The organism is Vibrio sinensis (assembly GCF_003605645.1).
Taxonomy (GTDB): Bacteria; Pseudomonadota; Gammaproteobacteria; order Enterobacterales; family Vibrionaceae; genus Vibrio; species Vibrio sinensis.
The window spans coordinates 1-111495 of record NZ_QVMU01000014.1 but is presented as its reverse complement, the minus strand read 5'-3'; the positions used below and the strand labels follow the sequence as shown (position 1 = coordinate 111495).

The 111495-nt window shown below is 41.5% G+C and carries 99 protein-coding genes; 51 read left to right on the top strand and 48 right to left on the bottom strand.

Going from position 1 to position 111495, the window contains the following annotated elements; all coding sequences use genetic code 11:
* Positions 1-184: 184 nt before the first annotated feature.
* The 11 genes from sstT to DZ860_RS14825 form a co-directional block, all read right to left on the bottom strand.
* Positions 185-1393, bottom strand: coding sequence for a serine/threonine transporter SstT (gene sstT, locus DZ860_RS14875; protein WP_120032634.1), 1209 nt, complete (start codon positions 1391-1393; stop codon positions 185-187).
* Between the two features lie 340 nt (positions 1394-1733).
* Positions 1734-2180, bottom strand: coding sequence for a copper chaperone PCu(A)C (locus tag DZ860_RS14870; protein WP_120032632.1), 447 nt, complete (start codon positions 2178-2180; stop codon positions 1734-1736).
* A complete protein-coding gene (locus DZ860_RS14865) occupies positions 2170-2769 on the bottom strand; it encodes an SCO family protein (protein ID WP_120032630.1) in 600 nt (199 codons plus the stop codon). Before DZ860_RS14865 ends, DZ860_RS14870 begins: the two co-directional genes overlap by 11 nt.
* On the bottom strand, positions 2766-3209 hold the full coding sequence (locus DZ860_RS14860) for a hypothetical protein (protein ID WP_165862906.1): 444 nt from the start codon (positions 3207-3209) through the stop codon (positions 2766-2768). Before DZ860_RS14860 ends, DZ860_RS14865 begins: the two co-directional genes overlap by 4 nt.
* A 99-nt stretch (positions 3210-3308) precedes the next feature.
* Positions 3309-3842, bottom strand: a complete 534-nt coding sequence (locus DZ860_RS14855) for a GNAT family N-acetyltransferase (RefSeq protein ID WP_120032626.1) — start codon at positions 3840-3842, stop codon at positions 3309-3311.
* A 19-nt stretch (positions 3843-3861) separates the two neighbouring features.
* The gene (locus DZ860_RS14850) at positions 3862-4518 is read right to left on the bottom strand and encodes a DUF2057 family protein (RefSeq protein ID WP_120032624.1); all 657 of its coding nucleotides are present in this window, start codon (positions 4516-4518) and stop codon (positions 3862-3864) included.
* Between the two features lie 173 nt (positions 4519-4691).
* Positions 4692-5147: a YgiW/YdeI family stress tolerance OB fold protein gene (locus DZ860_RS14845; RefSeq protein WP_165862905.1), complete on the bottom strand. Its 456-nt coding sequence runs from the start codon at positions 5145-5147 to the stop codon at positions 4692-4694.
* Between the two features lie 237 nt (positions 5148-5384).
* Entirely contained in the window at positions 5385-7502 is a 2118-nt protein-coding gene (locus DZ860_RS14840; protein ID WP_120032620.1) for a type I secretion system permease/ATPase, read from the bottom strand.
* 20 nt (positions 7503-7522) lie between these two features.
* Positions 7523-9433 carry a bifunctional diguanylate cyclase/phosphodiesterase gene (locus tag DZ860_RS14835; protein ID WP_120032618.1) on the bottom strand — a complete coding sequence of 637 codons (1911 nt, stop codon included), beginning with the start codon at positions 9431-9433 and terminating at the stop codon, positions 7523-7525.
* A 5-nt stretch (positions 9434-9438) separates the two neighbouring features.
* On the bottom strand, positions 9439-10104 hold the full coding sequence (locus tag DZ860_RS14830) for a transglutaminase-like cysteine peptidase (RefSeq protein ID WP_120032616.1): 666 nt from the start codon (positions 10102-10104) through the stop codon (positions 9439-9441).
* 61 nt (positions 10105-10165) lie between these two features.
* The gene (locus DZ860_RS14825) at positions 10166-11557 is read right to left on the bottom strand and encodes an HlyD family type I secretion periplasmic adaptor subunit (protein ID WP_120032614.1); all 1392 of its coding nucleotides are present in this window, start codon (positions 11555-11557) and stop codon (positions 10166-10168) included.
* 214 nt (positions 11558-11771) lie between these two features.
* Between DZ860_RS14825 and pdxH the strand changes: the two genes are divergently transcribed.
* A complete protein-coding gene (pdxH, locus tag DZ860_RS14820) occupies positions 11772-12407 on the top strand; it encodes a pyridoxamine 5'-phosphate oxidase (RefSeq protein WP_120032612.1) in 636 nt (211 codons plus the stop codon).
* A 64-nt stretch (positions 12408-12471) separates the two neighbouring features.
* Here the strand turns inward: pdxH and DZ860_RS14815 are convergent, their stop codons facing one another.
* From DZ860_RS14815 to DZ860_RS14805, 3 genes are all read right to left on the bottom strand, one after another.
* Positions 12472-13194: a helix-turn-helix transcriptional regulator gene (locus DZ860_RS14815; protein WP_120032610.1), complete on the bottom strand. Its 723-nt coding sequence runs from the start codon at positions 13192-13194 to the stop codon at positions 12472-12474.
* A 308-nt stretch (positions 13195-13502) separates the two neighbouring features.
* Complete coding sequence (locus DZ860_RS14810) at positions 13503-15323, bottom strand: SUMF1/EgtB/PvdO family nonheme iron enzyme (protein WP_120032608.1); 1821 nt, start codon at positions 15321-15323, stop codon at positions 13503-13505.
* Positions 15324-15432: 109 nt separating this feature from the next.
* Positions 15433-16530 (bottom strand): PEGA domain-containing protein, encoded by a 1098-nt coding sequence (locus DZ860_RS14805; protein WP_120032607.1) that lies wholly within the window; start codon positions 16528-16530, stop codon positions 15433-15435.
* 448 nt (positions 16531-16978) lie between these two features.
* Here DZ860_RS14805 and DZ860_RS14800 point away from each other — a divergent pair, with 448 nt between their 5' ends.
* From DZ860_RS14800 to DZ860_RS14775, 6 genes are all read left to right on the top strand, one after another.
* Positions 16979-17794 carry an AraC family transcriptional regulator gene (locus tag DZ860_RS14800; protein ID WP_120032605.1) on the top strand — a complete coding sequence of 272 codons (816 nt, stop codon included), beginning with the start codon at positions 16979-16981 and terminating at the stop codon, positions 17792-17794.
* Between the two features lie 186 nt (positions 17795-17980).
* Positions 17981-21106, top strand: a complete 3126-nt coding sequence (gene putA, locus DZ860_RS14795) for a bifunctional proline dehydrogenase/L-glutamate gamma-semialdehyde dehydrogenase PutA (protein ID WP_120032603.1) — start codon at positions 17981-17983, stop codon at positions 21104-21106.
* A 14-nt stretch (positions 21107-21120) separates the two neighbouring features.
* The gene (locus DZ860_RS14790; RefSeq protein WP_120032601.1) at positions 21121-21819 is read left to right on the top strand and encodes a 1-pyrroline-5-carboxylate dehydrogenase; all 699 of its coding nucleotides are present in this window, start codon (positions 21121-21123) and stop codon (positions 21817-21819) included.
* Positions 21820-21891: 72 nt separating this feature from the next.
* A complete protein-coding gene (gene putP, locus DZ860_RS14785; protein ID WP_120032599.1) occupies positions 21892-23382 on the top strand; it encodes a sodium/proline symporter PutP in 1491 nt (496 codons plus the stop codon).
* A gap of 166 nt (positions 23383-23548) precedes the next feature.
* A complete protein-coding gene (locus tag DZ860_RS14780; protein ID WP_120032597.1) occupies positions 23549-23776 on the top strand; it encodes a hypothetical protein in 228 nt (75 codons plus the stop codon).
* A 91-nt stretch (positions 23777-23867) separates the two neighbouring features.
* Complete coding sequence (locus tag DZ860_RS14775) at positions 23868-24344, top strand: Lrp/AsnC family transcriptional regulator (protein WP_120032595.1); 477 nt, start codon at positions 23868-23870, stop codon at positions 24342-24344.
* 69 nt (positions 24345-24413) lie between these two features.
* Here the strand turns inward: DZ860_RS14775 and DZ860_RS14770 are convergent, their stop codons facing one another.
* Positions 24414-25118, bottom strand: a complete 705-nt coding sequence (locus tag DZ860_RS14770; RefSeq protein ID WP_120032593.1) for a DUF445 domain-containing protein — start codon at positions 25116-25118, stop codon at positions 24414-24416.
* Between the two features lie 219 nt (positions 25119-25337).
* On the opposite strand from DZ860_RS14770, the gene DZ860_RS14765 reads away from it, so the two are divergent.
* A complete protein-coding gene (locus DZ860_RS14765) occupies positions 25338-25871 on the top strand; it encodes a YbhB/YbcL family Raf kinase inhibitor-like protein (RefSeq protein ID WP_120032591.1) in 534 nt (177 codons plus the stop codon).
* A gap of 42 nt (positions 25872-25913) precedes the next feature.
* The gene (locus tag DZ860_RS14760; RefSeq protein ID WP_120032589.1) at positions 25914-26702 is read left to right on the top strand and encodes a helix-turn-helix transcriptional regulator; all 789 of its coding nucleotides are present in this window, start codon (positions 25914-25916) and stop codon (positions 26700-26702) included.
* Between the two features lie 120 nt (positions 26703-26822).
* On the opposite strand, the gene DZ860_RS14755 is transcribed toward DZ860_RS14760, so the two are convergent.
* Complete coding sequence (locus DZ860_RS14755) at positions 26823-28679, bottom strand: ABC transporter ATP-binding protein (RefSeq protein ID WP_120032587.1); 1857 nt, start codon at positions 28677-28679, stop codon at positions 26823-26825.
* Positions 28680-28966: 287 nt separating this feature from the next.
* On the opposite strand from DZ860_RS14755, the gene DZ860_RS14750 reads away from it, so the two are divergent.
* Entirely contained in the window at positions 28967-29944 is a 978-nt protein-coding gene (locus tag DZ860_RS14750) for an arginine deiminase-related protein (RefSeq protein WP_120032585.1), read from the top strand.
* A gap of 100 nt (positions 29945-30044) precedes the next feature.
* On the opposite strand, the gene DZ860_RS14745 is transcribed toward DZ860_RS14750, so the two are convergent.
* A complete protein-coding gene (locus DZ860_RS14745; protein ID WP_120032583.1) occupies positions 30045-30965 on the bottom strand; it encodes a polyprenyl-phosphate transporter in 921 nt (306 codons plus the stop codon).
* A 134-nt stretch (positions 30966-31099) separates the two neighbouring features.
* Positions 31100-31840 (bottom strand): flagellar brake protein, encoded by a 741-nt coding sequence (locus tag DZ860_RS14740; protein ID WP_439333143.1) that lies wholly within the window; start codon positions 31838-31840, stop codon positions 31100-31102.
* A 162-nt stretch (positions 31841-32002) separates the two neighbouring features.
* Here DZ860_RS14740 and DZ860_RS14735 point away from each other — a divergent pair, with 162 nt between their 5' ends.
* Both DZ860_RS14735 and DZ860_RS14730 read left to right on the top strand, forming a co-directional pair.
* Positions 32003-32293, top strand: a complete 291-nt coding sequence (locus DZ860_RS14735; protein ID WP_120032579.1) for a GNAT family N-acetyltransferase — start codon at positions 32003-32005, stop codon at positions 32291-32293.
* A gap of 138 nt (positions 32294-32431) precedes the next feature.
* Positions 32432-33610 (top strand): MFS transporter, encoded by a 1179-nt coding sequence (locus DZ860_RS14730; RefSeq protein WP_120032577.1) that lies wholly within the window; start codon positions 32432-32434, stop codon positions 33608-33610.
* 79 nt (positions 33611-33689) lie between these two features.
* Here DZ860_RS14730 and DZ860_RS14725 read toward each other — a convergent pair whose 3' ends face one another.
* A complete protein-coding gene (locus DZ860_RS14725) occupies positions 33690-34820 on the bottom strand; it encodes an HlyD family secretion protein (RefSeq protein ID WP_120032575.1) in 1131 nt (376 codons plus the stop codon).
* Positions 34820-35206: a DUF3302 domain-containing protein gene (locus tag DZ860_RS14720; RefSeq protein WP_120032573.1), complete on the bottom strand. Its 387-nt coding sequence runs from the start codon at positions 35204-35206 to the stop codon at positions 34820-34822. Before DZ860_RS14720 ends, DZ860_RS14725 begins: the two co-directional genes overlap by 1 nt.
* 145 nt (positions 35207-35351) lie before the next feature.
* Here DZ860_RS14720 and DZ860_RS14715 point away from each other — a divergent pair, with 145 nt between their 5' ends.
* Positions 35352-36242: a DMT family transporter gene (locus DZ860_RS14715; protein WP_439333142.1), complete on the top strand. Its 891-nt coding sequence runs from the start codon at positions 35352-35354 to the stop codon at positions 36240-36242.
* A 20-nt stretch (positions 36243-36262) separates the two neighbouring features.
* On the opposite strand, the gene DZ860_RS14710 is transcribed toward DZ860_RS14715, so the two are convergent.
* The 4 genes from DZ860_RS14710 to deoD form a co-directional block, all read right to left on the bottom strand.
* On the bottom strand, positions 36263-37843 hold the full coding sequence (locus tag DZ860_RS14710; RefSeq protein WP_120032570.1) for a GGDEF domain-containing protein: 1581 nt from the start codon (positions 37841-37843) through the stop codon (positions 36263-36265).
* Positions 37843-39309, bottom strand: a complete 1467-nt coding sequence (locus tag DZ860_RS14705) for a hypothetical protein (RefSeq protein WP_120032568.1) — start codon at positions 39307-39309, stop codon at positions 37843-37845. Before DZ860_RS14705 ends, DZ860_RS14710 begins: the two co-directional genes overlap by 1 nt.
* A 125-nt stretch (positions 39310-39434) precedes the next feature.
* Positions 39435-40904: an IS1 family transposase gene (locus DZ860_RS14700; protein ID WP_120032566.1), complete on the bottom strand. Its 1470-nt coding sequence runs from the start codon at positions 40902-40904 to the stop codon at positions 39435-39437.
* 53 nt (positions 40905-40957) lie between these two features.
* Positions 40958-41668, bottom strand: coding sequence for a purine-nucleoside phosphorylase (gene deoD / locus DZ860_RS14695; RefSeq protein ID WP_120032564.1), 711 nt, complete (start codon positions 41666-41668; stop codon positions 40958-40960).
* A gap of 599 nt (positions 41669-42267) precedes the next feature.
* Here deoD and DZ860_RS14690 point away from each other — a divergent pair.
* Positions 42268-43179, top strand: a complete 912-nt coding sequence (locus tag DZ860_RS14690) for a L,D-transpeptidase family protein (RefSeq protein WP_120032562.1) — start codon at positions 42268-42270, stop codon at positions 43177-43179.
* Between the two features lie 85 nt (positions 43180-43264).
* Here DZ860_RS14690 and DZ860_RS14685 read toward each other — a convergent pair whose 3' ends face one another.
* Positions 43265-43510 carry an Lpp/OprI family alanine-zipper lipoprotein gene (locus DZ860_RS14685; protein ID WP_120032561.1) on the bottom strand — a complete coding sequence of 82 codons (246 nt, stop codon included), beginning with the start codon at positions 43508-43510 and terminating at the stop codon, positions 43265-43267.
* A 443-nt stretch (positions 43511-43953) separates the two neighbouring features.
* On the opposite strand from DZ860_RS14685, the gene DZ860_RS14680 reads away from it, so the two are divergent.
* The 16 genes from DZ860_RS14680 to DZ860_RS14605 all read left to right on the top strand — a co-directional run bounded on the left by DZ860_RS14680 (position 43954) and on the right by DZ860_RS14605 (position 61803).
* Positions 43954-45297 carry a DEAD/DEAH box helicase gene (locus DZ860_RS14680; RefSeq protein ID WP_207890639.1) on the top strand — a complete coding sequence of 448 codons (1344 nt, stop codon included), beginning with the start codon at positions 43954-43956 and terminating at the stop codon, positions 45295-45297.
* Positions 45298-45630: 333 nt separating this feature from the next.
* The gene (locus DZ860_RS14675) at positions 45631-46452 is read left to right on the top strand and encodes a phosphate ABC transporter substrate-binding protein (RefSeq protein ID WP_120032557.1); all 822 of its coding nucleotides are present in this window, start codon (positions 45631-45633) and stop codon (positions 46450-46452) included.
* Between the two features lie 94 nt (positions 46453-46546).
* Complete coding sequence (gene pstC, locus DZ860_RS14670) at positions 46547-47479, top strand: phosphate ABC transporter permease subunit PstC (protein WP_120032555.1); 933 nt, start codon at positions 46547-46549, stop codon at positions 47477-47479.
* A 22-nt stretch (positions 47480-47501) separates the two neighbouring features.
* Positions 47502-48365, top strand: coding sequence for a phosphate ABC transporter permease PstA (gene pstA, locus DZ860_RS14665; RefSeq protein WP_120032553.1), 864 nt, complete (start codon positions 47502-47504; stop codon positions 48363-48365).
* 39 nt (positions 48366-48404) lie between these two features.
* The gene (gene pstB / locus DZ860_RS14660) at positions 48405-49154 is read left to right on the top strand and encodes a phosphate ABC transporter ATP-binding protein PstB (RefSeq protein WP_120032551.1); all 750 of its coding nucleotides are present in this window, start codon (positions 48405-48407) and stop codon (positions 49152-49154) included.
* 652 nt (positions 49155-49806) lie between these two features.
* A complete protein-coding gene (locus DZ860_RS14655) occupies positions 49807-51204 on the top strand; it encodes an undecaprenyl-phosphate glucose phosphotransferase (RefSeq protein ID WP_120032549.1) in 1398 nt (465 codons plus the stop codon).
* A 15-nt stretch (positions 51205-51219) separates the two neighbouring features.
* A complete protein-coding gene (locus DZ860_RS14650; protein ID WP_279386835.1) occupies positions 51220-51813 on the top strand; it encodes a polysaccharide biosynthesis/export family protein in 594 nt (197 codons plus the stop codon).
* A 47-nt stretch (positions 51814-51860) separates the two neighbouring features.
* Complete coding sequence (locus DZ860_RS14645; RefSeq protein WP_120032547.1) at positions 51861-54080, top strand: GumC family protein; 2220 nt, start codon at positions 51861-51863, stop codon at positions 54078-54080.
* A gap of 18 nt (positions 54081-54098) precedes the next feature.
* Positions 54099-55031, top strand: a complete 933-nt coding sequence (locus DZ860_RS14640; protein WP_120032546.1) for a glycosyltransferase family 2 protein — start codon at positions 54099-54101, stop codon at positions 55029-55031.
* 41 nt (positions 55032-55072) lie between these two features.
* Positions 55073-56239 (top strand): nucleotide sugar dehydrogenase, encoded by a 1167-nt coding sequence (locus tag DZ860_RS14635; RefSeq protein WP_120032544.1) that lies wholly within the window; start codon positions 55073-55075, stop codon positions 56237-56239.
* Between the two features lie 11 nt (positions 56240-56250).
* Positions 56251-57288, top strand: coding sequence for a glycosyltransferase (locus DZ860_RS14630; protein WP_120032542.1), 1038 nt, complete (start codon positions 56251-56253; stop codon positions 57286-57288).
* Positions 57285-58244: a glycosyltransferase family 2 protein gene (locus DZ860_RS14625; RefSeq protein WP_120032541.1), complete on the top strand. Its 960-nt coding sequence runs from the start codon at positions 57285-57287 to the stop codon at positions 58242-58244. The genes DZ860_RS14630 and DZ860_RS14625 overlap by 4 nt, the downstream gene beginning before the upstream one ends.
* A complete protein-coding gene (locus DZ860_RS14620; protein WP_120032539.1) occupies positions 58244-59323 on the top strand; it encodes a glycosyltransferase family 4 protein in 1080 nt (359 codons plus the stop codon). Before DZ860_RS14625 ends, DZ860_RS14620 begins: the two co-directional genes overlap by 1 nt.
* Positions 59324-59331: 8 nt before the next feature.
* A complete protein-coding gene (locus tag DZ860_RS14615; protein ID WP_243641863.1) occupies positions 59332-60615 on the top strand; it encodes a hypothetical protein in 1284 nt (427 codons plus the stop codon).
* Positions 60593-61261 (top strand): hypothetical protein, encoded by a 669-nt coding sequence (locus tag DZ860_RS14610; RefSeq protein WP_120032537.1) that lies wholly within the window; start codon positions 60593-60595, stop codon positions 61259-61261. The genes DZ860_RS14615 and DZ860_RS14610 overlap by 23 nt, the downstream gene beginning before the upstream one ends.
* Positions 61262-61368: 107 nt before the next feature.
* Entirely contained in the window at positions 61369-61803 is a 435-nt protein-coding gene (locus DZ860_RS14605; RefSeq protein WP_120032535.1) for a hypothetical protein, read from the top strand.
* 81 nt (positions 61804-61884) lie between these two features.
* Here the strand turns inward: DZ860_RS14605 and DZ860_RS14600 are convergent, their stop codons facing one another.
* Positions 61885-62856 (bottom strand): porin, encoded by a 972-nt coding sequence (locus tag DZ860_RS14600; protein WP_120032533.1) that lies wholly within the window; start codon positions 62854-62856, stop codon positions 61885-61887.
* Between the two features lie 245 nt (positions 62857-63101).
* Here DZ860_RS14600 and DZ860_RS14595 point away from each other — a divergent pair, with 245 nt between their 5' ends.
* On the top strand, positions 63102-64484 hold the full coding sequence (locus tag DZ860_RS14595) for an O-antigen ligase family protein (RefSeq protein WP_243641862.1): 1383 nt from the start codon (positions 63102-63104) through the stop codon (positions 64482-64484).
* A 2-nt stretch (positions 64485-64486) separates the two neighbouring features.
* Positions 64487-64936 (top strand): low molecular weight protein-tyrosine-phosphatase, encoded by a 450-nt coding sequence (locus DZ860_RS14590; RefSeq protein ID WP_120032529.1) that lies wholly within the window; start codon positions 64487-64489, stop codon positions 64934-64936.
* Here DZ860_RS14590 and DZ860_RS14585 read toward each other — a convergent pair.
* From DZ860_RS14585 to DZ860_RS14570, 4 genes are all read right to left on the bottom strand, one after another.
* Positions 64933-66036, bottom strand: coding sequence for a GGDEF domain-containing protein (locus tag DZ860_RS14585; protein WP_243641861.1), 1104 nt, complete (start codon positions 66034-66036; stop codon positions 64933-64935). The genes DZ860_RS14590 and DZ860_RS14585 overlap by 4 nt on opposite strands.
* Positions 66017-66493, bottom strand: coding sequence for a putative pterin-binding protein (locus tag DZ860_RS14580; RefSeq protein ID WP_120032527.1), 477 nt, complete (start codon positions 66491-66493; stop codon positions 66017-66019). Before DZ860_RS14580 ends, DZ860_RS14585 begins: the two co-directional genes overlap by 20 nt.
* A 196-nt stretch (positions 66494-66689) precedes the next feature.
* Complete coding sequence (locus DZ860_RS14575) at positions 66690-68060, bottom strand: YjiH family protein (protein ID WP_120032638.1); 1371 nt, start codon at positions 68058-68060, stop codon at positions 66690-66692.
* 221 nt (positions 68061-68281) lie between these two features.
* Positions 68282-68956 (bottom strand): YoaK family protein, encoded by a 675-nt coding sequence (locus DZ860_RS14570; protein WP_120032526.1) that lies wholly within the window; start codon positions 68954-68956, stop codon positions 68282-68284.
* A gap of 239 nt (positions 68957-69195) precedes the next feature.
* On the opposite strand from DZ860_RS14570, the gene DZ860_RS14565 reads away from it, so the two are divergent.
* From DZ860_RS14565 to DZ860_RS14535, 7 genes are all read left to right on the top strand, one after another.
* On the top strand, positions 69196-69831 hold the full coding sequence (locus tag DZ860_RS14565; protein ID WP_120032524.1) for a hypothetical protein: 636 nt from the start codon (positions 69196-69198) through the stop codon (positions 69829-69831).
* Between the two features lie 352 nt (positions 69832-70183).
* A complete protein-coding gene (gene shyA, locus DZ860_RS14560; RefSeq protein ID WP_120032522.1) occupies positions 70184-71491 on the top strand; it encodes a peptidoglycan DD-endopeptidase ShyA in 1308 nt (435 codons plus the stop codon).
* A 215-nt stretch (positions 71492-71706) separates the two neighbouring features.
* Positions 71707-72345, top strand: a complete 639-nt coding sequence (locus DZ860_RS14555; protein WP_120032520.1) for an AcfA family outer membrane beta-barrel protein — start codon at positions 71707-71709, stop codon at positions 72343-72345.
* Positions 72346-72923: 578 nt separating this feature from the next.
* Positions 72924-74432, top strand: coding sequence for a DUF3360 domain-containing protein (locus DZ860_RS14550; RefSeq protein WP_120032518.1), 1509 nt, complete (start codon positions 72924-72926; stop codon positions 74430-74432).
* 829 nt (positions 74433-75261) lie between these two features.
* Complete coding sequence (locus DZ860_RS14545; protein WP_120032516.1) at positions 75262-75762, top strand: GIY-YIG nuclease family protein; 501 nt, start codon at positions 75262-75264, stop codon at positions 75760-75762.
* A 175-nt stretch (positions 75763-75937) separates the two neighbouring features.
* Positions 75938-76843 (top strand): retron St85 family effector protein, encoded by a 906-nt coding sequence (locus tag DZ860_RS14540; RefSeq protein ID WP_025553494.1) that lies wholly within the window; start codon positions 75938-75940, stop codon positions 76841-76843.
* A gap of 154 nt (positions 76844-76997) precedes the next feature.
* On the top strand, positions 76998-77957 hold the full coding sequence (locus tag DZ860_RS14535) for a retron St85 family RNA-directed DNA polymerase (protein WP_120032514.1): 960 nt from the start codon (positions 76998-77000) through the stop codon (positions 77955-77957).
* Positions 77958-78369: 412 nt separating this feature from the next.
* Here DZ860_RS14535 and gcvP read toward each other — a convergent pair whose 3' ends face one another.
* The 3 genes from gcvP to DZ860_RS14520 all read right to left on the bottom strand — a co-directional run bounded on the left by gcvP (position 78370) and on the right by DZ860_RS14520 (position 83193).
* A complete protein-coding gene (gene gcvP / locus DZ860_RS14530) occupies positions 78370-81234 on the bottom strand; it encodes an aminomethyl-transferring glycine dehydrogenase (protein WP_120032512.1) in 2865 nt (954 codons plus the stop codon).
* 229 nt (positions 81235-81463) lie between these two features.
* Positions 81464-81844: a glycine cleavage system protein GcvH gene (gene gcvH, locus DZ860_RS14525; RefSeq protein ID WP_120032510.1), complete on the bottom strand. Its 381-nt coding sequence runs from the start codon at positions 81842-81844 to the stop codon at positions 81464-81466.
* 53 nt (positions 81845-81897) lie between these two features.
* A complete protein-coding gene (locus tag DZ860_RS14520; RefSeq protein WP_120032508.1) occupies positions 81898-83193 on the bottom strand; it encodes a serine hydroxymethyltransferase in 1296 nt (431 codons plus the stop codon).
* A 360-nt stretch (positions 83194-83553) separates the two neighbouring features.
* On the opposite strand from DZ860_RS14520, the gene DZ860_RS14515 reads away from it, so the two are divergent.
* The 5 genes from DZ860_RS14515 (at position 83554) to DZ860_RS14495 (ending at position 88514) form a co-directional block, all read left to right on the top strand.
* Complete coding sequence (locus tag DZ860_RS14515; RefSeq protein ID WP_120032506.1) at positions 83554-84177, top strand: helix-turn-helix domain-containing protein; 624 nt, start codon at positions 83554-83556, stop codon at positions 84175-84177.
* Positions 84178-84434: 257 nt separating this feature from the next.
* Entirely contained in the window at positions 84435-85553 is a 1119-nt protein-coding gene (gcvT, locus tag DZ860_RS14510; RefSeq protein ID WP_120032504.1) for a glycine cleavage system aminomethyltransferase GcvT, read from the top strand.
* A 102-nt stretch (positions 85554-85655) separates the two neighbouring features.
* On the top strand, positions 85656-86594 hold the full coding sequence (locus DZ860_RS14505; RefSeq protein WP_120032502.1) for a S1 family peptidase: 939 nt from the start codon (positions 85656-85658) through the stop codon (positions 86592-86594).
* Between the two features lie 83 nt (positions 86595-86677).
* A complete protein-coding gene (locus DZ860_RS14500; RefSeq protein WP_120032500.1) occupies positions 86678-87682 on the top strand; it encodes a S1 family peptidase in 1005 nt (334 codons plus the stop codon).
* Between the two features lie 163 nt (positions 87683-87845).
* Positions 87846-88514: a LuxR C-terminal-related transcriptional regulator gene (locus DZ860_RS14495; protein ID WP_120032498.1), complete on the top strand. Its 669-nt coding sequence runs from the start codon at positions 87846-87848 to the stop codon at positions 88512-88514.
* Positions 88515-88649: 135 nt separating this feature from the next.
* On the opposite strand, the gene nadE is transcribed toward DZ860_RS14495, so the two are convergent.
* The gene (nadE, locus tag DZ860_RS14490) at positions 88650-89477 is read right to left on the bottom strand and encodes an NAD(+) synthase (protein WP_120032496.1); all 828 of its coding nucleotides are present in this window, start codon (positions 89475-89477) and stop codon (positions 88650-88652) included.
* A gap of 110 nt (positions 89478-89587) precedes the next feature.
* On the opposite strand from nadE, the gene DZ860_RS14485 reads away from it, so the two are divergent.
* Positions 89588-90103, top strand: coding sequence for a nicotinate-nicotinamide nucleotide adenylyltransferase (locus DZ860_RS14485; RefSeq protein WP_120032494.1), 516 nt, complete (start codon positions 89588-89590; stop codon positions 90101-90103).
* 22 nt (positions 90104-90125) lie between these two features.
* Complete coding sequence (locus tag DZ860_RS14480; RefSeq protein WP_120032492.1) at positions 90126-90611, top strand: hypothetical protein; 486 nt, start codon at positions 90126-90128, stop codon at positions 90609-90611.
* Positions 90612-90880: 269 nt separating this feature from the next.
* On the opposite strand, the gene DZ860_RS14475 is transcribed toward DZ860_RS14480, so the two are convergent.
* The gene (locus DZ860_RS14475; RefSeq protein WP_439333139.1) at positions 90881-92722 is read right to left on the bottom strand and encodes a putative bifunctional diguanylate cyclase/phosphodiesterase; all 1842 of its coding nucleotides are present in this window, start codon (positions 92720-92722) and stop codon (positions 90881-90883) included.
* Positions 92723-92845: 123 nt separating this feature from the next.
* A complete protein-coding gene (locus tag DZ860_RS14470; RefSeq protein WP_120032489.1) occupies positions 92846-93733 on the bottom strand; it encodes a LysR family transcriptional regulator in 888 nt (295 codons plus the stop codon).
* 113 nt (positions 93734-93846) lie between these two features.
* Between DZ860_RS14470 and DZ860_RS14465 the strand changes: the two genes are divergently transcribed.
* Complete coding sequence (locus DZ860_RS14465) at positions 93847-95034, top strand: multidrug effflux MFS transporter (protein ID WP_120032487.1); 1188 nt, start codon at positions 93847-93849, stop codon at positions 95032-95034.
* Positions 95035-95155: 121 nt separating this feature from the next.
* Positions 95156-95509, top strand: coding sequence for a hypothetical protein (locus tag DZ860_RS14460; protein WP_120032485.1), 354 nt, complete (start codon positions 95156-95158; stop codon positions 95507-95509).
* Positions 95510-95586: 77 nt separating this feature from the next.
* On the opposite strand, the gene DZ860_RS14455 is transcribed toward DZ860_RS14460, so the two are convergent.
* From DZ860_RS14455 to norR, 8 genes are all read right to left on the bottom strand, one after another.
* Positions 95587-96198, bottom strand: a complete 612-nt coding sequence (locus DZ860_RS14455) for a glutaredoxin domain-containing protein (protein WP_120032483.1) — start codon at positions 96196-96198, stop codon at positions 95587-95589.
* Positions 96199-96274: 76 nt separating this feature from the next.
* Positions 96275-97165, bottom strand: coding sequence for a DMT family transporter (locus tag DZ860_RS14450; protein WP_120032481.1), 891 nt, complete (start codon positions 97163-97165; stop codon positions 96275-96277).
* 220 nt (positions 97166-97385) lie between these two features.
* Positions 97386-98750: an MATE family efflux transporter gene (locus DZ860_RS14445; protein WP_120032636.1), complete on the bottom strand. Its 1365-nt coding sequence runs from the start codon at positions 98748-98750 to the stop codon at positions 97386-97388.
* A gap of 50 nt (positions 98751-98800) precedes the next feature.
* Positions 98801-100714, bottom strand: coding sequence for a monovalent cation:proton antiporter-2 (CPA2) family protein (locus DZ860_RS14440; protein WP_120032479.1), 1914 nt, complete (start codon positions 100712-100714; stop codon positions 98801-98803).
* Entirely contained in the window at positions 100711-101331 is a 621-nt protein-coding gene (locus DZ860_RS14435) for an NAD(P)H-dependent oxidoreductase (RefSeq protein WP_120032477.1), read from the bottom strand. Before DZ860_RS14435 ends, DZ860_RS14440 begins: the two co-directional genes overlap by 4 nt.
* A 70-nt stretch (positions 101332-101401) precedes the next feature.
* A complete protein-coding gene (locus DZ860_RS14430) occupies positions 101402-102028 on the bottom strand; it encodes an HAD family hydrolase (protein WP_120032475.1) in 627 nt (208 codons plus the stop codon).
* Between the two features lie 50 nt (positions 102029-102078).
* Complete coding sequence (locus DZ860_RS14425) at positions 102079-102438, bottom strand: glutaredoxin family protein (RefSeq protein WP_120032473.1); 360 nt, start codon at positions 102436-102438, stop codon at positions 102079-102081.
* Positions 102439-102509: 71 nt separating this feature from the next.
* On the bottom strand, positions 102510-104135 hold the full coding sequence (norR, locus tag DZ860_RS14420; protein ID WP_120032471.1) for a nitric oxide reductase transcriptional regulator NorR: 1626 nt from the start codon (positions 104133-104135) through the stop codon (positions 102510-102512).
* Positions 104136-104468: 333 nt separating this feature from the next.
* Between norR and DZ860_RS14415 the strand changes: the two genes are divergently transcribed.
* Positions 104469-105824, top strand: coding sequence for a CHASE4 domain-containing protein (locus tag DZ860_RS14415; RefSeq protein WP_243641865.1), 1356 nt, complete (start codon positions 104469-104471; stop codon positions 105822-105824).
* Between the two features lie 145 nt (positions 105825-105969).
* On the opposite strand, the gene DZ860_RS14410 is transcribed toward DZ860_RS14415, so the two are convergent.
* From DZ860_RS14410 to DZ860_RS14395, 4 genes are all read right to left on the bottom strand, one after another.
* Positions 105970-106521, bottom strand: coding sequence for a hypothetical protein (locus tag DZ860_RS14410; protein ID WP_120032467.1), 552 nt, complete (start codon positions 106519-106521; stop codon positions 105970-105972).
* Positions 106514-107053, bottom strand: coding sequence for a YaeQ family protein (locus tag DZ860_RS14405; RefSeq protein ID WP_120032465.1), 540 nt, complete (start codon positions 107051-107053; stop codon positions 106514-106516). The genes DZ860_RS14410 and DZ860_RS14405 overlap by 8 nt, the downstream gene beginning before the upstream one ends.
* 79 nt (positions 107054-107132) lie before the next feature.
* Positions 107133-107342 carry a cold-shock protein gene (locus DZ860_RS14400; RefSeq protein WP_120032463.1) on the bottom strand — a complete coding sequence of 70 codons (210 nt, stop codon included), beginning with the start codon at positions 107340-107342 and terminating at the stop codon, positions 107133-107135.
* 656 nt (positions 107343-107998) lie between these two features.
* On the bottom strand, positions 107999-109162 hold the full coding sequence (locus DZ860_RS14395; protein WP_120032461.1) for a threonine/serine exporter family protein: 1164 nt from the start codon (positions 109160-109162) through the stop codon (positions 107999-108001).
* Positions 109163-109598: 436 nt separating this feature from the next.
* Between DZ860_RS14395 and DZ860_RS14390 the strand changes: the two genes are divergently transcribed.
* Both DZ860_RS14390 and DZ860_RS14385 read left to right on the top strand, forming a co-directional pair.
* Positions 109599-109961 (top strand): NADH:ubiquinone oxidoreductase, encoded by a 363-nt coding sequence (locus DZ860_RS14390; RefSeq protein ID WP_120032459.1) that lies wholly within the window; start codon positions 109599-109601, stop codon positions 109959-109961.
* 176 nt (positions 109962-110137) lie between these two features.
* The gene (locus DZ860_RS14385) at positions 110138-111304 is read left to right on the top strand and encodes a D-alanyl-D-alanine carboxypeptidase family protein (protein WP_120032457.1); all 1167 of its coding nucleotides are present in this window, start codon (positions 110138-110140) and stop codon (positions 111302-111304) included.
* Positions 111305-111495: the final 191 nt, after the last annotated feature.

Sequence of the window (111495 nt, the reverse complement as noted above, 5' to 3'; positions counted from 1 at the left end):
AAGAGTTGAGGGACAATGGCAAACGGCTAATACTTCCTAAAAAGAGAAAAAGAAAGCCTTACCCCAGAGCTGTGCTAAAAAAAGCGCAAAAATACCCCTCACGCTCTAGAGATAAAAATGCCACTCGCTCTTAAGCGAGTGGCATTACGCATATGCGAGGCTTTTTTGCTGTTTGACGACAACTTTACTTATGTACTGATTTACATACAGCAGCAGTAAATACAACATCGGTTGAACTATTTAGAGCTGTTTCTGCTGAATCTTGAACGACGCCGATGATAAAGCCAACAGCGACCACTTGCATTGCTATCTCGTCAGGAATGCCAAATAAGCTACAAGCTAATGGAATAAGTAGTAGTGAACCACCCGCAACACCCGATGCGCCGCACGCTGATACTGCAGCGACGATGCTTAATAGCAAAGCCGTAAGTAGATCGATCTCGATAGCCATGGTATGTACTGCCGCCAAGGTCAGTATGGTAATGGTAATCGCTGCACCTGCCATGTTAATGGTTGCACCGAGAGGAATAGAAACTGAATAAGTATCTTCGTCTAGCTTTAATTTTTCACACAGAGCCATATTTACAGGAATATTTGCAGCACTTGAGCGAGTAAAGAATGCCGTTACGCCGCTTTCGCGTAGGCATTGGAAAACAAGTGGATATGGGTTCTCGCGTGTTTTAACCCAAACAATGATTGGATTAACGACTAAAGCGATAATTGCCATAGCACCTAATAATACAGCTAATAGGTGTAGGTAACCTGCTAACGCGCTAAAACCTATGGTAGCAAGCGTAGAAGCAACCAATCCAAAAATACCAATTGGCGCTAATCGGATGATAAAACGGACGATTTGAGAGACGCCATGGCTTAAATCTTCGAAGACCGCTTTCGTTGTCGCAGACGCGTGATGAAGAGCCAGACCAAGAGCAATAGCCCACGCAAGAATACCGATATAGTTAGCGTGCATTAACGCGCTGACTGGATTATCGACCAATTGAAATAGTAAGGTATGTAATACTTCGCTAATTCCTTGGGGTGGGGTAACACCTTCTGCTCCAGAAACGAGAGTTAAATGGGTTGGGAACAGGAAGCTCATCACGACCGCAGTAAGTGCGGCTGTAAAGGTACCGAATAGATACAGTACGACAATAGGGCGCATGTAGGTATGCTGGTTCTTCTTCTGGTTGGCGATAGATGCCGCGACCAAAATAAACACTAAGATAGGCGCGACGGCCTTAAGTGCACCAACAAATAGGCTACCGAATAGTTCAGCACCTTGAGCGTACTCTGGCGCAAGTATGGCTAAACCTACACCGAGAACGATACCGGCTAAGATTTGTAACACCAAATTGCCGCGTGCGATACGACCAATAAGAGAGTTGTGTTGCATAGTAATCCCTGCAATTAAGCGATTTATAAGTTTTATTAATGGTTCCAATTTTACTCTTTGATACATCACCAACGTAACAAAGTTGGATGTAGTGATAAAGGTAGAACTGCATCAGTATCTGTGACTGATCTCACCATACTAACGCGCTGACAGATTGTGTCTAGGAATAATTGAATTGTAGAGGAAGGGATTAATTACTTGAGGATATCGTGCGTTAAATGTTGTTGAATTGTTAACATGCAACATATTAAAGGGTAAGTGCCCTTTAATATGTTCTAGTTACTTCCTTTTTTAAGAGAGCGAGTGTCTTACCGACTAAGCATTTTTTAGTCTATGTGCTCTAGTGGTGATGTTTCATCCCAGCCATGACTTTTTTGATTGGCGCATTGAATGTTTGTTTTTCACCATTTTTAAATGTCAGCTCAACGTCGATAGAGTCTCCATCAACAAAAGGTTTCTTCAAATCAAATAGCATTATATGAAAACTGCCTGGTTTTAGCTCGACTTGACCATTTGCAGGTATATCGATAGTTTCGATTTGGCGCATTTTCATAACATCACCGTCTTTTAAAACGTCATGAAGTTCAACATTGCCAGCCGCAGGTGTTGTTGCTGAAATAATAATACGATCCTCTGCCCCTTTATTCATTAATGTAACAAACACCGCACTCGTTGGTGCATTTGGTGGTGTGGCACGGGCATAGGCGTGATGAGTCATGATGTCACTGCTTGCTTGTGCGAAAGAGCTACACAGTAATGTAGAAAGAACGAGAGTTTTAATTTTCATTCAATATTCCTTTATTGAGAGATTGTATGGCCTCTACCAAGGGGGCAGGACTAAGAGTGTGAGGGACTTTGGTAATCAAGGTGCCATCAGGTTGTAAAAAATAAAAGTAAGAACTGTGGTCTAAGGTGTATTTTAGTTCTGAGTTTTCTAGTTCAGTTTTGCGAAAAATGACGCCATAGCGGTGAGCTAGTGGTTGTGTGACTTCTAAAGGGGCCGATAATCCCTCAATCATAGGATGGAAGTATTGAGCATATTGGTGAGAATCTGTCGCCGCGTCGCGTTCTGGATCGAGAGAAATAAAAATTGGGCGAAGCTTGCTTTTGTCACTTTCATTAAGCTGGTTTAGTGCCCCTGCGAGCATTGCTAGAGATGTAGGACAGACATCAGGGCAGCGTGTAAAACCAAAGTATACCACTCTTATACGAGGGTCTTCTGGGTCATACAGATTGACTTGCTGATTGTCTTTCCCTTTTAATGCACCCACCACACTTTGTGAGCTGTCAGTTGATGATGAACGGTCTAGATAAGTGTTTACGGCAAAACCGAGGCCAAAAGCAATCGCGAGAGTGAATATCCACTTGGTGTTCATCGTGCCATCCTTATTAAGGTATTGATGGTCGTTGTTCCATCGGTGAGTTCACCAACCCATGTCATTGTCTCCATCCGGCAGACGGGCAAGATAATGTCGGTTTGATATTGGTTGTCATTGAGTTTGTCGATTTTAAATTTTACCGTGCCCATATCCATTTCATACCCTTGAAGCGTTAGGATTAAGGTTTCACTGTTAGCGTTGGGCCATTCTACGTTAAGTGTAGTCGGAACAAGAGGTTGGGCATGTTCACCTGAGAGTTTTACAATAACCTCACCACTTTTGCAGCCTTGCTTGGATACCTGACAATAGTCATCCAGTACAATAGTTTGAGGAGGTGCAGTCAACCAACGATAGATATCACTAGCGAAGAACCCCAGTAGTACAGCAAGTAATAGTAAGAGAGGCTTAGCGAACGGTGGCATAAAGTGGAAACTCATTTGGATGATTAAACACCAATCCTAGCATGATCGATGTTTAATCAATGAGTTTGAAGATGAATCTGTGTTAATGGTCAAAATTAACGAAATGAATCTTTTTTATTTACATCGGGATAACGCATAGATGGCGTGATTTAGAACTCTGTCACCCACTTTCTCGTTGCGTGTAATAATACCCTCGAGAACCATCCCCAACCGCTCTGCCACCCGTCTGCTTGAATGATTTTCAACGGCAGCAGAGAGCTGTACTTTTTCTAAGTCTAAATCGTTAAACGCTATTTTGATCAATGCTTGCACTGAACGTGTGACAATGCCTTTTCCTTGGTAGTCTTGAGAAAGCCAGTAGCCGATATCAGCACGTTGCAATGAACGATTGATATTATTGAGGCTACAATTTCCGACAATGACACCATTGAAAAGAATTGCACAAGTGAAAGATTTACCCTCAGCGTATTCATGTAAGGCACTCTGAATAAACGATGTGAAAGCTTGTTCTGATTGGCAATAAGGCGGCCAAGCAAGCCACTGGGATAAATAATCCAGCTGAGTTTGAACCAGCGTAGCGTAATTAATAGCAAAACTATCCTGAACTAGCGCTAACTGAATTTCATCATCCACTGTCGATGTAAACATGATCAAAACACCTATTGTATTATTGATTTACGAAGTCTTTGAAACGCGCTTTGGTTTTTGCATCTGCTTTGTTATACCAGAAATGAAGCATTTCTTCGGCAGTTGTCGCATCAACAGCGTTAGTCGTTTTATTGATATGCTGACTACCTTGTTGGGTGGTTTGGTTAGCAGAGGTTAGCATCGCGGTGGTTAAAGCGGCTACGCCACCAGTACGATTATAATCATCCGCTTCACGGACGTAGTCACGGCCAATTTGAAGCCCCTCTTTGACCAATACCGCTTGTTTTACTTCGATAGACTGGTTTTCTTCTGTGACTAATTGCCATTCCATACCATGGATGCGCTTTTGGGCATCTTGTTCGCTTTTATATTTTGGAAGGTCAAAATTAACTGTTTGGTTATCAGCACTGAACGTTGCCAAAATTGCATCACCCTCGACGACATTGCGGTCGCTACCTTGGGTGAAATAAGGATTGTAACGGAAAACAATTTGGTTTTCGCCGTCAGGTAAAATGATGTGTCGCTCGGAAGAGAAAAAGCCCCCAGAAATATGCGGTCGCGCTTGATTAGCAACAAGCAGTTCAACGTTATCTGGGATGTTAAGCGTGACGTCAGCGAGTGCAGAAGCTGAATTCAGAAGCGTTAGCGCGGCGAGCAATTGGATTGTCTTTTTCATTTTGTCCCTTAACAGGTAATTATCGTCCTGTTAGCTTGCCTCGCCACCGTGATGATTTCAATACGGAGCAGTGAATAGAGGATGAATTTCTATCACTATTGGGATAATGGACTACAACGATCAATTAATGATTGGTAAAGAGAAGCGATTCGCTTCTCTTTGATTCACCCGCATTATAAAACAAGCAGAGATTCGACATCTAACGTGTTGCTTTCGAATAGATCAGATTCATATTCGCCACTGATACGAACTTTATCTTTGTCAGATAAGGTAACAGTTAGGTGTTTTGGTAACTCAACTTGGATTTCACCAGTACCATCAGAAAAAATGAAATCACGTTTGCCGACTTGACGAATGATGTGCCCCTCTAAAGTGACATCTTGATCGTCTAGCCAGTTATTTTTAGCAATGAGCTCTTCTACTGAAATGGTTTCTATAGGGCCTGAGTATTGAAGAGTGGCTTGGCTATTTTTCATTTTATGGTCGTCATCACGGTCATCGTCATGCGCATAAGCAGATGTGGTTGCGCCAAACATTAATGCTGAACCGAGTAAAGTGGTAAGGATGGTTCTCTGTTTATTGCTAAATTGACGAGATTTGTTCGAGCGGTTTGTTTTTTGAGTGTTCATAATGATTTCCTTGGCAGTCTGTGAATTAACGTTGATGTTATACAGTTTACTTACCAAGACTGAATGTCGAATGAGGGGCTGATTCATTTTCAGTTAATGGCGATTTGAATTAACGCTCAACCCAAGAAGTATCTTACTTAGCTGAAGAAAGCAGCAAAAAGCCAACCCGGAGGTTGGCTTTGTCTATTAGAATGCAGTTTATTAAAATAGATGGTTGAAGCGCTTGTTGGAATCGAACTAGCTATTCACTGCGCGCACCTTTCCTTGTTTCAGACTCGTGAGGACCTCAGATTTTGGCCCGTCGGCGATAATGCAACCCTTTTCCATTACAATGACTCTATCAACAACATCGAGCATGGATGTTTTGTGGGTGATCAAAATGAGCGTTTCACTTTCTTTCATCTGAGCTAATTGCTGCTTGATGTGCATTTCTGAACGATTGTCCATCGCGCTGGTGGGTTCATCCATTAAAAGCACTGGCGGACGTCCTAGCAGTGCTCGAGCGATAGCAACAGCTTGTCGTTGGCCTCCAGATAGCAGTTGTCCTCCCTCACCGACTTGACGCTCTAATCCGGCTGGGTCTTGCTGGGTGAATACGGTTACGCCCGCTCGGTTGGCTGCATCCATCACATCACGATCATCAGCAAGAGGTCTGCCTAAAGTAATGTTGTCGCGAATAGAGCCATAGAACAGATGGTTATCTTGCGGAACACAGCCAATATTACGACGAACATCGATATGATGAAGTTGCTCAATGTCAGTATCATCGATTCTTACATGGCCTTCAGTCGGTTTGAACAGCCCCAGAATAAGTCGTTCAAGAGTCGTTTTGCCTGAACCGATTCGACCAATAATGGCCACTTTTTCACCAGGGTTGATGGTTAAACTTAAATCCCGTATTGAAGCTATTGGTGAGTCTGGATAGTGGAATGTCACTTTATCTAATTCAACTTTACCTTGAACTATCGGTCGGTGAATATAGCGTTTTCCTTCTTCTTGCTCATCAGGCATTGCCATGACTTGCTCAATAATCGTCATAGATGACTTGGCTTGGTTGTAACGTGTCGAAAGCAGTGACAACTGTACCATTGGACCAATTGCTCTGCCGCTAAGCATAGTTGCGGCGATGAGACCACCCATGGTTAAGTTACCCTCGGCGATAAGATAAACGCCAAAAATAATCATTCCGACATTGGAAGCTTGTTGAACAAATCCGGCGGTGTTTTGGATGCCATCCGTGATTCTTCGACTTTTAATATTCCAGTTTGCCATATGGGCAACCGCTTCTTCCCAACGAAATTGGAATTGGCTTTGTGCACCGAACTGTTTAACGGTTTCTAACCCAGCTAAACTCTCAATAAGGTTGGCGTATTTTTGCGAGGCAAGACGAGACCCTTCTTCAATCGTTCGACGTAGTGGACCTTGAATTAAAAGTGAATAGATCACTAAAATCAAAACGCCGACAATAGGTACCAGAACAAGGTTTCCTGCCATTAACCAAATAAGGAATAGGAATAAAAGTGCAAACGGCAAGTCGATTAACGAGCCAATGGTTGCCGATGTAAAAAATTCCCGAATAGATTCGAATTCTTGAAGATGACGAGCAAAAGCCCCAACAGAGGGAGGACGAGCTTCCATTCGAATACCTAACACTTTGCTAAATAATTTTGATGAAATCAAAATGTCAGATTTTTTTCCTGCGACATCTATGAAATAGCTTCTCATCAGCTTTAATAGTAAATCGAAGATAAAGATGACGAAAATACCACTGGCGAGCACCCATAAGGTTTCAAATGCTAAATTTGGAACAACCTTGTCATAAACCAGCCGAGTAAACATCGGTGCGGCAATAGCAAATAAATTGATCAAAATAGAAGCGATTAAAACATCACGGTAGATGCGTTTTGATTGCCAAATGGTTCCCCAAAACCAATGACCCTCTTTAGTTTTTAGTATTTCTGGCGATCGTTCATCATAGCGAAATTGTTTTTTGACTAAAAAATAGCGACCAATGTATCGTTCTTGTAGTTCATCTAATGGAATGGAAATAGGAACGAGTCCAGATTCACCTGTGACGATTTCAGCTTCCTGATTTTCTTGGTTGATACTATTGAGAACACACGCATCTCCTCCCTTAAGAAGTAATACTACAGGGAGGATTAATTCTGAAATATTGATGATATCAGCGCGGTTTTCTTTAGCAACGAGTCCAGCTCGCTCTGCTGAGCGAGGAAATAAAAATGGAGTAAGCTTGCCATCTGACAAGGGAAGGCCGTTGATTAACGCTTCTGGTGAATTCGCTAACCCATAATAACGGCTAACGTAGACAAGCGAATTTAGTAGCGGATCCTGCATGCAATCAGACCTTTAAAATATTATTTGTCGACAATGAAGCCTTGGAAAGCTTCGATAAAATGCTCAGATAAGAAATCAAGTTGAGTCTGAGTCTCTACACGGGAAGCAATAGTTTTAATACCGAGATTATGCGCTGTCCGTGAAATCGACGTGAGTGTGAATTTCTGTTTTTCGTCATCTAAATGGTGAGTATACAGATAATCCAACTTAACGTATGCCGGTCGGAATTCATTGATATAGTCTAGTGACTGGAAGTTTCGACCATAGTTATCGACGCCAAAGTCAGCACCGGCAGCACGAACTGCATTACAAAATAGAGCGGTATGGTGAGGACTATTGATAAAGCAGTTTTCTGGTATTTCAAAATGAATCTTATCTACGATAGCTTTGTGTCTATTTAAAATTTGAGTTACCCAACGAATGAAGCTCGGTTGCGAGATACTGCTTTGACTGATGTTGATCGCTATAGGTGCCTCTTGCGGGTTGCTCTCCAATCTATCGATCATGGTTTTAATGACGTACTCGTCAAAAATGTGGGTTGCATTTAGTTGTTCTAGAGCAAACAGATATTGGTTGGCACCGAAACGTTCATCACCATGTTCAATGGCAGAGAAAACCTCATTATGATAGGTCTGCCCATCACTACTATTCGCTGACTGCATTCGGAAATGGACCCAATCATTACTGATGGCTTCTTCGACTAAGGCTTTCCACTGTTGTTTGCCTTTCAAGTTTTCAGATTGTTCACTTGAAATATAGTTGTAAGATAACTCAGGGTGTGCTTTTGCTTTTGCCAATGCGTTGTCGAGAATCGCAAGTACATCGGAAATAGGTCGATTAGATTCATTATGCATCACACCTAGTGCGACATCGGCATGGGCAACACCTAATGGGTCGGCATTGAGATCCTGAACATAGGTAATAATGCTGCTCGATAAGATTTGTAGCTCAGCGTCATCCATATTAGGGAAAATAAAGGCAAATTCATCTTTTGATATCCGAGCCAGGATCATCTCTTGAGAGTTCAAAGATGTTCTGAGGTGATCAGCCAGTTCTCTGACTTTGTTGTCACCAACCTCATATCCTTTGTCATCGTAGAGCTCTTTTATAAAGTGCGCTTCTAGCATAGCGACACCACCATAACCTCCATCACTTAACCATGAGTTAAGCTGGCTCATGTAGTAGGCTCGATTACCGAGTTGTGATACAGGATCAATATATGCACTTTTACGCAATACCTGCGCTTCTTGTGCTTGAGCTTTAAATGATTTTTCCACTTGTGCAGACATGCTATTAATGCCATCTACAACACAAATCAGATCCTTAGTTGCAGGTCTAGGTAGTGGTTCACCAAATTGATTCTTAGCCACTTGCTCCATTTTCCCAACAATCATATTGAGCGGTCGCAATGCGCGTTGAAGAATAAATGAAATAGCAAATACACCAATTAAGAGCACAAGACAGAAAGCGATGACTAAACGTTCAAATGCCAACCAAAGTTGGCTATAGGCATCGCCTGGGTGGCTAATGATTTCGACTTCAGCAAGTTGCATCCATCCGCTCGTTAGTACCCGTTGGTCATGTATCGGTTCAAATAAATTTAACGATAAGAACCAATCCGGAACGTGGTTGGGCTTAATGGGATAGGAGCGAATAATTTCATCATTGCTATCCAAAAAGGAAAGCTTAACTGTGGAATAGCTGCTTCCGTCAAACAACGCATTAATAACGGATTCGACAGCGACATTGTCTTTACTTTCCAAGTAAGGAGCTAGGGCAAGGCCTACCGTATTAATAGTATTGTTGACCTCAGAACGTTGTTGCTGCTCTAAGAAGTTGCGAGTGGCATTAAATTCAATGATAAAGACAGATATCATTAGCAGTAAAAATACCGTAATCATGCCCGCGACAAGTTGTTTATGTAATGTCATAGCGCTTACTCATCGTAATTGACGATTGGTTTATTGAGTTTCAGTGATTTTTCACGAGCACGAAGATCATTCCAAAGGCTTAGTCGAGATGATTTTCCTGCCAGTTGTCCATTGCGTGATTTCATCAGCCATAGATTTTTACCATTGAAGCTGTAGATCGGTAATAAATCTCGACGAGCCGATGACTTCTTAATCACGGGTTCGATATTATCCAAGATCACAGGCTCTGAACTGGGTGTTGAGTAGTAGGCCAGTACCATGTGAAATTGATTTAATGTCAGTGCTTTAACATACACTAGCCGTAGTTTCTTATCCGAGACTCCAAGCTCGAGCAAAGAGAAATATTTGGCAATAGTGAAGTCTTCACAATCTCCAGCATTACTGCCTAAAAATTCAAGTGGTGTCGCCCAATAATCATTTTTTCCCCAAAGCATATTATCGTTAACAAAGTTGAGCTGATTAAAAAACTGATTGACCTTTTCAAGCTTCTTTTGCTCGGAATATTGACGATAGCTAGCCATTTCTGTACGCCAAGTCGTGACACGGGTTCCGGCTCGTTCTCCATAGGTTATCGTTACGGCTTTTACCCACAGTTGCTCTTGTGTATTTAAAGCAAACGAAGTGGCAGAAACTGAGACACTAATCAGTGCGATGAGCCCTATTTTCTTCATGTCACACGCAAGTTTTTAATGATATTCAGCGCAATAGTGATGTTGGTCTTTGACATCAATACTACTCCTTTAACGCATTGGTTTGGGCACTTAAGATGGGTTTTAATAGGTACTCCATCACAGTACGTTTACCAGTAATAATGTCGACAGTTGCCGTCATACCCGGAATGATTGGTAAAGACTTATCTTGATGCAAACTGGTTTGCTTAGTGCGCACACGAACAAGATAAAAACTATTGCCTTCTTCGTCTGTCGTGGTATCGGCACTGATATGTTCTAGAACACCATCCATACCTCCATATTTGGTAAAGTTGTAGGCGCTGAATTTTACAATGGTCGGTAGGTCTGGGCGTAAAAACGCAATATCTTGAGGCGCTATCTTCGCTTCAACGAGTAGGGTATCTTCACTTGGTACAATCTCAACGATATCCATTCCTGGCTGTATTACACCTCCGACAGTGTTGACGTTCAGTGTTTTGACGGTTCCGGTGACAGGGGATATAACGACAGTTCGATTTACTCTATCTTCTAGGCCGACCGTTGATTCTGTTAGTGATGAGAGCTTATCTTGGGCTGCATTCAGCTTCTCTTGCTGTTCAGAAAGAAACTTTTGCGCCACATCAATCCGGCTAAGCATTGATTCTCTAATGGAAGATTTAAGCATTGGAACTTTAAGTTCACTCGAAGTGAGCTCTCGACGAGTGTCATTGACTTGGCGCTGCAACTTAAGCAACTCAATTTTAGGTACGACGCCCTCATCAGCCAGTGGCTTAGTGATATTTAGTTCTTTACGGGCAAAGTTATAGCTTGCACGGAGGTTTTTTACACGAGCTTGAACTTCGACTAAATCTTGTTGTTTCTGTTTTACTTGCTGGTCTATTACCGATATTTGGTTACGTAAGTTATTTAAATCTTGGCGATACTCAGCCTTTTGACGTGCGACCAATTTAGGGCGTTGCTCGGCAAAACCCTCAGGAAATACCAATTGGCTATAATCAAGTTCTACGTTTTTTTGCCAATTTTTTGTATCAAACTTCTCTTGCAGTTTGACGCTTAAAATTGAAGAGGAAAGTTGTGTGACACTAGCGATTAAGTTTGCAACTTGTTGCTCTCGCTCTCGAAAATCAGAGCGAAAGCGAGTGTCATCAATTAAGAGTAATTGTTGACCTTTAGTGACCTTTTGCCCCTCTCTGACCAGAATTTCTTTAACCAGTCCACCCTCTAAGTTTTGAACAATTTGGACTTGCGAAGAGGGAACGACCTTTCCTTGTCCGACGGTGACTTTATCAATTTCTGCCCATGATGCCCAAACGATGGATATGACAAAGAAAGCAACCATCACCCAGAGCATAATGCGCGCACTATTTGGCGTGTTAAGAAGTAGGGCTGCCGTTTTGTCATCCACATAGTCTAATTCTGTTGAACTAAGCTTATCGTAACCACTTTTATTCATGGACTATCTCTATGATGAAATTCAATATTTTACTGATTTTATGGTGTTTAACGCTCAATGTTAAGGACTTGATATGAGAACGTTGTACTATATCGGGTTGTTTTTGTTCTAATACGTCAAATAGCTCGTTAGTAAGTGTGATGTGACGCATCAACCCGTGGGTTGAGTTATGCACAGTATAGGCGCACAATCGTAAAAATATTGAGGAGATAGTATGGAACTTGAAGAAATTAGACGTGAGTACACAAAAGGTGGGTTGCGTCGTAAAGATTTGTCGTCTGATCCGGTTGATCAGTTCAATATTTGGTTACAACAAGCCGTTGATGCAAAACTAACGGATCCTACTGCAATGACAGTAGCAACGGTTGATGCCTCTGGTCAGCCATTTCAACGTATTGTGTTATTAAAGCATGTGGATAGACAAGGTTTTGTATTCTATACAAACTTGGGTAGTCGTAAAGCACAGCAAATAGAAGAGAATGCAAAGATTAGCCTGCATTTTCCTTGGCACCCTCTTGAACGCCAAGTGCATATTACCGGTGTCGCAGAGAAGTTGACGACATTTGAGAATATGAAATATTTTGCTTCTCGCCCAAAAGAGAGCCAGTTAGCAGCTATCGCGAGTAAGCAGAGTAGTCGAATTTCAGCGCGTGGTATTCTAGAGGGGAAATATTTAGAGCTAAAACAGAAATTTGAAAAAGGTGAGATACCTGTACCAAGTTTCTGGGGCGGTTTTAGAGTGCGTCCTGAGAGCATTGAATTTTGGCAAGGTGGTGAACACCGTTTGCACGATCGTTTTCTGTTTTCTAAGTCATCAGATACTTGGAATATCGATCGTCTTGCGCCATAGTTTATGTAGATTGATTTGTATAAGCACTTGATTAACAACAGTATTATATAGCGAAAACGCCGCATTACGCGGCGTTTTCGTTATTAAGGACGACCGATATTTGTGTTTTCAGTAAGGTTTCTGGAATGCGTGAACCATAGCCAGTGTCTAATGCAATATCGATAAGTTGAGCTTTGCTATGGGCTTTAAATTTATGTCTTAACCGCATCACATAGCTTTCAAATGTTTTGATGGAAATATTCATGGCTGCCGCTATGTATGTCGGCTTTTTACCATACAGCAAAAGGAATAAGACTTCAGACTCTCTACTTGTCAGCTTTTCGACAGGTAGTTGGATAGAGTTTTGGGGTAAAGCCGCTTTGCTATCTCGATTCAGCCCCGTAGCCCGACATACCCAGTGTCCCACTTCTAGAATGGCAGTATCTGTTAAATCTTGGCCGTAGAAAATTGTCCCTTTAATGGTGCCGTCTTCATTTAGCCAAGGCGTCTTAGTAAAGATATGAGTGTGCCAATTGCCATCTGGGTATGGATGAATGTCCAATACTTTAATCGTACAGTTGTTTTCAATTACGTAGCGATCTTGTTGGCGAAATTCTTGGGCAAATTTGGCAGTTGAGCCGGGCATGTCGAAGTCATAAAGACCGATGCACTCGTCTGTGTTAATAAAACCCATCAAGCGAGCATAGGCCGGATTTACGTAGACAAATTGTGAGTCGAGGCTTTTACAACCCCAGTAGCCCGGTAGTTGCGCGTAAAGCGATTCTAACGGTATGTTTTGCATGGGCATCCTATGAGTTATCTTAATGATGATACCAGAGGTGACTAGATTTGTATTCTATCAATAATTTACTGGAATAAAAAAATGCCAGATATCAACTGGATATCTGGCAAATACAAGAAAATTTCTTGTCGACGTGTAGAAGAGGTTCTATATCCCCACGAGGGTCTGTTGGGATATAGAGTGTACCATTCGATACAATATCTCAGTGTTTATGCACTAAGATATATTGTTACTTTATACCTGACGGTATAATAAAAAAAGGAGGGAATTCCCTCCTTTTTTGATCGTCATTTTGTGACACCGCATTGAGAAATTTAATGGATCTCTCTGACAACGCGAAAACCAATGTAATTTGCCGCTTCAGTTGGTGAAACCGCAAGTTCTCTATCGGCTGAAGCAAATGATGGTGGATAGTTCCACGCGCCACCTTTAGCAATGCTTTCTTGGTTGTTTGTCCACTGCCACACATTCCCAACAGCATCATAAACACCTAAGCGGTTATTTTTGAATGCAGTTACAGGTGATGGGCTTTTATTTGACCATGGTGAACTACTCCACCCGGTATTCGCTTGATGATCTGCGAAATCATCGCCCCACCAATACTGAGTTTGACTGCCTGCTCGTGCAGCAATTTCCCACTCTTCAACACTTGGAAGTCGATAGTGAGCTCCGGTTTCTTTGCTCAGCCATTGTGTGTACGCCATTGCATCACGTTGAGTTACACAGACGATTGGAAAGTCTTCCCCTTGATCGAACCCAGGATTACGCCAGTCTCGGTTTAACCGTGCCGTAACTTCACCGTCAAGGATGGTGTTACACAGCTTATTTTGTTCTGCGTAAGTTTTGTAACCCGTTTCGTTCACAAAAGTATTGAACTGCTTCGTCGTAACTAATGTCGCACCAATTGCGAAAGCATGATCAAGGGAATAACCATCTGAACCATGCTCACCTAGCCAATATTTTCCTTTTGTAATCGCAATCAAAGAGGGGGCTGACTGACCGTTAGTTAGTCGATCTGCAAACTTGTCACCTGTTTTTGTTGCATTTGCCACAAGCTTAAGCTGTGCATTGACACTTTGATCTGATTTGACTTTGACATCTTGCTTAAAGGTGCGATAGCCATTTTTTTCTATGACAACAGAATGTTGGCCAATAGGAAGCATGACTTCGACAGGTGTACTGCCATAAGAAACGCCATTGATCATTACTTTGTCATCGTACAAGTTAGAGCGGACGGTCAACGTGACCCAAGCCATCTCTTTTTCATTGGTGTACTGCTCACCTGAGGTCGTGCCTGGAGCAAAGCACAAACGTTTGTCTACGTTGAGTAATTCACATGCCGCGCTGTCACTGATTTTTGTTTTAAGATCCACATCCATTTGTGTTCTGTAACGAACACCATCAGAAAAACCAGACTCTTTGTTGTTGTAACCGAGCACATGAATATTAAGCGCAGTTTTGCTTAAATTTTGTTTAATGAGATTGGTTTCCGTCGTACTACCAATTAGCTCTTGTTGGAATTCACTAACGGCTTTTTGTAGTGCCAGTTCTTTGGTTTGCTCATCACATTTAGAAAGCGTCATCGTCGCTTGGCATTGATTGGTAAAACTGACGCTAAGCTTGTGTGTACCGGCTAATTCTTGACGAAGACGTTGTACTCTTGCTCGATTTTTATCGTCACCGAGTTGAATAATGTTTTGTTCAATAGTGGCTAACTTGGCTTTTTTATCAACGAATGCCGTTTGTAGCTCTTCAAGATGAACGCTTGCATCTTGCTGCTCAAGTTGATTTGCTTTTACTTTGTTCCACGCTTGCTGATAGTTCGACTGGCTAACTGAAAAATCAACGCTAGGATCGTTAACCATTCTTTGATAGTCGGCTTCGAGTGATTTCTTAGCTTGCTTGAAAGCTTGACGAAGCGATTGATCGCTTTGCGCTAGTTGCTTTACTACGTTTTCCTGCTGTTCTATCAGATTGGCTTGTGCATCAATATCAAACTGGGCACTCTTTTGCTCGGAATATTGAGAGGAGAGCTGCGTTTCAATCTCAATGATTGAATTAGAGGCGGCGATGGCCCCTGTTGATAGGATGGTCGGAGATAGTGCAAGCAAAAGAGTTGGCATCATTGATCGCATAGGTAGTCTCACATTTTAGCTTCGTGTTGATGGTTATTGAGCGCAAAATCGCCATTCTGTTTTGATAAGCAAAATGGCGACTAGGGTGGTTTTGTGAGTTTATCGGGTACTAGGCGTTGTTTTCGCGCATTTTTACCCATACCGTATCATTATCAATTACGGTCACTTCGCGGTTATAGGTTTGGTAACCATCTTTAAGAACTGTCACTTGATGACGTCCTTTTGGTAGCACGACTTCAATTGGAGTACTGCCGTAATTCACACCATTGATGATGACTTGGTCGTTATATTGATCAGAGCGTACCGTGACATTAACCCAGTTCTTTTTCTCATCAGTACTTGATGTGTCATTCGATGTTAGGCAGTAACGGCTTGATACGTTCAACAGTTTACACGCTGCCGCCGCTTCTGGTTTTGCTTGAAGCTGTGCTTGAATGTGCGTGAAGTAGCTGTTGTTGCCCTCAAAACCAGCTCGAATAATTTGGCTTTCTTGCACATGAACGTTGAGCTGTACATCTTTCATATTTTGTTTTGCAAGCGTTGATTCAGTTAGGCCATCCATAAGCTTAGCTTTGAAAGCTTTAACCGCTTTTTGCTTAGTAAGATATTGCCCTTGGTTAGTACATTCACCTAGAGTCATTGTCGCTGAACAATGGGTTTTGTAGCGGCTTTCCATTAGTTCGCTTTCACGTAATTCTGCTTCTAAACGCTTGATACGAGTTTCGATTTTTTGTTCGCCCAAATAAGCAAATTCGCTGTTTAGACGTGCTTGTTTATGTTTTAGCTGTGAAAGGCTATTTTCGTTTTCAACAATCGCCTGTGCTTTTTCAAGCAATGCGGTTTGATTTGCTTTCAAGGCAGCCCAAGAATCTTGATAGTCTTTTTGGAATGTAACTAAATCGACCTCTGGATCTTCAAGAAGACGGGTATACTGTTTGTCCAGGGCTGATTTAGCACGGTTACGTTTTGATGTAAGATCTTGCTCTTCTCGTTTTAGCTTCGCCAAATCATTCTGCTGCTGCTGTAATTGAGCTGCTTCATTGTCGAAGAGTGAGGAGAGCGAATCAATTTCTGATTGTTTATTACTTAATTTCGTATCGATTTCGGCAACAGGATCGGTTAGTGCCTGTTCTTCTGCAAACACCGATGTTGAAACCCATAATGGGCTTAGCGCAAGTAATAGCGCTGGAATGCGACGTGTGATCATAGTTCTCTACAACAAGTTCCGGGTTAAAATACCAATGCCAAATTAAATAGCGAAGACGTTTTTTTGACACTTGAATAGGTGCTTGAGTAACGTTTGTTAGTGACGCTATTTATTACCCTCGGCGTAAGTAAGTAATAAGATTACTTTTTATTATACACCTAGTTCTAAAGTGCTAAATTTTATTTTGAGTTTTTGAGACAAAGTAAGCAAGTGATTAATCACAATTTGCTTCTTGCAAAACTAATGCAACAGGCACCTTCCGTAATTTATGTGCGCTTGATCATTGTTCCGGAGTGTTTGATAGAGAGATAAGTGCTTATATTCAATAACTAAACCTATAAATAAATATCAAACTGATTGCTTATTAATGGTCTAAATGCTACTTCGATATCCCCAATTATTGGTATACCATTAGAGTGTCCATTTTCTTCACTGTGTTGGAAACTGCATGAGTTCCTCAAACAAACGCGATGCTATTGCGTTATCTGCCAATGTTTTGTCACCCAAGCCCGCCGAGTTGGTCACCTTACCCTCTCATATGGACTGTCATGATCATGCTTATACTCAGGTTGTTATTGGCCTAAAGGGGCAGGCCGAATTTGATGTAAATGGTAAAGGTAACTTAGTGGGACCAGGGCAAGGTTGTGTTGTTACATCAGGCTCTGGACATGCATTTGGCGGTGTCGTTGGGCAATCTGATATTTTGGTTTTAAATATGCCGATGCCACACAATGATGACCCTTTGATGCTGCAAAAAATCAACCAGCTCAATTGTTCCGATACCTATTTCCAGTTGGATGTTCAAATTCAAAAACTGATTCAAATGTTGGTGTCAGAGATGCAAGCCAGTCCTGATGATTTGCTTTTGAGTAGAGCGTGTAATGATACCGTTATTGCACTGTTGCATCGCCATATCTCTGCCCTTGAGGTTCATCGAAAAGAGTCACGTTTTGATTTAGATGCATTGGATCGTTATATCGAGCAGCATTTGAGTCGGAAAATCTCCGTCGCTCAGTTAGCCGGAAGTGTCTATCTAGGGGAAAGTCAGTTCCATATGTTATTTAAAGAGCATATGGGGATTACGCCTCACCAGTATGTGCTCGGTAAACGTATCGATATGGCTAAGTATCTTATCGAGCAAGGAAATCTCACCTTAGGCCAGGTCGCAGAATTCACTGGTTTTACTGCTCAAAGCACTTTCGCTCATACCTTTTCTCGTTTGCTAGGGATCTCCCCATCACAGTACAAGAAACAAATTAGTTAAATTGGAAAATAAATACAGCACAAAACATTGCGTCATTAGGTGTGATCTTGTTTAAGTTCTGTTAAATATCGCAGTTTTTAGCAAAAAACTCGGAGTTTTTGACAAGTAATCTTCTCGGCCTCAAAATACACTGCTAGCCATTGTAGGAAACCTGAAATTTTTCAGGTATGAGATTGAGGAAAACGCATGTTTACAGCAACGGATGTGTTGAATGACGAATTCATCGGGCGCTCGCTTGATGAGTTGTGGTCACTGATCTCGCCATTATATATGGTGGATGAATCCCAATGGCTAACCCAACTATTGCCTCTGGCAGTACCAAGTGATACTGAAAAACAGCAAATAAGCCAGCAAACGACGGAATTGATAAAGGCTATCCGTGCCGATAAAAAATCGATTCAAATGATAGATGCTTTATTGTTGGAATATAGTCTGGATACCCAAGAGGGCATTTTGTTAATGTGCCTCGCTGAAGCATTAATGCGCATCCCTGACGCTGCGACTGCCGATTCACTGATCCGCGATAAATTAAGTGTCGCTGATTGGAAATCTCATTTAAGAAATTCAGATTCTGTATTTGTTAACGCTTCAACATGGGGACTGATGTTGACCGGCAAGGTCGTGGGTTTACCTAATGGAAGTACGGCAAGCCCAACGCAGGCAGTCAATCGACTGGTCAACAAGATGTCCGAGCCCGTCATTCGCAAAGCAATGCATCAAGCGATGAAAGTGATGGGGCATCAATTTGTGTTGGGACGCTCAATATCTGAAGCACAAAAAAATGGTCATGAGATGCGGGATCAGGGCTTTACATATTCTTATGACATGTTGGGTGAAGCTGCGCTAACTACTGCCGATTCAAACAAATACTTCAAAGATTATCTAATGGCAATTGAAGCGGTCGGCCGTGATACCTATGGAGCGGAAACAAGTCCAGCACCCTCTGTATCAATTAAGCTTTCTGCTTTGCATCCGCGTTATGAAGTCTCCAATGAAAGTCGAGTCATGACGGAACTGTATCAGACTTTGATGCAGCTTTTAGAACGTGCAATAGAGTTGGACGTTGCTATTACGATTGATGCGGAAGAGGCTGATCGCCTCGAGCTTTCATTGAAGTTATTTAAAAAAGTCTATCAAAGTGACATGGTACGTGGCTGGGGTAAGTTTGGCCTTGTCATTCAAGCTTATTCCAAGCGAGCATTACCTGTACTCGTCTGGCTTAATGCCTTATCCCGCGAGCAAGGCGACCTTATTCCACTCCGGTTAGTGAAAGGCGCGTATTGGGATAGTGAAATCAAGTGGTCACAGCAAGCTGGATACGAAAACTATCCAGTCTATACCCGTAAAGAAGCGACAGATGTGGCCTATTTGGCCTGTGCTCGTTTTCTATTGAGTGATGCAGTACGAGGTAATATTTACCCTCAGTTTGCTAGTCACAATGCTCAAACCGTGACTTCTATTGCTGTCATGGCTCATCACGATGAATTTGAATTTCAACGTTTACACGGTATGGGCGATTCTCTTTATCATCACGTCATGGCGAAATATCGCCAATCTGTTCGTATTTATGCGCCAGTAGGCAGCCACAAGGATCTATTGCCATATTTGGTTCGTCGATTGCTAGAAAACGGAGCGAACAGTTCATTTGTACATCGCTTAGTTGATGCTCGTTGTCCTATTGAAACCTTAACTCAGCACCCTGTTGATTTATTGTTGCATTACGAAACACTGAACAATACTCAAATCCCTTTGCCAACCAATGTCTTCCCCGACCGTCGTAATTCTCGTGGTATTAATATTGATATCGAGCATGAAGCGCTCACGTTCGAGCAGCAAGTTAGCTTATTCATGGATAAGCAATGGCAGGCTGCGCCGTACATTAATGGTCAATGGGTCAACGGAAGCATGATCAAGGAGGAATCACCGTATGTTGTGGTAACTGCGCCTTATGATCGTCGTATTAATGTTGGACAGGTTCACTTTTCTCGCCTTGATCATGTTTCCGAAGCGATTGATGGTGCCCAGCGTGCTTTTGAGTCTTGGAAACATAGTGATAAGTCGGTGCGATCTTTGGCACTCAACAACTTAGCGGACTTATTGGAAGAAAATTTAGCGGAATTGGTGGCGCTATGTCATCAAGAGGCGGGTAAAACGATTCATGACGGTATCGATGAAGTACGCGAAGCCGTTGATTTTTGTCGTTATTACGCACAGCAGATCCATAATTTTGAACCAAACAAGGTTGTGGGGTTTGATGGTGTAAGCCGTACGATTGCTCGTCAAGGGCGAGGGGTGTTTGTTTGTATTAGCCCATGGAACTTTCCATTAGCAATCTTCCTTGGCCAAATGAGCGCAGCACTGGTTGCGGGAAATACCGTTATTGCTAAGCCAGCAGAACAAACCAGTCTGATTGCTGCACGCGCAGTTGAATTGATGGAGCAAGCGGGTTTTCCTGCTGGAACCGTCCAGTTATTGCTTGGACAAGGCTCAGAAATAGGGGCTTCATTGGTTGCGCATCCAGCCATTGCAGGTGTTGCTTTTACCGGATCGACCCCAACGGCACAACGTATCAATCAAGCATTAGCAAGTCGCGAGACGGCACCAGTGCCATTTATAGCGGAAACGGGCGGTCAAAATGCGATGATCGTAGACAGCACCGCTCTACCCGAACAGGTGGTACGAGACGTTATTCGTTCAGCTTTTGCTTCTGCTGGTCAACGTTGTAGTGCACTACGTGTACTTTATGTTCAAGACGATATTGCTGACCGCATCATTGCATTAATTCAAGGTGCGATGGATGAACTCAGTGTCGGAAAACCTTACTTACATTCAACAGATGTCGGGCCTGTTATTGATCAAACTGCGAAAGATAAATTACAAAAGCACATTGATACGATGCTCTCTACTGAGAAAAAAATTGCTCAACTTACCCTCGCGGACGAGTGTGACTATGGTGATTTTGTAGCGCCATGCGCGTTTGAAATCAGAGACATTACCTGTCTGAAAGAGGAGCAGTTTGGCCCTATTCTTCATGTTGTTCGATTTAAGGCTAATGAACTCACGGATGTCGTTGAACAAATAAACCAAACTGGTTTTGGCTTAACTATGGGGATCCATAGTCGAAATGAAACGACATATCGTTGGATAGAAAAGCATGCACGAGTAGGTAACTGCTACATCAATCGTGATCAAGTGGGGGCTGTGGTTGGTGTCCAACCGTTTGGGGGCCAAGGTTTATCTGGAACCGGGCCAAAAGCAGGTGGTCCTCATTATCTTTATCGCTTCACGCAACTTCATTTTGCTAATGCCTAGAAAGGAGAAACACCATGGTTCATCAAGTCACTCGTTTTTCTGATGCTTTCTCTGCATGGGAAAGTTGGAATTTAACCGATTTTGATTCGAAAAGTGAAAGCGTATTGGCACTTAAACATGCCCTATCGGAAATTAAGCCCGAATTGGCAGCAGTCGTTTCATTCCACCTCGAACATGCTTACGAGCTTTTAGCTCGGATACATAATCTTGTGGGCCCAACCGGGGAAACCAATGAGTTGTATACCGCGGGTCGAGGAGTGGTACTGATTGTTCAAAGCGAACACTCTGCGCTCGCTAAGCAAGCGGTCATTGCACAATTGACGGCCGCATTGTGTGCAGGAAATAGCATTATTTTATGCAGCGATGATGATGATCTTTGTACGGTGTTGGCTAAGGGGATTGAAGCTTCTTCCCTCAATGCCAACCTCGTTCAAGTGACATCATACGATGCACATCAACAGTTATTGGAATCAGACGTTAGATGCGTTGGCTACATTGGTCAGGAGGTGGTGGAGCGAAGCCTCAATCAACAGCTTGCCCAGCGCCAAGGCGCTATCGTTAATTTCATTACTGAAACGGATTTGACTGCAATACCCAATGCACATGATCCACATTTATCGCTTCGATTCATTACGGAGCGAACAAGAACAATAAACATAACCGCAGTCGGTGGAAATGCGACCTTGCTTGAGCTTGGTAATGACACCCACTAACTCCTGCTTAAATCACCCTTTATAGAGGGTGATTTAATAAGGAGCTCGTTTCTATATAAGAGGAAAATACATATGGGAAATAGCTTTGCTATTACAACAACGTTTATCGCCTATTTAATACTGATGCTGGCGATTGGCGTTGTTGCTTATCAACGAACGAAAAGCTCGACAGATTACTTTCTAGGTGGCCGTTCACTGGGACCTTGGCCTGCGGCTTTATCTGCAGGTGCGTCAGACATGAGTGGTTGGTTGCTTCTAGGTCTGCCTGGTTACGCTTATGCCGCTGGTATTGAAGCTTTTTGGTTAGCAGGTGGCTTGTTAGCGGGTACTTGGCTTAACTGGCTTATTAATGCAAAGCGTTTGCGTACTTATAGTATCGCGACTGACTCATTAACACTTCCTGAGTTTTTATCGCGTCGATTTAACGATAACTCAAAACTTATCCAAGTCATTTCTGCATTTTTCATTTTGCTGTTCTTCTTGTTTTATACCAGTTCTGGCTTAGTTGCTGGTGGTAAGTTGTTTGAAACTGTCTTTGGATTGGAATACTCAACAGCGGTGATCATCGGTACTATTTGTGTCGTGTCGTATACTCTATTTGGTGGATTTTTGGCTGTATCTTGGACCGATTTAGTTCAAGGTTTGTTGATGTCAGCAGCATTAATGATTGTGCCTATCGCCGCTATGCAAGGTAGCTTTACTGATGTGGCTGCGCAGTTAGAAGCGATTAACCCTCAATTGTTGACGTTTTGGAGTGATGCGAAAGGGCAGCCTCTATCGGCAATAGCGATAATTTCACTTGTTGCGTGGGGCTTGGGCTATTTTGGGCAACCTCATATCCTTGCGCGTTTTAAAGCAACTCGTTCAAATAAAGACTTAACCACTGCGCGTCGTATCGCAGTAGTTTGGACGGCGCTTTCAATGGCTGGTGCCATGATGGTTGGTTTGGTCGGTCTGATTTATGTGACGAATTCGCACATTGGCTCGATTGATGATGGCGAAAAAATCTTTATGCTTCTTGTCAACGCCATGTTCCATCCTGTAGTCGCTGGTATTCTTTTAGCGGCTATTTTGGCTGCGATTATGAGTACGGCGGATTCACAGCTGTTGGTTTCATCCTCTGCTCTAGCAGAAGATTTGTATAAGCAAGTAATGAATAAAGATGCGACGTCTGAACAAGTCGTAATGGTCGGACGCTTTGCGGTTATCGCGATTTCTATTATGGCGTTAATTCTAGCGATGACACCGGATAGTACCGTATTAGGGTTGGTTTCTTATGCATGGGCTGGATTCGGTGCAGCATTTGGTCCAGCTGTTGTTCTCAGCCTTTACTGGTCTCGTATGAATCGAAATGGTGCACTTGCCGGTATTATTGTGGGTGGTATCACCATCGTAGTCTGGAAGCAACTGACTGGCGGTTTATTTGATGTGTATGAAATCGTCCCTGGGGTGATTTTCTCAACGTTGGCGATTGTGGGTGTTAGCTTGTTAACTGGCGAGCCTGATGAAACCGTGAAAGCACAATTTAAGAAGTTTGAGAAATTACTGATTGAACTTAAGTAAGTAAGATTTTTACGAACGTTGAAGCCCTGCCTAGCAGGGCTTCTTTATTTTGCACGATTTTTATCCTATTCAGATCACAGTTTGGCTCGAAAAGTTTCGCGGTACGGAACATATTCCAGCTTAATGTGTCCACTAAAGTGAATGTTTGATTTGAGGAGATAAGACCATGCCACGAATGTACTGTGATTGTTGCAGCAAGGGAACTGAACATAAAGTGATCATGAAACGCTGTGAGCAAGAACATGAGTCAGTCATTCATGCATTTGTGAGTTTTGTTTCTACCGTCTTTCAAGGGGCACACTACGTCAAAATGGAACGTCAGTATTTTTGCCGAGGTTGTAATAACCAAAATGAGCACACCACAACGCCTTACTCTGATGCAAAAGCAGCTTGATGCCCCCCTCAGTTCCTCGATGACTTAGTTTTCTTTGTTGAGTACTCAGTTATGATGACTAGTATTGTTGGACGCATTTGATGTACAAATAATGGAACTTGATAGAATTGATCGTGAGATCTTGCGGGTTTTACATGCTAATGGGAGGTTGCCTATTGTGGAGCTTGCCAAGCGTGTTAACTTAACGACATCCCCTTGTTCTGAGAGGGTTAAACGTCTTGAAAAAGAGGACTATATCAAGGGCTACCATGCAGAGCTAAACCCCGATAAATTGGGGCTTGATGTACAGGTTTTTATTCATATTCGCTTAGATCAAACTTACTTTTCTAATTTTGAAAAATTTTCCCAAGCAGTGAAACCTATTCCAGAAATAGAGGCGTGTTACTCTCTATCTGGTGACTTTGATACCATGATCAAAGTACGGGTTAAAAACATGAAAGCTTATCAACATTTCATGTCGGTGATTTTGAGTACATTACCGGGTGTTATTCAAACTCGCAGTGAATTTGTTATTGAAGAAACCAAAACCAGCTTTGGTGTTGATCCAGAATTGATAGCTGGGGTTTAATGAAACGAACATTATAACCAACAACGGGAAGCCATAGCTTCCCGTTGTTGGTTTAGAATTCTGTATCGGTTACGCGAAGAATGACGAGGCGATACCAATTAGGCCACCGAATACCCCACCCCAAACGACCAACCAACCAAGGTGCTCTTTAATCATAGTTTGAATGATCTCTTTGACGAGTTTTGGTGTCAATTCGCTTAGGCGCTGGTCAATGATGTTTTCAATATTAGCTTTAATTTCATCCATCATAGCAGGAGCTTCGAACTGCTCTTTTAATGCGTCTTTAACAGCATCACTTTGACTAATGTCGATAATGGCATCTTGCATCTTTTCGACAAAAGGTTGTTTTAGTGGCTGGAGCGCTTCGCTACCACCAAACATAGCCAACATGCCGCCAAATGATGAGTTATTAATCACTTCTACTAGCGAATCGAATGTCGAGTTGAAGTCGATTTTTGAAATAACCGGTTCTAGGTTAAGAGCCTTTCCGCCGACCATCTCTTTATTTAAGAACCTATCGATATTTTCGTCACTAAAAAACTGTTCCATCATCAGATGTTTAATTGCTGCTTTAAACTCTTCGAATCGAGCTGGAATGACGCCTGAACCATATAAACCTGGGACTTTTTCAAACAGCATATGGATGGCAAGCCAGTTGGTGATGGCACCCGAGAAAGCAAATAAGCCCGCGTAGAAAGCAAGTTGGTTGTTTGCTTGATAACCACCCGCAAGTAATGCTAACGCAATGATATTGGTAAGTAAGCTTTTGTTCATAGTGACTAATTGATGTGCGTGATAGAAAAGAGGCCCGAGTATATTAATGCGATAGCGGTGTGACAAGGAGTATGGTGAAATTGAAAAGCTATTTATACAGTAAGTATCAATGTTTGCGTAAATTAGGTCAACATAGATACTTATTGTTGTGATTGCCTCGCGGGGTAGCGTTAATATGGAGTTCTTCACTCTTCATTCAGTTAGATTCAAAGGAATACTATGAAAACTTCAATTCTTGCATTAATTGCGGCTAGCGCTTTCGCATCAACGGCGGCTAACGCCCTAGAACTAACCAGTACAGACATTCATGAAGGCCAGTTAATGGCAAAAGAATTTGTTTATAACGGTTTTGGTTGTGATGGTGGAAATGTATCGCCTCAGTTAGCATGGAATGATGTCCCAGCCGGTACAAAAAGTTTCGCCATTACTGCCTTTGACCCAGATGCACCGACAGGAAGCGGTTGGTGGCACTGGAGTACAGTTAATATCCCAGCAAATGTAACTGAACTGGCTAAAGGCGTGGATATGGAAAAGGTGGGTGCATTAGAGCTTCGTAACGATTATGGCCAGCATGCATTTGGCGGCGTATGCCCACCAAAAGGTGCAGGTATGCATAGATACCAATTTACCGTATTTGCGTTACCGACTGAAAAATTAGAGTTGGATGCGAATGCCTCTCCTGCGCTGGCTGGCTTTATGCTTAACAGCATGGCACTAGAAAAATCGACACTTACTGCTACGTATGTAAATTAAGGTACGGGTAAAATAGTTCATTTGTTATCGAGGGCAATCATTGTGGGTCAGTTAAACGCAACGCGTAAAGCGTACACTATGAGTTATTACCGAGGGCAACAAAAGCAGAGTATTCGTAACGTGACGATGCTTGCTCCTTGCATCATCTGGGTAACGACAGGTTGTAAACGTTTGTTTGGTTCTCAAGAAGCTGTTGATATCGATAACAAATGGCTATTACTGGCTGCGGCCAACGATACATTAGCATTTGAAAATATGCCGGCGAACGAACTGTTTTTTTCAATGCAGTTGAGCTTCTTTGTGCAACCCACAGAGGCTTTGCTAGAGCAAAGTGCCAAGGTTGCGACACAAGAACGTCAGTATGTTGCTGTGAACAAAGCGCTCAGTGAGACACTAAAGATCCTTTCATCACTTAACCTTGATCTATTTAGTGTTGAGACTCAGGAGCAATGGTTGTTTGTGCTTTATCAGCAACTGGCTGAACAAGGTTATTTACATCGTTTATTTCCCCACAAATCAGCCTCTTTTTGTCAGCAAGTGATGCATTACTTGAGTAAGAGCCCGGATGATGAACATAGCATTGAACGTGCAAGCCATCATTTCTCGATGAGCCGTGCAACGCTCATTCGTCGGCTTAAGTTGGAAAATACTCGATTTAGAGATGTGTTGGTGAGCGTTAGAATGAACCATGCTCTTGGGCTAATGCAGGAGGGGATCGATAATCAGCTAGAGCTTTCTTTGGCATGTGGTTATCAATCACAGGAACGTTTTAGCCAGAGATTTACTCAGTTATTCGGTTTGTCTCCGAAACAATATTTACAGACGCTGTAGATAGTCCACCTATCTTCTGAACTCTTTATTATCGCTATTCAAATAAAAGTGACGCTCATAGAGCGCCACTTTTATTTATACTAGTCAGCTTGTAATAATTAAGCTTAGTAGGCTTTCATTTTAGACTTCAGATTCTTGGTTATCATCTTCACCGCCAAGAAAACCACCGGTTTGATGAGCCCAGAGCTGCGCATAAATACCATTATTTGTTAGTAGTTCTTTATGAGTGCCTTGCTCAACGATATCGCCTTTATCAAGAACAATTAATCGGTCCATCGCTGCAATGGTGGATAGACGATGGGCAATGGCAATAACGGTTTTACCTTGCATCAATTCGTTTAAGCTCTCTTGAATTGCAGCCTCAACTTCAGAATCGAGAGCTGAGGTTGCTTCATCGAGAACTAACAGTGGCGCATTTTTAAGAAGTACACGAGAGATAGCAACGCGTTGTCGTTGACCGCCAGAAAGTTTTACCCCACGTTCACCAACTTGTGCATCGTAACCGACGTTACCAAAGGGATCGCTAAGCATTTCGATAAATTCATGAGCGTGAGCTTGTTTTGTCGCGATGAGCATCTCTTCTTCGCTGGCATCCGGTTTACCATAAAGAATGTTGTCTTTAATGGAGCGATGCAGCAATGATGTATCTTGCGTCACCATACCGATCATGCTGCGTAAAGAATCTTGGGTAACATCAGAAATGACTTGGCCATCAATCTTTATAGCCCCTTCTTCGACGTCATGGAAACGTAGAAGCAAATTCACCAGGGTTGATTTACCAGCACCTGAACGGCCCACTAGGCCGACTTTTTCTCCCGGCTTAATATCTAAATTCAACTTGCTGATCACGCCTTTGGTTTTATCTCCGTAGTGGAAGCTGACATTGTCAAACTGGATTCTGCCTTGAGTGACTTCAAGTGGTTTTGCATCGGCTTTGTCTTGAATGTCGATAGGTTTAGATAGAGTTTTCATTCCATCAACGACTGTGCCCATGTTTTCAAACAATGCGCCCACTTCCCACATAATCCACATTGACATGCCGTTGATGCGCAAAGCTAAACTGATTGCAATCGCGATGGCTCCGACGCTGATTAAATCATCCATCCACAAGTAGATTGAGAGCGCACTGATTGAAAAAACCAATACATAGTTAGTAATTTCAACTGCAACATCAAAGCCGGTCACTAAACGCATTTGACGATAAACAGTGTCTAAAAATCCACTCATTCCCTCTTCTGCGTATTCGGTTTCACGACGGCTATGCGAGAAAAGCTTAACGGTTGCGATATTAGTGTAACTATCAACAATACGGCCTGTCATCAGTGATCGTGAGTCAGCTTGCTCAGAAGCGACTTGTTTGAGCTTTGGCACAAAATAGATTTGTATACAGATATAAATGAATAGCCAGATCAACATTGGGATAACTAGTCGCCAATCAGCTTGTGCTAGTAACACGATAATTGAAGTGAAATAGACCGAGACATAGACGAAAACATCCATCGATTTCATTACCGTTTCACGAACAGCTAAAGATGTTTGCATTACTTTGGTCGCAACGCGACCTGCAAAATCATCTTGATAGAAATTGACACTTTGCTTTAGGAGGTATCGGTGGGCTAACCAACGAATCGACATTGGGTAGTTACCTAAAAGAGTTTGATGAATAAGCAAAGAGTAGGCTACGACCATAATCGGCATCACAACCAACAATAAACCACCATAAAATAGCAATTCATTTTGATTGTCTTGCCAAAATGTTTCTGGATTGCTAGTTGAAAGCCAATCAACAAGGTTTCCCATCGCACCAAATAGCGAAACCTCAACTATAGCGACGATTGTCGACATGATAGACATGATGATCAGTGGAACTTCAAAACCACGAGTATAGTAGCGACAAAAAGCCAATATGCCTTGAGGCGGCTGTTCGGGATCTTTATCAGGAAAGGGCTGAGTGAACCCCTCAAATCGTTTAAACATAGTTTTTCCTAGAACGATTGCGGTAAGTGTTTGAAGAATAAGTGCTAGTCTAGTATTTAGGCAGGCCATTAATGTTACCTTTTTCGCTTTGTAAATGTAACTGCAGAGGAGTTATTGTGATTGTTCATGGCGCTATGGGGTTTGGCAGGGTTATTTGCTGTTGTTTATGTTAATTGCAGTAAATATTGTTGAAATTTAACCTCACTCAATATCATTTCAGTAAATGTATATATTAAATCCTGATTACAATGGCTGAAATATGGATATAGATAGTCAGGTATATTTCGATGCTGAAGAATCAGGCCGCGTGGCTGCAAACAGAAAAGACCAAGCAAGTGGCAAACTGTGTAGTGATGGTTCCACCGAAAGAATTTCGCTTTAATCCACAAACTGCATTAGATAATGAATTTCAAAGTACACATAGCTATTCGGTAGATGACGTTCGTCAATTGGTGATGGATGAGTATTCGAATATGGTAAAAGGTCTTCGTAAGCAGGGAATACAAGTGATTGAGCTTGACTATCCACTTGGAAATATCGAGACGCCAGATGCTGTTTTCCCTAATAATTGGTTTAGCACCACTCGAGATGGTGGATTGGTTATTTTTCCAATGGCATGTGAAAATCGCCAACATGAAGTTCGTACTGATGCGTTGATTGCAACATTGGAAAATGCTGGGCGACATGTTGAGTTTCAGGAAGATATGACAGCTTATCTTTCCAAACATGCTTATTTAGAAAGTACTGGTGTGATGGTGATAGATCATATTAATCGCACTATTTATGCCGCACTGTCTAAACGTTGTGATCGAGAAGTATTGGAAGACTACGCTCATCGTATTGGCGAGTATCGAGTCATCTCTTTTCAGACCGCACTACCATCTGGAAAACCGATTTATCACACCAATGTAATGATGGCGATAGGAGAGAACTTTTGCGTGATTTGTGATGAAGTTATTCCAGAATTTGAACGTCGATTTGTTATTAAGTCATTAGCTCAAGGGCGACAAGTTATCTCTATTTCGCTTGATCAAATGAATAAATTCTGTGGCAATATTTTACAACTTGCAACTATCAATGGCGATAGGGTCATTGCGATGTCTCAAACGGCGTATGATGCATTTTCAGAAGCGCAGCGCACCCAATTGGCGGGTCATGGAAAGTTATTGCCATTTGACGTTGAAACGATCGAAACGATTGGCGGAGGCAGTGTCCGTTGTATGTTGGCAGAAGTGTTTTTGCAAAGTCGCCGCGGGCGTCTTTAGGATCATCGTAATAACGAGTGAATTGGATGTTTGAATAGTACGTAATAAAAAAGGTAGAACAAAGTTCTACCTTTTTTATTTGTATCAGAATATCGAAAGACTAGATGTCACGCTTTTCTGCAAATTTTTCTAAGCCAAGAACCAGTGCAATTGCCGCCATCATCATCACTATAGCCAAACCGAGTTGAGCCGGTTGTGACATGATGTGTTCAAAGTCAAATGGCGATAAATTTTGTTGTAATAGTGGAACTTGTTCACCACTTGAATTGGTTCTCCAAGTGAGGGTTTCTTTCCAAGGCCAAATTTTTGGTAACGTGCCAATCATTAATCCTGTCAGGAAGACGAGGGTGATATCTCGAAAACGTTTGAGCAGCCAAGAGAGAACGTGTGAGAAACTTAAAATCCCTGCAACACAGCCAGTTAAGAATAACGCTAAGATTCCAATATCGAATGACTTTACCGCAGCCAGTACAGGTGTATACATCCCAATGAGTAAAAGGATAAAACTACCTGAGATGCCAGGTAGGATCATGGCACAAATAGCGACAGCACCAGAAAGAAGTACATTAATACTCGTTGGTTCAACGTGCAATGGCTTTAATACCGTAATGCTATAGGCAAAGGCAACACCAAGAAGTAAGGAGACTAAGCGATCCCAACTTTTTGTCTCAATCTGTTTTAGCATGTGGAAAACAGAAACCAAAATTAGGCCAAAGAAGAAAGACCAAAGTGGAATAGGGTGAGCGACCAAGAGCCATGAAATTAGCTTTGCTAAAGTTGCAATACTGGTAAATACGCCGCCAAATAAAGACAGCAGGAAGAAGCCATTTATATGGTTGAAAGCGGCTTTGAATCCATCGCGTTTCAAAATGCCGAAAATACTCGGGTTGATACGGCGAATGCTCTCAAGAAGGGTATCGTAGATTCCAGTAATAAAAGCAATCGTTCCGCCGGAAACACCCGGCACCACGTCAGCGGCACCCATCGCGATGCCTTTAAAGAAAGTAGATAAGTAGTTCATTCTGTTAAGTTCGTTAACTTAGGTGCGGCGAGTATAACGATTTTAATGTCAAAAAAGTATGAAAACACCGCATTTCATTACTTCAAATGTAAGAATTTATCTGGATGCTAATCGATGTGATTCAACGGTAAGAGCTACGAACGTAAGGTGAGCTTAGAACCATCAAACTTGAGCTGTGAGAGCAGCTTTTTGGCGTTGTTTTTTCCACGTATATCTAATTTTATACCATAGCGAATGTTGTGCGGAGAGGGCTTTATATTGCAGACAGAGCCAAATAACGGGTCAAACACTGGGTTTTTACTAGATCGAGTCACTATGTGCAATTCAACTGATTCCCCGATATCAAAGGGGCGAGATAGTGCAGAGGTTACAAATTGACAGCCACCACGAGAGAGATCTCTTAAATCACAATCGATACGATGATTTGTGGAATGTGCCTTTGCGGGAAGATTAACATCATATCGAGGTTCAGTTCGCAATGGTGTGAGTTGCATGGTAGAGGGAATACTCAACGCCATCATTGGAAATGGTGCTCTCACCACATGTGAGATTTGACTACGGAACTGGATCATTCCTCCTTGTCCACGAGGCGAAATGGCTCTGACAACAGTCCAAAATCCCTCTTGAAAAAAGAACTTTAAATCTTCATCAGAAATATTGGGTAGTTCAGCCAAAATAACTTTGTGAGAATGAGTGCCTATAAATGCGGTTTTGGTGCGAAATGTTGTACCAACTGGGGTTGTAATCCCAATGATCAACTCGCTTCCATGCTCTATTAAACCCAGAGTTTCTTGGCTATTGATGGTAATCGTGTTCTTGTCACTATTATTAGAGCGCGTCGTAGCATCTTTGGATGATTTGACCTGCTGATTTATAGGTTGCATTGGTTTCCTTGAGAACTCTGTATTATCTTTCCATAGATCCATGTAACTTGGATATTGCGATAGAAAGTCTCATTATTTTAAGTAGGCAATGCAGTGAGTTCAAATAGCATTTCAATTAATAATATTGAGCTGGGTAACAGTTTAGGAGAGAAGATGAGTCATTTGGTGATTTGTGATGAAGAGAAACAACAATTTCGTATACATCTTGAACAAAATGAGTTTGCCGTCGTAAAGTACACATTTATTGCGCCCAACTGTTATGTCATTGAATCGACGAAAGTCCCAGAACGGCTTCAAGGAAAAGGGTATGGCTCGGTAATGATGGAGAGTGTGCTGTCTGTAATTGAATCACGCCAAGGCAAGATTGACTCTCGTTGCAGTTACGTCTCATATTATTTAGATCGACACTCTCAGTGGCAGCATTTATTAGTCGATGAGCTTTAATCATGGAACTGTAAAATACAGAGGTTCTTATTTTATGCCATCTTCAGTAGAGCTTGCTTGAGTATATAGTGTAAATAAGATTGAGTTTCACTTAGGTGGCGGCTAAGGTAGCGCACTCTGTTGTCTAGGATTGCAATCATGCGTGTCTCTTCTGGCTGGAAAACGCCACAAAACTTTTTAATGATTATTTCCATTGTTGTGCCAATTGCTTTTTCCAGTTGGATGGCTTTGCTTAACAATTTTGTTATTGAACGAGCGAACTTTGATGGAGCTGATATAGGCTTGCTGCAAAGTGTCCGTGAAATACCGGGCTTTTTAGCATTCACAGTTGTTTTTTTGTTGCTGTTTATTCGAGAGCAACGCTTTATGCTGCTTTCGCTGGCAATGCTGACTCTAGGTTCGGCTATTACTGGAATGTTCCCATCACTGATTGGCTTATTGTTGACCACGCTTTTGATGTCGACTGGTTTTCATTATTTTGAAACATTGAAGCAGTCTTTATCTCTACAATGGTTATCAAAAGAAGAAGCGCCGGAAGTGTTGGGCAAGTTCATCTCTGTTGGCGCAATGTCTTCATTGGTTACGTATGGTGCGCTCTGGGTTAGTTTAGAAGTATTCGAACTCGAATATGAATGGGTCTACTTGTTGTTTGGTGGCGTTGGTTTTTTGCTAGTTTTATGGATGGCTGTAGTTTTTCCTGAATTTAAGAGCGATGTACCACAAAATAAAAAACTAGTTCTGAGAAAACGTTACTGGCTCTATTATGCATTAGTCTTTATGAGTGGTGCGCGTCGTCAAATATTTACGGTATTTGCAGGCTTTTTAATGGTTGAGCGTTTCGGCTACTCCGTTTCTGATATCACATTATTATTTCTGATTAACTACTTGTTTAACTTTTTGTTTGCGAAGCGTATTGGTCGATTCATTGGTCGAGTCGGTGAACGTAAAGCACTGTTATTTGAATATACTGGGCTAGTATTTGTATTTGTGGGCTATGCATTAGTTGATACTTCCGAATGGGCAGCGGCTTTATATGTCATTGACCATCTGTTTTTTGCATTAGCTTTGGCAATTAAAACGTACTTCCAAAAGATTGCAGATCCAGCGGATATGGCATCAACTGCGGGCGTTTCTTTCACCATTAACCATATTGCAGCCGTCTTTATTCCTGTTTCATTTGGCTTTATTTGGTTAATTTCTCCAGCTGCCGTGTTCTATATTGGTGCGGGAATGGCCGTGATTTCTTTGTTGTTATCATTGAATATTCCAGCCAAGCCTGAAGAGGGTAATGAAGTTCGAATGCTGAGTTGGCGTTAATAAAGGGAGCGAAAGCTCCCTTTTTTACGTTTGATATTTCTTATGCTAGGCACCTTTGACCAATCTGTTTGTAGAAAGATTAGTGATCCAGATATAGATAGTTTTGCCAGCTTTTCATCCGAATGAGCACTTTACGCATAATAGAAACATGAGAAAAACTATCAGAATAAACTGCAACTTCGACCGCTGTACCCATAGGTAGGTGATAGTCAGTCAGATCATCTGTAATTCTCAGCTTAACGAATACTCTACCATTTGTTTTTAAAGCATCGGTTCCTAATAGTGCGCCTCTGGCTTGAAATTGACTTTCTCCAATTGCAGGTAATACCTCAACGACTTCGCCTTTAAATACTTTGCCAGGCAGTGCGCGGAACATAAATTCAGCCTGAAATCCTTCTTGCAAGCGTTGCAAGGAATTTTGACGAAAAGCTGCAGTGTAGAGCAGGTCTTCAGTGTGAACGAAGGTCATTACGGGAGCGAGTGGTAATGGCACTGCCATGACTCCGGGCCTTAAAGCAACCTGTGTGGCAAAGCCATCGGTTGGAGCTCGCACCACGGTTTGCTCTAAATTGAATTCAGCTTTACGTAGCTCAGCTAATAATCTGGCAACCGTCGTATTTTCCCCACCAATCTCAGAATCTAGTGCAATGACGGCTTGGTCAATACGTGTTTTTGCGACATCAACAGCGGCCTCTGCTGCTTTATAAGCTTGGCGGCGAGTATCCAGTTGTTGCTCCGTAAATGCACCTTTATTGAACCCTTTCTGATAACGAGCAAACTCGCGTTTTGCTTTATCTCGCTCTGCAATGGCTTTGACTTCCGCCGCCTGTGCTTCTTGGACACTTGCTTCTAACCCGAGCGCCCCTTGATCTGCTGCTTTGATTTGGGCTTTAAGCTTATCAATTTCAGCTTGATAAGGTGTAGGGTCTATACGAAAAAGAACATCGTCCTTACTCAGCGGAGTGTTAGCTTCTACTGGAACTTCAATTACTCGTCCTCTGACACCAGAAACAATAGGGGTGGTTGAGAAAACCTGATTGCCAACTTGGGTAAATGGGTGGTTGTAATTCATTAGTAGGATAAGAGTACCAATAAGAACAACGCCGCCAAGAACAGCTGTTGGGACAGTCCATTTATTGAGTGGAATATTGAAGACTTTGAAAATAGTTATACATAGTGCGGCGTACGTTAAAATGAGTAGTAAGTCCATTATTTCACCTCAGAATCTTGTGCTGGTTTTTGCTCTTGTGATGCAGGTTGAGAAGTCTGTTTCAACCGCTCTACTTCTTGTTGCAGTTCTGAGACTTGGTCGATAAGCTGATCGACTCTGTGGTGTATATCATGTGCTTCCTGTTCAAGCTTCGCGAATCCCCATCCACGTTCTTTGCGCCATAATGTTGCCCATATCCAAAGAAAAGGCCAAAGAGCATGTAGGGTAAATAAACTTACCCATCCCGCGTAGTGAATGGCATCTTGATGTGGATGTTCTCGTTCTTTGGCTATTTCATAAGGAATATCGTGAATAACGATAATTCCGTAGAAAATGACTAAGGCGACGAAAACTAACAGCCCTAAAGCGAAGTAGTCTAAAAACATGGTTACATCCTTTTAATTAGAGTTTTTGGGCGCATGCCATTTATCGTGATAGCTTTGGTTCGATGTGATTAACACAAACTTGCAATGCGTTACTTTAAATTATCATAAGTTTAACAATGTTTTGTGTTGGAGTTTGAATTAATTGATTTATTTAGGTGAAAGTGCTGCATTATTGGCAGCGGTTGCTTGGGCTTGTGCGACTTGGATTTATGGACAATTTAGCCATCATTTTTCTGCGCTCCAACTTAATATTGTAAAAGGGGTCATTGCGTCCGTAATGATGGCTCTAGTAATGCCATTAACGGTGACGTTTCCTGACACCATGAGCACACAACATCTTGTCGTTTTGGCTATCTCTGGTGTTATAGGAATTACCATTGGTGACAGTGCATATTTCGCTTCGTTAAAGAGAATAGGAGCGAATAAAACCTTGTTGTTAGAATCTCTTGCGCCGCCGCTTTCAGGGATTCTTGCTCTTATGATGCTGGGCAATGTTTTACCAATACAGAGCTGGTTTGGTGTGTTACTTACCACGGTGGCCGTTACGTTTGTTATTGTTCAACCTGATTCAAATTCACTCTCTGATACCCCATGGTCTGGAATTGGGTTTGGACTGCTAGCGAGTACCTGTCAGGCATTTGGTGTCGTAATTTCGCATTATGCTTTAGTTGCAGGGGATATATCGCCATTACTCGGGGCGTTTATTCGCCTGATTGTGGGCGTTGCGGCGGTGATGTTGGTGATTGTTTTTGTCGAACGTAATCCCTTTAATCAAATCAAACATCATTTCGCTCAGTTGACTCAGCGAGCTTTTCTAGGCTTATTATTGGCGATATTTGTCGGTACGTTTCTTGCCCTTTGGTTACAGCAAATGGCACTGAAACATGCCAATCCCGCAGTTGCACAGACGCTAATGGCAACAAGTCCACTTTTCATGTTGATCATTTATGCACTAAGAGGCGAGCGAGTCACGGTTAGAAGCTTGATTGGAACTCTAGTTGCCATTGGTGGTGTATCTCTATTCTTTTGGAAATAGCGATTGATTTGAGAGTGAGTTTATTCACAGCAAACTTGATTTCGTCCATTTGCTTTAGCTCGGTAAAGGGCTTTATCAGCACGATAGAAAGTCCGCTGAGTATTCTCACCTTCTCTGTGCAAGGTGATGCCGATACTGACAGTGAGCCCTCGTTCGCCTAAAATCTGTGGCCAATCAAATAGGTAGATACGTTCTCGATATTGCTCCGCATACTCTTTAGCTTGATGAATATCAGATTGTTCTAAGATAACTAAGAACTCTTCGCCACCAAAGCGCACGCAAGAGGCACCCTCGAACTGAAAATAATCACTCAGTTCATGGGCGACATTCATGATGGCTTTGTCTCCAACTAAATGGCTTAATTCATCATTGATAGATTTAAAATGGTCAATATCAATGACCAGAAATGCGAATGGAATATCGTGATTAAGTAGTTCTTTGAGTTTAACGTCAAGCCAACGCCTGTTACGAAGTCCCGTTAGTGGATCAGTAAATACATCTTTTTGTAACTGGGCCACGGTGTGTTTTTGGTGTTCAGTTGTCTCTTTGAGTTCTCGGTTTTCTATTTCTGACAAGATCAGTTTTAATTGTAACTCGAAACGAGATAAACGGCGCAGTTGGCTTGCTCCCAATTCACTAATTGGGATCTTCTTCATTTGGCTACTTTCGACTTGGAATGCTTGTTTGTTGTATTTGAGCGCAGCTTTATAGTCACCGAGTTTTTCACTGGTAGAACCCAATGCATTGCATAGACGTAAGTGCAGCATTGGGTTGCCTTTTCCAATGATTTTTTTCCGCGCACTCTCTAGTACCCAACTGGCTATATGCAGTTTTCCAACTAAGCTGAGGCAGCAGCCCAATTCAAGTCGAATCATATTGGATAGCCAGTCCGAGTGAATATTGCCTGCGGCAAATTGCACGCCGCCTAAACAGCGAATAGCTTCACCGATCTTACCTTTGAGGCGATAGATCTTGGCTTGATAAAGCATTATTTGCCCTGAAAGTACTTTATCGCTGACAAGAATACTCAGCTCTTCACATTCTTTAATTAGATCTTCAGCAAGAGCAATTTGATTGAGTTCAATATAGCATGCCAACATATAAAGTTTGTAGCGCAGGCGAAGTGAACGGCTACTGATAGCATGATCGATGCCATCGATCTTTTGGTAGTATCTTAGTGCGCGAGTGTGGTCACCATAGGCATCACATAAATTGCCCATACCCAGTACGGAAAGTACATAGTCATCAATGAAGCTGTTATTTACTGCGATGGTGGAAGAGGCTATGTATTCATGTAGTGCTAATCCATATTCACCGAAGTCAACTAAGCGGTCGGCCAAACAATGACGAACTTCAAGGATAAGCTCGGCATCTTGAGGAAGCATAAGAAGACTTAGCGCGGTTCGCAACTCTTCAATGCATGCAGAACCTTGTTTAAGCTGAGCTTGGTATTCTGAGCTAATAATTAGTGCTTGGGCTTTTTCTTGAGGTGTTGTCGCTACATGCTGGTGGATGTGATGCCAGAATGTGAGTGCTTTTTCACCTGAGACAGAGGAAGCATCTAGTCCCGATTCGGAAATTTTTTTTAGTAGTGTTTCCATTATACTTCTGCGACCTGTTCTTCTTCCAACTGCTCCAGTGTAAAAGGAAACGCGAGGACATCCTGAAAGATAAGTTTGGGTTTGTATTGAGTTAAACCTTGTCGTTGCCAAGGGTATATGTCGAGAATGGTTGATAATACATTGAAGATTTTTTTAGCTTCATCTCCTTTGACGGCAATGATCATTCCCAAGCGATCAGCACTGAGTCTGGTAAGCAAGTCAAAGGGCGTACATAACGCATGAGCGAGCTGTAAGCTGATGTCGAGATATGCGGGATCAGAATGTTGTATGACAACGATAGAATGATGTGATTCATTCAGTTCTGTCTTATGCAAAATCAATTGTTCCCACCAATAGGTTTCTGAAACCATTTGGCTCATATGATCTTCCGGGTCATACTCGTGCTGTGCTCTAATTCGATTGATTAGCTTATTAGCACGTTGCTCTAATTGGCGTTTTGATGCTCGCGCTCGGTCATTACTTTCTCTCGCTGTTTGTTCGCGTAAGATCTCAGCAGAGTGTTGGCGATATTTTTTAAAAGCATGCAATGCAATTTCGTAGTCATCAATTTCTTCAGCAACGCGTGATTGTTGAAAACAAATTTGTGTTAGTAGTTCGCCATTATCAAAATTTGATGCCGATTTTTCCGCATGAGTGAGAAGTTCAGAAGCCTTTAGAGGGCATTTTCGTAGTAATTCTAACCGTGCTCGACTGATGTAAGACTGTGCTTTCATCCAAGTTAGGCTGTGTCGCTCGGCTAACTCGTACGCTTTAGATATGGCGATTTCTGCATCATCAATACGTTCTAAACCTAATAAAGCTAAGCCGCGAAAATCCCAGATTTCAGCTTCCCAAGTTTTGTTATCGTGCCCATTTAGCGCTTCAAGTGCGCCATCAAGTATCGATAACATATCGACATAGTCATGAAGTAAATAGTGATCCCAAGCGAGTAGAATTCGTGCTTTACCCTCTAACCATTTTATTCGGTGGTGGTTTGCGACAATAACTGACAACTCGTGTGTAGATTTCGCTAGATGGTATTCATGGGTAATTCGCCATACATTGCCAAGGCCAATGAGAGCTTCGATCTGAATACAAACTTCTTCAACTAGCGCGGATTGTTCTAGAGCACTAATCCAATACTGCTGTGCAGAATAATATTTTGCTTGTCCCCAATAATGGAGAGCATGGAGATGCAATATTTCTGGAAGTAAGTCATCGTTATCTAACAGCGCAAGCTTGCTATTGGCTTCTTTGATGCACTTTAACCCTTTGCGATAATCCATCATCGCCCAGTAACAGCGTGACATGATGATTAAGCTCTGGATCATGCCCTCAGGGTATAAAATTTGGGTGGCATGAGCTGCGCATTGATTAGCGATAGTTAGCACCGTTTCCGGCTCACTTTCAATTCTTGGCCTAAGCTGTGCGATTTCTTTTTCTAGCAGGTGTTGGCTTTTATCCAATGAAACAATCCCTAGAAGCTGTATACCGAATGTTGCCTGAGTATTATAAAAATAGCAGCAGTGAGATCACTAGAAAAAGCGTTATTATACAAACAGTTTAATGGCGGACTTCACACTATTGTAATTTAAGATAGTAGTTCAGTTAGGGTTAATGGTGCGGTTGAAAGACCAAGTCTTTGTGAGGCGGTTTGCCCATGTTTATCTTGGTAACAAAGATTGTGCCATGCTCGGAATATATCAAGTACAGGCAAAATACCACTCGGTCGAAGTTTGCGTCGTGGTTCATTGATGTAACTTTCAAAAACAGATTGAAAGCGAAGTTGATACCCACGTGTGTGTTGGATGTTTGCTTTCGCAAGCCAATAACGAGGCTGATTTCGATTCCCAGCTAAATGGCAGACCCCTTTGGAGGCTGTTTTTATCGTCGCAATGGCCCATCTGTCTCTCCACCATCCCATATGAACAATGTCGATTTTATCGAGAGATTCAGTTAGCTGCCATTTGTCATCTTGTTCCACATACATCAAATTGATATTGCGTTGCTCAATATGAGGCAGGCTAATACTTAAAGCAGCTGATCTTAATAGAGGGTCTTGTGGCAGATAGATAGCAAGAGGTTTACTGGTGTGGCATAAGCTAAAAACATATAGGAAATGGGCATAAGATGTATATTGAGGACGAATTAATGCCCCTTTGGATGGGTAATTAAACTTCATCATATTACTCATTGGATCTTCGACGTTATTTCGAGCAAGAATGAGCTGATATTGCAAATCGATTCGCTCTCTTAGCGTCGAAGCCTGGTGCGCCATCGATGTATGAGCTTCAGCTTTGTAGTCCTGAGAAACATAACGAGCAGGGTAACGATACGGGTTGTGCTCTATTGGCGCCTCATTAGTCTCTTCCGTTGAGTAATTAATATGCTGAGCAAAAATATAGCCAGATTGAGCTTCGCCGGTAGCAATCCAAATTACGCCATTATTACTTTTAGGTTGGAGATTGACATAGTGAGAGGCAAGCTCGTACTGTTGGGCATGAGTAATCCAACGAGCATCAAACATGGCCAGTTTTCTTCTGCATCGACTCGCGATATGTTCAATATGATCGTAAAACGTTTTTGGGTTGATCATCAGCTTTCGGCAGATTTCTCGAACCGAGTAACTCATGAATAATAAACCTAATAAGTTTACTTGAAATGCTAATTTTTGGTTTTCACCAGACCATTTATCCACAAAGGTGGCGTGGCATAGTTTGCAGCGGTAGCGTTGTCGATCACCACTGTAGCCAAAAGCATGATAACGCTTTCGATGATTATGAACATCGAACCCATAGTTTTCACACTCATGGTTATGGCAGGCAGGTAAACCGTCCGCATGGAAATGGGTAAGACGTTTTAATTCATCAAGAACGTCTTGGTTATTAAGTAAGGGGGGGAAAGCACCACATTCTCGGCATACCATCGCAGGTCGCTTAGGATTCACATGTTGCACTACGTAACGATGTGCATCGCTCAGTCCAAAGTTGTCACACGCCAATGTTTTACAAAAGTTGAGTTGTAATCCGTCTGCTTCCTGAGGAAGTTGGCCTATTGTCACAATCTCCCCCTCGGGTGAATTGGTCAGCTAAGAGTTACCTCTTAGCTGAAAAATTAGATATTGATAGCCGTTTCTAGAGCGACTTTCATCATGTCATTGAATGATTTTTGACGTTCTTCCGAACTTAATTTCTCACCACGGATGATGTGATCGGATACCGTCAAAATTGTCAGTGCTTTTGCACCTAGATCTGCAGCAACGCCGTAAATACCAGCCGCTTCCATATCAACACCAAGAATGCCAAGTTTTTCCATTTTTTCAAAAATGTCAGCTTCAGGTGTATAGAACAGATCAGCAGAGAAAATGTTACCGACCTTAACTGGTACATCTTGGATGCGTGCTTGTTTAACGGCTTCTTCCAGTAAACCAAAGTCCGCGATTGCTGCAAAATCATGATGATTAAAACGGATACGGTTTACTTTTGAATCAGTAGATGCGCCCATACCGATGATTACATCCATCAGTTTTACGTCACTACGTACCGCACCACAGCTACCAACACGAATGACATTTTTTACGCCGTATTCAGCAATTAGCTCGTGAACGTAGATGCAGCAAGAGGGAATCCCCATGCCATGCCCCATAACTGAGACTGGCTTGCCTTTATAAGTGCCGGTGTAACCAAACATATTACGAACATCACAAACTTGTTTTACATCGTCTAAAAATGTTTCGGCAATGTATTTTGCACGTAGTGGATCACCAGGCATTAATACTGTTTCTGCAAAATCACCGAGTTGAGCGTTAATGTGTGGGGTTGCCATCGTCTTGACTCCATCGTTTCTCGTTATGAGCTAGGTTAATAACCAATCTTGTTGACTTGGGTAGCTCTGGTGAGGAAATACTAGCTATAAGCCAGGCTTTAACGTGAGATGTTGATCACATTAAACACCATTTTAGTTCAAATTAAAGTGCTTGATTACTAAATCTGTTGAAAGTGATGGCGCAATCGATTTGGCAAACCATTGCAAAAACAGCATGGAATAATCTTACAAAAATAAAAATTATTGGTGTGTGATTTCAAGGAGGGTATTGCTCACTTGTTCAACGTTTACTTGAGCGTTTGAAAAGGACTTGTTTGGAACCTAGTGCGAGTATAGATAAACTACTAGTGATATTTTTATCAGCAATCGCTCTATTTTGAGCCAAAATTGTAGTAAGAGTGCCCGAGGTTTAATGTCGCGCCGATATCGCCTGATAATAAGAACCTAAGTCGATGAGTCTGCCGTCGTTATGAGGTATGCTTTCGACCCTCGGGATATCAAAGTGTTACGTTATTGTCATATCCTCAACCAATAGTTGATTATAGGACGGAAAGAGCGATAACCTTACGCCATTATCAAGAAGTTAAGGATTTTTAAACATGCTGCGTAAATTGCTGACCCTTTGTTGCTGTTTTAGCGCACCCATATGGGCCGCAACCTATGAATTACCTATTGAAGGCAGCAGCATTGTAGGACGAACTCAATATCATAAAGTGCTTGAAGGTGAAAGTTTGGCCGATATAGCCAAATCTTATGATGTTGGTTTTTTATCTTTGATGGCTGCTAATAAAGGAATTGATCCTTTTTTGCCGCAACAAGACTATGTTCTCACCATTCCAACTCGAATCATTTTACCGAATGTAGCGAGAGAGGGGATAGTGATTAATCTTGCTGAATTGCGTCTCTATTACTTCGAACCAAGTAAAAATATCGTACATATATTTCCGGTGGGAATTGGCCGTATTGGACGAGATACACCAGAAATGGAAACTAAAATCAGCCAGAAACGGCCAAATCCAACTTGGACGCCACCTACATCAATTCGTAAAGAGTACCTAGCAAAAGGTATCGAATTGCCTGCGGTAGTGCCTGCTGGGCCTGAGAATCCATTGGGAGAATACGCCATTCGTTTGGCCTATGGCGTGGGAGATTACCTTATCCATGGTACTAACAAAGATTTTGGTATAGGTCTTCGTGTTAGCTCTGGTTGTATTCGTATGGATCCTAAAGATATTGAGTGGCTATTCCCTCAAGTCAAATTAGGTGACAAAGTAAAAGTGATTAATGAACCAATCAAGGTCGCTCTTGAGCCAGATAGAAGTGTCTTTGTTGAAGCGCATGAACCTTTAACGCGCAGTGACGGAAGTAAAAAGAGTTTAGATATTCCTGTTGAGCTTACATGGTGGCTTGATGAATTCAATATGTCAGATGCTAAAACCAAAGCGGTGATTTTCGCGCAAAACGGCGTGCCTGTTGAGGTTGTCGGTCCAAGTTATGCGGAAGTTGAATAGAGTGCACTGATTTTCTGGAATAAATAGATGTTGAAAATAGAAAGGGTCTGCAAATGCAGACCCTTTCTCATCGAATTGAACAGAATTACTTAGTGTAAGACTGTGCGATGTTATCGATACGTTCGTTAGCACGAGCTGCTTCTTCTTGAGCTGCCATAGCTGCGCTGTTTGATTGTTGTACGTCAGACTGTAGGCCTTGTACGTCTTGGCTTAGTTGGCTAACTTGGTTGCTTAGCTCGTCTAGTTTAGCTGTAGTTGCATCTTCAGAAGACGCACAACCTGCTAGAAGAAGTACAGAAGATGCTGCCGCAGCAATCAACATTTTGTTCATACAAGAACTCCTTGCTTTTAATGTAAGTATCAAAAAGTTGCCCTATAGACAAATTTGAATAGGGACTCTCTAAGTGTAGCTATAATTATATAGTTCATACAGAAAAGAAAAGTCAAAAAAATCCAAGAATTTACGTAATCATCGCATAAATTGAGTCACATCTCATTGCTGAGAGAGATCATTACGCTGAAAACGATGGTTTTTAATGCAATTCTATACACTTAGCTCGATTATACGCTTTTTGTTGGAGCATTGTTAGGGTTATGTACGTTTGAACTTTTACGGTCAATATTTTGGAATTTTCATTGTGAAAACGCCCGATTTAGAATTTTATTTTCTGTGATCTCTATCCATATTGATGGGTTTCAATGTATCATAGCGCGTTTACCTTTTTATAAGGATGTTGCCACGATATGTGCGTAGCGACCTTGTTCGTAAGAAATTTGGAGAAGAGTTTGCAGTTTAAAGATTTAGGCTTAGACAACCGTTTGTTGAAGACCTTGAACCATTTCGCTTTTAAAAAAGCGACAGATATTCAGCATCAGGCAATTCCTGTTGCTATGGCTGGGAAAGACTTGGTGGCATCATCAAAAACGGGCTCTGGGAAAACTTTGGCATTTGTTCTTCCTATGTTGCATAAATCTTTGAAGAGCAAATCATTCTCTGCAAAAGATCCTCGCGGTCTTATTTTAGCGCCAACACGTGAACTGGCTAAACAGGTTTACGGTGAATTACGCTCGATGCTTTCAAGCCTTTCTTACGATGCGACATTGATTGTTGGTGGTGAAAACTTTAACGACCAAGTTAAAGCTCTGAAACGTTACCCTAAGTTTATCGTTGCTACTCCAGGTCGTTTAGCTGACCACTTGGAGCATCGCTCTCTATACCTTGAAGGTCTTGAGACTCTGATCCTAGATGAAGCTGACCGTATGCTGGATCTCGGCTTTGCGCCTGAGCTACGTCGTATTAACAAAGCGGCGAAGCACCGTCGACGTCAAACATTGATGTTCTCTGCGACTTTAGATCATGCTGAGATGAACGAGATTGCTGCAGAGTTGCTAGATGCGCCTAAGCGCATTGCTGTTGGTGTTTCAAACCAAGAACATACTGATATTACGCAGAAGTTTTACCTGTGTGATCACCTCGATCACAAAGAAGCGATTCTTGAGCGAGCTCTAGAAGAAGCAGAATACAAGCAGGTCATTATATTCACGGCAACTCGTGATGATACCGAGCGTTTGACTGCAAAGTTAAATGAGAAAAAACTGAAAGCAGTCGCGTTAAGTGGTGGCCTTACCCAAACGCAACGAAACACTATCATGAGCCAATTTGAGCGTGCAGTGTTTAAAATTTTGGTGACTACAGATATTGCTTCGCGTGGTCTAGATATTCCTAATGTTACGCATGTAATTAACTTTGATATGCCAAAACATACGGAAGAATATGTGCACCGTGTTGGTCGTACGGGCCGTGCTGGTAATAAGGGCGATGCGATCTCTCTTGTCGGTCCTAAAGACTGGGCTAGCTTTAAGCGTATCGAATTATACTTACAGCAAGATATTAACTTCTCTATATTTGATGGTCTTAAGGGTAAATTTAAAGGCTTGAAACCAAGTAAGCCTGATTACCGTAAAACGAATGCAACTCAAGAGAAAGCGAAGCCTCAAGCGAAGAAAACTGCGAAGAAGCCGGTTAAACGCGATAAAACGTTTTATAAGACAACAGCTGTTGGTGACAATATCTTTATTCCAAAGAAAAAAGTCGCACCTAAAGTTGACGACGAGTAAACGAATTTCCGCACAGGGAAATCATTTTATTAAAGAGGCTGCCAATTTGGCGGCCTTTTTTTTGTCTAAATTTTGTGCGTTGATTAACTAATATTTTAAATTATCAATACATTACGTTGTGTGCGTCATGTTTCAAAAGGCGATTCGGTATTGTCTCCATTAAAGATCAATCGCTAAAAACACAGCGTGTAGGTATTCGTATCGGTGAGTGAAAAACACTCAGTCTTGTCATCTAGTCTTCAACTAAGTGAAACACAACTGTCATATTCCATCTCTAAAGTGAGCATCGTTCCAGTAAAACACAACGGCAAAAAGCCAAGAAAGGATATTGTAATGAAAAAGACAGTAATCGGTGCCATCGCTCTACTAGGTACGCTAACAGTAACCCCTGTACTAGCAAAAGAAACTATCTCAGCAGTTGGTTCTAGTAGTGTTACACCATTGATGGAAGTGTTTTCAGAAACTTATATGAAATTGAACCCTGAGGTATTCGTTGAAGTACAAGGCCCAGGGTCATCTGCTGGTGTAAAAGCTGCAAAAAACGGCAGTGCTGACCTAGGGATGTCTTCGCGTAACCTGAAAGAATCAGAAAAAGAAACGAGTCTAATTGAAGAAGTGGTTGCTCGTGATGGTATTGCAGTTGTTGTTAACCCAAAGAATACATTAGATGGGCTAACGGCTGAGCAAGTCACTGCTATCTATAAAGGTGATATTACCAACTGGAAAGATGTTGGCGGTGCTGACAAACCTATCGTTACAATCACCCGTGACACCGCCTCTGGTACACGTGGTGCATTTGAAGATATTTTGTCACTAAAACAAACAATAGCTGGTAAGAAAGTATCTGCTATTTCTCAACGTGCACAAGTTGCCAATGGCAATGGTGCGTTAAAAACAATGGTTGCCTCTAACCCATATGCTATCGGATATATCTCTTTAGGGACGGTAGATGCGTCAGTGAATGCACTTGCTATTGATGGTACAGAAGCTTCTGTTGATAACGTAAAAAATGGTTCATACAAAGTCGCTCGCCCTTTCCTCGTTCTTTACAAAGAGGGTAAGCCATCGACTGAAACGCAAAAGTTCCTTGATTGGATGCTAACTGACGAAGCGCAAGCATTGGTTGGTAACAAAGGTTACATCTCAGTTAACTAATACCTCAATTAATATTTAGTTTGCTCAGCCTACATTTGGGGCTGAGCCCTTTCTTTCACTAGAGTTCCTTATTTGTGAACTGTGAGATTTTATAATGACCATCGCAACTAATAGTGAAAAGCTTATGACTACTCATGCTAAAGCTATCAGCAAGCCTGGCCTACGTGAGAAGCGCCGAGTTGACTGGAAAGAGCGCATCTTTCACGGTTTGTTTCTGACTAGCGCCATTATCGGTATCGTTTCGCTAGCAATAATTGCTTATTTCATCATTCGAGAAAGTATTCCAGCGTTCCAAGAAGTGGGCGTTTCAGGCATCGTATTAGGACAAAACTGGTTACCACCTGCACTTTATGGTGTTGCAACCATGATTGTTGCTTCTATTGTTTCAACAATTGGCGCTGTGGTTGTTGGGGTTCCTGTTGGAGTTCTAACCGCTATTTTTATTGCAGAAATTGCGCCGAAATGGCTTGCGAATATTATTCGTCCAGCCGTTGAATTACTCGCAGGTATTCCATCGGTGGTGTATGGCTTCTTTGGCTTGGTCATCATTGTTCCTTTGATTCAAAACATATTTGATGTTCCAGCAGGTAACACCATTCTGGCGGGAATTATTGTCCTTGGTGTGATGATTCTACCAACGGTAATTACAGTCTCAGAGACCTCTATCCGCGCAGTTCCGAGAGCTTACAAAGAGGGCTCATTAGCACTAGGTGCATCTAAGATATTCACCATTTTTAAATTGTTGGTACCAGCCGCTCGGTCGGGAATTATGACCGGTGTGATTTTAGGTATCGGACGTGCCCTTGGTGAAACAATGGCCATTATCATGGTTATGGGGAATGCACCCGCGATGCCTGAGGGAATCCTAGATTCAGCACGAACACTGACAGCAAACATCGCTATTGAAATGTCGTACGCAAGTGGTGTTCACGCCAATGCTCTTTATGCGACTGGTGTTGTCTTATTGGCATTCATCATGATGTTGAACGCAGCGCTACTTTACCTAAACAGAGAAAAAGCGAAGTAATCGCGGGTTAATGGTAACTATTATGGATCGAACAAAATTAAAACAAGCTCGCCAGTTTAAAGACGCTATTTTCAGTGGCTTCATATGGGGCGCAGCGGCCTTAACGGTAGGCTTCTTATTCTGGATCATGTGGTACATTCTATCGAATGGATTGCAGCATGTTGATTGGAACTTTATTACGGATGACTACACTCGAACGGGGGATGAGCAAGGCATCTTCCCAATGATTGTAGCCACACTTTATATGGTGCTTTCTTCTATTGCGATAGCTGCGCCTCTTGGCATTATGACGGCCATTTATCTTACTGAATATGCCAAAATTGGTAGTAAATTAGTGAAAATCATCCGTTTTTGTACAGAATCATTAGCGGGTATTCCATCGATCATCTTTGGTCTTTTTGGTATGACTTTCTTTGTTGGGGTTCTTGGACTTGGATTTTCAATACTCTCAGGTGCTTTAACACTGAGTATCCTGATTCTTCCGGTGATCATTCGTACTACTGAAGAAGCATTGATGGCAGTGCCTCAAACGTACCGAGAGGGTTCATTCGGTTTAGGCGCATCAAAGATATATACAATTTGGCGTTTGATATTGCCAAGCGCGATGCCGGGGATTATTACGTCAGTAATTTTGAGTATTGGTCGTGTCATCGGCGAATCAGCACCTGTATTTTTAACCGCAGGTATGGTCGCACGTATACCTGATTCACTGATGGACTCTGGTCGAACGCTGACAGTACACCTATATAAACTGACAACAGAGCTTTTTACCATTGAAGAATGGAATCAGGCTTATGGTACAGCGACAGTATTAATTGTTGTTGTCTTACTTATCAATACGATAACCAAACTTATCGCGAGTCGATTTAGCACTGCGAATTACTAATCAAACGGCTCGAATTAGAAGATTTAAGAGATGACATGTATGAACAAGTTTAATATTGAAAACCTGAACCTATTCTATGGTGAAAACCAAGCGTTAAAATCAATCAACCTTCCTATCCCTGTTCGTCAAGTAACAGCGCTGATTGGGCCATCTGGTTGTGGTAAATCGACGTTACTGCGCTGTCTAAATCGTATGAACGATTTGATCGAGGGTGTTAAGATTACTGGTAAATTGGCAATGGATGGCGAAGACATTTACGGAAATATTGATGTCGCTGATCTACGAATTAAAGTTGGAATGGTTTTCCAAAAGCCAAACCCATTTCCAATGAGTATTTACGAAAATGTCGCCTATGGCTTACGTGCTCAAGGAATCAAAGATAAAAAGCACATCGATGAGGTCGTAGAGCGTTCATTACGCAGCGCAGCACTATGGAATGAAGTTAAAGACCGTCTTAAATCCCACGCATTCGGCTTATCTGGCGGGCAACAACAGCGCCTTTGTATTGCGAGAACCATCGCAATGGAACCGGATGTGATTTTGATGGATGAACCGACATCGGCACTTGACCCTATCGCAACTCATAAGATTGAGGAGTTAATGGAAGAGCTCAAGAAGAATTATACGATAGTGATCGTGACGCACTCCATGCAGCAAGCGAGACGTATCTCAGATCGAACTGCATTCTTCCTAATGGGGGAGTTGGTTGAGCATGATGATACACAGGCAATTTTTAGCACACCAAAAGATGATCGCACTAAAGGTTACGTTAATGGTGATTTTGGCTAAGAAAGCTAAGTACAAGTTAAATAAGCATAACTATAAGCGATGGTAAATTTTGCCCCTCATTTTTGAGGGGCTTTTTTGTATCTATACTTATACCCTATACCTCTCTTTGGTAACGGATACACTCTTGTGCTAAACGATATTGAAATAGAATAAAAATCATACAGGATGATTCTCCCAAATTACCTCAGGGATGAAACTCGGAATTCTGCACTTTTCCATTGTGAGAGTAAAAAACTAACTTCTCTCTAGGTAAGGCATGAAAATATTGAATATGTAACAAGTCATATTTTATTAAAATATCTATAAGAAGTTATTTGATTAAAATTAATTATCAAGTAAAAAATATATGGTTACAAAGTGCTAGGTTTATATGATTTAATGCATTTAAAACTAGTTATTAATAATGAGATAAAACTTACTAATAGATAATATTATTGATTTAATTGTCGCATTCTCAGTAATTGGAAATCTTGCAATCTTAAAAGTTGGATAATGATTAATAAGGTTATTATTGTCATTTGTTTTTAATTCAAAAAAACTCAGAATATGTCCTCGAATTTGTAAAGTTAGATTAAATTCTGATGGCGATTGCATTCAAACTAGATGTGTCTGCTGCCTACGTATTTAATGAATGAGCAAGGAATACTCAGTTATGAGAGACGTGGGCGTCATTAAGAGTCATGGTGAAGAGCATATTTTAGCTTACAGAGTAGTCGATGCATTAATCATCGCATTGATGATTTTTGCTGTGTCGGCTCTGTATGTTGGCCATGTAAATATACATTATATTCTAGCGACGACGATTGCTATCGTGTGCTTTAGTGTTATGGCTGAGTTACTGGGTGTCTATAACTCTCCCTCTCTGTATTCTATTCGTTATGTTATTGGCCCTATTGTTTTATCTTGGGTTTTTACTATCGCCTTACTTTTGATCGTTGCTTTCGGTTTGAAAATTACCCAGAATTTTTCACGTATAGCGATAACGTCATGGTTTGTAGCAACACCAATTTTGCTGGGGCTTTACCGCTATTCAATTACTAAGTATAAATCGATAGTTAAGGCTGATTCATACGAGCAAAAGAGCATAATTATTGGAGCAACCTCGGCTGGCATTGCGTTAGCTAAAGAGATCGAAAGTAGCCGTCAACATGGTATTAAGCTTATTGGTATTTTTGATGACCGCTCTCCTGAACGATTACCGGATGATTTATCTTTTCCTTTATGTGGGTCAATTAATGATGCATTAGAAATGGCGAAAGAACGAAATTTTCGTCATGTATATGTCGCTCTGCCAATGAAAGCCTCTCGACGCATTAAGGACGTGATTAATTATTTCTCTGACAGTACTGCTCGAGTCTACATTGTTCCGGATTTCTTTACATATGACTTGATTCAATCGCGTTGGCGCAATGTTGGCTCTATTCCGACGCTTAGCATCCACGATACGCCATTTTATGGCATGTCTACTTTCATTAAGCGCTTGGAAGATATTGTTGTTTCGTCGTTGATTTTACTAATGATAAGCCCAGTGTTATTGGCTGTTGCTATTGGGGTAAAGGCTTCTTCCCCAGGCCCTATTATCTTCAAACAAAATCGTTATGGCATCGATGGAAAACAAATAAGAGTCTGGAAGTTTCGTTCTATGAGGGCAATGGATAACGGAGCTGTCGTTAAACAGGCTACCAAAGGCGATCCTAGAGTAACGCGCTTTGGGGCTTTTATTCGTCGTACATCGTTAGATGAGTTACCCCAATTCATTAATGTACTTCAGGGGAGGATGTCCATCGTCGGCCCTCGCCCCCATGCAGTTTCTCACAATGAAGAATATCGAAAGATCGTTGATAAATACATGCTTCGCCACAAAGTGAAACCGGGCATTACAGGTTGGGCTCAAATTAATGGCTACCGAGGTGAAACAGACACGTTAGAGAAAATGGAAAAGCGAATTGAATTCGACCTTATCTATATTCGTAAATGGTCTCTTTGGTTAGATATCAAAATTATATTCCTAACCATTTTCAAAGGCTTCATTAGTAAAACCGCATATTAACCAAGACAAAGTTGGGTGAAAAAATTGGTCAGTCGATTAATTAACATACTTATATTGAGCTTCGTCTCTTTAGGGATATTTAAAGCAAGCGCGAGTGAGTTATATAAGCTAGGTCCAGGAGATGTGATTAGCATCGTCGTATATGGAGAGGAGAGCTTAACTATATCGGAACAAAAAATAGATAACCGTGAAGTAATCGATTACCCATATCTTGGAGAGATAAAAATTGGCGGAAAGTCCCTAGGCCAAGTTCAGGACTATATTTCCTCCGGATTGAGAGGTGATTATCTTATTGATCCGAAAGTGAATGTCGCGATTGTTAAGTACCGAAATGTTTACATTAATGGCCTAGTAAATCGTCCTGGTGGATATGAGTATGAACCAGGTTTAACGGTACAAAAAGCGATTTCGTTGGCGGGTGGGGTGATGAGTAAATATCGTCGCAGTGCTAAAGCGTATCGAACTAAATCTAGTGAGACAGAACAATATAAGAATTTAAATTCGAACCAACTGGCCAAAGAATTCGAAAAAAACACAGAAATAGAGGCTGAGTTATATCAGGTTATTAAACCAGGAGACACGATTCATGTCGTGGCTTCATTCTGGTAAATAGTGTCAATGTTGATGAGTAGGTCTTTTGGATCGTTAGGGAAAGCATGAAGTTATTAAGCAAAGAACAGAGCCAAACAGAAAGTGAATCAATAGACGTAGGAAAATATATTGTTCTCTTGAAAAGAAATTGGCTAAAAATTGCACTTTTTACCACACTAGTCACCACGATTGTGATTTTGTTCGTGCTCTCTATTAAGCCGACCTATATCGCAACGGCAACGTTACTGATTGAGTCGAAAAGCACCAATGCGATTTCAATTGAAGAAGTCGTTGGCATTGATTCCAGCCAACAGGAATATTATTTAACTCAATTTGAAATTTTGAAGTCACGTAGCATTGCCGAACGTGTGATCAGTCAATTGAATTTGCGCCAAAACCCAGAATTCAATCGCGATTTGGCCAAGGAGCAATCGCTGACAGCACAGATTAAAGAGACGATTTACTCATTACCTATATTTAGTTCTGAAAATCCCGCGGAGCCTGTTTCACAAGAGGCACTCGATCAAAAAGTTCGACATTCAGTGTTAGGCCATTTTCGGAGCCGTTTATCGATCAATCCGATTCGTAAAACTCAGTTAGTTCGTATTTCGTTTGAATCAGAAAACGCTCAACTGGCCGCTGATATTGCTAATGCCGTTGGAGAGGCCTACATCAATGAAGGTTTAGAAGCGAGGTTGCTGACGACAGAGCAAGCATCAAAGTGGATATCTGGCCGTATGGGTGAGTTGCAAGAGCAGCTCCAAAAATCTGAATTCGCTTTATTGGAGTTCTTAGCACGAGAAAAATTGGTTGATGACAGTGGCATTGATGTACAAGCCAGTACGGTTATCAATGACCTAATTTTGCGCTTAAGCAGCGTTACAGACCGACGCATCGAACTTGAATCGGCTTACAGTACTTTACGTACGAGTAAACGAGTATCACCAGGTGATGTATCAACGATTTCTGAAATATCTAAGCACCCTCAAGTGATCAATTTGCGCAGTTTACTCGCTGAAGCAAACAAGGATCTTACAGAGCTATCAAAAGTATACGGCCCTAAGCATGAACGCATGCAGTCGATAACAGCGAAGCGAGCAAATATCGATCAGCAGTTAAGGCAATTACTAAACCAACTTGTGCTTGGGATCGGTAAAGAGCTGCAAGCAGTTCGTGTGCAAGAGAGCTTAATTGCGAAAGAGCTTGAAAAGAAGAAAAGTGAATTCCAGCAGTTAACGGTTAAAAAACGTCAGTATGAAGCTTTAGTTCGAGAAGAAGAAACAAACCGAAATATATTGAATGTCTTTTTGAATCGTCAAAAAGAGACAACGGCGACCAGCGATTTCGAATCTCGAAATGCACGTTTTACCGATGTTGCCATCGCGCCCCAGTATCCGAGTAAACCGAATAAACGCCTTATTGTTGTGATTGGTTTTATGGCTGCGTTTTTAACAGCTCTTTCGGTCGTTTTACTTAATGATGCTTTGAATAACACCTTAACATCCGTTAAGCACTGTGAAGAGAAGTTAGGTCTAATCCCTATTGGTGGTATCCCTAAGGTCAAGAAACCTAAGGGCAAGAAGAATCTTGATAGTGAAATTTTTCATAATGATAAATTTGTGGCTTTCAATGAGTCGATTCGTTCAGCTCGCACCGCTTTATCACTATCGAACAATGATTCAAAGTTATTTGCTGTTTCTTCTTCGTTGCCTGGGGAGGGGAAAACAACATGTGCGATAAATCTCGCCCTAGCGTTTTCGAAAATGGAGCGTGTTCTGCTCATTGACTGTGATCTTAGGAAGCCGACTATCGCTGAGAGGTTTGGACACAAACGTTTTAAGCCTGGGTTAACTAATCACCTTGTCATGAATACCAGTATTGAAGAGTGTATTTTCAAAGATGAAAAATCAGGGTTGTTCGTGGTTCCCTCGGGAATGCCGACACCTAATCCACAAGAGCTATTAAGCTCAGAGGGTTTCGCTCATTTGCTTGCCAAGTTTGAAGAGCGATTTGACAGGATCATTATTGATACACCACCCGCGTTGGTTGTCAGCGATACAATGATCATTAGTAAATTGACGGGTAAGGTGCTTATCGTTGTTAAAGCATCGAGCACACGTTTAGCGACGTTGAAAAACACCATCTCACGCTTTATTTCTCACGATGTCAGATTGGATGGAATATTGCTAAATCAAATAAGAGAAAAAAGCAGCAAGCATGAATATGTTTATGGTGACTATGTCTATGAGTCTGATCATAAGCAAGAAAGTGCCAATGTATCTTAATCATGGTGAGCAAATAAAGTGAATTATAAATATAGCGTGGTGGTTCCACATTATAATAACCCTAATGGTTTAGACCGTTTACTCGCTTCAATACCGCAACGTGAGGATATACAGGTTCTCATCGTCGATGATAATAGCCGCAATCCATTGGAAGAACAGTGTTTTATAGATAAGTACAGTGGGCTCGCTATTCGGTTCTTTAATAATGACTCTGGAAACAAAGGTGCTGGCGCGGCGAGAAATATTGCATTGAAATATATGGACTCAGAATACACCTTGTTTGCTGATGCCGATGATTTTTTCATAGAAAATGCATTCTATATTTTGGATGACATGATTTCATTTGATGATATCACCTATTTTTCACCGAAAAGCCAATGTGATATTACAGGAGAGGCATCAGATCGCCATCACCTATATGAAAATTTGGTGAATCAACATATTGCACTTGGTGATGAAGAATTACGTTATCACTTCTTAGTTCCTTGGAGTAAGGTTTTTTCAACCCATTTCATTAAGCAGCATGGATTGTATTTTGACTCTGTTATTGCCTCTAACGATGTGATGTTTTCGATGGTATCTGGTCATAGTGCAAAATCAATCAAGGTTAGCAAGCAAAGTATCTATTGCGTCACTAGGGGTAAAGGCACATTAACCGTTAACTTTAATCCGGAAGTAACTCAAGCTCGATTTAATGTTGAGAAAAGACGCTTGGAATACATTGCAAAAAATAACATAAAAACGGAAACAAACTCCGTTTACAAGTTAATAAAACTGTATAGAAAAATTTTAACGCTAGAAGATTATAAACACATATTCAATACATTATTGAATGGGCATATTACGATGCTTCCCAAAAGAACGAGTTTTTACTTAAAGAACCCTAAAGAACTTTTGGTGAAAATAATTTCTCGCAAGGAATCTTTGACAGATGAAAAATATCGCGCGTGATTTTTATCATGATCGGTTACCTATAATTAACGGAGTTTAATGTGAAAATCACAGTTGTCGGAACAGGATATGTAGGTCTATCTAATGCTATCCTTCTAGCGCAGAATAATGAAGTTTACGCTTTAGATATAGAACAAGAGAAAGTCGATAAGATTAATCAGAGGAAATCACCGATTTCAGACGTTGAGATTGAAGAGTTTCTTGAAAATAGAGAGCTAAATCTGACGGCAACTGTCGATAAGCAATTAGCTTATGATGGGGCATCATATGTCATTATTGCTACGCCGACAAACTACGATCCGGTAACTAACTTCTTTGATACCTCAACCGTTGAATCTGTGATTCAAGATGTAAAGCGCTATAACCCAGAGGCTACCGTGGTAATTAAATCTACGGTTCCCGTTGGCTATACAGAAAAAGTGAAACACCAACAGGCATTTAATAACGTCATTTTCTCGCCTGAGTTTTTGCGCGAGGGTAAAGCGCTTTACGACAACTTATATCCATCTCGAGTTATTGTCGGTGACGTAGGTACACGCGGTCAGGCATTTGCTCAACTCTTATGTGACGGAGCAGAAAAGGAAGATATTTCGGTATTGTTTACCAATTCGACTGAAGCCGAAGCGGTTAAATTATTTTCAAATACCTATTTAGCCATGCGAGTCGCTTATTTTAATGAACTAGATTCTTATGCGGAAAGTCATCATTTAGATGCCCGTCAGATTATACAAGGGGTAGGGTTAGACCCACGTATTGGTAACCACTACAACAACCCGTCTTTTGGTTATGGGGGCTATTGCTTACCTAAAGATACAAAGCAGCTGCTTGCTAACTATCAAGATGTGCCCAACAACATGATTCAAGCCATCGTTGACGCCAACACAACCCGTAAAGATTTTGTCGCAGAGTCAATTGTCAGTAAAAAGCCTAAGACCGTTGGGATTTATCGACTCATCATGAAAGCGGGCTCGGATAATTTTCGCGCATCAAGCATTCAAGGAATAATGAAAAGGATTAAGGCGAAAGGGATTCAAGTCATCGTTTATGAACCGCTATTAGAAGAACCCACTTTCTTTCATTCAGAAGTAGTGAATGATTTAGAGAGCTTCAAAGCAATGAGTGACGTTATTGTGAGTAATAGAATGGTTGAACAATTGGTAGACGTAGAAAGCAAAGTTTACACCCGTGATTTATTTGGTAGTGATTAGAGGAAGAATCATTGAAAGTTGTTACTGTAAACCCTCAAAAATCAACCATGATGGGTGGTGTAGAGACATTAATTCGCAGCCTACACCGACTGTTTCCCGGTGAAAATTATGAGCTTTATGAACATCATCCTAGCTATGAGCATTTCGCAGAACATGAGTCTGTAAGTTATCGTGCTTTTGGGGCAAATGGAAAATTAGCATCTAAATTGAATCAAGTTAAAGCGCTAGGTCAAATAGATCTTCAAGCTGGAGATGTCGTTATTCTGTTTCACCCTAACGATCTCTTATATTTACCGATATCGGTTATGCGGAAATGTAAGATCGTGTTGGTACAGACCAATAAATTCTCTGTGTATTTCAAGCCATTTTCTAAGTTAGTGATGCAGTTGCTTCATCGCGTTATTGATGTGTTCACCGTTTACACAGCACAAGATCAACAGGCTTTGGTTGCACTTTTTCCCCAGTTGGAAAATAAGATCAAGGTGATACCTAGAGGTTGTAAGTTAGCGAGCGCAAATCGTGTTTCTCAAGTGGGTAAACGCCTAGTCACTATTGCTCGAATTGATGAAGAGCAGAAAAACTTTACCAGCATGCTGGAAGCAATGAAAAAGCTACCTCAAGACTATGTTTTGCATATCTATGGTGATGGCACCGACAGTGAAGTTTCATCCCTTAAAGCGGCATTGAATACGATACCAAACGTTGAATTTAAAGGGCCGACCAGTGATGTTGAATCGACCTTGAAACAGTATTCGCTTTTTCTAATGACATCTCGCTATGAGGGATTTGGACAAACATTGATTGAAGCACGCAGTCAAGGTTTACCAATCGTCGCCTTTGATACTTTTGATGCGCTTTCTTGGATTGTTGATGAGGGAGAAAATGGCTACAAGGTCCCCTTTAACGATGAAACAGTATTGTCAGAGCGTATTATTCAGATTTGCGAAGATGCCGACCTTTACCAGGCATTTAGTACTCGAGCTTTAGAAAAAGCGACTGAAACCGAGAGTGCAGTTGTCGATCGTCTTTGGATTGAGGCATTAGCATGAAATATTCAGTAATCGTACCGGTTTATAATACTTTTGATTACGTGAAATCCATTGTCGATTGGTTCGAAGCAGAGTGTCGTCAGCGACAATCGGATGATATTGAATTGGTCTTGATTGATGATGGCTCATCTCAAGCAATTGATTTTGAAATTATATCAAACCAAGTAAAGCTGTATCGTAAGGAGAATGGCGGTGTTTCCACAGCTAGAAATTATGGTATAGAAAAAGCGAGAGGCGATTTTTTGCTCTTTCTAGATTCAGATGACTCATACAATAACGGTATTTTTAGTTATTTAGATGAAGTATTTGATAAGAACCAAACGCTGGACAGTGTCCTTTTTTCTTTTAAGAAAATGTCGGATTCCTATGTTGATAAAGTATCTAATCAACAAGAGATTATGTCTGGAAATCAGGCTTTGACAAAGTTCTTGTCAAAGGACATTCGTGTTCATATTTGTAGCATGGCAATTTCACGTCGGATTATAGACCTTAATAACGTCCGATTTGATGAAAGTTTACATTTCAGTGAAGATGTACTCTTCATTATTGAATACTTAGCCCATTCACAACAAACGTATATTTCAAACCGTTTTTTTTACAATCATGTGATGAGAGCTGGCTCGGCTATCAACAGTTTGATGGTGGAAAAAGATATTACCCATATAGATGCTTTTCATTGTATCGAGGCTAGAGCTAAACAGTCAGCTAAAGCGGAAGATGTGAATTTTTTCGTAGCCACTTGTTATATTAATTTATTGAAATTCCTTATTAGAAATAAAACAGAAGATACGCATGTTTTTGATGCAATAGTAAATAACAGCCACTTTTTATATGGAAAAATCACCTATAGATTGACTAAGTATGCTCTGGTTGTTTTTTTGCTACGTATTCTTTTTAAATTGGATTCGGCAACGAAATTCACTCTATTACGCCGAGTTAGCATGGTGAACAAATAATGAAAGTACTGAATGTTTCAGAGACAACGCAAGGTGGTATTGAAACCTACTTTGAGTCATTGTCTCGTTCTAGTCAGGTAGATAATCACTTTTTGGCGATAGGCTACGAACGTTCAGACGTTGCGATTAAACCAAGTAAATTTAGACCATTTAATGTTTTGGTGTTGTTTTATATCGTTATTTTTAAGTTAGGTATAAAACAATATGATGTACTATTTCTCCACAGTACATTTTCTGGATTATTACGTCCTCTGATTTATCCTATTGCGAAATATCACAATGTTCGTCTTTGTTATTGCAGTCATGGATGGGCGTTTGATATTGAATATGAACAGCAATGGAAGAATACGATTTACCGCAATATTTACATCGCAGTCGAGCGTATTTTAGCGATATTTTGCGATCAAATTTATTGTATTTCCAGATACGAATATAATTCAGCCATAGAGATCGGGATACAGTCACGTAAGCTGAAACTGGTTTGGAACGGTGTACGTCCGAGTAACCAGGTTAGTGTAATCTCTCGTTCATCAGATCAAATTAATCTTTTGTTTGTTGGTCGACTTGATAAGCAAAAAGGCCTCCACATTTTTTTACAGACTTTAGAAGCGATTGATTTAGCAGGGTGTAATGTGGTTTTAACTGTGATTGGTGAACCAGTGAGAAATGATTGCCCAGAGCTTGATATTTTATTAGCAAAACCTTGGGCTGGTTTGCAGATTAATCGATTAGGTTGGGTTGCCAACCAGGAGTTGGACCGTTTTTTTGCTCAATCCGATTTGGTTATTGTTCCCTCATTATGGGAAGGTTTTGGGCTCATTGTTGCGGAGTCATTACGAAATGGAACCCCGGTACTCGCTTCGAAAGTAGGATCTTTGGCACATATGATTTCTGATGCTGTTGGATGGCTTTATGACCTTGAAGATGAAGACTCGTTAAAACGAGTATTGCACAAAATTATCGCTGAAAAGGCCTATCTACATATAGACAGAAGCCAATGTGTTACGCATTTTGAAGATAATTTCCATGAAGATGTGATGAATCAAACCTATGCCCGTTCTTTTAGTGAGCTTCGTTAGGAGAATAAATGGACAAGGCATTATTCATATTACTATGTGTATTCATCCCTTTTGAAAATACGATGCTGGCATCAATCGGGGGGATCTTTACTGCTCCAATGGGGATTATTCTTATTCCTCTACTTGGTCTTAAAATCTTATTGCAGTATCAAACTCTGTCAAAAACGGAGTTTCACGCTGTAAAGCTCCTGTTTGCATTTTTTGCCTATTCATTTGTTTTACTGTCTTTGTTTTATGCCCATTACGATAAAGCATTTTTAATTGATCGAGGAATGCGCTTCTTTGTGATGGTGATTCCTCTCATCATTGTGTTTTTAACCGTGATTAAAATAGATGAGAAACGCTTGTATCAAGGCGTCGCTCTCATAGCGGCTATCGTTATTTTTTCGTTTGTAGCGAACTTGGTTGCAAGAGGATTTATTAATGGTACCTCACCTATACACTATAACTCGGCACATGCACCTCATCGAATGAGGGGATTTACACTTGAAGCGAGTACCTTTGGGTTTCAGTTTGTTCTCGCAGGTTTGCTGTTAGCAGCGGTTTATCGTATCAACCTATTGTTGTTGTCGGTCTTTATGATTGCTTGCATCACGTTGATTACATCGAAGGGTACGCTGGTTAGTTTTCTGATTACTGTTGTTATGACATTTGCCGTCTTTTCAAGAATTAACCTATTACATAAAGTGATCGGTATTGCAGTGCTCGCCATCAGTGGCTCGATTGTGGTCAGCACCATTATTGGTCCGTCGATTGTCAATGATCTTGAAAACTACACCAGTATAGCCACGCGTAGCACAGCAATTATGACATCTGTATTCTCTTTGATTCATCGTCCGCTAGGGGCGGGGTTATTTGGTTTTCTGCCTGCGATGTATGAATATGGTGTTGATGCGCTAAATTTCGTTGATAGACTTTTTCCTCGTCTGCTGAATTTTAAAGAGTTTGCTTCATACCTTGTTGTCGGGGAGACTAAAAGTGTGTCAACCAAATCATTCTTTTTTGATTGGGTGATTTTTGGCGGGCTATTTTTTCTCTATTTTTATATTAAATATGTTGGGCGATTATTTCGATTTTTTATCAAAAATCGAATGCCTTATGACTTTGCAATTCTGCTCTTTCTTGTATTGTGCACTTCTTTCTTTATGTCTATTGAAGCGCGTTATATTGCGCCATTTGCATTGGGTTTTCTTTTTGTTCGCTATCGAATCGTCGATAACAAAAACAGTTCCTCTGTTAAAGAAAAGGCTAACGAACTAAGGAGCGGCCATGCTATCGCGCCATCGCTTTAGTTTAATTATGTTGATGACCCTATGCGCCGCACTCTTTTTTTTAAGTGGTGCGAAAGGGGTGGTGAATCTACATCGATTAGCATTAGCAACGACGCTTGATGACGTTAAGAAAAGTACGCTCAAAGAATTACCGGCTAATTCTCTTGTTGAGTCTCAGTTGGACTTGCCCTATTTATTACCTTCTTTTTTTCTCGATTTGTCTGAGCGGTCGAATTACAACGCATGGATGGCTTATGTGAATCGTGATGATGAAAAACAGTGGCAATTGTTCAACCAAAGAGCGCTAAATAATATTGAAGAGCAACAGAAAAAAAGACCATTAGATTCCACATTAGTTATTCAAAAAGCAAACATCATGTGGCGTTTGGATGCCCCACATAGTGACATTCTTGAACAATATCGCTTGGCTGTCCAACTTGGGGAGTTTGAAAGATATACACTGATTAATACGCTTATTTTCTATTTGTCATCTTGGCCAGAGCTAGAAAGTGTAGATAGGAAAGTTGCCGTGTCTTATTTGTTAGATATGAAGCGATATAAGATGAAAAACTGGCAATATGATCAAATTCTCAAGATGCCTTTAGTCGGTGAGCGAGCGTGTGCGATATACTCATTTAACAATGTTAGGCCCTATTTTTGTCGATAGCATATATTGATGTTGAGAGATTAATTAGGGTGTCATACGGTTAATAAAATATATTAGTTAATAGTATGCCGGTCTATTTGCATGGATTGAGTAGAACAAGGAAAACTATGAGAAAGTTAAAATTAGCGTCATTAACATTATCAATAATAACCAGCTTTCATGTAAATGCTGAAGTCATGTCTCAAAAGCAACTTGATGATTTATTTGTTGATTCACTAGTAACACCAACAGCATTAGTTAATGCATTTTCTCAACATACATTTATCGATAATATTGAGTTATTCCTTTCACAGGTGATTGCGTTAAGACCAAGTGATTTATCAGAAATATTGACGTTGCTTTATTCAACGCACCCTGATCGTGTTGAAGAGTTAACAGCAATGGCTCTGTCATTAGGGGTAACGAGTGAAGATGTGACGATTGCCGCCATTAATGCAGGTATTGACCCAACAGTAGTAGCAGAAGCGACAGCCGCAGGTATTGTTGAACCCAGTTTAGTACCGAATGCTCCTACTAAGAAAGAGCCAGTGTCCGTTAATTAAAAGGCGTATTAATAACGCCATTTTAGACACTTAAATAGAGTGCTTACGTTTGAGTGAGTGCTCTTCGTTGATCGCTGAAGTTTACCATACAGCGACAGCACCAATACCAAAGTTAACTTCATTGGCTGAGTTGATTGGATTGACATGATTAGCCTCAGCAAAGAACTTTAACCACTCCAATGGTAGATAAGAGGCGCCAAGATAAGCATTATAGAAGTTACCATCTAATGCAATATTATCGGACGATTGCGCCACGACTTCATAGCCGCTATAACCCGTTAGAGTTTCGAGAAAGGCGATTTGTCCCGCGATAGCAAGCGCATTTTTATCGACAGAATTGATACGAGAGAGTTTGTTTGTCGTTGAGTTGTAATAATAAGTAGCACCAATATTAGTATCACCCATTTCAAACTTCACGGTTGTTTGGAAGTAGGTAGCATCAGTTTGGCTTCGTGTTGTATTTGTCGTTGAATTACCAATACCCGCGATAATGACCATGTCTGCTAAATTATATCGGCCAAATAGTTCTGCTATTTCTCGATTTAAATCCCCATTCTCAAAGCCATACGTGGCATTTGCAGTAAACACATCTGTGTCGTAAACGTACTTAATTGTATCGCCTTTTACACCAACTGCGTTTAAGTTTGCGCTACCGCCAAATGCTTCTGAGTAATCAACACCATTGAGGTCATCTGAAGAGGTATTGTGTTTCCCGTAAGTAATAGAACCGAGCCCCTCTCCATATATCCCTACGAAGTATTGAGATACATATAAGTCCTCTTCATTTCTATCTTCGTCAGCATCAAAGTTAATTTGAGCTTCTGTTCCAGCAGAAAGTGAAATAAGGTCAGTGATTGCGTAGCGACCAAGAACTCCGATTTTAGAGTCGCCAAAAGTATAATCATTCGGTTGTTCATCAAGAAATAAAGCTCTTGCCTTTACTTGTCCATAAAAATGTAAATAGGCAACGTCATTATCAATGATTTCATAGGCGAATGATGAGGGGGCACTAAAGGCTAGTATTAATGAGGTGGCGAGATATCTCGTTTTCATGATTCATCCATTGAATAAAATTTGAGTGCATCGATGAAGACCAGTGAGTCGTCATGACAGACTGGCAAATATAATACAAGCCAGAGAGAAAGTTTGTCCTATATATGAGAAGTCTTGCGTTTTATATCGGAGCATTTTGACTTATTTTTAGCGAAATCACACACTACTCACACATCTGCAAATATGGCAACAAAAGAAGAATTTAATGAATGATAGCAGCAAGCTTATAACGGTTAAATATTTCCATGAAAATTGAAAAATATTGTTTCTACAGCCTGTGTTGTCTATTAATTTGGCTCCCCATTCCACTCGGTTCAAATAGAGTTTGGGCTTGGACCATCTCGGAGCTATGGATAGCATTTACGGCATTTATTTTGTTTCTTGATCTATATCGTCATAAAAAAGGTCAAATATTGGATGGGCTCAATAGTTACCGCTGGTTTTTACTGCCTTTTTCTCTGTTTCAGGTATGGGTTTTCGTGCAGCTACTTCCTATACCTCTAGCTATGCTTCAAGTGATTTCCCCTAATGCCTTTTCTGCTTACCTAATGGTAGATGCGACCTATGGTTACCTATCTCTAGATCCCGGGGCGACTTACATATCGTGGTTGAAAGGTATGAACTACCTATTGTTCTCTTTGATTGTCATCTTAACCGTACATACTACACAGCGTATTAAGTGGTTAATGATGGCCTTGATCATTAGCGGTACCTTTCAGGCTATTTACGGTGCGATTAACGTCTTGATAGGGACCACACATTCGTTGGTTTTTAATCTCAGTGAGACAAATATTGCGACAGGATCATTTGTGTATAAAAATCATTTAGCTAATTATCTATTGATGTGTATCTGTATCGGGATTGGTTTGATTGTCGCAGATCTCAATCAACGAAATTCAATTGGTTTTCGAGAGATATTGTCAGGAATACTGAGTAGCATTATGTCTACTAAGATGTTGTCTCGTTTGGCTATTATCAACATGGTTATTACCTTAGTGATGACTCGATCCAGAATGGGTAACAGTGCTTTATTTGCTGCGACAATGCTGTCTGGCATCATTGCTTTAATGGTTTATAAAGATCGACCCGCGACACTAAAATGGTTGCTCGTGAGTATTTTTGCTATTGATGTTTTGATTCTAAGTTCATTTTTTGGCTTAGAGCAAGTAAGAGAACGAATTGTCGAAACATCAATGACGGAGGAAACCCGCTATTTAGCATTTGAGTGGGGGGTACATATCGTTCGTGATTTTTGGCTAACGGGCAGTGGGATGGGGAGCTTTGCTGCGTTATTTCCATCTTACAGTCAAAGGGCTATTGGTTATTATGACCACGCTCATAATGATTATTTGCAGTTCGTCATTGAAGCGGGATTACCAGCGACCTTATTACTCGCTTATATTTGTGGTAAGGCCATTATACTCTCAATCGCCACGATGCGTTTTCGCCATAGCCAAACGTGCAAAGGGGCGGCTTTTGCTGGCTTGACTGCTACCATCGCAATGCTTATCCACATCTCTGTTGATTTCAATTTACAAGCTCCTTCAAATGCATTGACGTTCATTACGATATTGCTGCTGATTGGAGCTGCTCACTCGGTAATCATAAAAAGGCGAAAAAGGGTCTAAATATGTTTCAACGAATATTGATTGTCTGCTCAGGAAATATATGTCGTTCGCCTTTCGCTCAAGCAATGATGATGAAAATTATGCCGACAATTCAAGTTCAATCTGCGGGCACAGTGACGGCACTGAGCGAACTTGAGGGGCATCACGCTGACCCGAGAATGAATGAGGCTGCTCAATTATATAATGTCGATTTGAAGCAACATCAAGCTCGACAGCTCACGCCTGAATTGTGTGCTTGGAGTGATGCTATTTTAGTAATGGAACATACACATCTGTCCGCTTTACTCAAGATTGATGCGAGTGCCCGAGGTAAGAGTTTTATTCTCGGGCAATGGGGAGAGGGGAGCATTGAAGACCCATATGCTAAGGAGCAACATCACTTTGTTTCTGCCGCTAAGCAAATTGAGTCTGCTTGCCAATCGTGGCGACGTAAAATTCAACCTAAAGATTAAGTACTCGCTTTTGCTTTTCTTGTGAATTTCATTTGATACATGTTCTTATCTGCGTGTCGAATTAATGCATTATAATCAAGAGAGTCTTCCGGATACCTTGCAAAGCCTACACTGGTTGAAAGGGACACATTGATACCGGAGCCAAGATGGATAGTATCTGAGAAGCACCCCATGAGTTCTTCAAATGCCATATTGATGTTGGCATCATCACAAGTATCGATGACGATACAAAATTCATCGCCCCCGATTCGATAGACAGAGAAGCGTCTTTTAACTCGTTGAGCAATAATGTGTAAAACGCGATCCCCGGCGTGATGACCATGTCGATCGTTGATCTGTTTAAAGCCATTTAAGTCGAGTAAACAGATGGTGAATGGGTGCATATAATCTATTTTTTCTTTTATACACCGCATCATCGCAAGCCGGTTAGGTATGCCGGTAAGTGTGTCAGTCATTGCTAACTGCTTATTAAAGCATGCTTCTTTATGCATGATATAACTGACTAATCCAGCACATACGAACAGTAATAACATCAACACGTATTGGGCATAGGCCAGTTGTTGAGCTTGCGTCATTTGTATTTTGTATAAAGGACTTTGTACGCGAAAATTGGTATTTACGTACGTAACCATCGCTTGATAAATCTCTTTAAGTGAACGGTGAAGTTCAGCCGAGTTTTTTGGTGTTTGTTTTTGTAGCAAAGCATATTCAAGCTGTTGAAACCGATCAAACAACGTTGAAAAAAAGGGTTCCGCTCCGGGCGTTCGCATAAAGTTATCGGCTTCTCTGTTGTGAAGCAGCAGGTCAAATCGACTCCAAGTTAACTCGTAGTGCAGTATCGTTTCTTGTCTATAATTTTCGCCTTGGTCTGAAAAGCGTGACATAGAGACTAATTCCGAAAACTCTTTATTTAATTGGAACAAAAACCAAGTCGCTTGGTTATTTTGATCACTATAAGACTGAGCGAGTTGACGGGCGGAGGAAAGCAGATAAAAGTTGGCCACAATCAGAATTGCGGTCATGACCAACAAGAGCATTTTTGCTTGGCGAAGCGCGGGGTGTATTGCTTGTATTTGTCTTTTATTTTTTATCATTGGCATTGATAACGGTCACTTCTTTTATTTGCCACACCATTTTTGAGTAGTAATCAGCTCTATCAATTTCGGGATATTTACTTAAATCGAATACGAGCCAAAAAGGACCTTTATGCCTGACTTTCATTGCTTTACCATCCATTTTGTAAGCGATGATGGGTTGGTATTTATTGATGTCTGCTACGCTAATATCTGCCGCGTAATCATTGAGAGCTTCTAGAGTAATATTAGTGGCATTATCAAACTTTAGTTCACTCAATAGCTCCGACACCCTCACCCCAACGAAAGCTTTTTCTTCTGGGTACCAAGGTAGTTTAGTAGTCAACTGAACTTGCGTGAATCGCGTTGATAGTGTCTCTTCATTAAAATGGACATCGGGTATTCCTTTCGAATGGATAACAAGTTGCCCTGCAAATACTTGAAAGCTCATTGAAAGGATGACGAGCGCGATGAGTGCTTTCATAGTTGTTCCTTTTTTTATCCATTGCTAGAACTAATACTAGCGGCGTCTGAAGTATTTATCTAACTATAAACTATTTTATTAATAGGAATTATTATCAGGGAAATCGCTAGCTCATACTAATGTATTTTGCTTATTTTTTGATGAGACAAAGAAAAAGGCTTCATTCGAAGCCTTTATTATCAGTCAGTTATCGCAATTAAAAAATGAGATGTGCGACACCGGCAATGACGGGAAGTGTAATCAACGTACGTAAAATAAAAATAGTAAACAGTTCGAATATATTGACAGGGATACGGCTACCCAACAATAGAGCACCAACTTCCGACATATAAATAAGCTGCGTAACAGACATTGCTGCAATAACAAAGCGAGTCATTTCACTGTCGATAGAAGAAGCAAGGATTGCTGGAATAAACATGTCAGCAAAGCCAACAACTATTGTTTGTGATGCTTCGACTGCTTCAGGGACGCCAAGTAACTCAAGGTATGGGATGAATGGCTGACCAAGAATACTAAATACAGAAGTGTACTCAGCAATAATCAACGCCGTTGTACCTAACCCCATCACGACTGGAAGTACGCCAAATACCATATCAACAGCATTATAAACGCCTTCACTAAAGACGCTCTTCATTGACTTTACTTGACCCGCTTTTTCAAGCGCAAGTTCCATGCCCCATGAGAATGTACTATATCCTTGTGGGATCACATCTGCGTCATCTGCGCGTTTGGAACCGTCGATAAAGGTATCTTTCTTCCAGCTAAGAGGTGGAAGTCTTGGAATAATGACAGCAGCAACAAAGCCAGCAAGACAGACAGCGCCGTAAAAAGGTAAGAAATAGGCTTGCAGATTGACTTGCGTAAGAACGACCAAACTGAATGTAATCGACACCGCTGAGAATGTGGTGCCAACAACTGCGGCTTCACGCTGGGTATAGAACTTATTTTCGTACTGTTTGCTGGTAAGTAGGATACCAACACTGCCATCACCTAACCAAGATGCGATACAGTCAATAGCGCTACGACCAGGTAGATTAAATACAGGACGCATTATTTTACTTAGTAGCGTACCCACTAATTCTAACAGGCCAAAATTAAGTAACAGTGGCAACAATAGTCCGGCAAAAATAAATACGGAAAACAGAGTCGGTAGTAGGCCAGCAAGAACAAGTCCACCAGTGTTCTCTTGCCAGATTGCTTCAGGGCCGAATTGGAAGTAAGTCGCTAGAACGGCAAAACCACCAAAAACTCGTACTGCTAACCAAAGTGGGCTTGGATTGAACAATCCATTTAAAAAAGGGCGGCTAGCAATAAAGTTGGGTGTTTTTATACGACATAATAGCGAGGCTAAAGCCATTGATGAAACAATGATAGTCACAAGCTCTATCATTAGAATATCAAAAAGAGACTGCAGGCTTTTTGCTAGAACTGCAACCGGGATGGTGATGCCATCTTGATAGCTCACTGGAGCCATAAATAGAAAGACACCGAGTAGTGATGGGATGAAAAACATCCAAAAGTTACCCTTTGTCTTTGTATTGTTAACGATTTTTCCTTGATCTTGCATTACATTTCTCGTGTTACTACTAGTCAACATTTCCCATTTCCTTGGAATAGATATTCACTAAACATCCGTATTTAATCACTTGGCGCAAGATTACTGGTTTTTGTGTTTTCCTGCAATACTATTCATTGATAAGTGTTAAGTATTCAGTTTTAAGTTCCGGTTGATGTTGAGCTAGTAGTTGTTTGTTTTACAAGAATTGGTTGCGTTTTGTACGCTCCATGTCAACTGAGCTTGGTCTTTGTTCGCGAAATATACAAGTAGGTCCAATAAGAAATCGCTAAGACTAGTGCCATGGTAATCGGCGCAAGAAGGGATGAAATCGCATACATATGATAGAGACGAGCGCCAATAACCCCGCCCAGCAGGAACCCAAGGAAAATAAACGAGAACAGCTTGGCTTTTCGATAATCGAACTTTTCACCTCTCAATCGAGAGCCAATCATTAAGCCAAGGTCAGTAATAATGCCGGTCATATGGGTGGTTCGAACAACGGCACCACTGAATGTGGTAATCATGGCATTTTGCAACCCACAGGCCGCTGAAGCGAAATATTGCCCGGAGATTTGATTATCACGAAGGAGTATTAAAGCGATAAATAACAAACCCGCTTCAATACAAAGAGCCCCGCCATAGCGTCGACCGAGTTTGAGAGCAGTGCTTTCCATGAGTAGGCCACTAAGAATGGCGCCGAGTAAGAAGCTGATTAAGATCATAAACAGATGGAATGTCAATCCATCGAAAGCTTCGATACTTGTTCCAAGTAGAGTGACTGTGCCGGAGATATGGGAAACGGCCTGGTGTTGGAAACCAAGAAGGCCAATAGCGTTTACAATGCCAGCGAGTAATGCGAGCAGAAAGGCGCCATATTCTACCCAACGTGGTAGTTTTGAAATCAAAATGGATACCTCGAGATGAAGTGCAAAATTATAACGCTCAGAAACGCATTCAGATAGGAAAATTTAGTTTTGTCCTAATGTGAACGGCGCAGGTGACTCAATCTCAACAATTAGTGTTACTAGGATGTTGTAATAGCGGGATTTTTTCAGTTAGCCTATGTTTATGTTCTTTGCTTTAGCTCCGAAGTTTATAGAGACGCTAGCATTGAAGTACCCAATTTTTAGATGAGTATCTGATAATGAAAAAACGCAAGCTTCCAATTCCTCTTGTTCTTTTAACACCGATAGTCTTGTTAGTGATTGTTATCATTGCGGGGATTTATCGTTTTAGTTTGACGGATGAGGAGATTATGGCGAAGTTTCCAGCGCATGTGGTTGAGTATGACCCTATTGTGCGAGATTTGTTTTCGATTAATAGTCCCAACCCATGGACCATTGCGATACCAGAAACCCATGCGTTCGCACTCATCAATCAATTTGAATCTGGAATTGCTTCAGGAAACTATAGTAGCGGAGCTGAACGAGGCGTGGTGTCAATTGACTCGCGTTTTTTAACTCAGGTCGACGGTAATAAGATAAGTGGTAACGTTTTGAATGAAGCGATTGCTGTTATGAGCGTATCGAACCAAGGGTCGGGACTTTTTTATTATTTGGTGATGTTTCGTTACGATGATGCTCGTCAACGTATGGTACTCACTGATGAAGTACTGCTGGGCGACAGGATTGACGTTTCGATGCTCAAAGTTCAAGACGCAGAAGTCGCCGTAGTCTTCTATCAGCATGCTCCTCAACAACCGATGGCTGAAAAACCGAATCAAAAGATGGAGCTCAAGTTTACGTTAACGGAAGATCACTCATTTAAAACTGTGGAGTAAAACGATCAAGCCAACGTGTTAGATGGTTATTTTGTGAATGAAAACGAATTTTTACAATTTAGTCGCAAACTAGCACATTGTTCTACGTTTTATAACGCCTTACATTATTGATAAAACTGATTTTTGCATTCCAATGGGGCTGTAAAGCGGATCACTATTTTTTGCAGACACTAAAAATAGTAATTTTCATCGATACATAGAATCAAAGAGTTAGGGCTAGCTTCGAGGATATTTCGTCTATATAACCAGATAACCACACCATTTTTTGATGAAGTGCTGACATTTCAAAGGTGACAATCGAATTAGAAATTCGTAATCTTACGACATTCATTATTTTGTGTAAGGTCACATTGTGCAATCTAGAACAACGAAAACACGCTTTTCGGGGCTGTCTAAGCGCAAGAAGTTATTATTATTGAGCGTACCTGTAGCGGCTGCTTTAGCTTTCTCTTCCCAGAATGGTACAACGATCAAGTCACGTACGATTGATCTTTCTCTTCCTCAATCAGAACTCACTACACAATTGTCTCATGATATTAGTGTCCCGCATGATCTCCCTAATTACGAATATGTAATTCAAAAGGGTGATAATTTAAGTAACATTTTCGATCAGTTGGGTTTTGGTTACAGCCAACTCATGCAGATAATGGAAACGGACTTAAATTATCTCGCTCTCGATACTCTCAAACCAGGCAACGTATTACGTTTTTGGCGAGATGAGAATACCAACCGTCTAATTAAAATGGAGCTGGAGTTTAGCTTAGCAGATCGTGCCGTATATTCTTTGACCAGTGACGGGGGCTACGCTTTTACAGACGTAAAATTACCGGGTGAGTGGAAAGAAAATGCATTAGTCGGGAATATTAATGGCAGCTTTTCTCAGTCTGGTCATCGTTTAGGTTTGGGAAGTAATGAAGTTGAACAAGTCGTTACATTACTGAAAGACAAAATCAACTTTGCGCGAGATTTACGTGCAGGCGATAAATTTGAAGTGGTTGACTCTCGTCAATACATTGATGGTCAACTAACTGGGAATCGAGAGCTGCAAGCGATTAAAATCATTAATCGTGGTAGTGAGCTAACGGCATATTTACACAGTGACGGGCAATACTACGACAAAAATGGCGAGAGCTTACAGCGAGCTTTCCAAAGAAAGCCAATTAGCGGTAACTATCGCTTAAGTTCTAATTTTAACCCATATCGTAAGCACCCAGTAACAGGACGAGTTTCGCCACATAACGGGACTGATTGGGCTGTGCCTACTGGTACGCCAATTGTATCTACTGGTGATGGTGTGGTGATTATGACTCGGAATCATCCATATGCCGGAAACTATGTTGTAGTACAACACGGTAGTACTTATAAGACGCGCTATTTGCACTTAAGTAAAATTTTGGTTCGTAAAGGGCAAAAAGTGACACGTGGTCAACGTATAGGCTTGTCAGGTAAAACAGGACGAGTCACTGGGCCTCATATTCACTATGAATTGATCGTTCGAGGCCGCGCTGTAAATGCGATGACAGCCAATATACCAATGGCGAGTTCAGTTCCTAAGAGCGAAATGGCCGCATTTAAAGCTCGTCGAGATAAGTTGGACTTGATGTTGAAGCAACAAGAAATGAAGTTGGCTAAACAAGAGCAAACATCAACGATTGGTTAACCGTTAGATACTTTAAATTCGCGTTTCAAATAAGCCAGTAGTGCATCACTACTGGTTTTTTTTCGTTGAATTTAAATTGAAAACTGGTTATTTACTGTTCGTTTGTTTGGTTTGGATGAATAATTGGCAAAAAATGCAATATAACGGGTAAATCTCAGTTAACTATTTTCTAAAGAGCTCATAGAATACGCGACTTCAGGTATTGGATTGATTGTATGAAGAAAATTTATTTATTCCCTCTGTTTGTTTGTTCATTCTCGGCGGTTTCTGCGCCTTATTTTGGCTTAGAAATTGGCGCTGCATTCCCTAATCATGACGTGAATGTAAATTATGTGTCGGATCAGGTGAGCTTAAGTCCAGATTCGAGTGATGCATTTGTTGGTGGCTATATGGGTTACTCGTTGACCAATAATTTGGCATTGGAAATGGGTTATCAGCAGCATCATTTTGATGATGAGAAACGAGTTTCTAATGGTACAGCGGCCAACTCAAATCAGCACAAAGGTACAGAATGGGATGCAAATTTAAAGGCTGACCAAGTTTATCTAGCGCCGGTTTATACTGTCTCTTTGACTAACAGTCGCAGTTGGTCATTAAAAATGAAAGCAGGCGTGACCTTTACTCAATATGAGTTGACGACTGAAAAGCGTGATACACAAGGCCCTATCGGCACATCAAAAGATGAAGTGCAGCTTAGCGGTTCAAAAAGCAGTAACGACTGGGGTGTGATGAGTGCGATTGGTGTTGAATACAATGTAACACCAGCATTGTCGATTGGTACCAATGTTATGTATCAAATCGATAGCTTTTCAAGCATGAGCACCTTTACGATGACGGGGAGTTACTACTTCTAGTCTCATACTCTCTATTTGCTTTAAAAGGGGTACGGCTTGTTCATGGAACATGGAAATGCCCCTTTGTGCAAATCAGCATGTCCCGTTTAAAGCTTACTTTATAGTGTCTTATTTAAAGCGCCTGTCCTTTTATCTTTTGCTTACTTTATTATTCTTGAAATTAATGGTTTATAAATATTATCGACAGTTTCCTCTACTAGTAGGGGTACTCTACGACTAATGTCTAACTACCTGAGACTGTTTGTTTTTTTTAGTTTGGTATAGAGTGCTAGCAACGGATTTTTAATGGTTTTTAGTCATTATTTTCGTAACTATTTTTAATGGTAGGTTGATTTATTATTTTCATTTAAGAGTGGATTTAAGATTTGTATAGAAAGGAATAGCCATATTTTTGGTTGTTTGGTCTCTATTTATGATGAGTTGTTTTTATTGATAATAGCGCCACTTAACTTATGAATAATATATGGACATCAAATTTTTCTAATAGGAAATATATAGGTGGTTACTCCGCTAAATCTTCGTTCCGTAAGTAAATAATTGGCATAACACATCTTAGAATGTGAGCGAAAGGAAGCAAAATGAGCAGTACTTTAGAGTCTGTAGGTATACGAACAGATAAGCCCCAAGTCAACGAGAATGAACTCACTTATGAACAACAACATAAACCGAGTTCGGAGTTTGATTCCCGAGAACAATATTTAGAGAACGAATTGCAAATCATGGCGCCTAAACGCTGGCGTCCTAATTTGCCGTTTAAAGATTATCGATTTGAGATAGAAGATACCATTCCAGCTTTAGCAGCCACTATTGGTAAGGTTGTTATGGTGGGAGCCATTGCAGCAACCTTTGCTGGGGCTCTAGGGCTAAATGAAGGCTTCATTTTAGAAAATGTTCGCTATGAACTACTCATCGCATCTGTTTTCATTATTATTTTCTCCGGTTTTTTATTGCCGACCGCTAACCTTGCAGGTACACACGGTCCACTCATTCCCTTAATTCCAATTGTTGTTGCAGCAGGCGGGCATCCTATGGCCTTTGGGTTGCTGATTGGCGCTTTTGGCTTACTCTTAGCCATCAGTAAAGGTGGCAGTATGCTAGCCAATCTCACCAGTAAAGGCGTGTGTGGCGGTTTATTACTCTACCTTGGTTTTGTTGGAACCGTTTCTCAAGTTAAAAAGCTGTTTGCTTGGGCTGAGGGAATCGGCATGAGTCATATTGCTTTTGTCGTGATCTTTTGCACCATTATTTTATATGCTTTGTTGGAACATTTTCGTAAGCGCTGGCTAGCAGTACCTCTTAGTTGCTTGCTGGGTGGTACGTTAGCTTTTGCCATGGGTGCTCCATTTTCTTTTCAAACTGAGCCCGGTTTACCTAATATGAACCCTATGTATTGGTGGGGAGAAGATACAGGCTGGATGCTAGGCTTACCTACGATTGAACATTTCATGGTGGTATTACCCTTTGCTATTTTAGCTGTGGCTATGTGGTCGCCAGATTTTTTAGGGCATCAAGTGTTTCAAAAAATCAGCTATCCAGAGCGCACTGAAAAAGTTCATATGAACATTGACGATACCATGACTACGGCTTCAATTCGTCAAACGTTCGGTTCTCTGCTCGGTGGTACTAATTTTACTTCTTCATGGGGTACTTATATTGTGCCGGCGGCTATTGCTAAGCGTCCTATTCCTGCTGGTGCTTTGTTAACGGCTCTGTTCTGTATTATTGCAGCGGTTTGGGGCTACCCAATGGATTTGGCAATATGGCAACCTGTACTTTGTGTCGCGCTAATTGTTGGGGTATTTGTTCCATTGCTAGAAGCGGGAATGGAAATGACACGTGAGGGAAAAACCACACAGTCAGCAGCCATAGTTGTATTTTCTTCAGCGTTAGTTAACCCTGCATTTGGTTGGTCTCTTACCATGCTGTTGGATAATTTAGGCTTAGTCGGTTGTAAAGAGCGCAGCGGTGAACTGAGTAAAATGAACCGTTGGGTGTTGCCTGGAATCATGTTTATTGTACTAACGAGTGTGATGGCGTTGGTTGGTCTTTTACCAGGGATTCCGGCGATTATTCCAAGTTTTCGTTAATCTCTAAGGAAGCGTTACTGAGGGCACTTTCTAGCTTGAAAGTGCCCTGAATAATATTATGCCCCTAAAGACATTTCGCCTTTAAATACGTTACAGATGGTCGGCTATTTTCTCTATTCAAAAAGTAATAGTAATAGTAATAGTCATTACTGTATGTTCCGCTTATTACTTATGTGCATTTCATTAGCCTATCCATAAGCGGACTAATTACTCTTTGCCTTGCCAAAGAGTAATCAGAAAGGCGCTTTGGTTCGGTAGTCGTTGTCCGGCCGGTTTTAGGCGTTCCCGACGCCGAAAACCTAAAAATTCTGTCCTGAATTTTTCCTCGTGTGGTTGGAAGCGTTTGGCTAATTCGAGCGTGGAAAGTTAGCTCTTCCATTGTGCAAATAATGAACAGCATGAAGTGATCACCATATCCTCAATGTTTGGCATTTTGTTCCTCCCCTTACTGAACAATAGAATTGGCCTAAAAACATGATAAAGGGGAGGTTAGGAGGGGTCTTTCGGCTTAATTTGAAATGTTCGACAAAATCGCTTGATGATCACATTGTACTAACTACTATACCTAGCTCATTTATGCCCCGAAATCACTTAGATGAAATACTCTACACAATTCAAAGGGGTTGCCTTTTCCTAACTCAAACTTATCAGATCGAGTTGATAACTGTTCATTCTCGTCATTAGGCGACATCTTGCAGCCTAACTTCCCGTCATGTGTCATAACTTATTGATTATCAGTTGAGTTAATATGAAAATGATGGCGTTGCCGAAAGATTAAAGACGACAATATGTCGTCTAATAAATGTTAGGGTTTACAAGGAAAAATCAAATGGCAGTGTACTTTATAGCGGAAGATGAAAACGGAAATTATGACTGCCTGCGCATCAAAATTGGCATTAGTAAAAACGTTCCTAAGCGTTTAGCGCAATTGAGCACAGGAAGTCCCTATAAACTCAAATTGATGGGCTGGATTGACTCTGACAATGATAGAAGTCTAGAGAAACAGCTTCACACAAAGTATTCCCTTAACAATGTTCATCTTGAATGGTTTGAGTTAAGTGTCTGTGATGTCCTTGAAGAACTCAAGCAGCATTCTGTGGATAGTTTCATTGCGGTTAACGATAACGCTTTTGAAATAGTTGCGCGAGATCGTAGCGGAGTTCCTGAATACTTGGGTGCATGGCAGTGGACAGATGTAGATGAACAAGAATTTTGTCCTAGCTGTGGTTGGGGTGGCGGCTTAGACTATAACGAAAATTATGGTGGCGAACGTTGCTTACATTGTGGGTTCTGCGAAAGTTATCTAGAACAGCCCATACAAAGCGTTTAAGAGGGATTCCCAACGCTTGGCATTTTCAGCTTACTTTGGGTTAAGTGTTTATGTCACAATGGTTTAGGCAAGGTGGTCGCGTTGCTCACCACTTAGCGCGGCGTTATACGATTTTCCCACCATGACGAAAAATAGTGTATTATTTCATCGAGTTATTTAGGCGCGAAGGTTGTGTATGAACAAGTCTTTGACAGACCAAGAACTTGAGCATGTTGCTCGGGTTATTAAAGACAAGATTTTTGTACCTCGTAATCGAAAGCGAGTTACAGTATTTTTGTGTGGTGCAGACATAAAAAATGATAAGACAGCACGTTCTCAAATGGCTGCTGTTTTTTCGCATTATCCTCGATATGAGTTATTGTATCCTGAGGATCTATTTGACGATTTGTTAGCGGGTCAAGGTCAACATAGCTTGTTAAAGCTTGAGGGAATTCTGGCGGATAGTGTTGATGCAATAGTACTATTCCCAGAAAGTCCGGGGTCATTTGCAGAGATTGGTGCTTTTTCCAATAATGAGCAACTTGCTCGTAAAATGGTTGTTCTTTCGAATAGAAAATATAAAAGTAATAAAAGTTTTATTAACTATGGACCTTATAGATTAATAAAGTCATCAGGCACAGGAAAGGTTATCCATATCAATTATGATCATTTGACTGTTCCTGATGAATATCATCGAATCTATCGAAATGTTAACAACTATATAACTCAAATACGGAAAGAGCACCCCGTAGAAAAAGACGTTGCGAATATACTAGAAGCTGAAAACTTTATTCTTCCTTGTATCTACTTACTCGATAAACTCAATAACGTAATGCTTTCAAAATTGATTGGCTTTGCAACCAATCAAGATAAAGTTTTATGTGATATCGCGACTAAGTCATCACTAGGGAGGTTGGCTTTTAAGAAATTTATATCACGAACTGCGACTGGTTACCAAGTGACCCCCTTAGGTGCTGAGTATGTAAGAAATACATTTGATAACATATACTTGGATAAGGTAAGGATCGAAATATTGAATGCGGAAAATCGTAGAAATGCAAGTGTGCGTTATGATAGAATCGTCTCCGGCGCACACCCTTAGCGAATGAGCTTACTTAGTTCATTGGATAGCGTTTCGCTATCCTGCATACAATCTGATTCAATGCCGCATGAAAATGTGCAGAGCCAGAATACAGTCGTTTCTGGAACTGCACCTTTTCATCCGCGACTTAAGACGTAAGGGTGTGTCGCCACAAATGACCTCAAAAAATATATATAGCCTCAAAAACATTGGATTGCCTGCAATGCTATCCATTGACGATTTCGCTAATCAAGCTCGACTTTCTGCTGGTAAAATTCGTTATCTTTCTGCAACTGCCGAATCTCATTACAGAGTTTATCCAGTCCCTAAAGTAAGCGGAAAGAGTCGACTTATTTCTCAACCGTCCAGGGAACTTAAAGCTGTACAGGCTTGGATTTTGCGAAATATCTTAGACAAGCTTTCATCTTCTCCTTGCTCAAAAGGTTTCGAAGTTGGAACGTCAATTCTAGACAATGCTCGACCACATGTTGGTTCTAATTATGTATTAACTATAGATTTAGAGGATTTTTTCCCCAACGTTTCAGCATCTAAAGTGTATGGGGTTTTTAGTTCTATTGGGTACAACAAAGAGTTGTCGATTTTGCTAACCAATTTGTGTACATATGGTGGTGGGCTACCTCAAGGAGCTCCAACTTCTCCAAAGCTAGCGAATCTAGTATGTGCGAAACTCGACGCTAGGATACAAGGTTACGCTGGACCAAGAGGTATTGTTTACACTCGTTATGCTGACGATATGACGTTTTCTTCTCATACGGCTTCTAAAATAAGAAAAGTTAAACACTTCATCGGGACCATTATCAGTGATGAAGGATTTAAGATTAACCATAAAAAGACAGCCATATGTGGTACGAAACGCCAGAAAAAAGTTACTGGTCTTATACTCTCGGAGAGCAGTGTAGGGATAGGGCGTGTTAAACACAGAGAAATTAGGGCAAAACTTCATCATCTATTTACAGGTAAGTCAACAGAGCTCTCTCATATCAATGGTTTACTATCATACACTTATTCTGTAGATCGACGTGCATATAACAAGTTGTATGCTTACATTGGTGGTTTAACCCAAAAGTACCCTCTTTCAAACGCAGTCAAAGAAATTAGCCCCAAAATCGTATAACAAGCATTTAAGGCTTCAAGATACTTTTTCTAATCCAGTTTTGGCACGTTAGAATCCATCCTCTAACGTGCTTCTGTCCAAATATGCGCTAGCTCTTACAAACAGGGCAATAGGTAAAAATTCAGGACGAATTTTTAGGTTTGCGGCGTAGGGAACGCCTCAAACCGACCGGACAACACCAAAGAAATAAAAACGCCTTTCTGGTTACTCTTTGGCAAGGCAAAGAGTCACTGGCCCGCTTCGATAACGCTCAAGATAGAGGCCAACATAAAAGCGGGACAAACCTTTTAACCTAGCTTTTAACGTTAACTGAAAGCTAGCAAGTTTCATTAAGAAGACAAAAAGCGAACCATTTGGTTCGCTTTTTTATTGAGTATTAAGTCATAAACTTAGTTGTAATAAGGCATCACCATCACTCAGCGTAGTTATCAATACTAGGGCATGAGCAGATTAGGTTTCTATCACCGTATACATTGTCTACGCGGTTAACGGTTGGCCAGTACTTCGAGTTTTTGGTTGCTTTTGATGGGAAGCAAGCCACTTCACGTGAGTATGGACGGTCCCAGTTTTCGCTCGATAGATCCACTTGCGTGTGAGGTGCATTAACCAGAGGGTTGTTGTCCAGTGGCCATTCCCCATCTTTAACGCGATCCATCTCTTCACGAATAGAAATCATCGCTTCACAGAAGCGATCCAACTCTTCTAAGTCTTCCGACTCGGTCGGTTCAACCATCAGAGTGCCCGCTACTGGGAAAGACATCGTTGGAGCATGGAAACCATAATCCATCAGACGTTTTGCAATATCCTCTTCACTAATACCGGTTTCTTCTTTTAGTGGGCGAATATCAATGATGCACTCGTGCGCAACTCGTCCATTCGTACCACGATAAAGAACAGGGTAGTAAGGACGAAGCATTTCCATGACATAGTTGGCGTTCAAAATCGCCACTTTGGTTGCTTCTGTTAGGCCAACTTCACCCATCATCGCAATGTATGCCCATGAAATCGGTAAAATAGATGCACTGCCTAAGTCTGCAGCAGAAACAGCGAAATCGTCACCCTCTACACCGTTTTCAATGTGTCCCGGTAGGAAAGGCGCAAGATGAGATTTTACACCAATTGGCCCCATACCTGGGCCACCGCCACCGTGTGGAATACAGAACGTTTTGTGCAAGTTCAGGTGAGAAACGTCAGAGCCGATGTAGCCCGGTGTGGTTAAACCAACCTGAGCATTCATGTTGGCGCCATCTAGATAGACTTGGCCTCCGGCGGCGTGAACCATTTCGCACACTTCTTTCACTTGCTCTTCATATACCCCGTGGGTTGAAGGGTAAGTGATCATAATGCTAGATAGGTTCTCTTTATGTTTCTCGATTTTTTCTGCTAGGTCATTGATATCAATGTTGCCCTCGTTGTCACATTTAACCACCACCACTTTCATTGACACCATGGATGCGGTGGCAGGGTTGGTTCCGTGAGCAGAGCTAGGAATCAAGCAAACGTTGCGGTGAGCATCGCCACGGCTTTCGTGGTAACGCTGAATTGCGATTAGGCCAGCATATTCGCCAGAAGCCCCTGAGTTGGGTTGTAGAGAGAAATCATCGTAACCTGTGATTTCGCATAACTTCTCTTTTAGATCTTTTGCGAGTGCTGTATAGCCAGCCGCTTGTTCGATAGGAGCGAACGGGTGCAGCGCACCAAATTCCGGCCATGTTACAGGAATCATCTCTGCAGCAGCATTGAGCTTCATCGTACAACTGCCTAGAGGAATCATGCCGTGAGTTAAAGAGAAGTCTTTGTTTTCCAACTGCTTAAGGTAACGCATCATCTGCGTTTCGCTATGGTGCGTATTGAAAACAGGATGGGTTAGATATGAAGTTGAACGACGGCAAGATTCAGGAATTGCCGCGAATTCATTCTCACTGATCTCTGAAGAAAGAGCGCTAACATCTTCTTTTACGCTAAAGATTTCGAACAGCGCAGCAATGTCGCTCACTGTGGTGGTTTCATCAAAACTCACACCTAGCTTGCTTGGAAGCTTACGCAAGTTGATGTCAGCGGCTTGCGCTTTAGTGTACAGTTCTTCGGTTCGAGAGCCTGTGTTGATCGTAATGGTGTCGAAGAAGCTGTGGTGGGCAAGCTCAAAACCAGATTTAGTTAAGCCCGCTGCAAGTATTGCCGTCATATGATGAGTACGGCGGGCAATAGTACGTAACCCCTCTGCGCCATGATACACAGCATAGAAAGACGCCATATTGGCAAGCAGTGCTTGCGCGGTACAGATGTTGGATGTGGCTTTTTCTCTGCGAATATGTTGTTCACGCGTTTGCATTGCCATGCGCAGTGCTTGGTTGCCATTACTGTCAATAGAAACACCAATAACACGGCCTGGCATAGTGCGCTTGTGTTTATCTTTGGTTGCCATAAAGGCGGCGTGTGGGCCACCATAACCCATAGGAACACCAAAGCGTTGGGCGGAACCAATTACAACATCAGCACCCATTTCACCAGCAGGTTTAAGTAGGGCGCTGGCAAGAAGGTCCGTTGCCACTGTTACTAAAGTTTTGTTCGCTTGCGCTTTGGCAATCACATCGGTCAAATCGCGCACATTACCTGTTGTATTTGGGTATTGCAGTAAGGCTCCAAATACGTCTTGTTCTGGCAGTGTATCGATATCGGCGACTAAAACATCAAAGCCAATGTATTTTGCTCGAGTTTTTACCACTTCAATAGTTTGTGGGTGTACATCATCAGCTACAAAGAAAGTGGTGCTCTTGCTTTTGCCTGCGCGTTTGCACAAAGTCATTGCTTCTGCGGCGGCTGTCGCTTCATCGAGCAAAGATGCGTTAGCAATTTCCATCCCAGTTAGGTCCATGACCATTTGCTGGTAGTTAAGTAAAGCTTCAAGACGACCTTGAGAAATTTCTGGCTGATAAGGGGTGTAAGCGGTGTACCAACCCGGGTTTTCAAACACATTACGTAGAATGACATTTGGGGTGAATGTGTTGTAATAACCTTGTCCAATAAAGGTACGTTTAATTTGGTTTTGGTCTGCGAATTTTCTCATCGCGACCAGCATATCTGCTTCGCTTTTCGCTTCGGCCAATTGCATTGGTTGTTCGAGGCGAATTTGAGCAGGTACGGTCTCTTCGATTAGAGAGTCGAGAGTTGCGGCGTGGATCGCGTCCAACATTTTTTGTTGGTCAGATAAATTCGGACCATTGTGACGAGTGATGAACTCGTGTTGTGTGCTGAGGCTTTGAAGTAATTCAGTCATTGTATCTTTACCTTATGACATCAGAATTCAAATGCTGTTCTTAATTTGCTCAATGGAGCGTGATGATTAAGAACAGGCTCTGTCATACCATGGTGCTTCACGTTGTTATCAAGAGGTTCACTTGAATACTCGTGCGGCATGACAGAGGTAGCATTTACTGATATCTCTAATTATAAATGCGTATGTTGAAAAAAAGCTGCCACGCGGGCAGCTTTCGTCGGTTTTACGCTTAATCTTCTTCGATAGAGTTTAAGTACTCTTCCGCATCTTTGAGATTGTCGAGTTCTGATGGATCGGCAAGGCGTACTTTTACGATCCAACCACCTTCATAAGGTTCTTCATTGATAAGCTCTGGGCTGTCTTCTAGCTCTTCATTAATCTCTACAATTTCACCTGTAACAGGTGCATAAATATCGGATGCTGCCTTTACAGATTCAACGAGTGAGAAGCTATCACCGGCATCGATAGTATCTTCAACTTCAGGTAGGTCGACGAAGACGACATCTCCCAACATTTCTTGAGCATGCTCAGAAATACCGATAGTTACTGTACCGTCACCGTTGTCTCGGACCCATTCATGGCTATCTGCAAACTTCAGTGTGTTGTCCATTGCTTAATCTCCAAAATAACTTATTAGGTTTTGAATTTTTGTATAAATACGGGTTATTGGTAGAGTGGGTAGCGCTTACAGAGTTCTTTCACTTGTTTAAGAACACGCTGCTCGATCTCTGAGTTGTCCGTTGGGTTTTCAGCTAACCCGTCAAGAACATCGCCGATCCAGTTACCAATGAGTTTGAATTCTTCTGAGCCAAAGCCACGACTCGTTCCAGCAGGTGTTCCTAAACGAACTCCCGATGTAATCATAGGCTTCTCTGTATCAAATGGGATGCCATTTTTGTTACATGTGATACCAGCACGTTCAAGAGCTTCTTCAGCCGCATTACCTTTTAGGCCTTTAGGACGAAGATCCACCAACATAAGGTGAGTATCGGTACCACCTGTTACGATGTCGCAGCCTCGAGTTTGCAATACTTCGGCGAGAACTTTTGCGTTATTGATCACCGAATCGATATAAGTCTTAAACTCAGGACCAAGTGCTTCTCCAAATGCGACAGCCTTAGCCGCAATCACATGCATCAGAGGGCCACCTTGCAAACCTGGGAATACGGCAGAGTTAATTTTTTTGATGATCTCTTCGTTGTTGGTCAAGATCATGCCGCCACGAGGGCCGCGCAAGGTTTTGTGTGTCGTCGTTGTCACGACGTGAGCGTGTGGTAAGGGACTCGGATGAGCACCTGTCGCGATAAGACCGGCAATATGTGCCATATCGACCATTAAGATAGCACCGACTTCATCGGCGATTTCTCGAAACTTAGCAAAGTCGATTACGCGAGGAATAGCACTACCACCGGCGATGATCATTTTAGGATTGTGCTCAAGCGCAAGTGCGCGAACATCATCGTAGTTGATCTCTAATGTTTCACGATCTACGCCATATTGAACCGCGTTAAACCATTTTCCTGACAAGGCTGGACGGGCACCATGCGTTAGGTGACCACCGGCATCAAGAGACATACCCAAAATCGTATCACCCGGCTGAAGCAAGGCTAACTTGACCGCGCCGTTGGCTTGCGCTCCAGAATGGGGTTGCACGTTGGCAAATGTGCAATTGAATAGTTTCTTAGCTCGTTCGATAGCAATCGCTTCGACAGTATCGACATGTTCGCAACCACCATAGTAGCGGCGCCCCGGATAACCCTCTGCATATTTGTTGGTTAAGCACGTTCCTTGCGCCTGCATTACCGCTTTAGAGACAATGTTTTCAGATGCAATTAGCTCAATTTGTTCATTTTGGCGAGTGAACTCGGCTTGAATTCCTGCAAAAACCGCGTCATCTGTAGCAGAAAGATTGGTAGAGAAAAAATGTTCGAGGCTGTGGTTTGGATAAGACTGATTCATGGCAGTTGACCTTCCATTGATACTTACGAGATACCGTGGCGTGTGTCGCTCTTTTTGTTCTCGTCAGGCTGTGTTTTTTGTCCTGCTAAATGCGAACTCAGCAGCGTGATAAATTCCCCAAAAAGGTAGAATGAAACCGTTGGAATGGTTGATTGTTTCCAAAGGTAATAACACTCCTTAACTAACAAGTTAGCAACATAGCGGTTGTTATCTAAACAATCAACCAAAAATTTCCTATAGGAAACTTAAGTCGCTTATTTGTTAACAAGCGCACGGTTTATTTCTTTTAGAGATCTTTTTTCTATTATCGGCTTCATGCACAATGGAAAAAGGACGAGATGTATTAGACATGAGGGACGTATGGCTGAAGACATTTATGATGATTACCCTTCACTTACTTTGGCAAAGCAATCTCAGGAACCGTCAATTGAGCCTTTAAAACTGGGCGAAAGGATTAAAGATATCCGAGGAAAGCTAGGCATTACCTTGGAAGAGGCGAGTCAGCGAACAGGCTTGGCACGTTCTACTTTAAGCAAGATTGAGAACGAACAGATTTCACCAACCTTTCAAGCGATGCAAAAACTCGCTCATGGCTTACAGATTGATATGCCGCAACTCTTTGAACCTCCAAGGAAAAAGACAGCTTCAGGGCGCAGAGATATCACTAAGGCGGAACATGGAAAGCCTCATCCGACTCAAACTTATGAGCATGAATTGCTTGCCACGCAACTATCGAATAAACGAATGTTACCGTTTAAAAGCCGTGTTAGAGCGAGGACATTTGAAGAGTATAGCGATTGGGTTCGACACGATGGCGAAGAGTTCCTGTTAATACTGTCAGGCTCAGTCACGTTCTACTCTGAATTCTATGAACCAGTGACACTTCATGATGGCGACAGCGTTTACTACGATGCCAATATGGGGCATATGTTGGTTTCTGTTAGTGAAGAAGATGCCCATATTCTGTGGGTAACGGCTAAGTAATGTTTCGGAAATGTTGGTTTTTATAGTAATAGCAAACGATTTCTTTGTGTGTTTTAAACGTGATTTTCTACCATTTTTTTCGTTATGCTGTATGAAATATAGCCGGATGTTGCGATTGGTTTTGTTTTTATAATGTTAAATGTCACACTTTGAACGCCAGTTCGTTTGTTAATCGTGCAAAAGATCCACTATCGTGTTTATTATTGGAAACAAGGTTTCCTTTCGAGGAAAGTGACCCTGATTATTTGGAGACAATGATGACTCAAGAGCTACTCAGAACCCCACTATATACACGACACGTTGCCGCTGGGGCTAAAATGGTCCCTTTTGCAGGTTATGATATGCCTGTGCAATATAAATTGGGTGTTAAAAAGGAACATTTGCATACACGCGATGCGGCAGGCCTGTTTGATGTTTCCCATATGGGGCAACTCCGTTTGCGCGGTGAGGGCGCGTCTGCATTTCTTGAGTCATTAGTGCCTGTTGATATTATTGACTTGCCATCAGGTAACCAAAGGTACGCTTTCTTTACTAATGAGCAAGGCGGAATCATGGACGATTTGATGGTTGCTAACTTAGGCGATCATTTGTTTGTTGTGGTTAATGCGGCTTGCAAAGAGCAGGATATTGCCCACATTCGAGCCCATCTACCACAAAATGTAACGCTTGAAGTGATTGAAGACAGAGCGTTGCTGGCGTTGCAAGGACCGAAAGCTGCTGAAGTTTTAGCACGATTAAACCCTAAAGTGTCTGATATGGTCTTTATGGACGTGAATGTGCTTGAGTTATTGGGCTGTGAATGTATCGTCTCGCGCAGTGGCTATACTGGCGAAGATGGCTATGAAATCTCAGTCAGTGCTGATAAAGCCGAAGCGTTAGCAGATTATTTGACAGAACAGGCAGAGGTTGAGTGGATTGGATTAGGCGCTCGAGATTCTCTGCGTTTGGAGTGCGGCCTGTGTTTGTATGGACATGACCTAGATACGACAACAACGCCTGTCGAAGCAAGTCTATTGTGGGGTATTCAGAAAGTACGTCGCGCTGATGGTGAGCGAGCTGGTGGTTTTCCGGGCGCTGAGATCATTTTGAATCAGATTGAAACGAAAGATGTATCACGCAAACGTGTTGGCCTCGTTGGGCAAACAAAAGCTCCAGTGCGAGAGGGTACAGAGTTGTTTGACGGTGATGGGAACAAAGTGGGCATAGTGACCAGTGGAACCGCAGGGCCAAATGCAGGAAAACCCGTCTCTATGGGGTATGTAAGAATGGACCTAACGGCTATCGGCACGGAACTTTTTGCTGAAGTTCGTGGCAAGATGCTCCCTATGGTTATTGAAAAAATACCGTTTGTCCCTCAGCGTTATTATCGCGGTTGATGATATAGATCGAGTTCAATAATGTATGTATTGTAAACCTCTCGTTTGAGAGGTTTTTTTATTGTTAAATAACAGGATTATAAATTAACGTAAATTGAGATCATGAAATATCAATCTTTATTGTTGTCAGTGTTAATTACGGGCTCTGTCTCAGCGCAAAATATATCGCCTTATATTATCAATGGAAATCCAGCGTCGATAGTCAACTTCCCCTCTTTTGCTAGTCTGTATTTTGATGATGGAAAAAAATATGGTTATACATGTGGTGCAACCATGCTCAACCAACAATATGTATTAACAGCGGCGCATTGTATTGTTGGTGACGAGTCATTAATGCTAAACAGTCGAGTTGTCGTTCAACTGCAAAATGAAACAGACTATGTGAATGGCAATAATATGGCTTCACGAGGCATTGAATATTACTACCCTGATAATTATGTCGATGATGAGAATGTATTGTGGCCAAACGATATTGCGATAATTAAGCTACAATCACCACTGAATATCAGCGATTTTAGTTCGTTGATAAATACAACTCAGAATGATAATTACCCTATTAATCCCGGCAATCCATCTTTCGTTACCATTGGTCACGGTTTAGAAGCAGGAAATGTAGAGGGAGGTACTGCTCTTTTAAAAACAGAATTACAGCTTATCGATGGGGCTAATATTTGCGGAACCAGTAACAAGCAATTGTGTTTTGATGGTGCTATTGTCGGTGATTATAAAAATTCTACGTGTAATGGTGATTCAGGCGGGCCTGTTTATTGGTGGGATGGCGCCGAATACAAGCAAATTGGCATTACGAGCTATGGACCCAATGAATGCGGGAATACGACGTCTTCTTATACCTCGGTATTTACAGAAGTTTATGATTATCAAGATTGGATTACGAGTGTTTTAGCGGGTACTGTCGAGCCTCAATTCAAAGCTAATCCTCACGATGATAAATTTAGAGCTAATGAAGAGGGTGGTGGCAGTAGTTGGTATCAGTTAGGCCTACTAGGTCTCGCTCTGTTACTTCGTCGACGCAACCGTTAATGTGAAATCATTCATCCCTTTGTTGATTCATAAGCTAAACTTTAGTTGTTTAATGAAATCTATACGAATTGATAGGGGGTGCAATGAGAGGATGTATAACATTACTCGTGCTGACTGCGACAAGTTGTTTTTCATTCGCGAGTGATGTGTCTTCTTATATCGTTAATGGCCAAGCCGCCACGGTTTCATCTTTCCCCTCAATTGCTAGTCTGTTTTACCGCAAAGGCAATACTTATGATGCCTCAAGCTTTTGCGGTGCGACCATGCTCAATAGTCAATATGTACTGACTGCTGCCCATTGTCTCTATGGACAGCGTGATGTGATGCTACACACAGTTGTGGCCCCTCAGCTATCAGATGAAAGCCAGTTTTTAAACCAATCTCAGTCCCGAGCAGCTGAATTTTATTATTTAAATTCATTTGTTGATTCGAATGATGCGCTTTGGCCTGATGATATCGCCATTATTAAGTTGGAAGAGCCACTTCCTGTTCCTGATTATATGCGATTAATCAATGATAGCTTGAATGACGTTTACCCGTTTATAGGTGATTATCGTATTGTTGGTCATGGTTGGTTGTCGAGCACCGATCAAGGGGGGAGCACCTTACTACAAGCTCCCGTTACCCCTATTTCAAATGCAACCTGTCGTGCGGTTTTCGGAAATCAGTTAACGAATAAACAGATTTGTTTTGATGGACCAATAAGCGGAGGCCTAAAAAATTCGACTTGTAACGGTGACTCTGGTGGTCCTGTTTATTGGTTTAATGGGAGCGAATACATTCAAATTGGTGTGACTAGTTTTGGACCCAGTGTTTGCGGTGATCCAACGGTTAACGCAACATCGGTATTTACTGAATTATATGATTATCAAGATTGGATTAACAATGTATTAAATGGGCAAGTGACTCCTCGTTTTTTTGTACGAAATGATAATGGTGAGCGGGTATTAGTTGAAAATAATACTTCTAGTGTTAGTTCCTCAGCAACGTCTTCGAGTGGGGGCGGTTCTATGTCACTAAGTTGGTTATTCTATTTGTTGTTTTTATCATTTAAATTTCATGCAGTTAACAAGGTTAAGAACTATTAACTAAATGAACTTGGTTCTCAAAAATAAGAGATATACCTTAATTAGTTGAATTGTCGAAATAAAAACGTGATGTGCCGTGGAGCTAGAGTGTAGTGCGTGTTGACTATTTGTATCTAAACGATAGTTTTATGTAACGGAGCAAGTTGAGCTGGAGTGTTTTAAGATGAACAATGATGATACATATAAAATTACCTTACTATCTGATATTAGTATGCAGTCTAAACTGTTTAAAGATTCGTTAGAGAAGGGGATTCAGCTGGATGTCCAAATTGTTTCTTTAGCGGATATTGAGCGTGACAGTGGAGAGGAAACACTGCTGGGTGATTTTGTATTGATTGATTATCATTATTTGAATGACAGCAATTTTGAAAGTTATAACCAAGCTAAAGTTGTATCAAGCCAAGCATCTAAAGAAATAGTGATTAATTGTCCTAAAGATGTGGCTTCAAGCCAGCTATTTAAATGGCGTAATCTCGTTGGTGTTTTTTATATAGATGATGATATTTCCTTGCTGCTAAAAGGTATGGAAAAGATCATGCAAGATGAGATGTGGCTATCTAGAAAAGTCGCACAAGATTATATTGAACATTTCCGATGTGCTAATAATGTCACGACATCACAAGTCTATGCGAATTTAACTAAACGTGAAAAAGAGATTATGCGTTTACTCGGTCATGGTGCATCGAACCTGCAAATTGCAGATGAATTATTTGTTAGTGAAAATACCGTTAAAACGCATTTGCACAATATCTTCAAAAAAATTAACGCTAAAAATCGACTACAAGCATTGTTATGGGCGAATAACAATATCGCATTAGCTGAGCGGGTATAGCCTCAGGTTTGAAATAGCATTCAGGTTTGAAGAGAAGGGAGCGTTGTGCTCCCTTTTTAATGGCGAATAATTTCTGTGGCTAGTGTGTAATTCAACTGTCTATCATTGAATTTAACGTGCACTCGACCTTATCGCTTAATCGTAGATTGTTGGGATAGGTTGGCGTTTGTGCTGCGTTATTGTGTAGATACGTACTAGTCGCTCTGTCACATCACTAGGCACTTGTTTACCTTCTAAGAAATCATCGATTTGATCATAGGTTAGATTCAGTGCATCTTCATCGGCTTTTTGTGGCGCAAGTTCTTCTAGATCGGCTGTTGGTACTTTTTTAACAAGTTGTTCAGGTGCACCTAGAGTTTCAGCCAGTTGACGTACTTGACGTTTATTGAGCCCAAATAACGGCGCTAAATCGCAAGCACCATCACCAAACTTAGTATAAAAACCCGTAATATTTTCAGCAGAATGGTCGGTGCCAAGCACTAGGCCACCGACATACCCTGCGATTTCGTACTGAGCAACCATCCGAGCTCGTGCCTTGACGTTACCTTTGATGAAATCAATTTTGGCAGCATCTTGTGGAATGAGATCTGTGCCCTTTAGTGCAAACTGAGAGGCGGCATGTAAGCCATCAACACCGTCTTTGATGTTTACAGAAATCGAATGGGTTGGTTGAATGAAATGCAGTGCAAGCTGCGCTTCATCTTCATCTTGTTGCTCGCCGTAAGGAAGACGTACAGCAATAAACTGGTAAGAACCATCGTGTTCTTCGTTCAGTTCATTGACAGCAATTTGAGCTAAGCGTCCACATGTGGTTGAATCGACTCCGCCACTGATCCCAAGAATGAGAGACTTACACCCTGAGTTTATCAGTTTAGTTTTAATGAAATTAACACGGCGTGAGATTTCAAAGTGAGGATCGATCGATGGTAGTACGCGCATCTCATCGCGAATTAACTGTTCCATTAGTTTTATTCCTGCAAGCAATGTAATTTTGAATATTGATGGTAGTATCATACCTCAATCAGCCCGTTAGGAAACGGGGATCAGAAATTTCCTTACAACAAGGCTAAAAAATGAAGAAAATTGCCGTGTTTGGTAGTGCTTTTAACCCACCAAGCCTTGGGCATAAAAGCGTTTTGGAATCATTACTGCATTTTGACAAGGTTCTGTTAGTACCGAGTATTTCCCATGCGTGGGGGAAAGAAATGCTCGAATATTCATCCCGATGCGAGTTAGTTGATGCATTCATTGCCGATCTAGAATCATCGACGTTTGAAAGATGCGATATTGAAGAGACGCTTTTTCAGCCTAATCAGAGTGTGACGACATATTCGGTGATGGAAGCCCTTCAATTGAAATATCCTGAAAGTGAACTTACTTTTGTTTTGGGGCCTGATAATTTTTTCAATTTTTCAAAATTCTACCGAGCTGAAGATATTCTGTCTCAATGGTCCGTTATGGCTTGTCCTGAAAAGGTGAATATTCGCAGTACTGATATTCGAAGTGCATTACAAGCGCAAGAGAGTATAGATAGTTTCACTACACCTCGAGTTCGCAGTATATTAATAAAAAACAAACACTATAAATAATGAAATAGGATTGGGGTGTTAAGTGGCAAAAGTAAGATGGATCATCTTGTCGCTTTGTAGCGTTTCAACGAGTTATGCATGTGAGTTATATCAATCAGACTTTGTGTCTGAATCGGTATTGTTTCATTCAAAAAGTGGTGTCTGCTTTTCGTTATTGGAAGGCATACAGTACTCAGCACAAAAAATGGATGCATTGACAGAAGCATTTGATCAAGAGCCTATTGATTATTCTGAATACTGGTCTGATTGGGTTTTACAATCTGCGTCTAATCCCGTCTTAACAAAAAGCTTAGAGTCCAATTATTTTGGCGTGGGCATATGGAAGCCGAGTGAGCTTGAAGAGAGTCTTGATTCTTTAACGCCCGAAGAGTGGTTGATGAATCATGGAGTTCAGTTTAGCTTAGGTTTTGGCGAGAAAGAATTGGGTAAGCCACGTATGCGGTTAGATTATCGTTGGCACAGTGAATATAAAGGTGATCTCTTAATGCAGATTGAGGTGCCATTTTAAGGCATATTTTGTCTTGCATCGCTAATGCATAAATCTTGTTGGTTTCTTCTGAGAAGAAAAGAGAAGAAAAGAGAAGAGAAAGGGGCGCATATCACGCCTCTTTTTTTTATCCGCAATTTCATTCACATAAAACCTAATTAAAGTTGCAGCAGTGTTGACTGACTGGCACTCACAAACCTCATTATATCGTTCATCTATGCTCAGAGGCTTTCGGTTCATACTTTAGATACATGCTTGGGTACATATAGCGGTTTGGGGCATATAATTGTTTATTGTGCCTGTGGCAATAATACCGTTTGCATATTGTCATAGTGAGAAATAATGGCATGGGGAGTATTCGGCTTTGAAAAGTAATAGCCTTGTATTTGTTCACATCCCATCTCATATAGTTTTTCTAGCGCTTCCTGACTTTCAACACCCTCCGCAACGAGCTCTACGCCTAACTGTTTCGCCAATTGAATGATTAACCATACCACGCGTTCTGAGGTTTCATTACACAACATGTTGGTGACAAAAGTAGCATCAATTTTAATGCAGTCGATTGGATAGCTGTGGATGTAATTTAAGCTCGAATAACCTGTACCAAAATCATCTAGGGCAACAGTAAAGCCGTGGTTACGGAGTTTGTCTAGTACATAACGAACTTCATTTGTACGTGAAAGCAGAACGGTTTCTGTTAGCTCAATGGTAAATTCACGAGGTTCAAAACCATACTTAGCAATGGTTTTCATCAAGTGTTGTGTATAGCGACTGGAATCTTTTAGTTCGTGAGCGGAGCAATTTAAGCTGAGTTTCACTTTATAACCTAACCCCGCTTCAAGTTCTTTTTTTGCAGCACAAGCGAGTTCAACAATGCGTTCTCCAAGTTCAATAATTAGCCCCGATTGTTCGGCAGCTTCAATGAACTCAATTGGCGATATTGTTCCAAGAGTATTACTTTCCCAGCGAGCTAATATCTCAAAGTAGTTCCATTGCTGCTCTCCCCGCTTGACGATAGGTTGTACCATTACGTAAATCTTACTGTTGGATACCGTAGCATGGTCAAGTTCACTACGTAATGCATCAATCACCATTGTGCGGCGATAATACTGAGCACTGAGATGGATATCATAGCTCTGTACTTTACAGTTGCTAGTTTGTTTACAATTTTTTAGCGCAAGCGTCGCATTTAGGATCAACTGATCGGCACTAAGACGTTTATCGGTCTTTCGAGCTAACCCTATACTGACGCTTACTTTTATGTTGTGCGAAGCATCTTTAAATCCATTATTTAAGCGAGTAATGATACTTTGACAGATAATGAGCGGATCACTGGAAAAAGTAATAAAAGCGAATTCATCTCCCGCGATACGAAATGCCATTTGATGATCGGGTACAGCTGCTGAAATAGAGTCTGCGACAAACTTAATCACCTCATCACCAATGTGATTGCCGTAAAGGTCGTTGATGGACTTAAAATTATCGATATCTAAATAGGCTAATGTGAAAGGTTCTGTGCGAGAATTTTTGAGTCGATCCAGTCTATCTGATAAATAGCTACGATTGAGTAACCCAGTTAGGTTGTCATGAGAAACTTCATGGCTAAGTTGGTACATCAGTGTTTCGGAGCGAGCCGCAAGCCATTTTGCTCTCAGGCAGTGAACTGCAATATTCGCAAACAGTTGATGGTGTGAGATTTCTTCATCCAATTCAGTTATTGGGCGATTAAAGGTTGAAAGTAAGATACCTATAATGTCTCCACTACGAGTTCTTAGCGGAATACCCAAGTAAGCAACGAGCCCGTGATCTTGCAAGAATATATCTCTTGGAAAGCGAGTTTGAACATCGCTCCCACACAGATAAAATGCGTTATCACTACGACTGACAAGATCACAAGGTGTACCTTCAAGCGAGTAGCTGAAAGGCTTGGTTACTGTGTTATTGCATGCAAACGAAAGCGTTTGTGCTGAGTTAGTTAGCTTATCAAGCTCCACAATTGACGTGCAGTACGTCTGACATTTTTGATGTAGCGTAAGCGTAACTTTTTGCCATAGTTCAGGTCCATCTAAAACTAAGGCTTCATTGACCGTTGCCATATCGATCAATGAAGAGCTGTGTCGTTTTCTAGCCAAAACGAATCCCCCGTCCTATTGTGACTAATATCACTTATTTATTAGAGTTCGCAAATTAAATATGGTACACGTCGCATATGTTTGCAAATTTCTCTTGTTAAGACTTTGAGAATTGAGAGCTAGTTACACGGATTCTTCCTGAGCGAGTCGAGTATGAAGGTATTCGAGAAACAGTTTGGTTCGCGTATGCTGATAATCTAATTTCGGGTAGTAAGCGAACACTGTTGCTTCATCCGCTGTGACGTGAGGGAGAATGCGTTTTAGTGTACCTTGCTTAAGTTCTTCTTTGATCATGACGTCATTGGTCAGCAAAATTCCCATACCACTTTTGGCTGCATAGAATAGGGCTTCTGGGTTGGTCGTCGAAAAATTACCAGAAAGAAGTAACCGTTTTCCTTGTGAGAGCTTAATTTCTCGCTCTGGATGTTCACCCCAAATTAAAATGTTGTGATGGGTCAGTTGTTCCGGCACGGCAGGTTCTCCATACTTGTCTATGTATTTAGGAGATGCATAAAACCCCGCTTTATGAACAAAAAGTGGCGTCGCTTTGAAACTTAAAGAGTTGAGCTGTTCGATTTCTCTACTAATAAAGAGATCGAGACTGAGTGCAGGTAATTGGCCTGGCGTGGTAGTGGTGAGTTGGATACGAATCTCAGGATAAAGCTGGAGAAAATCATCTAAATATTGAACTAGAAATTTCGAACCTACCGCTAATGTCGCTCCAATTTTTAATAGGCCTGCTGGGTTCTGGCTCACTGAACGGGTTTCATCTACGATTGATTGCCACCCATCAATCTGAACGATAGCTCGTTCGTAAAATAAGGCTCCAGCCTCTGTTTGAGTGACTGAACGAGTCGTCCGTTTAAGCAGTTGAACTCCAATTCGCTCCTCTAGCCAATGAACGCGTTTACTGATTGCAGAGCTGGTGGTATTCATACGTCGAGCGGCACCATTGAAGCTCCCCTCATCAACCACTAACAAATAACTCTGAACATTTTGTAGCCAATCCATAACTCACCTTTATTGATTCTTTATTGGAATTAATCAGTTTCCATAGCTCCATATTATCTTTTATTCGCGCCTAATTTACACTGATAATGATGAAAAATGAGCGAAGAAATACGATGAAGAAAATGCCAATCTTACTGGCGATGATGATTATTGCCACAGGGCAGGTCGGCGTCAGTATTTATCTCCCATCACTGCCTTTGATTAGCCAGTCATTGAACGTGACTCAGTCGGATGTCCAGTTGCTGGTGACCCTATTTTTAGTTGGCTTTGGTGGTTCTCAGCTGTTTTATGGCCCCTTATCAGACGCCATTGGTCGGCGACCTGTCTTTATTTTAGGGCAAGGCGTTTACCTCATCGGTACCGTTATTTGTCTACTATTTTCAGATTCGTTAACCGCTTTGGTATTGGGTCGTTTATTGCAAGGTTTAGGGGCGGGGAGCGCTTCTGTGTTGGGGCGAAGTGTATTGCGTGATAGTTATGATGGCCCTCAGCTGGTCAAAGCTATGTCGTATATATCCGTTACCGCTTCCATTATGCCAGTACTTGCACCTGTGATTGGCGGTTGGATTGCTTATCATTTTAGCTGGCATGCCGTTTTTGTTTTTGTGTTTGTTTACTTGGTGGCCATTTTCACTCTGGGGTTTAAAGTACTTCCGGAAACCTTGCCTTATGCTCCGAGTCGGTTTGACCCTAGAGCCGTGATTCGAAATTATGGGGCACTTTTGGTGAACAAACAGGTGATAAGCAGCGCTAGCTATAATTGGCTGAGTTACTTAGCTGTATTGATCTCTGTTTCTCTTTTGCCCTTTATTTTACAAGATAAGCTCCATTTGACCGTCGCTGAGTATGGCACGATAATGATTATTCCGTCGGCAGGTTTGCTCACAGGAAGTCTTGCTCTTAATTTTCTTAATCGTTTCCTATCGACCAATCAGTTGTTGGCTTTGGCAGTCACTCTTATTTTGGCTTCGAGTGGTTGGTTATTGCTTACCGAAATGAGCTTATTCAATCTTATCTTTGCTTTTACTCTATTAACGATCGCGCAAGGGCTTTCATTTCCGCTCTCAATCAGTTTGTTACTCGCACCGCACAAGAAACAAGCTGGAACGGTATCGGCCTTTTCTGGTTCGGTTCAAATGTGTGTTTCTGGTGTCTTTAGTGGCTATCTCATTGATAGTTGGGTTCAGACGCAATGGTCGTTAGGGATATGCTATCTTTTAGTGGCACTTACTATGGGAGGCGTTTTGTTTCTTACATCACGAGCGGATAGATTAGAGCCAGCTGCAGCAGGTAATCAATAAATGAAATAGCATGGAATCCATGGGTTTATTCAATAACTGCATCGGTCGAATCTAGTATCTTGAGGTGACTTGAGGGTACAATGCGCGCAACGTCTCCTTGAGTCAAAATAGGACTAAAAAAATGGAACAACAAGAATTTGAAACCTTAGTGAAAGCGCTGTGTGAAACGAATGGTTTACCTCAAGCTTTAGAGTTATTGCGTGCAAGTGACAACGAAGACATTGCAGAAGCTGCGCAATCATTAACAGGTCAGTTCGCGGTGCAAGATATCGATGGTGAACAGCGTATTTATCACGTGACGCTTGAAGAAAATGATGACGGCGAAGAGCAAGAGTTCGTGGAGCATGTCATGAATGAGGGCGAAGATGTTATCCGTTTTGTTGCTTGGTTCTTTGATGTGATGTTTGAAGTAAAACGCAAAGATACTTACTTAGTTGCGGGTAAAACTTACCAGCAGACAAAACGAGCTAAATAAATTAGCAAGAAATTGATGATAAAACGCCCTGATAATTCAGGGCGTTTTTTGTGGTGACCGACTCATACCGCTAAATGTTAGCTGTTGGCTTCTAAATTAACGACATTATCTGGAACGGTATTTAATCCTTTCTCAGCTAGCCAAGCTTCAAGATTATCAGCGCCACCAATATAGACACCATCTAACCAGATCTGAGGAACCGTTACGGGTGTTTTTAGTCCAATATGGGCTTTTACCTCAGGAATCATTCGGTATAAAGCGCCACTTTCTTTTACCACATCATAGTATTGGTATTGAACCCCGGCATCATTAAGCATTTGTTTGGCTTTGACACAATAAGGACAGGTTGCTTTACCAAAGACAATATTACCTTTCAACTCATCTTGTTCTGACCAACGTTGAATAACCGATTGTACCAACACACCACGATTTAGAGCTTCACCTTGGCTGATGACTTTACCCTCAACCACAATAATGGGTGCATGCCACGCTCCAAGCTTGAGAGGTTCCCACCAGTGAGAAAGCCAATCTTTGACTTCTAGTTCAATTGGAATACCAGCCAACTCATTTTCGAATGTATCAGCGAGGATATCTTTAGTTAAAGTACATTCACCACAAGGGATGTTAACTTTAAATGGCCCCCAACTTCCTGCCCAACGATACAAAGTGATTTTAATTGGTTTGGTCATATTATTTCTCCTAAGTCACCACTACAAGCAATGCGAACTGAGTCGTTCAATTATAGAGAACGTTGATCGGCCGGAATTATTTCATTTTTCGAGAAATTCTTGTTTCCCATTGAGTAATAAACGCGACAGAGAAAATGATAATAGCGGCGCCAAGCCAAAGGCGACCTGGTGGAACCCAACCAAAAACCATCCATCCAGCTAACACATTAAAGGGCAATTTTGCATGGTCGAAAGGCTGAACGAAAGAGGCATCGGCAACCGAGTAAGCTTTAACAATCGCCCACTGAGCGAGAGCTGTGACACAACCTGCGATAATGAGTAGCACCCAAATTGAACCACCTGTTGGCATTTGCCAGTCAGGAAGTGCAAGAACAAGGTTAAATGGTGTGATAAGTATCAGGAGATACACCACCATGGTAGAGGGAGAATCATCTGAAGATAGTTTTTTTACCATCAAAGAGTAACAAGCCCAGAAAAATGCAGCGCCTACGGGCAGTAATGTTGCCCAGTTAAAGTCATCACCCCAAGGCTCTAGAATGATCATCGCGCCAATGAAACCTAATAAGGTTGCTCCCCAACGAGCGGCACCTACTTTCTCTTTGAGTAAAAGACCAGAACCAATAGTGGCAAACAGAGGTGAGGTCATCAGCAACGCAATGCCTTGCCAAATTGGAACCGGATAGGCTAGCGCCCACAACCAAAGCTGAATACCTATTACCGAAAGAAATACACGGAATACATGCAAACCGAGTTTGTTGGTGCTTAATGATTTTCGAATGCCAAGAGTTTTCAAATAAGGCAGAATCGCAACGAGTGCTACTGCATATTGAATGAGTGCTACAGTGGTCGATGGCAGACCAAAATTAATACTCGCAACTTGAGCCATACTGTTGACAACCGCAAAGGAAATGCCTGCAGCAAGCATCCAGCAAGCCCCTTGAATCGGATGATGATGTGGTGTGTGCATAATGTTCTAGATCAAAAAAAGGTGAATCGAATCATACGTTTTTCTAGGGATTAAATCACCTGATTCTCTTTATCTTCGAGACATTGGCTATTTATGCCATCAATGGTTTGGATGGCAATCATGAGAGTAGGTCGCAGAATGTATAACAAATGCACTCATGGGCGATGCCTAGAGTGCAAGGGAATAAAATTTGTACTGTCAAAGAAGCCGATGCTACCTGCTATCGGCTATTTGATAAGTGATGATTGAGATTGGCGTTTTTACTGCACTGTAATTCCAGTTTATTAATAAGACGCTGATAGGTTATCCATGCGCATGTACCCGCTAGAATATTTCCCAGCATTGCCCCCCAAAAGATTCCCTCGATACCTCCCCACAGAGAACCAAGCCATAAACAAGGAAGATAGAAAGCAAATAAACGTAACGCTGATATCGCGAGAGCGACATACGATTTACCCAGCGCATTCGAAATTGAGACGATGAGCATGCAGATGCCGAGAGGACCAAGACTGAAAGGTACAATAATCAAGTGCCAAGAAAGGATGGACTCAACTTGTTGCTCGCTGGTCATCAATGATGATAAAAAACCCGATGATACAAAAGTGATACCTGCGATGAAGAGTTGGAAAACGATAACAAATTGACAGGCAATACGAACCAGTTGACGAATATCTTGGATTTTCCCTGCACCTAATAGTCGCCCAATCATTGGCGGCATCGACATAGTGAGTGCTAACACAGAGATAATCGCGACAAGCTCAAAGCGAGAACCAAGCGCCCATGCAGCAACAGCTGCGGTGCCAAAACTGGCAAGTAGTTTGGTTGCTAGCATAGAGGATAAAGGAGGGAGCAACTGGCTCATCATCGCCGGGCCCATAATGTTGCCAAGTGAACGTAAAGTGGCTGCGAGGTCGAGGTCATGCCATTGAAAACTTAACCAATTCCGACGTTTTAGTTTTGGTACCACAATGCATAACCCCACACTAAAAGATAATGTTGTGGCAAGAGCTGCGCCATTGATCCCCAAACCTAACGTAAAAATAAACAGAGGATCGAGCGCTAAGTTGAGCAAACTGGTAACGACCATCATGCTACCAGGAAGCATGGTATTGCCATTCGCTCTACACACGCTGTAGCAGAAAAACAGCAAAGCCCCAGTCCATGAACTGGTTAGCCAGTAGATCCAGTATTGTTCGACAATAGATAGGACGGTTTCAGGTGCCCCAAGTAATGAAAGGATGGGCTCTCTTAAGGTGTAAACGACAAAAGCAAATAAAGCGACGCCAATGGCACCAATTGTCATCACCAAGCCGCCCAATTGCTTGGCATAGTGCTCTTTGTTTGCACCTAGAGCTCTTGAGATGATAGCCGTTGTCGCGATGCCTAAACCGACCTGTATGCCTACGACGACCATTTGAATTGGCAGTGTAAACCCCTGAACAGCAAGAGGAAGCACACCAAGTTGACCGATAAATGCACTATCAACAAGTTGAAAGCTCATTAAAGACAACACGCCAAATAGCATTGGCCAGGTCATAGTAAATAGTTGTTTGCCAAGGCTATGAGTAGAATTGGTTTGTGACATTTTTCCCAGCATTAATAAAAAGGAGCACTGAAATGTCAGTGCTCTTTGAGTTAGTCTAAATTATCCGTATAACCTTTCGGCGGTGGAGTCCAACCACGTTCACTTTCAGCCTGATTATCATAGCGATCAGCTTTCATTGCGAGTTTTAGTTGTGCTTCTAAATGAATAAACAGCTTACGATAGTTGTTATCAAAACGCTCACTCTCAGAATCATCTAGCCATGCCTGATACAGTAAATCAGATTTTTTATTTTCGACCTTTTTGTAGACGGCTTTTTTCTGTTCGATCCAAAATGGATGGTGACCCAAATGACTTAATGCATGTGAGCCTAGTTCTAAGGCCGAATGATAGGTTTCTGATTCAATAATATCAGCTCCTGCTTGGCGTAACTGATATCCGTGCCCCCTATCGAAAGAACGAGCTAAAATTGTCACATTTGGATAGGTTTGTTTAACGTACTTAACCAGTTCCAAACTAGTATCTCGATTATCGATAGCGACGATGATCATTTTGGCTTGTTCGATGCCTGCCGTATGGAGCAAGTCTGGTCTAGTCGCATCGCCAAAGTACGCTTTGGTATTGATACGACGCACCATGTCGACTTGATCAGCTTGATGATCCAACACTACGGTATGGACGCCATTGGCAACTAAAAGCCGGTTGACGATTTGACCAAATCGACCGATACCAGCGATGATCACTGTTCCAGTTTCATTAATGTCATCGGCCTCTTTCTCATTCGATGCATCTTGAAATTTCGGCAAGATAACCTTGTCGAAAAAGATGAATAGCCCCGGGGTTAAGAACATTGATAGAGCTACGACAAGTGATAAGGTTTGTACGATAGCTGGTGGAATAACGTGGTTTTGCATAGTAAAGCTAAGCAGAACGAAACCGAACTCCCCGGCTTGGGCTAGGCTGAGCGTAAACAACCAACGGTTAGAACCACGAATTTTAAAACATAAAGCGAGCACATAAAGAATGAGCGCTTTGATGGCCATAATAGCGAGGGTTAATCCTACTATCATGCCAAAGTCATCGAACAATATACCGAAGTTTATACCAGCGCCGACCGTGATGAAAAATAGACCCAGTAATAAGCCTTTAAATGGGTCGATGTTCGATTCTAATTCATGGCGGAATTCGCTATTTGCTAGTACAACTCCGGCTAAAAATGTCCCTAATGCAGGGGAAAGTCCGACTAAACTCATGATTGCTGCTATGCCGACCACCAACATTAAGGCAGTAGCGGTGAAAATCTCACGTAGCCCTGAGCTGGCGACAAAGCGAAATAACGGGCGACTCAAATAGTGACCACCCACGACCAAACCCGCAATGGAAGTGACGATCACAATCGCATACGCCCAGCCTGGCAAGCCCGCGACTAAACTGAGTTCTTCATGATGTTCAGCTGCAGCAGTTGCTGCACCTTGTGCTTTCTCGATTAAATCAGGTAGTGCCAGCAGTGGAATGAAAGCCAGCATGGGGATAACAGCAATGTCTTGGAACAGCAATACTGAAAACGCATTCTGGCCGCCATCGGTGCGTGTTAAACCTTTCTCATTAAAAGTTTGCAGAACAATCGCAGTGGATGATAGCGAAAAAATCAAGCCAATGGCGAGTGCAACAGACCAAGGTTGTCCTAGCCAAAGTGCGATACCCATAACCAGTGCACATGTTCCCGCCACTTGTAATCCACCCAACCCAAGGAGGCGGTTACGCATATTCCACAGCATTTTTGGTTCGAGTTCTAATCCAACGAGAAATAGCATCATAACGACCCCAAATTCCGCGAAGTGTTGGATTGTGGTCGTTTCTTCACCAACAAGTCCTATAATTGGACCGATAACGACACCTGCAATTAAATAACCTAGTACCGAACCTAGCCCTAATCGCTTTGCGATAGGAACGGCAATAACCGCAGCGGCGAGGTAAATGAATGCTTGAAGGAAATAACTGGTCATGATTTATCTCCGGATTGATGGTCTTCGAGACATAAATTGAGTTTGGCGACTCTTTTAGCTCGCGCATAATCGATCTTATCCTCGATTAATGTTGTGAGTAATTGCTTCCAAGTATTGAGGTGCGAGTCTAAACGCTTTTCTTCTTTTGCGGTACGTGAGCCAAATATAGTAAATGGTGCTAGGTATTGCATCCCTGTCAATGACGCCATTTGTTCCATAGGATAGAGCAGTTCACGAATAGTAAAATGATTGTATCCCTGACTGCGGTACGCATCGGCTTTACCTCCAGCGGAAAGCGCGCATAGGAAGATTTTTCCTTTTAACGCAGTCCCTTCAGTCCCATAAGCAAAACCATATTCTAATACCAAATCTTGCCACTCTTTTAAAATCGATGGCGTGGAGTACCAGTAGAGTGGGAATAAAAAGATGATGACATCATGATCGAGTAGTCGTTGTTGTTCTTTATCGATATTGATCTGATAGGTTGGATATTCGCCATAAAGATCAACTGCCGTAACGTGTTCCATAGATTGCGCCGCATGAAAAAGTGGCTGGTTGATCTCTGAACGATGCTGTGACGGATGTGCATATAGCACTAAAATTTTATTTTTTTGCATGTCACGTTTCTCTATAGGTGTGGACGAGTGCAGTCACAACTTATAAAAGAGTGCCACTGCACATTTTATTCTAGACGGAGGTTTGAGGTTGTAACGTCTGCTCAAAGAGCAAGCATAGGTCAGAAAGATGCTCAACAACCACGGAAGCGTGCTGGCTAAAGTGGTAGTCGTGTCCGTGTGATACGAGACACGATGGCATGAGTGCATTAAGAGCTGCTTGTAAATCATAGAGGTAATCCCCTACATACAGTACTTCACTGGCCTGAAGCCCCCACTCATTGGCTAATGCAATGAGTGAGTCTGGTGCTGGTTTGGGAGGGAAATGTTCCCGACAGATTACTCGTTCGATATTAAGTTGATTTAACGTCAGTTTTTGTTGTGTGGCTTCAATACAGTTTCGCGTGACAATCGCTGTGTGTAATTGATTATGCTCAATGTAGCGAAGGAGTTCTAAACATCCTGGCATAGGTGAAGAATGTTGAGCATCATTGAGCTCATGATCAAGAATCAGTTGTTGAGCAATAGCAGATTCTTTTGAGCACGGAAGAGCCTCTACATAGCTAAGTAGGTCTTCATCTAAAGGGCAGCCGATTTTCTGGCGTAGCCATTGGAAGTCCATGTTGGAGCTCACTAATGTATTGTCTAAATCAAAGACAATGGCTTTGATGTTATTAATATCGAGTGGAATAGCTAACATGGGGCGTCCTTGATAAAAAGTGAGAACTTGATATTGAACAAGTAATTAGCTTACGCGAATTCTCTCTCTAAGTATGCAATTATGTCTGAAGATTCGTACATCCACTGTACATTGCCTTCTTTTTCTATACGTAGACAAGGCACTTTTACTCGGCCACCTCCTGTTTCTAGCTCTTGACGAAATTGTTGATTATTCTTCGCATCTCTGAGGTCGATATTAACGGATTGGCGTTTCATCTCTCGGCGGACCTTTACGCAAAATGGACACGCTTCAAATTGATACAGTGCCATAGTCTGAGCTTTGTTGTTTGCTTCAAGTTGTTTCTCTTCAGAACGTTTGATTCCTCGAGGTGAAAAGACAGCATCGAGAACCAAGATAATGCGGCCTAATATCCAACGGATGACTTTCATAGGTATACTCTTTTTCTAATCGTAATGTTGAGGTGTTATATTGTAACTACTTAGTAACATTGAACAAACAACTATTGGTGCGTTTTTACTTGTTTTGTAACTTCAATACCTAATCGTTTTGCTAATCGAACAAGATTAGCTCGGTCCAATTGTAAGTGACGAGCAGCTTGAGCCCAGTTGTTATTACTTGTCGATAGCGTAGCCACAATGGCTTGACGTTGAAAGTTATCGGTGGCTTCCTTTAAACTGAGATTGTCAGGTTCAAGATCGGGCTCTGTGCCTAAATTTAGATTTTGTTGATGTGTATTTTGTTTATGGGCAGTCATTTGAGAATACCCGGTATCGCTTATTGGGTTCATATCGATTGTATCGATATCCTCAAGTAATAAGGTCACTCTTTCATTGGGATGGCTTTTGGCTCTGGCTTTCAGTGCAGCTCGGTTGATGACATGTTCTAACTCTCGCACATTACCGGGCCAGTTGTAGTGAGAAAGTTGTTCTAGAGCTTGCTGTGCGATTTTAATTTGCCCGATACCTAATTTGCGTCGTGCTTGCTCGAGAAAATATCCTGCCAAAAGAGGAATGTCGCCATCGCGTTCACGCAAAGCGGGAACGGAAATGGGATAGACAGATAGGCGATGAAAAAGATCAGAACGGAATCGCCCTTCATTGACTTCGAGCTTTAAATCTCGGTTGGTCGCAGCGACGACTCTAACATCAATAGTTTGTACCTTATCTTGACCTACAGGTTGGATCTCCTGGCTTTGCAATGCTCGAAGTAGTTTACTTTGTGCAGCTAAAGGTAATTCACCGATTTCATCAAGAAACAGAGTACCGCCATCTGCGAGTGCAAACTTGCCTAAACGAGATTTATCCGCTCCAGTAAATGCCCCTCGTATATGGCCAAAGAGCTCACTTTCCACTAAGTTTTCAGGGATAGCCGCACAGTTGACATAGACAAGAGGTTGTTTTCTCCGTGGCGAAAGCAGATGCATTTTGCGAGCAACTAGCTCTTTGCCAACCCCAGTTTCGCCCTGAATTAAAATGGTGAAATTAGAGGGCGCGACCACACTGATATCATCGTTAAGACGCTGCATTGCTATGCTAGTACCGATGATGTCACTGCTGTCTCGTTCCCACACTTCTTCATTCAATTCTTCTAGTCTTTGTTGTACATGCTTCGCTTGTTGCTCAAGTTGTGAAACGGTGAGGGCAACTTTGAGTGTAGAGGCTGCAATTGCCGCGAGTGCATCAAGGCTGCGAAGTGGAATTGAATCGAAGATATTGGGCGTTAGGCTATCGAGAGTTAAAATTCCCAGCAATTTATTTGCATAAATGAGCGGTAATCCCATGCAAGCATGCATAGGTAGTTCTCCGTCATAATCAAGTAAGAGTCCATCGAATGGATCGGGGAGTGGGCTATTTGCATCAAAACGTAGCGGTGTTTTGGAATGGCAAATAGCTTGAAAACGAGGGTGTTCACTGATGACAAAGTGACGGCCCAACGTATCCCGAGTGACTCCTTGCATTGCAAGTGGAATGAGCGTGTCGCCTTGCAAGCGAAGCAACGCTATACAGTCACACTGAATCGCTTTACGTATCGCATCAAGAAGTTTGTTAAAACGTTCATCATCATTGTGTCCACTGGCTAAACCAATCGTCATATCTAATAGCGTTGAAATAGAAATATCTTGCATCGGTGCTCATCCTCTTTTTTGTTATTGTAGAGTCATTTTGACTGAAACTAAATGAGTCGTTTTGACTTGATCCTGTTAGAGATTAAGTCAGATGTTTTTTGGGCTGTCGATCGCGAGAATAATCATTGAAATATCGCCTGAGAGCTTTATTTGAGCGAATCATTAACGATGTATTTTTTATCCCCGTTTTATTTAAAGTTGCTTGGCTCAAACTGCACTGAGTGTTCTGTAAAGAACAGATGCAGAAACAACGTTTTTATACAATGCGCTGTTGCTATTTCATGGGTAAGGTCGTTAAGCGTGCAAGGTTCGATAGAAAGAAAATTGTTGAATATGTTTTTTTTGGCGATGGCGTTGACGCTAGGCATAGTGTCGGTGGTTTCGTATTTGTCATCGGATTCAGAAAAGTTAGCTCAAGGGAAGCAATTGAACAGTGAGATGGCAGCGCTCGGCTTGCGTTTGATTGATAATGAGATGGATGACCTAGAAGTGATCACAAGTGCTTACGCGCAATGGGATACCACTTACGATTATATTAACCAACCATCTACGAGTTTCATTCGTGATAATTTCAGCCAAGATGTTTTGAATACCATCAAAGTCAGTGGCGTTATGATCGAACGCCTAGACGGACAAGTCCTGTATAGCATTTCAAAAGATAGCATCGATGATGGCAAAGAAATGTGGCATTTTATTCAAGGAATCATGCCTATTTCGACTGATTTTAACCAAAGAGGAGCACTGTTTTTTAAAGGTCGCCTCTACATGCTGGCTAGTTTGCCCGTTACGGACAATTCCGCAACGAGATTAGCAAATGGCCGTATTGTGATGGTCAAAGTGATAGACTCAAGTGTTACCGGGCATATATCTTCAGTACTCAATATGGATTTTTCAGTCGTACCTGTCTTAACGGATAACAAATTGTTCCTAATGTCTGGGATCGGGCCTTGGAAATTAGAACCAATAAATTACCTTATTCAAGACCAGTCTATGATAGGTAGTTATCAGATGTTGAGCTTTGAAGATGGAAATCTTCCTAGTATTGTAGCTTTGCGATCGGAATATCGAACCCAAAGTCTAAGTCAGCTGATTATCGAGTGGAGTCCATCATTTTTTGCAATGATGTTGTTACCAAGCATTATGACCTATTTGTTACGTCGTCATATAACGAAGCCAATGAAAGAACTCGTTAATTGGCTCAATCAGGTTGACGGTTCGACATTAGCTGAAGAGCTACGGCCGTTTAAGCATATCGATAAAGGTGAAATTGGACAACTGAGTACTAAATTCAGTGAGATATATAATAACCTCTATCAAGAACACCAATTTAGTCAATTGCTTCTGTATTCGATCAGTGACTGTATCTTTACCGTCGATCACATGGGATGTGTTGATTATTGCAATCCAGCGGCCAGTGAGTGGCTTAATATTAAAGCCGGTTCGATTTATGGACAAAGTTTTGAGTTGTTGATTGATAACCTGTCAGAAGATACATCGTCACCAGCACATTGGTTGCATCGAGCGCTTCATTGTGGAAGTGAATATAGCGGTATTTCGTTGATCCGTAAGCTAGGTTGTAGCCAAGGTAGTGAATGGATGGAAATACAAGTCAGTCCAATGATTAAATCTGAAGAAGAACAACCGGGGGCGATCATTATCCTACGGCCGAAAAATGACTATAAAGGTTAGTCGCTAAACTTGGTTTTTACACCTTGAAGTAGTACTTGAGGCAGCGATAGAAATTGAGATTTAAACTGAGAAAAAGCCGATTATGTAATCGGCTTTTTTTATCTAATTCGCTGTCCCCAAGGAGTGAACCTAATTAACTCACTAACTAAGAAAGCCACTGCTTCACTTTCTGAGAGAGTTTATGTAACACGCTCTGATTAGGTGCTCGATTTTTTCCCTCGTAAAAACTGGCCATGAACGCGAGCCTTAATGGTTGTGAGCTTGGCTCAGAAATATTCGGCAAAGAGTGCTCCGTTAACGTTAATACCGTTTGGTCGGCATAATCACTCGCTAAGCTGAAATCCATGTTCATACATCCTTGTAGGTATAGCCAAAGATGAGTGATAAAAATGAGCTGCTCAGCCCCTTGATAGGTGAAACGGTGTTGATGTTCTTTACCAAGGTGAGTCGCTATCGCTTCACGTACCACGTTTGCCGATTTTTCATTGTTCTCTATTTGAACAAGAGCTTCAATGTGGGCTTTCGTTAAAACGCCAAGTAATAGCTGCTTGTCACTGGCTTCTGCGTTACGTGTGCGCGCTAAGGTAAAAATCGAATCGTAATGCTCACAAAACACTCGCCATTGTTGTGGGCGGTTCTTTATCTCGATGAGTTCAGTAGCCTCAATGGTGCTGAGTGCTTGTCCAATATTAGTCATTGTTTTGCAGTACGTTCCAATTGATGACAAAAGATCCCTCACTTGAATCCACATACAGGCTATTACCTGTGATCATGACGGATAGATCCATAGTACGTTGTGCTGAATTTGCGAGCGCCTCGAGTTCGTTAAAATCGAATTGGAAAACATTAAGACCAAAGTCACGAACCTTATTAACGGATTGCTGCCACCAAATATCGGACTTGCTATTGAATGTAAAAACATCAACCTGTTTCGCGAGACGAGAGGCTTTTTTCAAACGGTCGACACTAGGCTCACCAATTTCAATCCATAAGTTGATTTGGTCATCTAGTGTTTTTACCCACAAATCCGGTTCTTCAATCGTTGATAATCCCTTGGTAAACACCAAGTCAGGTTGGGCTTTTAGGCAAAATGCCATGACTCGCGCCATCATTCTTTCCATCGTTTCTGATGGGTGTAATGCTAGCGTAAGTTGTTGAGTATCATAGTAATCACGATTGGTATCGGAAAGAACAATTCGGAATTTGTAAATGGTTGGTTTTAGTGCCACGGGCAAGCTCGATGAATAATAAAGAGGGAAAAAAAATAGCCAGCAATCTGCTGGCTATTATAAATTCTGAAGAGTCTAATTATAGAACTTTGATGTTTTCAGCTTGTGGACCTTTTTGGCCTTGAGAGATGCTGAATTCAACTTTTTGACCTTCAGCTAGAGTGCGGAAACCGTCACCAGTGATAGCGCTGAAGTGTGCGAAAACGTCTGGACCGTTTTCTTGTTGAATAAAACCGAAACCTTTAGTTTCGTTGAACCATTTAACTGTACCAGTAACAGTGTTAGACATAATGTATTTCCTTGATAATCTTCAATAGGCCTATAACGGCACGGATAGCGTGGAAAAGGAGATTGCTATTGCGTACGACGTTACGGTAGAGATACATGAAATCCAACGAAACGGCGATCTAGACAAGAACCGTTTTCTAGCTGGAGCCAAGTCTAAACTCACCAGACTTTAAGTCAATAAAAATCAGTGAATGCATAGGGAAAAGTGTGATGTAAAATTGTATGATTCTAAGCCCCTATTTTATTCAAATTAAACATTCATTTTTGGCGTTAAAAATACCTAGATTTTATGGATTAAACGTAAATTCTCGTCTTCGGGAAAAATCATTATCAATTTATATATCTATATGTTTTTAATGCATATAGTTACAAAAATCATATCTATGTTTTTCTCGATGCGAGAGATTTTGTTTGACAGTAGCATTTGGTGAATTTGGATTGAAAATGTAGCACGATACACTGGTCAGTTATATCACTCACAAGACATCTATTTAGCCGCCAAATCGGTTGCCCAATGAGTAGGAAAATGTAGGCGAATCTAAGCCTGAAAGCAGGCTTCTGAAACCTAAAAATAAGTATGATTAAACGAAATTTGTCGAGTAAAAAGGGCATATGTAAATGTTCGAATCTCATGGTTTTACATATGCCGGATTTTGCTTATCGCTCAATTCGAGGTGAATAGATTGAATAGGCAGTCACTTGTCCAGCAACGATGGCTGAAAACATAAAGAGTGCGGATAAGCCAATACTCGGTATAGGCAGAATAGATTGCTCAAAAACAGATTGACTTGCGCTGATTAAAACTCGACTACCAGGAACAAGAATGATGATGCCTTGCACTATATAGATAGCGCCGGTGAGCTGCATCTTATTGGCCACCCAAGTGCCATATAGTGTAATCAGTACCGTTGTTACCCAAGTTCCAACGACCCAACCACTCCCAAACCCAAGATATAATGGCCCCCACATGCCTAAGATAGCGACTGGTATGCCCAATAGAATGTCTTTAGGACGAGCATTAAATATAATCCCAATCGCAGTCGATATAATAAAGAGGCCAGCTATATGTAGCCACTGGGGCACCTCATTCATGTAGTTCGATGCTTCTGCCTGCCCCCATATCGCTTCTCCTATGTTTAAGCCGATCACGATTCCTACAAACAGCTTTATTAATGCTAGAGCGCTTTGCCCAAGCAAAGCGGTTCCTGATACTAGATCATTAAATGCCAAGCATTCGAGTGCATTGGCAATTGAGAGCCCGGGAACAAAGAGAATGATAGAAGCTATGCACAGCGCCCAGACAGGGATGTTGTACCCAGTACTAGCAACATAAGCGACAAAAATACCCGTTAGCATTGATGCGAGAAACTCTACCGCAATCGCGCGACGTCCTTTACAGATTTGCTGGGACAACCAGACAATGAACCCAAGCAAAATAGCAAAGTAAATAGCGTCCATCGTGCTACCGATCAAAACCAAATATGCAGGAGGAATACTCATATTCGCCAGCGCTGTTACCCACTTTGAATACCCAACGGGTTCGGGTAAGGGTTCGTGGTTTGGTTGATGAATACGAATGATAGTGTTAGCGAGTAATCCAAGATTGATCGATGCTGGTTGGTGGCGTTTCATGACGACCGCATTTTCATCATCGGGAAACTGGTAATTGATGGTGGTTGGTGTTGCTTGAACAGAGACGCTGACATTATGTTTTTGAGCATAATGTTGCGTGTATTTTTCTAATTTATATGGAGCACAACCACAGCGATGTAGGGTATCGCCAACTTCAACAATTTTACTGATACGGTACTTAGAGGGCATGTTATGAAGCACGTGAGTATTGATGTGGGCACTCTATCAAAGCCAATAGGGGGATTCGATTGGTAAACCACCGAAGAGTCGAGCTTGTCACACTCTATTTGTGCAATATGAAGACAGAGACACATTGGTTTTTTTGAACTCCTTATCACTGGTGCTGTGATGGGGTGATATCACATTCTTAAGAAGTTTTTTTACATAAGCCGAATGTAAATGAATTGTTAATTAAGGCTGTTTTGTTCCTTATGGATTCCAGTGGCATTGAATCCCTACGCTTTACGTAGTTAACCTTTATTTTACAAAAGCTAATAACGGTAAATTAGTAATCAAATTGATTCAAAATTGTACTTGAATTTATAAACTAAACAGCGAAAATAGGCATAAAATGAGTTTTCAGAAATGAAAGGAAGCTTTTCTTAATTTTAAAGTGAGGCACAAGATGAAACTATTCTTAATACTAATGGCATCCGTTTCAGCTGGTTATGCATCGGTCGATCATCTTCATTCTTTCATGTTAGGTCTATCAATTTCAGCTCTAGCGGTGGGCAGTTGTTACTGGTTCACATTTAGAAGCACTCGTTTTCCACAACTAGCGTTATTTTTACTTATGTGCGGCATGCTATCCAAATTAGTAGTGACAGTCGTAGGCGTTAGTTGGAGCATGTCTGAAAATCTCATCACCTCACCGATTATTTTTACATTGTCCTACTTGTTCTTCTCTTTGGTTATAACTTACTTATGGTTTAGCTATCGAGATAGTATTACGAACAAGCGCCAAGAAAAGGCTTTGGCGACGGTTTAAACAGCATTCCACATAGAAAACCAGCGATAACTTCGCTGGTTTTTTTATCTCGTGCACATTTTATGTTTGAAATCTTACTTAAAGGTAACGATTAGTTACGGATTCACATACATTGGGGTCTGCTTGTTTATACTCGATGCGTTTATTTGAATAGCCTCAATTTAGGGTGTTGCTACATGGAAAACCAAGGTTTACTGAAAACGATTATTGTCACGTCACTATTTGCCTCATTTACAGCGACAGCAGCTCCTGTGGTTGTGCCTGAAGCGCCAGCACTTGGTGCAAAAGGCTACATATTAATGGATTACAACACTGGCCAAGTGTTGGTTGAAAAACAAGCGGATTCTAAACTTAATCCTGCAAGCTTAACTAAACTGATGACGGCTTATGTTGCCGGGCAAGAAATGCAAACGGGCAATATTAACTGGGATGACAAAGTTGTAATTAGTCAGAATGCTTGGGCTAAAAACTTCCCTGATTCTTCAAAAATGTTTATTGAAGTTGGCACGACCGTTAGCATGAGTGATCTGTACCGAGGTTTGATTGTTCAGTCTGGTAATGATGCCAGTGTTGCGATTGCTGAGCATGTAGCGGGTAGTGAAGGCGCCTTTGTTAGTTTAATGAACAGTTGGGCAAAAAAACTGGGTTTAAACAATACCGCTTATACTAACCCGCATGGATTAGATAGCGATGGCCTATATTCAACCCCTCATGATATTGCGAAATTGAGTCAGGCGATTATCCGTGATCTTCCGGTTGTTTTTCCGCTTTATAGTGAAACATCATTTACCTATAACGGAATCACACAATATAACCGTAATGGTTTATTGCGAGACCGTAGCATGAACGTAGATGGCCTTAAGACTGGTTATACCGGTGGTGCGGGTTATAGCCTTGCAACATCTGCAACTAATGGTGACATGCGATTAATTGCTGTTGTTATGGGCTCAAGTAGCGCGAAAAGTCGTGAAACAGAAAGTAAACAGCTACTAAGTTATGGGTTCCGTTTCTTTGATACCATTTCGCCAAATAGTGCCGGGGAAACTGTGGCGGAATTGAGAGTTTGGATGGGTGATAAAGACACAGTAAAAGCTGGGCTTACAGAAGATATGTACCTTACCTTAGCAAAAGGACAGGTTAAGAATCTGGAAGCACAAGTGGATGTTGCTCAAGATTTAATGGCGCCAATCGAAAAAGGTCAAGTACTCGGCAATGTTATCTATACCTTAGATGGTGAACAGGTTGCGACCGCTGAATTGACGGCTCTGGAGCCTGTAGATGAGGGGAGTATCTTTAAGAAGTTGATGGACTGGGTGAAGCGTTTGGTAGCAAGTTGGTTCTAAGCGACAACGATTGAATTCGAATTAGTGAAAGCGGGTGCATTGCATTAATGCTGATCGTTTTAAATAATTGAACGATCCTGAGCAGGGTTCATAATCGGTCTCAACATAGTTGAGGCCGATTTTTTTATGTCTGAGTTTTCTAAAGAGTTACAGATTACCGCTGAGTTTTGCCAAGAACATCATCTCAATGC

Bases quoted from the DNA above. Each gene is read 5' to 3' on its own strand.
- DZ860_RS14605 (WP_120032535.1), top strand. From the start codon at position 61,369: ATGAGAAAGTTAAAATTAGCGTCATTAACATTATCAATAATAACCAGC.
- DZ860_RS14755 (WP_120032587.1), bottom strand. From the start codon at position 28,679: ATGTTTAAACGATTTGAGGGGTTCACTCAGCCCTTTCCTGATAAAGAT.
- DZ860_RS14470 (WP_120032489.1), bottom strand. From the start codon at position 93,733: ATGGATTGGCTACAAAATGTTCAGAGTTATTTGTTAGTGGTTGATGAG.
- DZ860_RS14810 (WP_120032608.1), bottom strand. From the start codon at position 15,323: ATGCGATCAATGATGCCAACTCTTTTGCTTGCACTATCTCCGACCATC.
- DZ860_RS14620 (WP_120032539.1), top strand. From the start codon at position 58,244: ATGAAAGTACTGAATGTTTCAGAGACAACGCAAGGTGGTATTGAAACC.
- DZ860_RS14770 (WP_120032593.1), bottom strand. From the start codon at position 25,118: ATGAACAAAAGCTTACTTACCAATATCATTGCGTTAGCATTACTTGCG.
- pdxH (WP_120032612.1), top strand. From the start codon at position 11,772: ATGGAACTTGAAGAAATTAGACGTGAGTACACAAAAGGTGGGTTGCGT.
- DZ860_RS14830 (WP_120032616.1), bottom strand. From the start codon at position 10,104: ATGAAGAAAATAGGGCTCATCGCACTGATTAGTGTCTCAGTTTCTGCC.
- gcvP (WP_120032512.1), bottom strand. From the start codon at position 81,234: ATGACTGAATTACTTCAAAGCCTCAGCACACAACACGAGTTCATCACT.
- DZ860_RS14850 (WP_120032624.1), bottom strand. From the start codon at position 4,518: ATGAAAAAGACAATCCAATTGCTCGCCGCGCTAACGCTTCTGAATTCA.
- DZ860_RS14485 (WP_120032494.1), top strand. From the start codon at position 89,588: ATGAAGAAAATTGCCGTGTTTGGTAGTGCTTTTAACCCACCAAGCCTT.
- DZ860_RS14585 (WP_243641861.1), bottom strand. From the start codon at position 66,036: ATGCCAATGATAAAAAATAAAAGACAAATACAAGCAATACACCCCGCG.
- norR (WP_120032471.1), bottom strand. From the start codon at position 104,135: ATGCAAGATATTTCTATTTCAACGCTATTAGATATGACGATTGGTTTA.
- putP (WP_120032599.1), top strand. From the start codon at position 21,892: ATGGGAAATAGCTTTGCTATTACAACAACGTTTATCGCCTATTTAATA.
- gcvT (WP_120032504.1), top strand. From the start codon at position 84,435: ATGACTCAAGAGCTACTCAGAACCCCACTATATACACGACACGTTGCC.
- DZ860_RS14400 (WP_120032463.1), bottom strand. From the start codon at position 107,342: ATGTCTAACACTGTTACTGGTACAGTTAAATGGTTCAACGAAACTAAA.
- DZ860_RS14720 (WP_120032573.1), bottom strand. From the start codon at position 35,206: ATGTTTTTAGACTACTTCGCTTTAGGGCTGTTAGTTTTCGTCGCCTTA.
- DZ860_RS14600 (WP_120032533.1), bottom strand. From the start codon at position 62,856: ATGAAAACGAGATATCTCGCCACCTCATTAATACTAGCCTTTAGTGCC.
- DZ860_RS14730 (WP_120032577.1), top strand. From the start codon at position 32,432: ATGCGTGTCTCTTCTGGCTGGAAAACGCCACAAAACTTTTTAATGATT.
- DZ860_RS14735 (WP_120032579.1), top strand. From the start codon at position 32,003: ATGAGTCATTTGGTGATTTGTGATGAAGAGAAACAACAATTTCGTATA.
- pstA (WP_120032553.1), top strand. From the start codon at position 47,502: ATGGATCGAACAAAATTAAAACAAGCTCGCCAGTTTAAAGACGCTATT.
- nadE (WP_120032496.1), bottom strand. From the start codon at position 89,477: ATGGAACAGTTAATTCGCGATGAGATGCGCGTACTACCATCGATCGAT.
- DZ860_RS14835 (WP_120032618.1), bottom strand. From the start codon at position 9,433: ATGACATTACATAAACAACTTGTCGCGGGCATGATTACGGTATTTTTA.
- DZ860_RS14430 (WP_120032475.1), bottom strand. From the start codon at position 102,028: ATGTTAGCTATTCCACTCGATATTAATAACATCAAAGCCATTGTCTTT.
- DZ860_RS14625 (WP_120032541.1), top strand. From the start codon at position 57,285: ATGAAATATTCAGTAATCGTACCGGTTTATAATACTTTTGATTACGTG.
- putA (WP_120032603.1), top strand. From the start codon at position 17,981: ATGTTTACAGCAACGGATGTGTTGAATGACGAATTCATCGGGCGCTCG.
- sstT (WP_120032634.1), bottom strand. From the start codon at position 1,393: ATGCAACACAACTCTCTTATTGGTCGTATCGCACGCGGCAATTTGGTG.
- DZ860_RS14750 (WP_120032585.1), top strand. From the start codon at position 28,967: ATGCTGAAGAATCAGGCCGCGTGGCTGCAAACAGAAAAGACCAAGCAA.
- DZ860_RS14790 (WP_120032601.1), top strand. From the start codon at position 21,121: ATGGTTCATCAAGTCACTCGTTTTTCTGATGCTTTCTCTGCATGGGAA.
- DZ860_RS14865 (WP_120032630.1), bottom strand. From the start codon at position 2,769: ATGAACACCAAGTGGATATTCACTCTCGCGATTGCTTTTGGCCTCGGT.
- DZ860_RS14435 (WP_120032477.1), bottom strand. From the start codon at position 101,331: ATGCAAAAAAATAAAATTTTAGTGCTATATGCACATCCGTCACAGCAT.
- DZ860_RS14445 (WP_120032636.1), bottom strand. From the start codon at position 98,750: ATGTCACAAACCAATTCTACTCATAGCCTTGGCAAACAACTATTTACT.
- DZ860_RS14540 (WP_025553494.1), top strand. From the start codon at position 75,938: ATGAACAAGTCTTTGACAGACCAAGAACTTGAGCATGTTGCTCGGGTT.
- DZ860_RS14765 (WP_120032591.1), top strand. From the start codon at position 25,338: ATGAAAACTTCAATTCTTGCATTAATTGCGGCTAGCGCTTTCGCATCA.
- DZ860_RS14860 (WP_165862906.1), bottom strand. From the start codon at position 3,209: ATGAGTTTCCACTTTATGCCACCGTTCGCTAAGCCTCTCTTACTATTA.
- DZ860_RS14410 (WP_120032467.1), bottom strand. From the start codon at position 106,521: ATGACTAATATTGGACAAGCACTCAGCACCATTGAGGCTACTGAACTC.
- DZ860_RS14745 (WP_120032583.1), bottom strand. From the start codon at position 30,965: ATGAACTACTTATCTACTTTCTTTAAAGGCATCGCGATGGGTGCCGCT.
- DZ860_RS14840 (WP_120032620.1), bottom strand. From the start codon at position 7,502: ATGCAGGATCCGCTACTAAATTCGCTTGTCTACGTTAGCCGTTATTAT.
- DZ860_RS14515 (WP_120032506.1), top strand. From the start codon at position 83,554: ATGGCTGAAGACATTTATGATGATTACCCTTCACTTACTTTGGCAAAG.
- DZ860_RS14550 (WP_120032518.1), top strand. From the start codon at position 72,924: ATGAGCAGTACTTTAGAGTCTGTAGGTATACGAACAGATAAGCCCCAA.
- DZ860_RS14780 (WP_120032597.1), top strand. From the start codon at position 23,549: ATGCCACGAATGTACTGTGATTGTTGCAGCAAGGGAACTGAACATAAA.
- DZ860_RS14415 (WP_243641865.1), top strand. From the start codon at position 104,469: ATGTTTTTTTTGGCGATGGCGTTGACGCTAGGCATAGTGTCGGTGGTT.
- gcvH (WP_120032510.1), bottom strand. From the start codon at position 81,844: ATGGACAACACACTGAAGTTTGCAGATAGCCATGAATGGGTCCGAGAC.
- DZ860_RS14580 (WP_120032527.1), bottom strand. From the start codon at position 66,493: ATGAAAGCACTCATCGCGCTCGTCATCCTTTCAATGAGCTTTCAAGTA.
- DZ860_RS14505 (WP_120032502.1), top strand. From the start codon at position 85,656: ATGAAATATCAATCTTTATTGTTGTCAGTGTTAATTACGGGCTCTGTC.
- DZ860_RS14725 (WP_120032575.1), bottom strand. From the start codon at position 34,820: ATGGACTTACTACTCATTTTAACGTACGCCGCACTATGTATAACTATT.
- deoD (WP_120032564.1), bottom strand. From the start codon at position 41,668: ATGGCAACCCCACACATTAACGCTCAACTCGGTGATTTTGCAGAAACA.
- DZ860_RS14845 (WP_165862905.1), bottom strand. From the start codon at position 5,147: ATGAACACTCAAAAAACAAACCGCTCGAACAAATCTCGTCAATTTAGC.
- pstB (WP_120032551.1), top strand. From the start codon at position 48,405: ATGAACAAGTTTAATATTGAAAACCTGAACCTATTCTATGGTGAAAAC.
- DZ860_RS14455 (WP_120032483.1), bottom strand. From the start codon at position 96,198: ATGACCAAACCAATTAAAATCACTTTGTATCGTTGGGCAGGAAGTTGG.
- DZ860_RS14575 (WP_120032638.1), bottom strand. From the start codon at position 68,060: ATGCAAGATCAAGGAAAAATCGTTAACAATACAAAGACAAAGGGTAAC.
- DZ860_RS14425 (WP_120032473.1), bottom strand. From the start codon at position 102,438: ATGAAAGTCATCCGTTGGATATTAGGCCGCATTATCTTGGTTCTCGAT.
- DZ860_RS14645 (WP_120032547.1), top strand. From the start codon at position 51,861: ATGAAGTTATTAAGCAAAGAACAGAGCCAAACAGAAAGTGAATCAATA.
- DZ860_RS14465 (WP_120032487.1), top strand. From the start codon at position 93,847: ATGAAGAAAATGCCAATCTTACTGGCGATGATGATTATTGCCACAGGG.
- DZ860_RS14655 (WP_120032549.1), top strand. From the start codon at position 49,807: ATGAGAGACGTGGGCGTCATTAAGAGTCATGGTGAAGAGCATATTTTA.
- DZ860_RS14500 (WP_120032500.1), top strand. From the start codon at position 86,678: ATGAGAGGATGTATAACATTACTCGTGCTGACTGCGACAAGTTGTTTT.
- DZ860_RS14440 (WP_120032479.1), bottom strand. From the start codon at position 100,714: ATGACCAGTTATTTCCTTCAAGCATTCATTTACCTCGCCGCTGCGGTT.
- DZ860_RS14710 (WP_120032570.1), bottom strand. From the start codon at position 37,843: ATGGAAACACTACTAAAAAAAATTTCCGAATCGGGACTAGATGCTTCC.
- DZ860_RS14565 (WP_120032524.1), top strand. From the start codon at position 69,196: ATGAAAAAACGCAAGCTTCCAATTCCTCTTGTTCTTTTAACACCGATA.
- DZ860_RS14535 (WP_120032514.1), top strand. From the start codon at position 76,998: ATGACCTCAAAAAATATATATAGCCTCAAAAACATTGGATTGCCTGCA.
- DZ860_RS14805 (WP_120032607.1), bottom strand. From the start codon at position 16,530: ATGATCACACGTCGCATTCCAGCGCTATTACTTGCGCTAAGCCCATTA.
- DZ860_RS14825 (WP_120032614.1), bottom strand. From the start codon at position 11,557: ATGAATAAAAGTGGTTACGATAAGCTTAGTTCAACAGAATTAGACTAT.
- DZ860_RS14615 (WP_243641863.1), top strand. From the start codon at position 59,332: ATGGACAAGGCATTATTCATATTACTATGTGTATTCATCCCTTTTGAA.
- DZ860_RS14675 (WP_120032557.1), top strand. From the start codon at position 45,631: ATGAAAAAGACAGTAATCGGTGCCATCGCTCTACTAGGTACGCTAACA.
- pstC (WP_120032555.1), top strand. From the start codon at position 46,547: ATGACCATCGCAACTAATAGTGAAAAGCTTATGACTACTCATGCTAAA.
- DZ860_RS14800 (WP_120032605.1), top strand. From the start codon at position 16,979: ATGAGTTCCTCAAACAAACGCGATGCTATTGCGTTATCTGCCAATGTT.
- DZ860_RS14450 (WP_120032481.1), bottom strand. From the start codon at position 97,165: ATGCACACACCACATCATCATCCGATTCAAGGGGCTTGCTGGATGCTT.
- DZ860_RS14390 (WP_120032459.1), top strand. From the start codon at position 109,599: ATGAAACTATTCTTAATACTAATGGCATCCGTTTCAGCTGGTTATGCA.
- DZ860_RS14520 (WP_120032508.1), bottom strand. From the start codon at position 83,193: ATGAATCAGTCTTATCCAAACCACAGCCTCGAACATTTTTTCTCTACC.
- DZ860_RS14590 (WP_120032529.1), top strand. From the start codon at position 64,487: ATGTTTCAACGAATATTGATTGTCTGCTCAGGAAATATATGTCGTTCG.
- DZ860_RS14685 (WP_120032561.1), bottom strand. From the start codon at position 43,510: ATGAACAAAATGTTGATTGCTGCGGCAGCATCTTCTGTACTTCTTCTA.
- DZ860_RS14690 (WP_120032562.1), top strand. From the start codon at position 42,268: ATGCTGCGTAAATTGCTGACCCTTTGTTGCTGTTTTAGCGCACCCATA.
- DZ860_RS14610 (WP_120032537.1), top strand. From the start codon at position 60,593: ATGCTATCGCGCCATCGCTTTAGTTTAATTATGTTGATGACCCTATGC.
- DZ860_RS14815 (WP_120032610.1), bottom strand. From the start codon at position 13,194: ATGCCCATGCAAAACATACCGTTAGAATCGCTTTACGCGCAACTACCG.
- DZ860_RS14595 (WP_243641862.1), top strand. From the start codon at position 63,102: ATGAAAATTGAAAAATATTGTTTCTACAGCCTGTGTTGTCTATTAATT.
- DZ860_RS14395 (WP_120032461.1), bottom strand. From the start codon at position 109,162: ATGCCCTCTAAGTACCGTATCAGTAAAATTGTTGAAGTTGGCGATACC.
- DZ860_RS14775 (WP_120032595.1), top strand. From the start codon at position 23,868: ATGGAACTTGATAGAATTGATCGTGAGATCTTGCGGGTTTTACATGCT.
- DZ860_RS14385 (WP_120032457.1), top strand. From the start codon at position 110,138: ATGGAAAACCAAGGTTTACTGAAAACGATTATTGTCACGTCACTATTT.
- DZ860_RS14870 (WP_120032632.1), bottom strand. From the start codon at position 2,180: ATGAAAATTAAAACTCTCGTTCTTTCTACATTACTGTGTAGCTCTTTC.
- DZ860_RS14855 (WP_120032626.1), bottom strand. From the start codon at position 3,842: ATGTTTACATCGACAGTGGATGATGAAATTCAGTTAGCGCTAGTTCAG.
- DZ860_RS14495 (WP_120032498.1), top strand. From the start codon at position 87,846: ATGAACAATGATGATACATATAAAATTACCTTACTATCTGATATTAGT.
- DZ860_RS14460 (WP_120032485.1), top strand. From the start codon at position 95,156: ATGGAACAACAAGAATTTGAAACCTTAGTGAAAGCGCTGTGTGAAACG.
- DZ860_RS14555 (WP_120032520.1), top strand. From the start codon at position 71,707: ATGAAGAAAATTTATTTATTCCCTCTGTTTGTTTGTTCATTCTCGGCG.
- DZ860_RS14545 (WP_120032516.1), top strand. From the start codon at position 75,262: ATGGCAGTGTACTTTATAGCGGAAGATGAAAACGGAAATTATGACTGC.